Genomic DNA, 115343 nt, shown 5'->3' with positions numbered 1-115343 from the left:
TCATAGTAGACCCGAACCGGCCAGCGAAACAGCGTTGTACTCACTCTACATCCCGGCCTCGTTTTAAACGTTGCTACTATACGCAAGACAATTGGGGTTGGGAATGGGCTGCCAGGGCCAGGAGAAAATAATTATCAGTTGGTTACAACCGGAAGGCTTTAGTGGAGGTTTCTTGACCAGACGCTGAAGTAAACTCACGCTTCAGCGTAAAATGCTGACGGGCTGTCAGAGATAAAACCGGCTTACGCCCCACAAGAGTATCACTAATGCGGGTAAAGGGGTAAACAGAGCACGCCAGCGTAATCGTCGCGGACGAAACCCAACACCGTAAATCACGCCGGTGCATACCGCCCAGATGAGCAACACGCCCTGCCACAGCAGAATGCCGCCAGCACCGCTGGCATAACGTGCGGGATTCCACAGCAGACATCCCGCCAGCCAGAGTGCCAGCACCAGTGAAAGGGCCCGGAACGGGCCCTTATCCATCAGACGACAGGTCGTCTGTAGCCATCCGCTCATCAGGATTGTCGATCCGATGCGGCGCTGTCTTCGATATGCTCTATGGCCAGCGCCGTGATGATACCAAAGGCGCAGGCCAGCAAGGTGCCAAGAATCCAGGCAAAATACCACATGTGTTGACTCCTTATCAGTACAGTGAGTTGCTGTTGCTCTCAACATGCTCTTTGGTGATACGGCCAAACATCTTCCAGTAACACCAGCTGGTGTAAAGCAGGATGATGGGCACAAAAATAATCGCGGCAAAGGTCATGGTTTTCAGCGTCAGCAGACTGGAGGTTGCATCCCACATGGTCAGACTGGTGCCCGGTACCGTGCTGGAAGGCATAATAAACGGAAACATGGCAATACCGGCCGTCATAATGACGCAGGCAAGCGTCAGTGAAGAGAACACAAACGCCCATGCGCTTTTGTGCATACGTGAGCACAGCACCGTCAGCAGAGGCAGCACAACGCCCAGCAGTGGGAATAACCACAGCACGGGATGCTGCTGGAAATTCACCATCCAGGCACCGGCTTCGCGCACCACGGTTTTACCCAGCGGATTCGAGGCCGCATAGTGATCAAGCGTACTGGTCACCACATAACCGTCAATGCCGTACTTCACCCACACGCCCGCCAGTGCGAAGCACACCATCATCACCAGCGTGGAAATCTGGGTCGTGGCGCGTGCGCGCAGGTACAATTCGCCGTTCGTGCGCATCTGCAGGTAGGTTGCGCCCTGCGCCAGTATCATGGCGACGCTCACCACCCCTGCCAGCAGGCCAAAGGGATTAAGTAACTGGAAGAAGTTACCGGTGTAATACAGGCGCATATACTCATCAGCATGAAACGGCACACCCTGGAGCAGGTTGCCAAAGGCCACGCCAATCACCAAAGGAGGGACGAAGCTGCCGATAAAAATGCCCCAGTCCCAGGCGCCGCGCCAGCGCTTGTCTTCAATCTTAGAGCGGTAATCAAAGCCCACCGGACGAAAGAACAGCGACGCCAGCACCAGAATCATTGCCACATAAAATCCTGAAAACGCTGCCGCATAAACCATCGGCCAGGCGGCAAACAGCGCACCACCCGCAGTAATTAACCAGACCTGGTTACCGTCCCAGTGCGGCGCAATGGTGTTAATCATTACCCGACGCTCGGTATCGGTGCGTCCCAGCAGGCGCGTCAGCATGCCCACGCCCATATCAAAGCCATCAGTGACGGCAAAGCCCACCAGCAAAATGCCGATCAGCAGCCACCAGACAAAGCGCAGAACTTCGTAATCAAACATGGCGGTTCTCCTTATCCACGTGCCGGCTGAACGGTTTTCGCCATCTGCTCATGGTGATAACGACCCGTTTTCAGGCTACTTGGACCCAACCGGGCAAATTTAAACATCAGGTACATCTCGGCGACCAGGAACAGGGTATACAGACCGCAGATCAGCCCCATGGAGAACAGGATATCCCCAACGGTGAGCGAGGAATTCGCCACGGCCGTAGGCAGCACTTCGCCTATCGCCCAGGGTTGACGGCCGTACTCCGCCACAAACCAGCCTGCTTCAACCGCAATCCACGGCAGCGGAATGCCATACAGCGCGGCCTTGAGTAACCAGCGATGTTTGCCGATACGATTACGAATGACGCTCCAGAAGGACAGAGTGATAACGCCGAGTAACAGCACGCCGCAGAGCACCATGATGCGGAAGGCAAAATACAGCGGCGCCACGCGTGGAATGGAATCCTGTGTTGCCTGCTTGATTTGCGCCTCGCTGGCATCTGAGACGTTTGGCGTATAGCGCTTCAACAACAGACCATAACCCAGATCTTTTTTGCTGTGATTAAAGGCATCACGCACGGCCGGATCGGTATTCCCGCTGCGCAGTTCATTTAACAGTGCGTAGGCTTTCATCCCGTTACGAATGCGAACTTCATGTTGGGTCATAAGCTCTTTCAGGCCCGTTACCGGCGTATCCGTAGAACGGGTGGCGATGAGTCCCAGCAGATAAGGAATTTGAATGGCGTAGTGGTTCTCTTGTGATGCCTGATCGGGTAGACCGAACAGCGTAAAGGCAGCCGGAGCAGGCTGGGTTTCCCATTCGGCTTCAATGGCCGCCAGCTTGGTTTTCTGCACATCGCCCATTTCGTAACCGGACTCGTCGCCCAACACGATGACTGACAATACAGCTGCCATACCGAAACTTGCCGCGATAGCAAAAGAGCGTTTGGCAAACGCCGTGTCGCGGCCTTTCAGTAAATACCAGGCGCTGATACCCAAAATAAACATGGCACCGGTGGTGTACCCTGCCGCGACGGTGTGAACAAATTTCACCTGGGCGACCGGATTTAAGACCAGCTCAGAGAAGCTCAGCATCTCCATGCGCATGGTTTCAAAGTTAAACTCAGAGGCAATTGGGTTTTGCATCCAGCCGTTTGCCACCAGAATCCACAGCGCCGACATATTGGATCCCAGCGCCACCAGCCAGGTCACGGCCAGGTGCTGAACTTTGCCCAGCCGATCCCAGCCGAAAAAGAACAGGCCAACAAAGGTGGACTCAAGAAAGAAAGCCATTAATCCTTCAATAGCTAACGGCGCGCCAAAAATATCGCCGACATAATGAGAATAGTAAGACCAGTTGGTGCCGAACTGAAACTCCATGGTCAGTCCGGTCGCCACGCCCAGCGCAAAGTTAATACCAAATAACTTGCCCCAGAATTTTGTCATATCCTTATAAACTTGTTTGCCGCTCAGCACATAGACCGTTTCCATTATCGCCAGCAAAAACGCCATACCGAGCGTTAAAGGTACGAAAAGGAAATGGTACATGGCTGTTAAGGCAAACTGTAAACGCGACAGCTCGACAATATCTAGCATAATGACTCCTTGCTCCTCACCTTAACTCTGTATCCGTACAGACTGAATAAGAGTCAGGAACGACTGATTATTGATTCCAGTTTTGTCATCGACAGGACAGTTCTGTGTGCGGCCTGGGATGAGGGCGTAACCGTTAGCGGTAACCTGTGAAACACCAATGCAGCCGCGTGGTTCAGACGTTTAACGGGGCATAATTTAAAAATTGATGCTTTCCCGTATTTGAATAAACGTTTGATTATTTTTTTAAAAGGCTGGATTGATGCAGCGCAATTTAAGCGCTTAACCGCGCCCTTTGCTAGCAGTAAAGTTTGTTATATATGGCGGGAAATTGATTTGGAATAAGGAAATAATGTGGGAAATATGTTTAAACGAAAGCTTTGTTAAAAATGTGTCACGGGACAATTTAATTTTATATAAATATTTAACTTTATAGCGTGTTTAATAACGCCCATTCTTTTTGCGCCCCAAAAGCCAGGTCAGATAAAGCATAGCAAACACCACGGAAATACTTAAGATTATTTTATGTTATTTAAGGCGCGACGCCAATCAGTTATGCGGCAAAAGGGCGTGCTCAGGTTTAAGCGATAAAAAAAAGCCACCCGAAGGTGGCTTAATGCATTCCGCTCAGACCGCTTATTTGGCTGGCAGAACCGCTTTCACGGCATCGCCGATGTCAGCCAGGCTGCGTACGGTTTTCACACCTGCGGCTTCCAGCGCAGCAAACTTCTCGTCTGCCGTTCCTTTACCACCGGCAATGATGGCGCCAGCGTGGCCCATACGTTTGCCCTTCGGTGCCGTTACGCCCGCAATGTAGCCGACAACCGGCTTGGTCACGTGCTCTTTGATGAACGCAGCAGCTTCTTCTTCCGCACTACCACCGATTTCACCGATCATGACGATCGCTTCAGTCTGCGGATCGTCCTGGAACATTTTCAGGATGTCGATGAAGTTTGAACCCGGGATCGGGTCGCCGCCGATGCCGACACAGGTAGACTGACCGTAACCGATATCGGTGGTTTGCTTAACGGCTTCATAGGTCAGGGTACCGGAACGCGAGACGATACCGACACGGCCAGGCTGGTGAATATGGCCCGGCATGATGCCGATCTTACATTCGCCAGGGGTGATTACACCCGGGCAGTTTGGCCCGATCATGCGCACGCCTGCTTCATCCAGCTTCATCTTCACGGTCAGCATATCCAGCGTTGGAATGCCTTCGGTGATGGTGATGATCAGCTTGATACCTGCATCGATAGCTTCCAGGATACCGTCTTTGCAGAACGGAGCTGGCACATAGATGACGGTTGCGGTCGCGCCTGTGGCTTCAACGGCTTCACGCACGGTGTTGAACACCGGCAGGCCCAGATGGGTCGTGCCGCCTTTGCCCGGTGTTACGCCGCCAACCAGCTGCGTGCCATATGCCAGCGCCTGCTCAGAGTGGAAAGTTCCCTGTCCGCCGGTGAATCCCTGGCAAATGACTTTGGTGTTTTTGTCGATCAAAATGGACATTATTTACCCTCCGCAGCAGCAACAACACGCTGTGCCGCGTCTGTCAGACTGGTTGCTGCAATGATGTTCAGACCACTGTCCGCCAGTTTCTTAGCGCCCAGTTCAGCGTTGTTACCTTCCAGACGTACCACGACCGGTACGTTAACACCGACTTCTGCTACTGCACCGATGATGCCGTCTGCGATCAGGTCGCAACGCACGATGCCGCCGAAGATGTTAACGAATACCGCTTTCACCGCGTCGTCAGACAGGATGATTTTAAAGGCTTCGGTTACGCGCTCTTTGGTCGCGCCGCCGCCGACATCCAGGAAGTTCGCTGGCTGGCCACCGTGGTGCTTAACGATGTCCATCGTACCCATCGCGAGGCCTGCGCCGTTAACCATACAACCGATGTTGCCTTCCAGCGCAACATAGTTCAGTTCCCACTGTGTCGCGTGCGCTTCACGAGGATCTTCCTGGCTTGGATCGCGCATTTCACGCAGCTCTGGCTGACGGAACAGGGCATTGCCATCGGCACCCAGTTTGCCATCCAGACAGATCAGGTCGCCCTGCTTGGTGATCACCAGCGGGTTGATCTCAACCATCGCCAGATCGCGCTCCAGGAACATGGTGGCCAGACCCATGAAAATTTTGGTGAACTGGCTGACTTGCTTACCGGTCAGGCCCAGTTTAAAGGCTAACTCACGGCCCTGATAAGGCTGTGGACCGGCCAGTGGATCAAGCGCCATTTTGTGGATCAGGTGTGGCGTTTCTTCTGCCACTTTCTCGATTTCCACGCCGCCTTCGGTCGATGCCATAAAGATGACGCGACGGGTTGCACGGTCAACCACGGCACCCAGGTACAGCTCCTGATCGATATCGGTTGCCGCTTCAACCAGAATCTGGTTTACCGGCTGACCATTGGCGTCAGTTTGGTAGGTCACCAGACGTTTGCCCAGCCAGTTTTCAGCGAAAGCACGGATGTCTTCTTTGCTGTTAACCACTTTCACACCGCCCGCTTTACCGCGGCCACCGGCATGAACCTGACATTTAACTACCCACGGGCCTGCACCGATTTTCGATGCCGCTTCTTCTGCTTCACGTGGTGTAGTACAGGCGTAGCCGGTCGGTGCTGGCATGCCATACCGTGCAAACAGCTGTTTAGCCTGGTATTCGTGTAAGTTCATGATGTTCTATCCATTCAGATCTGAAAAGAGTATTGAGATTGGGCACGCAACGCGTGCCCAGTGATGAATCAGACATCCAGCAGCAGACGCGCCGGATCTTCCAGCATCTCTTTCACCGCGACCAGATAGCCGACAGATTCACGACCATCGATTAAACGGTGATCGTAGGAGAGAGCCAGGTACATCATTGGCAGGATCACAACCTGACCATTGACCGCCATAGGACGATCTTTAATGGCGTGCATGCCCAGAATCGCGCTCTGTGGCGGGTTGATGATTGGCGTAGACATCAGCGAACCGAACACACCACCGTTGGTGATGGTAAAGTTACCGCCCGTCAGATCGTCAACCGTCAGCTTGCCGTCACGGCCTTTCACTGCCAGTTCTTTAATTTTCTTCTCGATGTCAGCCATGCTCAGCGCATCAACGTCACGCAGGACAGGCGTCACCAGTCCGCGTGGCGTAGAGACGGCAATACTCACATCGAAATAGTTGTGGTACACCACGTCTTCGCCATCGATAGAGGCGTTGACTTCTGGATAACGCTTCAGCGCTTCGACCACGGCCTTGATGTAGAAAGACATAAAGCCCAGACGCACACCATGACGCTTCTCGAACGCATCGCCGTACTGCTTACGCAGATCCATAATCGGCTTCATGTTGATTTCGTTGAAGGTCGTCAACATGGCGGTGCTGTTCTTGGCTTCCAGCAGACGCTCCGCGACGCGCTTACGTAGACGGGTCATCGGAACACGTTTTTCGCTGCGGTTGGCAACAGGCTGCTGAGCCGTTGCTGCACCCGCCGCTGGCGCGGCGGCTTTCTCAGCCTGCGGTTTGTTCGCCAGATGTTTTTCAACGTCTTCACGCGTTAAACGTCCGCCCACGCCGGTGCCTTTGATCTGCGCAGCGTCAAGATTATGCTCCGCAATCAGGCGACGGATCGCCGGGCTGAGCGCATCGCTGCTCTCTTCTTCAAGCGACGCTGTCTGACGCTGGGCTGGCGTGGTGTCATTGCTTTCCGCTTTGGCACTGCTTTCTTTACCCGCACTGTTGCCTTCTTTCAGGCGCCCCAGGATCTGGCGGGACGTAACGGTTGCCCCTTCGTCTTCCAGCACGGCTTCCAGCACGCCATCGGCAGATGCCGGCACTTCCAGCACGACTTTGTCAGTTTCAATTTCGACGATGACTTCATCGCGGCTGACTGCATCGCCTGGTTTCTTGTGCCAGGTTGCTACTGTGGCATCTGCAACCGATTCAGGCAGGTCGGGAACGAGAATATCTACGCTACTCATTATCTTTCCTTTTAATTAATTGACGTTCAGTGCGTCATTAACCAGGTCTTGCTGCTGTTGTTGGTGTACGGACATATAACCCACGGCCGGAGAAGCCGATGCCGGGCGACCTGCATAACGCAGGGTGGCACCAAACGGCACGACATCACGGAAATGATGCTGGCTACAGTACCAGGCGCCCTGGTTCAGAGGCTCTTCCTGGCACCAGACAAAGTCCTGTACGTGAGAATAGGCTTTCAATGCTTCCTGTACCGCCTGATGCGGGAACGGGTAAAGCTGTTCGATGCGCACGATGGCAACATCGGTTTTCTCGTCTTTACGACGCTGTTCCAGCAGATCGTAGTAAACCTTACCGGAGCACAGCACGACGCGTTTCACGCCCTGCGGATCCAGATCGTCGATCTCACCAATGGCCGGCTGAAAACTGCCGTTTGCCAGTTCATCCAGCGACGAGATCGCCAGCGGATGGCGCAACAGCGACTTCGGCGACATCACCACCAGCGGACGGCGCATCCCGCGCAGCGCCTGACGGCGCAGCATGTGATACACCTGAGCCGGCGTCGACGGGACGCAAACCTGCATGTTCTGCTCGGCGCAAAGTTGCAGATAGCGTTCCAGACGGGCAGAGGAGTGTTCCGGACCCTGACCTTCGTAGCCATGCGGCAGCAACATCACCAGGCCACACATACGGCCCCACTTCTGTTCGCCAGAGCTGATGAACTGGTCAATCACCACCTGAGCACCGTTGGCAAAGTCACCAAACTGCGCTTCCCAGATGGTCAGCACGCGCGGCTCAGCCGTGGCGTAACCGTATTCAAACGCCAGCACGGCTTCTTCAGACAGCACCGAATCCCAGACTTTGAACTCGCCCTGGCTGTTATGAATATGGTGCAGCGGCGTATAGGTTGAACCGTTAGCCTGGTTGTGCACGACCGCGTGGCGATGGAAGAAGGTTCCACGACCGGAGTCTTCACCCGAGAGGCGAACCGGAATACCTTCATCCACCAGCGTGGCGTACGCCAGATTCTCGGCACCGCCCCAGTCGAACGCTTTCTCGCCTTCGGCCATCAGCTTGCGATCGTTATAGATCTTGGCCACGCGCGACTGCACTTCAATCTGCTCAGGGACCTGGCTGATACGCAATGCCAGTTCCTTCAGGCGTTTCATGTCAACCTGTGCCGGATAAGGCTCATCCCATTCGTGGTTCAGATAAGGCGACCACGTGAAGGAGTGCAGGCTCATCGGACGCCATTCCGGCACCACGCATTCGCCCGCATCGAGCGCATCGCGGTAAAGGTTCACCATCTCGGTGGCATCTTCCTGCGACGCGACACCTTCGCCTTCCAGACGATCGGCGTAAATTTTACGCGGCGTCGGATGCTTTTTGATTTTCTGGTACATCAACGGCTGGGTAGCACTTGGCTCATCCGCCTCGTTGTGACCATGACGGCGATAGCACACCAGATCGATAAACACATCGCGTTTGAAGGTATTGCGATAGTCCAGCGCCAGGCGGGTAACAAAGGCTACCGCTTCCGGATCGTCAGCATTGACGTGGAAAATCGGTGCCAGCACCATCTTGCCGATGTCAGTACAGTACGGGGTTGAACGCGCATCTTTCGGGTTGGAGGTGGTAAAACCAACCTGGTTGTTAATGACGATACGTACCGTGCCGCCCACTTCGTAGCCGCGCGCCTGAGACATGTTCAGGGTTTCCTGAACCACGCCCTGACCAATCACCGCCGCATCACCGTGAATGGTGATAGGCAGCACTTTATTGCTGACCGGTTCGGCCAGACGATCGAGACGTGCACGTACCGATCCCATGACCACCGGGCTGACAATTTCCAGGTGAGACGGGTTAAACGCCAGCGCCAGATGCACCAGACCACCTTCAGTTTCGATATCCGAAGAGAAGCCCATGTGATACTTCACATCACCTGTGCCCAGATGCTCTTTGTGTTTACCGGAGAATTCGTCGAACAGATCCTGTGGCTTTTTACCCAGTACGTTAATCAGTACGTTAAGACGGCCACGGTGCGCCATCCCCAGTACCACTTCACGTGTGCCGCTTTTGCCCGCATGACGAATCATCTCGCGCAGCATCGGCACCAGCGCATCACCGCCTTCCAGCGAGAAGCGTTTTGCACCCGGGAATTTCGCGCCCAGATATTTTTCCAGCCCTTCTGCCGCGGTCAGCTCTTTCAGGAAACCTTTTTTCTCTTCGCCACTGAATGACGTCTGGCTCGCACCGGATTCGATACGCTGCTGGATCCAGCGTTTCTCTTCGGTGTTATTGATGTGCATATACTCTGCACCAATCGAGCCACAGTAGGTCTGCTTCAGCGCGTCGAACAGATCGGCCAGCTTCATGGTTTCTTTGCCAATGGCAAAAGAACCTACGTTAAAGCTTTCCTGAAAATCGGCGTCGGTCAGATCGTGAAAGGCAGGATCGAGATCGGCAACGCGGTCCTGTTTCCACAGGCCAAGCGGATCGAGATTTGCTTCCTGATGTCCGCGGAAACGAAACGCGTTGATCAGCTGCAGCACTTTCACTTGTTTGGAGTTGGTTGCCGGATCGGTAACTGAGGAGGTGTAACGAGATGCGTCTTTCGCCAGGCGACGGAAATATTCGCGAGTTGCGGAGTGGAACTGCTCAGGTTTCACTCCCGTGCCTGGTAACTGTTGGAACATCGAGCGCCACACTGCATCCACAGAGTCAGGATCGGTCAGGAAATCCTCATAGAGTTGCTCTATGTAAGACTGATTCGCGCCGGCCAGCCAGGAGGAGTCCAGCCAGGGCTTCATCGCGCTGTTCTGCATTGTGATCCCTTAAGCAATGTTATGCTTTTTTGAGGTTTCATTTGTTGCCGCTTTCGCGGTTTGCCGTAGTGAGTTCAGCGATACGAGCACTGTGCGCAGCGCGCGCCCGGCCCGTAAGGGAACCTTTGTAAACGTGGTCGGGACCGCGTTTACAGAGGCTTCCGTAAAATACCGGGAACCTGAGGTTCCCGGTGGTACAACTACGCGCTGCGTTGCAGCAGCATCGACTTAATGTGGCCGATAGCACGCGTCGGGTTTAGCCCTTTAGGACAAACACTTACACAGTTCATGATGCTGTGACAGCGGAAAACGCTGAATGCATCGCTCAGATTATCCAGACGCGCATCCGTTTCCGTATCACGGCTGTCAATCAGGAAGCGGTAAGCGGCCAGCAGGCCTGCAGGACCAATAAACTTGTCCGGGTTCCACCAGAACGACGGGCAAGAGGTTGAGCAACAGGCGCAGAGAATACACTCATACAATCCGTCCAGATGCTCACGCTCGCCCGGCGACTGCAGATGCTCACGCGCTGGCGGGTTTTCACCGTTATTCAATAAGAAAGGCTTAATTTTCTCATACTGGGCATAAAACTGGCCCATGTCCACCACCAGGTCGCGCACGACCGGCAGGCCCGGTAGAGGACGGATAACGATTTTCTGCTTGCCGTTGCCTAACGCCGAGACCGGCGTGATACAGGCCAGGCCGTTTTTCCCGTTCATGTTCAGGCCGTCTGAACCGCACACGCCTTCACGGCATGAGCGACGAAACGCCAAGGTAGGATCCTTCTCTTTCAGACGGATCAGCGCATCCAGCAGCATCATGTCACGGCCGTCTTCCGCTTCCAGGGTATAGTCCTGCATGCGCGGTTTGTCATCGACGTCCGGGTTGTAACGATAGATCGAAAATTCAAGTCTCATGATGATCTCCGCAATTAGTAGGTACGCGCTTTCGGCGGGAAGGCCGCACGCAGTTTCGGTTGCATGTTCACCTCACGGCGCGTCATGCTTTCCGTTTGCGGAACATAGAGGCTATGGCACAGCCAGTTGGCATCATCACGTTCCGGATAGTCGAAGCGACTGTGTGCGCCACGGCTCTCAGTGCGGTAGTTGGCCGCCACTGCGGTGGCATAAGCGGTTTCCATCAGGTTATCCAGCTCAAGGCACTCAATACGCTGTGTATTGAAGTCAGGTGAGCGGTCATCCAGGCGCGCGGACTTCAGACGCTCACGGATCTCTTTCAGTTCAGCAAGCCCTTCACGCATCGCATCGCCTTCACGGAATACCGAGAAGTTGTTCTGCATGCAGCGTTGCAACGCCTTGCGGATTTCAACCGGATCTTCACCCGTGGTGTTATTTTCCCAGCGGTTGAAACGCGCCATCGCGGCATCAATGTTTTCCTGGCTGGCTTCACGCAGTTCACCCTGCTCTTCCAGACATTCAAGCAGATGCACGCCAGCCGCGCGACCGAAGACCACCAGGTCCAGCAGCGAGTTGCCACCCAGACGGTTCGCCCCGTGTACCGATACGCAGGCGATTTCACCCACCGCGAACAGGCCAGGAATCACTTCGTCTTCGCCCTGCTCATTCACACGCAGCGCCTGACCGGTGACTTTGGTTGGCACGCCGCCCATCATGTAGTGACAGGTTGGGATAACCGGAATCGGCTCTTTAATCGGGTCAACGTGAGCAAAGGTACGGGACAGCTCAAGGATGCCCGGCAGGCGCGATTCCAGCACTTCCGCACCCAGGTGATCGAGTTTCAGCTTGATGTGCGGGCCCCATGGACCGTCGCAACCACGACCTTCACGGATCTCCACCATCATCGAACGGGCCACAACGTCACGACCGGCAAGGTCTTTGGCGTTAGGCGCATAGCGCTCCATGAAACGCTCACCGTGTTTGTTCAGCAGATAACCGCCTTCACCACGACAGCCTTCGGTGACCAGTACACCAGCACCGGCGATACCGGTTGGGTGGAACTGCCACATTTCCATATCCTGCACAGGCACGCCTGCGCGCAGCGCCATGCCAACACCGTCGCCGGTATTGATGTGGGCGTTCGTCGTGGACTGATAAATACGTCCTGCACCGCCCGTCGCCAGAATGGTGGCCTTGGCTTTGAAGTAAACCGTTTCGCCGGTTTCCATGCAGATTGCCGTACAGCCTACGATGGCACCGTCGTCATTTTTGACCAGATCCAGTGCATACCATTCGGAGAAGATAGTGGTTTTATTTTTCAGGTTCTGCTGATACAGCGTATGCAGCAGTGCGTGGCCGGTACGGTCGGCCGCTGCGGCAGTACGCGCCGCCTGCTCACCGCCGAAGTTTTTCGACTGACCACCAAACGGACGCTGATAAACGCGGCCGTCATCAAGACGGGAGAAGGGCAAGCCCATGTGCTCCAGTTCCAGAATCGCTTCCGGACCGACGTGACACATGTATTCAATCGCGTCCTGGTCACCGATGTAGTCGGAACCTTTGACGGTGTCATACATATGCCATTCCCAGTTATCGTCATGGGTGTTACCCAGCGCAACGGTGATTCCGCCCTGCGCGGAGACCGTATGGGAACGGGTCGGGAAGACTTTGGACAACAGGGCACAGGTCTGGCCCGACTGGGAGATTTGCAACGCCGCGCGCATACCCGCGCCGCCTGCGCCGATCACCACGGCATCAAATTCTCTTACTGGTAAACTCATTTACACACCCCACACCACAACAAATCCATAAATTGCATATGACAACAGCGCCACTACGATGACCAACTGCAACAGCAGACGCGTTGCCAGCGGTTTAACGTAGTCCGTTAAGACCTGCCACATACCGATCCAGCCGTGGATCAGAATGGAAAACAGCGTCAGGAGCGTGAACACTTTTGTAAATGCAGAAGCGAAGAAGCCACGCCAGATGTCATACGTCAGCGTGTCTGTCATCACCACGAAACCGAGGAGATAGATGATGTAAAGCGTGATGAGGATTGCCGTCGCGCGCAGCAGCAGCCAGTCCTGAATGCCATTGCGACCCAACGCGGATGCATTGCTTACCATACGAGGACTCCTGCTAAAATTGAAAGCACGACAGTAATACCAAACGTCACCTGCGCAGAACGCTTACCTGCTTCGAGCGTTTCGGCCAGATAACCAAAATCCATTAACATATGACGTATCCCGCCCACTGCATGATAGGCCAGCGCAGTCAAAATGCCCCACATGATGAACTTCGCAAAGAAGCCATTCATGACAGATGCAGCGTGCTGGAAACCTTCAGGAGAAGAGAGGGAAAGACCGAGAAGCCATAACAGGATGCCGAGAGCAACCAGGGTGATGACGCCGGAGACGCGGTGAAGAATGGACGATATTGCAGTAACGGGAAACCGGATCGTCGAGAGATCCAAGTTGACAGGTCTTTGTTTTTTCACGGTTTTGCCCACACAGCTCTTTTTTATTTTGCTTCCTCCGGACATAAGACCTGAACCCTAAACGTGTTCAGACTTTATCCGTCACCAAAATAGCAACATCCAGTGTTAAATGACGTGTTACAAACGCTGGGTGGCTCCTGGTGTCAGGGTATTCCGGAGACCTGGCCGGAAGTATAGGACGATCACATTCTGATTACAATTCCCCTACAAACTCTTTGGAGAATTTTGGGTGGAACAGTGATCATTCTCACGTTTTTCACAATTCATACAAATTTAATTATCTGATTTGACAATAGTTCAACAATTCAGTTACAAACTATCCCGATAAAATCCTATGATGCACAAAAGTTATGGGGATACACTTTCTCCTAAGCTCAAGTTATGTAACATTGCCACTAACAGCTTTTAAAACCATCAGGTTATTGGTTACAAAGAAGTTATGTCCTGACCGGATCTTTAACAACCGCGATATGCACATGTCACGGCTTTACATTTCCTGTGGAACGCGCCTCTCACTCTGTACCCTTCACTGCTTATAATGCAGAGTGACATCGTGAAGTACTGCCTAAATGCAACATGCGCGCGTTTCAGGTGTCGAAAGATCCTTACCTGCCCAAGGCGCTATGGAGACGAAAATGACAGATAAAAAAGTGACGCTAACCCTACCCGACGAAAAGCCTATTGAACTGAAAGTGCTGCAAGGCACGCTGGGCCAGGATGTCGTCGATGTCCGCGAACTGGGTTCTAACGGCCTGTTTACCTTCGATCCTGGTTTCACGTCTACCGCGTCCTGCGAGTCAAAAATCACCTTTATCGATGGCGATGAAGGTATCCTGCTTCACCGTGGTTTTCCCATCGATCAGTTGGCCACCCACTCTAACTACCTGGAAGTGTGCTATATCCTGCTGAATGGTGAAGCCCCGACTCAGAAACAGTTTGAAGAGTTCAAAGTCACCGTTACCCGCCACACCATGATTCATGAGCAGATCACGCGTCTGTTCCACGGCTTCCGTCGCGACTCACATCCAATGGCTGTGATGTGCGGCGTGACTGGCGCCCTGGCCGCGTTTTATCACGACTCGCTGGATGTGAACATTGAGCGCCATCGTGAAATCGCCGCTTTCCGCCTGCTGTCTAAAATGCCTACCATGGCAGCGATGTGTTACAAGTATTCAATCGGCCAGCCGTTCGTTTATCCACGTAACGACCTTTCCTACGCCGGTAACTTCCTGCACATGATGTTTGCAACGCCTTGTGAAGAATACAAGGTCAACCCTGTGCTTGAACGCGCCATGGATCGCATTCTGATTCTGCATGCCGATCACGAGCAGAACGCCTCAACCTCAACCGTCCGTACGGCAGGTTCATCAGGCGCTAACCCGTTTGCCTGTATCGCGGCCGGTATCGCCTCCTTGTGGGGACCGGCGCACGGTGGCGCAAACGAAGCCTGTCTGCGCATGCTGGAAGAGATCAGCACCGTTGAACACATTCCAGAATTCGTACGTCGTGCAAAAGACAAAAACGACTCCTTCCGCCTGATGGGCTTTGGTCATCGCGTTTACAAAAACTATGACCCACGCGCAACCGTCATGCGTGAAACCTGTCATGAAGTGCTGAACGAGCTGGGCATGAAAGATGACCTGCTGGAAGTGGCGCTGGAGCTGGAACACATTGCGCTGAACGACCCGTACTTCATCGAGCGTAAACTCTATCCAAACGTGGACTTCTACTCCGGTATTATCCTGAAAGCCATGGGCATTCCGTCTTCCATGTTTACCGTGATTTTTGCCATGGCACGTACCGTTGGCTGGATCGCCCACTGGAAAGAGATGCACGACGAAGGCATGAAAATTGCCCGTCCGCGTCAGCTGTATACCGGTTATACCGAGCGCGACTTTACGTCACAGCTGGATAAATAAGCCTGTCGCCTGGGCGAATATCGCACCGGGCCATCGACGACAAAACGGCTATGCTGACAAGGCATAGCCGTTTTTTTTGCCCGAAGGATGCCGGTTCCGTTGAGGCCGGACAGGTTTAACCTTATCGCTAAAGATGCTGTCGGATCACGGCAAAATGTTACTTTTTCGCGGCTGTTTCGCCAGCCTGAGCCGCTCTGAATTTGCGCCACTCATCCCGCGTCACCTCCCAGAGTTCAGAGTCATGTTCGCCTGAAACATAGCGTTGCTTTCCCGTTCTGATACAACGCATACCGCTTTTAACCGAGATAGCGACCGACCGCACGTTTGCTGCGGCTTTGGGCGTTCTTAATACCGGTTTATTCAGCACATTGAACCAGTAATCGGTAACGGCATTGCTGGCCTCCGACATGTAACCCTGCCCCTGCCAGTGGGGTACTAACCAGAAGCCGCGATGGTTGTCCGGCGTGTCCATCAGGCTGATGACCCCGATCAGCATCGTCTCCGCTTCCCTGCGCCGTATCGTCCAGTACCAGCCTTTTCCCGCCTCAACAGCGGGTAATGCCACGTTCGCAACAAAGTCTCTGGCGGCGCCGTCCGGATAGGGCCAGGGCACCGAATCGATCAGGTAACGGACAATTTCCCATTGGGGAAACGCCACCTGAATCGCATCCGCGTCCTGCAGGGTGAGCGGTTTTAAAACCAGCCGTTCGGTCAGGATTTCAGGCGTCATGATGATCTCCCTGCAGCAGAAAACGGAATGATTAACGGAGCCTTCCCGTCAGGCCCGCCTGTCTTTTTATACCTGACAGCCCGGACACCAGTAAAATGGCCGTGAGGATAAAACGCCCTTCTCAATCACCGTGCCGCAGCGCCGACACGTCTTGCCCTGACGATGAAAGACTTCAAAACGAAAGGCAGCTTCGCTGTGATACTTTTTCATCGTGCCACGCATGCGGTAGGCATGACGCGGTACGGACAGCAGCGCGTCGCTGAAGGCGTCAAGCTGTGACTCGCTCAGTGACTGCGCGTTATGGTGTGGAAGCAGCTGTGCCAGCCAGAGGATCTCCACGCGCAGATAGTTGCCTAATCCGGCCAGAAACGCCTGGTCCAGTAATAAACCGCTGAACTGGCGACGGCGGAAGCGCGCTGAGAGCAGGCGCTGCTTTACCTCCTCCGGCGTCAGCGCGTGGCTTAACACATCAGGCCCAATGCGATTCAGGAACGGATGACTGGCCAGGGTTTCCGCATTCAGCAATTCAATATCCGAAGCGCTGTAAAGCAGGATGGCCTGGTCTGCCGTTGCCAGGCGCACACGTAGCTGCCGTTTAGTCTCGGGCTGCACGTCTGGCGACACGATGCGCCAGACGCCGTAAAGTTGATTATGCGAATAGAGCGTCAGACCATTGCTGAAATGTGTCAGCAACGCTTTGCCGCGCGTTTCAATCGACTCTACCTTTTCCCCCACTAATGTGGGCTCGTAAGTTTTTAATGCAGGGAAAGCAAACCAGACGTCGGCCAAAGGCTGCCCGACAATGGCCATTTCAAGCTGATCCGCCACACGGCGAATCTCCGGTCCTTCTGGCATCTCTCGTCCTCTTAATGGGTTGCGCCACCCGCTTCCTTGAGATCGTTGGCGGTTTCCAGCGTGGTCTGCACCGCAATTTTCAGCGCCTCGATCACGGTTGCGGCGGGCATGCTGGGTGCGCCAGGATGGTGGACCGCCTGCTCTGGCAGGTAAGGGATATGAATAAATCCGCCACGCGCCGCGCTGTCATGTTGATGCAGCCAGTGCAGCAGACCATACATCACCCGGTTACAGGTAAAGGTGCCGGCGGTTTGCGACACCGAAGCCGGAATACCGGCTTTGCGCACGGCGGCCACAATGGCTTTGATCGGCAGGCGTGAAAAGTAAGCGGCCGGGCCATCCTGCGCAATCGGCTCATCCACGGGTTGATGGCCCGCGTTATCGGGAATGCGGGCGTCATCGACGTTAATGCCGATGCGCTCGACGGTGATATCGCTGCGCCCGCCCGCCTGCCCCACAGCAATAATGGCATCCGGCTTAATCTCTTCCAGCGCCTGATACAACACGTCCAGCACCTCGCTAAAGACCACCGGCAGTTGGCGCGTCACGATACGTGCCCCGCCAATCTGCTGGCCTTCAAGCGCGCTGACCGCCTGCCACGAGGGATTAATGGATTCGCCACCAAAGGGCTCAAACGCCGTCATCAATACCGTTTTCATGCTGCCTCACAGAAACATCAGGAAATAGAGTAAAAACACGTTAACAATTAACAGTAGCACACCGGTTGGGACCTGAGCTTTGATGACCGCGTTACGATCCGGCAACTCCAGCAGCGCGGCGGGCACGATATTAAAGTTCGCGGCCATTGGTGTCATTAAGGTTCCGCAGTAGCCGGAAAACATGCCGATTGCCGCCATGACAGCCGGATTACCACCATGTTGTAGCACCAGAATGGGAATGCCCACACCGGCGGTAATAATCGGGAAAGCGGCAAAGGCGTTGCCCATGACCATAGTTAACAGCGCCATGCCAACAGCGTAAACGGTCACGGCAATAAAGCGGTTATCGACCGCCAGATAATGTTCGGTCAGATGCGAGATGGCGCCGCCCACGCCCGCAGCGGTGAACAACAGCCCCAGCGTAGCCAGAATTTGCGGTAGCAGGAAAGCCCAGCCCACACAATCCAGCAGACGCCGGGTTTCCTGCATCGACTGAACCGGCTTCTCATGCGTCAGTTTCATGGCGATTAGCCAGCCCAGCAGGCAGCCCACCGTCATGGAAAACAGCGTGACCAGGGTGGAATGATTGCCGGGTCCAAATACCCCGTTCTGCAAACCGGGAATATTATTAAAGGCCAGAACGCCAACCACCGTTACGACAGGAATCGCTAACGCAGGCAGAAAGAGTTTATTTTTAAGGCGTTGTGCGCTGGCCTCTTTTTCCTCTTCGCTACGTTGATGGTAGCGACCAAGCTTTACGCCACCACAGCCGGCAATTAAGCCCATCAGCACAACTGCCACGCCCACGGTAATATGCAGGGTGCGCGTGCCGCTCTGTGTTGATCCCATCAGCTGTGACATCAGCTGCGTTGTCCAGTCCCCCACCAAAAAAATCAGACCGTATAAGCCCCAAAACAGGCCGGTGGTAAAGCGACGTGGGTTCCCGCTGTCACGCCAGGATAAAAAAGCCACGACCAGCAGAATCACGCCAGCCAGCCACATCAAATATTGTTGCTGGAACATTAGCGATCTCCTCTGGCGTTGATGGCCTGGCTGTTGATGGCACTCAGTTCACGCGCGAGCTGACGGTCCAGCCTTATCAGACGCGCGGAGTGAATCAGAAAAGCCGCAATGGCCGTTGGAATGCCCCACAGCGCGATATGCAGCGGCTCGGTCTGAATACCGGCGGACTCCTGCATAAAGTTGTGCATAAAGATGATGGCGCCAAAGGCGACAAAGATATCTTCGCCAAAGAACAGGCCGACGTTATCCGTCGCAGCGGACATGGCTCGCAGGCGATGGCGAATCTCAGGCGACAGTTCACCGTAACGGCTTTCGCTGGCCCCTTCGGCCATCGGTGCCAGCAGCGGTCGCACCATTTGCGGGTGACCACCCAGGCTGGTCAGCCCCAGCGCCGCAGTGATCTCGCGTACAAACAGGTAGATGATGAGCAGTCGCCCTGCCGTCGCCGTTTTAATCTGTGCGATCCACGTCTGGGCGCGCTGTTTCAGACCATGGCGCTCCAGCAGGCCAATGACCGCCAGCGGCAACAGCAAAATAAGCGGCAGATTGCGGGTATTCAGGAAGCCCTCGCCCAGTTTTTGCAGAATATCGCCCAGCGGCATCATGGCGGCAATCCCGGTGACGAAGCCCGCAACGATCACCACCAGTACCGGATTAAAGCGTAAAACGAAGCCTGCGACGATGGCAGCAATGCCCAGTAGTGGCCAGAGATTCACTACGCTGTCCATATTTTCCCCTTGTGATAGACCAAAAAAAGCCTGAGCTTATCAGCCCGGCGGTGCTGTTTTATTGACTGGTTACAGCAATATTGTTATTTGCGAAGCTGGCCCGTAATCGTTGAGCGAACTGCAGCGCGTGTGCGCCGTCACCATGCACGCAGACGGTCTGCGCGTTAACCGCTACCCACTCACCACTTACGCTTTTTACCCGCCCCTGCTGCACCATCATCAACGTCTGATCGATTGCCTGAGCTTCCTCTTCAATTAATGCGCCGGGTTGACCGCGGGGCACCAGAGCACCGCTGCTGAGATAACCGCGATCGGCAAAAACTTCCTCGCGGGTTTTCAGGCCATGGTGCGCCGCCGCACGAATCGATTCGCTGTTCGCCAGCCCCACGACGATCAGTCCGGCATCGACGGCCTTAACGGCACGCGCAATGGTGTCCGCCAGGCCCGCGTCGGCGGCAGCCTGGTTATACAACATCCCATGCGGCTTTACATGGACCAACGATTGCCCTTCGCTCTCCGCCAGGCTTTTCAATGCGCCGACCTGATAGATGATTTGTGCGTAAAGGGTTTCTGGCGGCAGTTGCATGGCGCTGCGACCAAAATTCTCCCGGTCAGGGAAGCTGGGATGCGCACCAATCGCCACACCGTACGCTTTGGCCCAGCGAACGGACTGCAGCATCATTTCTGCATCGCCCGCGTGAAACCCGCAGGCGATATTGGCGGAGCTTACCAGTTGCAATAGCGCACGATCGCTACTGCCGCCCTCGCCCAAATCGGCGTTTAAATCAATTTTCATTAGCCAGTCCCCATGCCATTTGATCCAGGGCGAGCTGTTGCTGCCGCTTTGCCGCCTGCGCTTCCTGAGCCGTGCAGAGAATAAAATGGATCGGTTCACCCAGACGAATCTGCGCCAGATGGTAGAGATCGCTCTCTATCACACAGGCGATGCGCGGATAGCCCCCGGTGGTTTGTGCATCCGCCAGCAATACAATGGGTTGTCCGTTTCCCGGCACCTGAATAACGCCGGGTACCAGTCCGTGAGATAACAGCTCGCGTGAGGCCTCACGCTGCAAGGTTGGCCCCTGCAAACGGTAGCCCATGCGGTTGCTTTGCGGATTGAGTGTCCATGCCGCTCGCCACAGCTTTTGCTGTGCCTCTTCACTAAACTCATGATATTCCGGCCCCGGCAGTGCCCTAATGCGATTGCCCCACAGCAACTGCTTCACCCCTTTCTTGTGCATAAAGGGCTGCCCCGGTTTGCCCAGAGGAATACGATCGCCATCCTGCAACGTGCGCCCCTGGAAGCCGCCAAACCCGGCTTTGATATCTGTGCTGCATGAGCCCAGTACCTCTGGGACTTCGAATCCTCCCTGTATCGCCAGATAACTGCGCATACCGTGAACCGGTTTCTTTAACACCAGCACCTGGCCTTTTTTAACCGGCAACCGCCAGCCGGTCCAGACGGGTTTCCCGTCCAGTTCGGCCTGACAGCCGGCGCCCGTCAGGGCGAACCAGCCATCGCGTCTGAACTCGGCTTTAAACTGGCCCAGGACAATTTCCAGAACGGCGCTGCCCGGCGGATTACCGACCAGTAAATTTGCCGTGATCATGGCAGGCTGATCCAGAACGCCACTGACGCCGATACCGTACTGACGCCAGCGGTTGCGGCCCAGATCCTGAATGCTGGTGGCCAGCCCCGCCCGAAGAATTGTTAACATATACCTTCCTTTTGCGGCACAAACCGGACTTTGTCGCCGGGTTGCAGCAACGTCGGTGGCTGCTGTTGCGGAGTGAAAAGCGCCACCGGGGTTTGACCAATCAACTGCCAGCCGCCTGGAGAAGCCAGCGGATACACGCCCGTCTGGCTCCCGCCTATCCCCACCGAACCTGCCGGTACGGCTACGCGCGGTTCCGCGCGGCGCGGCATGTGCAGGCGGGGATCAAGCCCGGCCAGATAGGGGAATCCCGGCTGAAAACCAATAAAAAAGACGTCGTACTCGCTACTGCTGTGTAACTCGACCACCTGCTTTGCTGACAGTCCAGCATGATCCGCCACCTGAAGCAGATCGGGGCCTGCTTCACCGCCGTAGATAACCGGCACTTTTACCAGACGAGATCCGGTTGCCTGCGCTTCGCTTTCCAGCCACCACTGCTGAAGCTGCGCTGTGGCCTGCTGCGCGTCAGAGGGCGCCTCCTCCAGCAACAACGTGAGGTTGTTCATGCCGGGAATCACGTCCCGTATCGCGCCATGTGACTGTAAGCGCTCGCTCAACTGCCATATTCGCTGCTGACTGGTGAGGGAAACCGGCGGAGCCAGCTCCAGCACCACCGCGCGTTCGCCCAGCATGTAACATCGTGTTTCTTGCAACGCGCACCTCCCGGTTAAAAAAATGGTTGCGCTCAGGCAGTATGCTGGCGTCCAAAAGCAGGCACTGGTATTGCGGCCTTAAGAAGGTAGTTATGCGAAAGTGACAGAGATGTGTCAATAGATTTGGGTTCTGCCGCGTGATACAGAACCCGGAGGATCAGGCAGGATTGGGGATATCAATAAAGGTCACATCAAGGCCATGCTCTGCTGCCAGCCACTCGCCCAGCGCCTGAATGCCGCAGCGTTCGGTGGCATGATGACCCGCAGCAAAAAAGTGCAGACCCTGCTCACGTGCGCTGTGAATCGTCTGCTCTGACACTTCGCCAGTAATAAAAGCGTCTACCCCAAAGCCAGCCGCAGCGTCGATAAATCCTTGCCCACCGCCGCTGCACCAGGCTACACGACGAATTGCAGCAGGTGCATTATCACCGCAGTGCAGCGGTTGGCGCCCTAATACCTCGGTAATACGCTGTGCCAGCTGCTCACCGGTAATGGGCTGAGCGAACTCGCCCCACGGCACCAGCGGCATGATCTCGCCTACCACATCGATCCCCAACAGCCTGGCCAGTTGCGCATTATTCCCTAACTGCGGGTGCGCATCGAGCGGCAGGTGCCAGCCATAGAGGTTAATATCGTTAGCCAACAGGGTGCGCAGCCGCTGGCGCTTCATCCCTTTAATGACCGCAGGCTCGCTTTTCCAGAAATAACCGTGATGGACCAGCACGGCATCGGCCTGGCGGGCCACCGCTTCATCCAGTAATGCCTGGCAGGCGGTCACGCCCGTAATCACCGTTTTTACCCTGGCGCGGCCTTCAACCTGAAGGCCGTTTGGCGCATAGTCGCTGAAGGCAGCGGTATTGAGCTGCTGGTTGACGATTTTTTCTAACTCGTAGTGATTCATTTCTGCTCCTTGCCGCCTCAGGCCGCGTTCTTCGCGCGCTCAAAGGCGTCGAGTGTCTTTTTACGTGCGTCCTTATGTTCCACGATTGGTGCCGGATAATCGAGTTTCTTGTTATTTTTCTGCGCCCATTGGTGAGGCTGATGGATATCGCTGTCAGGCACCTCTTTCAACTCTGGCAGATAGCGGCGAATAAACTCCCCCTCTTTATCGAAGCGCTCGCCCTGCGTGGTCGGGTTGAAGATGCGGAAATAAGGTGCGGCATCGGTGCCGGTTGACGCCGCCCATTGCCAGCCGCCATTGTTGGCAGCCAGGTCGCCATCGATCAACTGCTGCATGAAGTACCGCTCGCCTTCTCGCCAGTCGATAAGCAGGTCTTTCACCAGAAAGCTGGCGGTAATCATGCGAAGTCGGTTGTGCATCCAGCCGATGGTCTGCATCTGACGCATAGCGGCATCCACAATGGGATAACCGGTTTTCCCCGCCTTCCAGGCGTCGAAGTGCGCGCTGTTACGTTGCCACGCCACGTTGCGTGTCCAGTGAACAAAAGGCTGATGTTTGCACAGGCGCGGATGCGCCACGATGAGGTGACGGTAAAATTCACGCCATATCAGTTCGTTGATCCATACGGCAGCCGGACCGCTATCCAGCGCTTTGGGTTGTTCATGCAGGATTCGATGCAGGCATTGCCGCGGTGAGAGCACGCCGGTAGAGAGATAGACCGATAAACGACTGGTGCTGTCCAGCGCGGGCAAATCGCGCTGCTTTGCGTAATCGAGCACCGCCTGTTTGGCAAACTCACGTAACCGCTTAACGGCCGCCTGTTCACCGGGCGGAAACAGCGACGTGTCGATATCCGCTTTTGGATAATCAAAAGGCGGAAGGCTTTTTGGCTCTTTAAGCGGCGCACCTTCACGGGCTTTGGGAGCCGGCACACACTCGGGTAAACCCTGTTGTAGCCGCCGTAAGAAGGCCTTGCTGAACGGCGTAAACACTTTATACATCTCGCCATCGCCGGTTTGAATACTGCCCGGTGGCAGCAGCAGGCTGTCATCAAAGCCCTGGCAGACTACGTTCGCCTCATGCAGGCGTTTTTCTGCGCTGGCATCCCGTTCACGCTCATTGACTTCGTACTGGTAATTGTAGAAAAGCTTATCGACCTGCTGCTTTTGGCAGAAGCCGACCAGAAAATCGATGCTGGCCGCGAAATCATCACACTGATGAAAGTGAAGCGGAATGCCCCGCTCCGCGAGGGAGGACTGCAGCATATCCAGACTCTGATGAATAAATGCGACCTGGCGGGCCGCCATCTCATGTTGCTGCCACTGCCCGGGCGTTGCGATAAACAGCGCAATCACCCTGGCATCGGGTTGGGTGCAGGCCGCGTGCAGCGCCAGATTATCGTTAATACGCAGGTCGTTTCGCAGCCAGACTAAATGCGTGGTCATAGTACTCCTGAATCATTGTCCGTATCGCAGGCGCAGGGCTTCGGGGTAAGGATCGAAGTAACGCTGCTGCGTCAGCCAGGGGTGCGGATATTCCGCCATATAGTGCTTAAGAATCGTAATGGGTGCTAACAGCGGTTGCGTTCCCTGCCGGTAGCAGTCAATCAGCGACGTCAGCTCTTTACGCTGAGGAGAGCTTAACTGACTACGGAAATAACCCTGAACGTGCATCAAAACGTTAGTGTGATTCGTACGGGACGCGGGCTGTGACATCAAATCCATCAGTCGGCTGCGGTATTCAAAGGCAAAAGCCTCCAACGATTCCCACTGGTTCATTGAGGCAACAAACGGCCCCAGCTCACGGTATTTCTTCTGAGAATGCGCCAACAGCAGCAGCTTGTAGCGGCTGTGAAAAGCCATCAGGTTGTGACGAGTCAGGCCCTGTTTCCACATCTGATTAAACTCATGCAGGGCACAAATCCGGCCAATAAAATTTTCGCGCAGGGTGGGATCGTTAAGGCGACCATCTTCTTCAAGCGGTAGCCAGGGCATTTCACGCTGCAAAAAGGCGGTAAAAATGCCGGTGCCTGCTTTGCGGTTATTGTTGGTGGCGGGTTCATAAATCCTGACCCGTTCCATGCCGCAGCTGGGTGATTTTGCGCACAGGATGTAGCCACAAAGATGATGAAGGGATTTAACGCGGTTTTCGGACCAGTCGCGCATTTTATCGGTGATGTCCTCTCCGCCCTCTTTACTGAAACACAGGTGCAGAGCATCATCATCGCCCATTTTAACGAGGCGTAAGGCCGGGCGAGGCGTAGGAAGGCCAATCGCCATTTCGGGGCAGACAGGTTCAAAACGTACAAAAGGGGTGAGTTGATCAGTAGCGAAAGCCAGGCGCTTATGGCCGCCATCAAATCTGACGCTCTCACCAAGCAGACAAGCGCTGATTCCAACCGGAATTTTCTCACTCATACTTGTACAACCTCCGAAAACTTGTAGAGGTTTAAGTGTAGCGCAAAATAGTGGGGAAATCAGCCTGCGGGGCTTTGCAGATGACGATAATGCTCAAAAAAAGCCCGTTCCCCGTAATAAGATTCAGGGAACGGGCCAGAAATTCAGGGGCTGAGGCGGTTTAATGCAGTCTGATTACCAAAAGACACCGGCAGCGGCTTCAGACTGTGCCAACCAGACCGGCTTGGTGCTGGTTTTGCACCACATACGATGCAGATAGCTGTAAAAGCGGGCACGATCCTTGCGAAACAGCATGACCGGCAGAGCCAGCAGGCCCAACAGGATAACCAGCGTACGGCGCAAAATGATTTTATGACGAGAATAAGTCCGGTACATGGATTCCTCCTGACGAAAAGTCGGTTAAATGTGATCTGCGTCCAATATTACGCCTGATTGTGTAATTTTACTACTCATCTGACCACTAAATTTGACGCTTTTTTGCACTGTTAATGACAATCTGAAAATTAGTTACATTTTGGTTAAATAATGGTTTTGACGATGATCTTTAGCGCGATTCGATGGCAACACGGACGAAAGGCTGAAAAGTTGATACAGTGTGTTTTCCCTTTTCAGGCAATGGCAGGATTGGCGTGACCACGGTTTTAATCATTGAAGATGAGAAAGAAATTCGCCGCTTCGTGCGCATCGCGTTGGAAAGCGAAGGCCTGAAGGTTTTCGATGCCGAAACGCTACAACGTGGGTTGATTGAGGCGGCGACGCGAAAACCCGATCTGGTCATTCTCGATCTCGGCCTGCCCGATGGCGATGGCAAAACCTTTATTGGCGAGCTGCGTCAGTGGAGCACGCTGCCCGTGATTGTGCTGTCGGCCCGAATCGACGAACAGGATAAAATTGACGCGCTGGATGCAGGGGCCGACGACTACCTGACGAAACCCTTCGGTATTGGTGAACTGCTGGCACGCGTTCGCGTCGCCTTGCGCCGTCATGCCGGACAACATACCGATCCCAAGGTCAGCTTCGCCGACGTTACCGTGGATATTGCGGCCCGCAGAGTGCTGCGCGCTGGCGAGGAAGTGCACCTTACGCCGATAGAGTTTCGTTTGCTGACGACGCTGCTGAACAACGCGGGCAAAGTGCTGACCCAGCGGCAGCTGTTGAGCCAGGTGTGGGGACCAAACGCCGTTGAACACAGCCACTATCTGCGGATCTATATGGGGCACCTGCGGCAAAAGCTGGAGGCGAATCCTACCCAGCCGGTACATCTGCTCACGGAAACCGGCATCGGCTACCGATTTATGCCATAAAAAAAGCGCCACTTAGGCGCTTTTTTCATTTAACAGGCAAATCAGGCGTTTTTCAGCACTTCGCTGACAATCTCTACCGCTTCTTTTTCTATCTGCGCGCGGTGTTCTGCGCCCAGGAAACTTTCACAATAGATTTTGTATGCATCTTCGGTGCCTGAAGGACGGGCAGCAAACCAGCCGTTTTCCGTCATCACTTTCAGGCCGCCGATAGACGCGCCATTGCCCGGCGCAGCGGTCAGACGCGCGGTGATCGGATCGCCCGCCAGCGTGTCAGCACTCACCATTTCAGGTGACAGCTTAGACAGCGCCGCTTTCTGTGCGGAACTGGCTGACGCCTGCAGGCGATTGTAGCTGGGTGCACCAAAACGCGCGGCCAGCTCATCATAGTGCTCCTGCGGGTTCTTGCCGGTGACCGCGGTAATCTCCGCTGCCAGCAGACACATGATGATCCCGTCTTTATCGGTGGACCAGGGCGTACCGTCAAAGCGCAGGAATGAAGCGCCCGCACTCTCTTCCCCACCGAAGCCAAAGCTGCCGTCGAACAGGCCATCCACGAACCACTTAAAGCCCACCGGCACTTCCACTAGCTTGCGGCCGATGTCGTTAACGACGCGGTCAATCATGGCACTGGACACCAGGGTTTTCCCCACGGCAACGTCTTTGCCCCATTGTGGACGATGCTGGAACAGATAGTTGATAGCAACGGCCAGATAGTGGTTCGGGTTCATCAGGCCGGCAGGCGTGACGATACCGTGGCGGTCATAATCGGGATCGTTGCCAAACGCCAGGTCAAATTTGTCCTTATAGGCCAGCAGGCCCGCCATGGCAGATTCGGACGAGCAGTCCATGCGCACCACGCCGTCTTTATCCAGATGCATAAAGCGGAACGTCTGATCAACGGCGTCATTCACCAGGGTCAGATCGAGTTTGTAGTGCTCAGCAATGCGCTGCCAGTAAGCGATGCCGGAACCGCCAAGCGGATCGACGCCGATTTTCAGGCCCGCTTTTTGAATCGCCGGGAAATCGATGATCTGTGAAAGGCCTTCAACATAAGGCTGGATCAAATCTTTCTCAACCACGTGACCGCTGGCCCAGGCCTGGTCCAGTGGCAGACGCTTCACGCCTTTCAGGCCCTCTTTCAACAGCTGATTCGCGCGATCTTCAACCACTTTGGTGACGTTGGTATCGGCAGGGCCACCGTTCGGCGGATTGTATTTAATCCCGCCGTCTTCAGGTGGGTTGTGCGAAGGCGTAATAACGATGCCATCCGCCAGCTGATCGCCCGATTTATTGTGCTCAAGGATGGCGTTTGAAATCGCCGGCGTTGGCGTATAGCCATTGTCCTGTTGAACAATCACGTCAACGCCGTTTGCGGCCAGCACTTCCAGCACGGACAACAGCGCAGGTTCAGAAAGCGCATGCGTATCTTTACCTACGTAGCACGGACCGGTAATCCCGTTCTTTTTACGCTCTTCGGCAATCGCCTGAGCTATGGCCAGGATGTGCTTTTCGTTAAAGCTGTGGCGTCCTGCGCTACCGCGATGGCCTGATGTGCCAAATTTCACCGCATGTTCTGGGTTAGCCACATCGGGCTGCAGGACATAATATTGTGAAGTTAATTGTGCAACGTTAATCAAATCGCTCTGCTGGGCAGGCTGCCCGGCACGGGGGTGATTGGCCATTGGCGCTTCTCCCTGACGCTTCAGTTTAAATGGTGCCGCAAACTTTCTCTGCCAGTTCCGACGGGAACTGCATCGACAGCATAATGTGTTCAACCATGCTGCGTTTGCGACCGGTATTGGTATTGGTAATAACCCAGTACGGCGTGCCGGGAACGTGCTTCGGCTTGGTATGGGTACCGCTTTGCAGCAACGTATGTTCATCGCCCGCGAAATAGATGCGCGTGCGGCCCTGCAGCGACGTTGTCGCCTCGGCAAACGCTGCGGTATCCAGACGATAGAGCGTTGACAAGATTAGCATAAAGCGGTTAACCGCCCGCTTCTGCTCCGCATATTCATCCGACAGCATTAGCTCACGCACCGCGCGAACACGATCCTGAGGACGCGATTCATTACCTGCCGACGGTGCCGCTTTAGACGGGGCCGGTGCGGAGACGGGCTGCGTGTCATTGACCGCCGCGGGCTGACCGGCAGTAAACTTCAGCATACGGCGCAGAATATCGGATGCACTTTCGCCAATGTGTTGCGTGTGGCTGGCAATATAACGGTAGAGCTCTTCGTCAACTTCGATCGTTTTCATCTTATTCCGTACGGTTTTTTTACTCACGACAGAACCCGCGATTTTCTGAATACCCCGAGGTGCTGATCGGCATTTCAAAAAGGAGGCAGGTTCTAACATGAAGATTATAAAGTTAAATTCAGACAGGCTGATAGCATTCAAACGGTTTATGGGCAAAAGTCAGAATATGTCCTAATGCCGCCGGAAGCAGCGCGCCTGAAAAGGTGAAACCATGATAACCTAAGCTCAGGTATCACACTTAAGAACTTTGCTATGATTTTGAATGCGCGCCTGCAAACTGAACAATCTTCTTCTGATTCCACACCTGTCCTGCTGATTCATGGTCTGTTTGGCAGTCTTGATAACCTTGGCATTCTGGCCCGAGGGCTTAAAGACGATCGACCGCTTATTCAGGTTGATGTGCGCAACCACGGGCTATCGCCGCGCGCAGACGAGATGAACTACAGGGTGATGGCTCAGGACATGCTGGATACGCTGGATGCTCAGGGGATTGAGCGGATCGCGGTCATTGGTCATTCCATGGGCGGTAAGATCGCCATGACAATGAGCGCGCTGGCACCAGAACGTATCGAACAGATGGTGATGATCGACATCGCGCCCGTTGACTATCAGACACGTCGGCATGACGAGATTTTCGCCGCTATCCGGGCCGTCACGGCCGCTGGCGTCACCTTGCGCACTGAAGCCGCAGAGATCATGCGCAACCACATTGATGAGGACGGCGTCATTCAGTTCATCCTGAAATCATTCAGTCAGGGCGAATGGCGCTTTAATGTCCCGGTGTTATGGGACAACTATGCGCTGATCTCCGGCTGGCAGGAGGTGCCTGCCTGGCCACATCCCGCGCTGTTTATTCGCGGTGGCGACTCACCTTATCTGGATAATCAGTATCGTGACGCGTTACTCAGGCAGTTCCCGGCCGCGCATGCACATGTGATCGGTGGTGCTGGTCACTGGGTCCATGCTGAAAAACCTGATGCCGTTTTACGCAGTATTCGACGCTTTTTTGCGCTTTAAAACATCTTAACTGGCTGTAAAAGTTTAAGATTGGCGTCCGCGGTTAGCCTGGAGTATGATGGCGCGCTAAATTTTTGCCGTGGGCGCTGTTGCCCGCGGGAAGAGTCAATACTTTAATCTGCGCAGCGGAAACGTCTCGTTCGCGCCCACTCAGTTGTACTAAGTCATGGCAAAAGAACACACTGACCGTACGACGCTCGATCTGTTCGCTAACGAGCGTCGCCCGGGTCGCCCAAAAACCAGTCCGCTTACGCGTGATGAACAACTGCGTATCAACAAACGCAATCAACTGAAACGTGACAAAGGGCGCGGACTTCGTCGTGTCGAACTCAAAATGAACAGTGAAGCCGTTGAAGCGCTGAATATGCTGGCTGAGCAGCGCAATCTCAGCCGCAGCGAATTAATTGAACAAATGCTGCTGGCACAACTCAAACTGGACTCACGCGGGTAAACCGCACACAGAAACAAATGTCGCGGCTTTACACATTCCGCCCTTTTGCGCGGTCTGCTATCATTTGCTGAACAGGCTCCGGCATTCATTCTATCATCAGGATTTAAGAGGTTATTTTACCCATGGCAATCGTAGGCATCTTCTTTGGCAGCGATACCGGTAACACCGAAAACATTGCAAAAATGATCCAGAAACAACTGGGTAAAGACGTTGCAGAAGTTCACGACATCGCGAAAAGCACTAAAGAAGACTTAGAAGCCTTTGACATTCTGCTGCTGGGCATCCCCACCTGGTATTACGGTGAAGCCCAGTGCGACTGGGATGACTTCTTCCCGACGCTGGAAGAGATCGACTTTAACGGCAAGCTGGTTGCGCTGTTTGGCTGTGGCGATCAGGAAGATTACGCAGAGTACTTCTGTGATGCCATGGGAACCATTCGTGACATCATCGAACCTAACGGCGCCATCATCGTGGGCCACTGGCCGACCGAGGGTTACCACTTCGAAGCGTCAAAAGGCCTGGCTGATGACAACCACTTCCTGGGTCTGGCTATTGATGAAGATCGCCAGCCAGAGCTGACCAACGAACGCGTTGATAAATGGGTTAAGCAAATTTTTGATGAGCTGCAGCTCAAAGAAATCATTGAAGCCTGATCGCGCTGAGCTCAGTGTGGACGCAGGTTCACACTGGGCAAACGGCTTTTCCTATAAAAATAATAGCTACATTTTTGTAACTTTCCCCATTTAATCTGTAGAATACCCGCATCGATCATCTGCTTATTTCCCTGGAACTGAGATGACAAAACGCGAAATGCGACTCGTCCGCTTTCCATGCCATGCGCAGCGAACATCGCCGCTGGCGCATCGCAAGGACATCGGTTTTCATTTCAGCGCATCAGTTCTATAATGAGACGCAAATGAGAATGGCGGTCGATCGACATACAGGCTACGTGCCACAAGAGTGACTAAAGTAACAGGACAATATCCGCATGACTGACAACAATACCGCATTAAAGAAGGCTGGCCTGAAAGTCACATTGCCCAGACTCAAAATTCTGGAAGTGCTTCAGGAACCTGCATGCCATCACGTCAGCGCGGAAGATCTGTATAAACGCCTGATCGACATGGGCGAAGAGATTGGACTGGCCACGGTCTACCGTGTGCTTAACCAGTTCGACGATGCAGGCATCGTGACCCGCCACAACTTTGAAGGCGGTAAATCGGTGTTTGAGCTGACGCAGCAGCACCATCACGACCACCTGATCTGTCTGGATTGCGGTAAAGTGATTGAATTTAGTGACGAATCCATTGAGACGCGTCAACGTGAAATCGCGACCCGTCATGGTATTAAGCTCACCAACCACAGCCTGTACCTGTACGGTCACTGTGCACTGGGCGACTGCCGTGAAGACGAAACGCTGCACGACAAATAAGCGCTTTCGGGTATAAAGTAAAAAAGCCGATGTTCACATCGGCTTTTTTATTGCTGTCGCTCAGGTCACGAGCGTTTCCTGCAGGTAGCGCCAGCGTGGAACAGAGGTGGTGCAGTCCAGAATCGCCAGCGAAATACGGCTTTTATTTTCACCATTCATCATCTGCAGTTCGCGATACTGAATCGTCACTTCGTTCGCATGCTCAGAAAGAATTACATGCTCACTGGTCGCAATGCGCATCCCTTCCCTTGCCCCCTGCAGTCGTCGAAAAAGATCTTCAACCTGATCCAGATTCAGCTGTTTTCCCTGCGGCGTGACCATCTTAAAATCGGGATGAAAGTGCGAGAGCAGCAGATGAAAACTGTCGCCACCATCCCGACCATGATTAAAAATATGTTCAATAAGCTGATGTAACACGACAACGCTATGTTTGGCTTCCTGTGCAAAAAGTGTCATTTTTTCCTTTTAAACCCACAAACTGATACTTCAGAGGGTTAGCCTACCTGAAAAAAAAGAATTAACACTGGGAAATTTATTAAAAAAATTAAACTGAGAGCGGTTCCACAAAAATAAAATTAATACTCTGACTCTGCTCAGGAGAAACGTCGGTACTAAAAAAAATCGCCGCAATAAAAAAGGGCGATAACTCGCCCTTTCGATTACTCTGCGGTCAACATCACAGAGAAATTATTCGCCGATTTTCGCCCAGGTATCGCGTAAACCTACCGTGCGGTTAAACACTAACTGTGAAGGGGTTGAATAAACGCTGTCGGCACAGAAGTAGCCTTCGCGCTCAAACTGGTAGGGCGCGCTGACCACCGCATCACGCAGGCCAGGTTCAACAAAGCCCTGTTTGACTTCCAGCGAGTCGGGATTAATCGTGGTCAGGAAATCGTCTGCCGCGCCAGGATTGGGTACGCTAAACAGGCGATCGTAAAGACGGAACTCAGCGGGCAGTGCATGTTCAGCGGACACCCAGTGAATCACGCCTTTAACTTTACGGCCGTCAGCAGGATCTTTGCTCAGCGTATCCACATCACAGGTGCAGTAGATGCAGGTGATATTGCCTTCTTCATCCTTCGCGATACGCTCGGCTCGGATCACGTACGCATTACGCAGGCGCACCTCTTTACCCAGCACCAGGCGTTTATACTGCTTGTTAGCTTCTTCACGGAAATCGGCCCGATCGATCCAGATTTCGCGGCTGAACGGCACGTCGCGCGTCCCCATCTCCGGTTTGTTAGGATGGTTCGGCATGCTAAGCACTTCGTTATGGCCTGCCGGCAGGTTTTCCAGCACCAGCTTCACCGGATCCAACACCGCCATCGCGCGTGGCGCATTTTCGTTGAGATCGTCGCGGATACAAGACTCCAGCGAGGCCATTTCAACAATGTTGTCCTGCTTGGTGATACCAATACGCCGGCAAAACTCACGGATTGAGGCCGCGGTATAACCACGGCGACGCAGGCCGGACACGGTTAACATACGGGGATCGTCCCAGCCTTCCACATGCTTCTCACTGACCAGCTGCGTGAGTTTGCGTTTTGACATCACCGCATATTCAAGATTCAGGCGCGAAAATTCGTACTGACGTGGATGAACCGGAATCGTGATGTTGTCCAGCACCCAGTCATACAGACGGCGGTTATCCTGGAACTCCAGTGTACAGAGTGAATGCGTAATGCCTTCCAGCGCATCGGAAATGCAGTGGGTAAAATCGTACATCGGGTAGATGCACCATTTGTTGCCGGTTTGATGATGTTCAGCAAACTTAATGCGGTACAGCACCGGGTCGCGCATAACGATAAAGCTGGAAGCCATATCAATTTTTGCACGCAGACAGGCTTTACCTTCTGCAAATTCACCGTTGCGCATTTTTTCAAACAGGGCAAGGTTCTCTTCCACGCTGCGATCGCGGTATGGGCTGTTTTTACCCGGCGCGGTTAACGTTCCCCGGTATTCACGAATTTCTTCAGGGGTCAGTTCATCAACATAGGCAAGTCCCTTTCCGATCAGTTCAACCGCATACTGGTAAAGCTGATCAAAATAGTCAGATGAATAACGAACGTCGCCACTCCACGAAAAACCCAACCACTGCACATCACGCTTGATGGACTCAACAAATTCCATATCCTCTTTAACCGGATTGGTATCGTCAAAACGCAGATTGCACTCGCCCTGATAGTCTTGTGCAATACCAAAATTCAGGCAGATTGATTTAGCATGACCGATGTGCAGATAACCATTTGGCTCTGGGGGGAAACGGGTATGCACACTGCTGTGCTTCCCGCTCGCCAAATCCTCGTCAATAATCTGACGAATAAAGTTAGTTGGGCGGGCTTCAGCCTCACTCATCTCAAAATCCTCAACGCGTAGAAAGGGTGGTTTATACCACGTAATATCCGGGTATGATCCACAAAGCGTTGCAGAGAAACAACCGTTTGTTGGGCGTTTAAAATAAAAAAGGCAGGAATCGCTTCCTGCCTTTTGTTGTTGATACAGCGAATTAGCCTTTAATTTCATACAGCGGGGTTTCACCCGCGATCACCTGGCCCTGCGTCAACAGCGTTAATCCTGCGAAGTCTTCAATATTGCTGACCACCACCGGACTTATCATCGAGCGGGCATGGGCGTTGAGATAGTCAAGATCCATCTCCAGCACCGGCTGACCTGCCGTGACCTGAGCGCCCTCTTCCACTAAACGGGTAAAGCCCTGACCGCCCAGCGCCACGGTATCCAGCCCCATGTGCACCACGATCTCCACCCCGTTTTCACTTTCCAGGCAGAACGCATGGTTAGTGTTAAAGATTTTCACCACGGTGCCCGCAATGGGGGCCACAACGCGCTTGTCGCTGGGTTTGATTGCCACACCGTCGCCGACCGCTTTACTGGCAAAAGCCTCATCCGGTACGGCATCCAGCGGCACAATTTCACCGCTCACGGGCGCCACTAAAGTCGCGATAACGCGTTTTTCACTGTTTAACACAGCCTGAGGTTTCACGTCGCTGGCCGCAGCGGGTGCGCTGGCGGTGCTGGCGGTAGCGGCTGCAACCGGGCCTTTCACCAACACTTTTTTCATGGCCATGGCGATACTTTCAGCCTGTGTGCCGACGATTATCTGAACGCTCTGCTTGTTCAGGCGGATCACACCTGAGGCACCCAGGCGTTTCGCCACGCCTTCATTAACCTGCCCGGCATCCTTCACATTCAGACGCAGACGCGTAATGCAGGCATCGATCGCGGTTAAGTTGTCTGAACCGCCCACCGCGCCAATGTAACGACGCGCCAGAGATTCGGTCGCGCTCTCACCGTTGTCGGTAGTATCCACATTCACGTCATAACCATCGGTTTCATCGCCAGCAACCGCCAGTTCACGGCCCGGCGTCATCAGGTTGAATTTTTTGATGGTGAAACGGAACACAACATAGTAGATAACGAAGAACACCAGCCCTTGCGGAATCAGCATGTACCAGTGCGTCGCCAGGGGATTGCGGGATGAGAGCACCATGTCCACCAGCCCCGCGCTGAAACCAAAGCCGGCAATCCAATGCATGCTGGCAGCAATAAACACAGACAGACCGGTCAACACAGCATGGATGACATAAAGTACCGGTGCCACGAACATAAAGGAAAATTCCAGTGGTTCGGTAATGCCGGTAAAGAAGGCGGCAAAAGCCGCCGCCAACATGATCCCGCCGACCTTCGCCCGATTTTCAGGACGAGCACAATGGTAAATCGCCAGCGCTGCGCCGGGTAAACCGAACATCATGATAGGGAAGAAGCCCGCCTGATAACGGCCCGTGATGCCCGGAATAGCGGTGCCATTCGCCAGCGACTGCGCACCGCCGAGGAATTTAGGAATGTCGTTAATGCCCGCGACGTCGAACCAGAACACGGAGTTCAGCGCATGATGTAAGCCTACCGGAATAAGCAATCGGTTGAAGAAGGCATAGACGCCAGCCCCTACCGATCCCAGCTTCTGGATATGCTCACCAAAGCTCACCAGACCATTAAAGATGACTGGCCAGATATACATCAGGATGAACGCGACCAGAATCATCAGGAACGAGACCAGAATCGGGACCAGACGACGGCCGCTGAAGAACGAGAACGCTTTGGGCAGTTCAACATGGCTAAAGCGGTTGTAGACTTCGGCTGACAGAACCCCAACCAGAATACCGACAAACTGATTGCTGATTTTCCCAAAGGCCGCAGGGACGTCAGCCACCGGTATTTTCTGAATCATCGCCACGGCGGCAGGCGAACACAACGTCGTCACGACCAGGAAACCAACGAAGCCGGTGAGTGCGGCCGCGCCGTCTTTATCTTTTGACATACCGTACGCCACGCCAATCGCGAACAGCACCGACATGTTTTCAATGATCGCGCCACCGGATTTAATCAGCAGGGCGGCAAAGGCATTGCCCGCGCCCCAGCTGTCCGGATCGATCCAGTAGCCGATCCCCATAAGTATTGCTGCAGCAGGCAAAGTGGCGACCGGCACCATCAGCGCCCGTCCCACTCGTTGTAAATAACTTAACATTGACCCTTCCCCCTATGAACTGACTCTGTAGCTATGCTGCCGCTTAATGTTGTTATGTCAGCAGCAAGCCTCTTACGGCATTACACTCAATGCTGTGGAGTGTAATAACAATTTAATTCGCTTCACAAATTAATAGCTACTATCTGTGACAATTATCACCATAAATCGATTTTTAAGGTCACTCTCACTGGCTATAAAGGCAAACTTATTTTATGATGCGAAATATCAAGATGTGCGCTTTCTAACACCCTTTGCGCCTGCCACTTCAGGCCTGACCCGCGTAATAGCTGCACGTCTGACCGTTAACTCACATTCGAGGTGCAATATGAGACTGATTCCTTTATCCACCCCAACTCAGGTCGGCAAATGGGCGGCACGCCATATCGTCAATCGCATCAATGCGTTTAATCCCCGTGCTGACAAGCCTTTTATCCTGGGACTGCCCACGGGCGGAACACCGCTGGAAGCCTATAAACACCTGATTGACATGCACAAAGCGGGCCAGGTCAGCTTTAAACATGTCGTGACCTTTAACATGGACGAATACGTTGGCTTGCCGAAAGAGCATCCGGAAAGCTATCACAGCTTTATGTACCGCAATTTCTTCGACCACGTTGATATCCAACCAGAAAATATCAATTTACTGAATGGTAATGCGCCAGATATTGACGCAGAATGTCGCCGTTATGAAGATAAAATTCGGACACTGGGTAAAATTCACCTGTTTATGGGCGGCGTTGGTAACGATGGGCATATCGCGTTTAATGAACCCGCCTCATCTCTGTCTTCACGCACCCGGATTAAAACCCTGACGCACGACACGCGCGTAGCGAACTCGCGTTTTTTCAACGGTGATGTGGATCAGGTACCCAAATACGCGCTGACAGTCGGTGTTGGTACGCTGCTGGATGCCGAAGAAGTCATGATCCTGGTCACCGGGCACGTAAAAGCCCAGGCGTTGCAGGCTGCTGTTGAAGGGAACGTGAACCATATGTGGACGATTAGCTGCCTGCAGCTTCATCCTAAATCCGTGGTGGTCTGTGATGAGCCTGCCACCATGGAGCTAAAAGTAAAAACGGTGAAATACTTCCGTGAAATGGAAGCGGAAAATATGCAGGGCGTTTAACACAATCATTTCGTCACCTGCGGTTAGACGCGTTAACGGCAGGCAAGCCGGGAGAACAAGATGTACGCATTAGTGAACGGCCGTATCTACAGCGGCGATGACATTTTCGATCATCATGCTGTCGTCATCGCTGACGGCAAAATTGAGCGGGTTTGCTCTCTGGCAGCCTTGCCGCCAGAAATAGAACAGCAGGATGTTGGGGGCGCGATTATCGCACCCGGCTTTATTGACCTGCAGCTTAACGGCTGTGGAGGCGTGCAGTTTAATGACGATATCCATGCCATCAGCGTGGAAACGCTGGAAACCATGCACCGCGCCAATGTTAAATCCGGCTGCACCAGCTTTCTGCCAACGCTGATTACCAGCAGTGACGAACTCATGGTGCGCGCCGTCGAAACAATGCGCGCCTTTTTGCAGAAGTATCCCCACTTTCTGCTGGGATTACATCTGGAAGGTCCGTGGCTGAACGTCGCCAAAAAAGGCACCCATAACCCTGCCCTTATTCGCCAGCCCGATCCGAAGATGGTCGATTTCCTGTGTGCGAATGCGGATGTGATTAGCAAGGTCACACTGGCGCCAGAAAGCGTCGGAAGCGCCGTGATTCGCCAACTCAGCGACGCCGGTATTGTGGTGTCTGCGGGTCATTCCAATGCCACTTTCGAAGAAGCCAAAGCGGGTTTTGCCGCCGGCATCACCTTTGCGACGCACCTTTATAATGCCATGCCGGCCTTTGCAGGGCGTGAGCCAGGCCTAATCGGTGCGCTGTTTGATGCGCCTGATGTATACTGCGGCATCATTGCGGATGGTTTACATGTTCATTACGCTAACGTTCGTAATGCCAAACGCATTAAGGGTGACAAGCTGGTCCTGGTAACCGATGCCACTGCGCCCGCAGGTGCCACAATCGATAAGTTTATTTTTGCTGGTAAAACAATATATTATCGTGATGGACTCTGTGTTGATGAACATGGCACGCTGAGCGGTTCAGCACTGACGATGATCGAAGCCGTGCAAAACAGCGTTGAACATGCAGGCATTCCACTGGATGAAGCGCTGCGCATGGCATCACTTTATCCGGCACGGGCAATGGGCGTAGAAAAACAGTCAGGCACTATCCAGGCAGGAAAACTCGCCAATCTGACCGTATTTACACGCGACTTTAAAATTATTAAGACGTTAGTCAATGGAGATAACGTCCTGAGCGAGTAAGCACTGAATGACTACTGGCGGCCAGACACAAATTGGAAATGTCGATCTTGTCAAACAACTGAACAGCGCAGCCGTCTACCGGTTAATCGACCAACAGGGACCGATTTCGCGCATTCAGATTGCGGATCTGAGCCAACTCGCGCCCGCCAGTGTGACCAAAATTACCCGCCAGCTTATTGAGCGCGGCCTGATCAAGGAGGTGGACCAGCAGGCGTCCACCGGCGGACGCCGCGCGATCTCCATCGTCACTGAAACCCGTCACTTTCACACTATCGGCGTGCGCCTCGGCCGCAACGATGCGACCTTAACGCTGTTCGATTTAAGCGGCAAATCACTGGCTCAGCAGGATTATCCCCTGCCGCAAACCACACAGGACACGCTGGAGCAGGCGCTGTTCGATGCCGTTGCGCATTTTATTCAGCAGAGCGAAGCGAAAATTCGTGAGCTGATAGCCATTTCGGTGATTCTGCCTGGCCTGGTCGATCCGCATAATGGCGTTATCCGTTATATGCCGCACATTACGGTGGACCAGTGGCCTCTGGTGGCCAACCTGAAAAAACGCTTTAAGGTGACCAGCTTTGTGGGTCATGACATTCGCAGTCTGGCGCTGGCAGAGCACTATTTTGGCGCAACCCGTGATTGTGCTGATTCCATATTAGTGCGACTGCATCGGGGAACGGGCGCAGGGATTATTGCCAACGGACAAATATTCCTGGGCAGTAATGGCAACGTGGGTGAAATCGGCCATATTCAGGTCGATCCGCTCGGGGAACGCTGCCATTGCGGTAACTTTGGCTGCCTTGAAACCATCGCGGCGAATGGCGCCATTGAACAGCGCGTCAGAGAGCTGTTGAATAAAGGCTACCCCAGCATATTGACTCAGGATGCCTGCCAGATGCCGCACATCTGTCAGGCGGCGAACCAGGGCGATGCGCTGGCAAGTGAAGTTGTCGAATACGTGGGTCGCTATCTGGGTAAAGCCATTGCTATCGCCATTAACCTGTTTAATCCGCAAAAAATTGTGTTGGCCGGCGAAATTACGGAAGCTGAACGCGTGTTGCTCCCGGCCATAGAAAGTTGCATTAATACCCAGGCGCTGGCGGCCTTCCGTAAACATCTGCCGGTGGTGCGTTCACAACTCGATCACCGCTCCGCGATTGGGGCCTTTGCCCTGGCAAAACGGGCGATGTTAAACGGCATTCTGCTGCAACATCTTTTGGAAGACTAAGCGCGGCCTTACTCAGCGCGGCGCGTATCGGAACCCCTTTATGACGATTAAAAATGTAATTTGTGATATCGATGGCGTGCTGATGCACGACAATACCGCAGTGCCCGGCGCGAAAGAATTTTTGCAGCGCATCCTGGCGAAAGACATGCCATTGGTGGTGCTGACCAATTATCCTTCACAAACGGCGCGTGATTTGGCAAACCGTTTTTCCTCAGCGGGAATCGACATACCGGATTCGGTGTTTTACACCTCAGCCATGGCCACCGCGGACTTTTTACGCCGCCAGGAAGGCAAAAAAGCCTATGTCATTGGCGAAGGTGCGCTGGTACACGAGCTGTATAAAGCCGGTTTTACCATCACTGACGTTAACCCGGATTTCGTTATCGTCGGGGAAACCCGCTCATTCAACTGGGACATGATGCACAAGGCCGCTTTCTTTGTGGCAAACGGCGCGCGGTTCATTGCAACCAATCCCGATACGCATGCCCGGGGCTTTGTGCCCGCCTGTGGCGCACTGTGTGCCGGTATTGAAAAGATTTCAGGTCGCAGGCCATTTTACGTTGGCAAGCCCAGCCCCTACATCATGCGCGCCGCGCTGAACAAGATGCAGGCCCATTCAGAGGAAACGGTTATCGTGGGCGATAATCTTCGTACCGATATCCTCGCTGGTTTTCAGGCCGGTCTGGAAACGATTCTGGTGCTTTCTGGCGTATCCACGCTTACCGACATTGATGCGATGCCTTTCCGTCCTGACTGGATTTTCCCGTCTGTTGCCGATATCGACCTCTTTTGATTCATTTCTCTTATGACGCACTGCCAGATTCTGTGGTGCGTCTCACCTTTATGGCTCTCTGCGCCCGTTATCCTCGCTCAAAAAGCGTGCTGAAATTTCATTTCATTGCCGATTCAACAATAAAAACCCAATTCTGTTAGATAAAATTCAATATACCTCGCCACACAACAACATTTTCATCAGCAAAATACGATTCCTCTTGCATTGGGGACCGTAAATAACGCATTTTCTTATACATCACGCAGCCACAGGCTGCCGGACAAACGTAAAATTACATCGCCGCAGGTGAGTTCAGGAGTCAGATATGTGTTCTATTTTTGGTGTGCTGGATCTGAAAAGCGATCCCGTTGAGTTACGTAAAAAAGCATTGGAAAGCTCACGTTTGATGCGTCACCGTGGGCCGGACTGGTCAGGCGTTTACGCCGATGACCACGCCATTCTTGCTCATGAGCGCCTCTCAATTGTTGACGTGAACAACGGTGCACAGCCGCTGTATAACGCTGACCACACCCACGTACTGGCAGTCAATGGTGAGATCTACAACCATCAGGCCCTGCGCGCAAAATTAAGCGATCGCTACGCGTTTCAGACCGGTTCTGACTGCGAAGTGATTCTGGCGCTGTACCAGGAGAAAGGTGTCGATTTTCTTGACGAACTGGAAGGCATGTTTGCCTTCATCCTGTATGACAGCGTCAAAGGCACCTATCTGATTGGCCGTGACCATATCGGTATCATCCCGCTGTATATGGGCAACGATGAGCACGGTAACCTGTTTGTCGCCTCAGAAATGAAAGCGCTGGTGCAAGTGTGCCGTTCAATCAAAGAATTCCCGCCGGGAAGCTACCTTTCCAGCACCGACGGTGAAATTCGTCGTTACTGGCAGCGTGACTGGATGGAATACCAGAACGTTGAGAACAACGTGACTGACGCAGCAGAACTGAAACATGCGCTGGAAGAGTCAGTAAAAAGCCACCTGATGTCCGATGTTCCGTATGGCGTGCTGCTGTCTGGTGGTCTGGACTCGTCAATTATTTCAGCGGTAACCAAACGTTTCGCGGCCAAACGCGTGGAAGATCAGGATAAAACTGATGCCTGGTGGCCACAGCTGCACTCGTTCGCGGTCGGTCTGGAAGGATCGCCGGATCTGAAAGCGGCCAAACTGGTGGCAGAGCATCTGGGTACGGTGCACCACGAAATTCACTTCACGGTGCAGGAAGGCCTGGATGCGATTCGTGACGTGATCTACCACATTGAAACCTATGATGTGACCACGATTCGCGCCTCCACACCGATGTACCTGATGTCGCGTAAGATTAAAGCCATGGGCATCAAAATGGTGCTGTCAGGCGAAGGGGCTGACGAAGTCTTTGGTGGTTATCTGTATTTCCATAAGGCGCCAAACGCGAAAGAGTTCCATGAGGAGAACGTTCGCAAACTGCTGGCCCTGCATATGTTTGACTGCGCACGCGCCAACAAAGCGATGTCTGCCTGGGGCGTTGAAGCACGCGTGCCGTTCCTGGATAAGAAATTCCTGGATGTCGCCATGCGTATCAACCCACAAGACAAGATGTGCGGCAGCAACGGTAAAATGGAAAAACACATTCTGCGTGAATGCTTCTCCTCTTACCTGCCCGAAAGCGTGGCCTGGCGCCAGAAAGAGCAGTTCTCTGACGGCGTGGGTTACAGCTGGATTGACACACTGAAAGAAGTCGCGGCCAAACAAATCAGCGATCAGCAACTGGCGACGGCGCACTTCCGTTTCCCGTATAACACGCCGGGGTCGAAAGAAGCGTACCTGTACCGTGAAATCTTTGAAGAACTCTTCCCACTGCCGAGCGCTGCCGAGTGCGTACCAGGCGGGCCGTCTGTTGCCTGTTCATCGGCAAAAGCCATCGAGTGGGACGAAGCCTTCAAAAACATGGATGACCCGTCAGGACGTGCCGTGGGTGTTCACCAGTCTGCCTACAAATAAGTGCTATACTGAGTGACAATATGGGCCGTATATGGCCCATCTTTTTTGTTATTGCCGTTGTATTCACTGAAAAATTGCCGAATAAAGCATCACCCTGGTTATAAGCCAGACAAACAGGCGTTTGAAGGCAAAAAACGGCAAAAAACTTGTTGACGCTGTGTAGTCAACTCCGCATAATGCGCCCCGCAACGCCGATGAAGGTTGCGCGAAAAAAAGATGGCTACGTAGCTCAGCTGGTTAGAGCACAGCACTCATAATGCTGGGGTCACAGGTTCGATTCCCGTCGTAGCCACCATCTTTTTTCTGCGGGAGTGGCGAAATTGGTAGACGCACCAGATTTAGGTTCTGGCGCCGCAAGGTGTGCGAGTTCAAGTCTCGCCTCCCGCACCATTTCATGATTCGGCAGCATGGATGGGGTATCGCCAAGCGGTAAGGCACCGGTTTTTGATACCGGCATTCCCTGGTTCGAATCCAGGTACCCCAGCCAATTTCGATGTATCTCGCGGCTGCGAGTGGACGAATGGGATATCGCCAAGCGGTAAGGCACCGGTTTTTGATACCGGCATTCCCTGGTTCGAATCCAGGTATCCCAGCCATCATCGAAAGGCAGTACAATTTGGCTACGTAGCTCAGCTGGTTAGAGCACAGCACTCATAATGCTGGGGTCACAGGTTCGATTCCCGTCGTAGCCACCATTTTCTTGGGGTGTCGCCAAGCGGTAAGGCACTGGTTTCTGATACCAGCATTCCGGGGTTCGAATCCCTGCACCCCAGCCATTTTTAGACAATTTGATTTGACACCATTGGGGTGTCGCCAAGCGGTAAGGCACTGGTTTCTGATACCAGCATTCCGGGGTTCGAATCCCTGCACCCCAGCCAAATTAAGCAACAAAGCCCGCTTCTGCGGGCTTTGTTGTTTTTGTCTTTCGGTCAAACCGGCCACGCATCACCTCAAGGCAACGCGCAGCCGATGCTTACAATCCTAGTGCGTATCGCAAAACCTGACGCTTCAGCACGCCTGAATGCTCAGCGGCAATGAGCCCCAGATTGCGCACCAGCTTTAGCGGCCCAACCTGGTTACTGAAGGTAAAATAGAACAGGTCCATGCCACTCTGCATCAGTAGGTTATCGTTGCGCCGCTGGCGTTGATAGCGCAGCAGTATGCGTTCGGATGACCAGTCCTCTGCTTTATCGCGCGCCTCAATCAATACGTCCATTAATGCATCGATATCCCGATAGCCCAGATTGACGCCCTGCCCCGCCAGAGGATTAATGGTGTGCGCGGCATCCCCCACCAGCGCCAGCCCTGGCATAACATAGCGCGAGGCGTGACGACGCACCAGCGGGAAGCCCCCGGCTGCATGGGCATGAAAGCGTCCCAGCCGTGCCGGGAAATGCCGGGCAATTTCTTTTTCCAGCTGCGCCATCGGCATAGTCTGTAGCTGACGAATGCGTGCAGCGGAGTCGTACCACACCAGAGAAGCATGGTTGCCAAACAGCGGCAGAAACGCACGCGGCCCCTGCGGCGTAAAATGCTGCCAGGTGGCATCGCCAGCGGGATGTTCACAGGTGACGCTGACCAGCAGACAGGACTGCGCGTAGCGCCAGCCACGAATGCCGATACCGGCCATTTGCCGCACCTGCGAGTTGGCACCATCGGCCCCCACGACTAATGCCGTGCTGATCGCAGTCCCATTGCTCAATGACAGCGTCCAGCCGCCATTGCAGGGCTGGAGGTCGTCCATCGTCGCCGGGCACAGCAGGGTGATGCCGCGCTGTTCCATCTCTTCCCACAGGGCGCGTTGCAACACATTATTTTCAACCATGTAACCGAGTTCAGGCAGCCCCAGCGATTCGGCGTCGAAATTGACCTGCGCCGTTTGCCACTCCCAGGTTTCAAGTTTGCGATAAGGCGCACAGCGCATCGCCTCAACACGTTGCCAGACGTTGAGCTGTTTCAGGAGTGCCACGGAAGAGGATCCGACCGCGGAAATACGCACATCGGGCAGGCTGTGTGGATCAAAAGGAGGTGGCGTTGCCCGCTCTACAACCGCCACACGAAACTGGTGCTGCGTCAGACCACATGCCAGCGCGGCGCCGACCATGCCACCGCCCACTATCACCACATCAAACCGGTTATCCTGCATAACTTTTTTCCCTCTTATCTGCCGTCACTTTTCAGCGCGGTTGTCTTACGGCAAAGTGTACCGGAAAAATCAGACACGATCAGAAAAGCCCTCAGGCTGGTCACATCCGCAGCAAAGCATTACAATACGCCCCCAGCACTTCACTGCACTGATTTAATGGCTAGCTCGATGACAAAAAAACTGCATATCAAAACCTGGGGATGTCAGATGAATGAGTACGATTCATCTAAGATGTCTGACCTACTGAACAGCACGCACGGCTATACCCTGACAGAGGAAGCCGAAGAGGCGGATATTCTGCTGCTCAACACCTGCTCTATCCGCGAGAAAGCGCAGGAGAAGGTCTTCCACCAGTTGGGGCGCTGGAAAAAACTGAAAGAGCGCAACCCGGATTTGATTATCGGTGTCGGCGGCTGCGTTGCGTCACAGGAAGGCGATCATATTCGCCAGCGTGCGCCATGCGTGGACATCGTCTTTGGTCCGCAAACCCTGCACCGTCTGCCCGAAATGATCAACACCGTGCGCGGCAGCAAAAGTCCGGTTGTGGATATCAGCTTCCCGGAAATCGAAAAGTTTGACCGTCTGCCTGAACCGCGTGCTGAAGGGCCAACCGCGTTTGTCTCCATCATGGAAGGCTGCAACAAATACTGTACGTTCTGCGTGGTGCCTTATACCCGCGGCGAGGAAGTCAGCCGTCCCTCAGATGATATTCTGCTGGAGATCGCCCAACTGGCTGCACAGGGGGTTCGCGAGGTCAACCTGCTCGGTCAGAACGTCAACGCCTATCGCGGCGCGACCTTCGATGGTGACGTTTGCACCTTTGCTGAGCTGTTGCGTCTGGTCGCGGCCATCGACGGCATTGACCGCATTCGTTTCACCACCAGCCACCCGATTGAATTCACTGATGACATCATTGAGGTCTATCGCGATACGCCAGAGTTGGTGAGCTTCCTGCATCTGCCCGTACAGAGCGGTGCCGACCGTATTCTGACGCTGATGAAGCGTGCGCATACCGCGCTGGAATACAAGGCCATCATTCGCAAACTGCGGGCGGCGCGTCCGGATATTGAAATCAGCTCTGACTTTATCATTGGCTTCCCGGGGGAAACCCAGCAGGACTTTGAACAGACCATGAAGCTGATTGGCGATATCAACTTTGATATGAGCTACAGCTTTATCTACTCCGCGCGTCCCGGTACACCGGCGGCAGACCTGCCTGATGACGTCAGCGAAGACGAGAAGAAACAGCGTCTCTATATTCTGCAGGAACGTATCAATCAGCAGGCGATGGCCATCAGCCGTCGTATGATGGGCAGCGTGCAGCGCATTCTGGTCGAGGGCATCTCACGTAAAAACGTGATGGAGCTGACTGGCCGCACCGAAAACAACCGTGTGGTCAACTTTGAAGGGCCCGTGGAGATGATTGGTAAATTTGCCGACGTGGAAATCGTGGACGTTTATACCAACTCACTGCGCGGCAAGCTGGTTCGTACAGAAGAGGAACTGGGCCTGCGTGTGGCGGAAAGCCCGGCGTCCGTTATCGCCCGTACCCGCAAGGAAAACGACATCGGCGTTGGCGTATTCCAGCCCTGATGCTTCGTTTTGTGCGGCGGCCCAGCATTCGCCGCCGCACATTCTGCTGTTTTGCACTTGGTTTATGCCAGTGCCGCCCAAATATCACTTCACAAGCTTGCGCCCCGGCGCTACCGCATAAATAATTTCGTTACGATGCATCCGTTTAACGCGTTTGATGCAGCAGCAAACCCTTTCAACTGGCCCTGAGTGACCCAAAGGATTCGTTTGAATATTGAAACCCGTGAAATCGCCCTTGAACCGGCTGATAACCGCCGTCTGATGAGCCTGTGTGGTCCGTTCGACGATAATGTGAAACAGCTGGAACGTCGTCTCGGCATTGAGATTAATCGCCGTGACAACCAGTTTAAACTGGTTGGTCGGGTGCTGTGTGTGAATGCCGCGGTTGATATCCTGAAAACGCTCTATGTCGATACTGCGCCAGTGCGCGGGGAGATCCCGGATATTGAGCCTGAACAGATTCACCTGGCGATTAAAGAGAGCCGGGTGCTGGAACAAACGGCGGAAAGCGTGCCGGACTATGGTAAGGCGGTCAACATTAAGACCAAACGTGGCGTCATTAAGCCACGTACGCCGAATCAGGCACAGTACATTGCAAATGTTCTCGACCATGACATCACCTTTGGCGTGGGTCCGGCCGGTACGGGTAAAACCTATCTGGCCGTGGCCGCCGCGGTCGATGCGCTGGAGCGTCAGGAGATTCGACGTATCCTGCTGACGCGTCCCGCGGTCGAAGCAGGGGAAAAACTGGGCTTTCTGCCGGGCGACCTGAGTCAGAAAGTGGACCCGTATCTGCGCCCTCTTTATGACGCCCTGTTTGAGATGTTGGGATTCGAGAAGGTCGAGAAACTCATGGAGCGCAACGTCATTGAAGTGGCCCCGCTGGCCTACATGCGCGGCCGTACGCTCAATGACGCCTTCATTATTCTTGATGAAAGTCAGAACACCACTATCGAGCAGATGAAGATGTTTCTGACCCGTATTGGCTTTAACTCTAAAGCGGTCATCACCGGTGACGTGACGCAGATTGACCTGCCGCGCCACACGAAATCCGGTTTACGTCACGCCATTGAGGTGCTGTCTGAAGTGGAAGAGATCAGCTTCAACTTCTTCCACAGCGAGGACGTTGTGCGTCATCCCGTAGTGGCACGCATTGTGACCGCTTATGAAGCCTGGGAAGAAGCCGATCAAAAACGCCGCGATCAGCAAGCGGAAGAGCGTAAACGTGATGCCCTTGCGGCCCAGCACAGCGCCCAGGAGAATTCATGAGCGACGTGATCCTCGATCTGCAGCTGGCCTGCGAGCAGACCGATAATTTACCGACTGAAAGCCAGTTTCAACGCTGGCTGGAAGCGGCGGTAACGCCCTTCCAGCCAGAAAGTGAAGTGACCATTCGTCTGGTGGATGAAGCCGAAAGTCATGAACTTAATCTGACCTATCGGGGCAAAGATAAACCGACCAATGTGCTGTCATTTCCCTTTGAAGCCCCGCCCGGCATTGAATTACCGCTGTTAGGCGATCTGATCATTTGTCGTCAGGTCGTTGAGCAGGAAGCGCAGGAGCAGGGAAAAACCCCAGAAGCCCACTGGGCGCACATGGTGATCCATGGCACGCTGCATCTGTTGGGTTATGATCACATTGAAGACAGTGAAGCCGAAGAGATGGAAGGTATTGAGACAGAGATAATGCTTGCTCTTGGTTATCCTGATCCGTACATTTCGGAGAAAGAAAACACCTGAGTATCTGATTCAGGCCACCCTGCTGCTGGTGAACAGGCCGGCAGCGTAATTTCCTTACCAGAGAGATCTTTAAAAACCGCCATGAGCGACGACCATTCTCAAAACAGCGATGCACCCAGTAGTAAAAAGGGATTTTTTTCCCTTCTAATCAACCAACTGTTCCACGGTGAACCTAAAAACCGTGACGAGCTACTGGGCCTGATCCGTGACTCCAATCAAAAAGATCTGATTGATCAGGATACCCGGGACATGCTCGAGGGCGTGCTGGATATTGCAGAACAGCGCGTGCGTGACATCATGATCCCCCGCTCCCAGATGATTACGCTGAAACGTAATCAGAACCTGGAAGAGTGCCTCAGCGTGATTATCGATTCCGCGCACTCCCGCTTTCCGGTCATCAGCGAAGACAAAGACCACGTTGAAGGGATCCTGATGGCGAAAGATCTGCTGCCGTTTATGAGCAGCGAATCTGAGCCTTTCAGCGTGGAAAAAGTCCTGCGTCCGGCGGTGGTGGTCCCTGAGAGCAAGCGCGTTGACCGCATGCTGAAAGAGTTTCGCTCACAGCGCTATCATATGGCGATTGTGATCGATGAGTTTGGTGGTGTGTCCGGGCTGGTCACGATTGAAGATATTCTGGAATTGATCGTGGGCGAAATCGAAGACGAATATGACGATGAAGAAGATCGTGATATCCGCCAGCTCAACCGTCAGACTTATACCGTTCGGGCACTTACCCCGATTGAAGATTTCAACGAGGTATTTGGCACCCAGTTCAGCGACGATGAAGTGGATACCATCGGTGGACTGGTGATGCAGGGCTTTGGTCACCTGCCGGCGCGCGGCGAAAGCATCGACATCGATGGTTACCAGTTCAAAGTTGCCATGGCTGACAGCCGTCGTATCATCCAGGTGCACGTAAAAATTCCGGAAAATTCGGCGCAACCTCAACTGGATGACGAATAAATTTATGGCATTAGCCTCACTTTACCAGCAGCAGCGGGTCCGTCTGCTGCTGGCTTTACTCAGCGGTGCCTGCGGCACGCTGGCGTTTTCCCCCTATGATTTTTGGCCTGCTGCCCTCGTCTCGCTGTGTGGGTTGCAAATCCTTACGTTAAACCGCACCAGCCCGCAGGCCAGCGCCATAGGTTTCATCTGGGGGTTTGGCCTTTTTGGCAGCGGGATTAACTGGGTCTATGTCAGTATCGCTACCTTTGGCGGAATGCCAGGCCCGGTTAACGTATTCCTGGTGGTTTTGCTCGCGGCTTATCTGGCCGTTTATCCGGCGCTGTTTGCCGGACTGCTCAACCGCATTTGGCCGCGAACTACCCTGTGGCGACTGGCCCTGGCCGCGCCGGCGCTGTGGCAGATCACCGAATTTTTACGCGGCTGGATATTAACCGGCTTTCCGTGGCTGCAGTTTGGCTATAGCCAGATTAACGGCCCGTTAAAAGGGATTGCGCCCCTGGCCGGTGTGGAAACCATCACCTTCCTGCTGATGATCGTTGCGGGCTTACTGGTTTATGCTCTGCAGCAACGCCATCTTAAAAGCCTGCTGGGCGCGTTGGCATTACTGGCGGTATGCTGGCCGTTACGCTATCTGCACTGGTATCAGGCGCTGCCGAAGCAGGCGGTAAACGTGGCGCTGGTACAGGGTGATATTCCCCAGTCAATGAAGTGGGATCCGCAGCAGCTGCTAAATACCCTGCGCATCTACAGCGATTTGAGTCAGCCGCTGATGGGCAAAGCCCCCATTATTATCTGGCCTGAGTCGGCCATTACCGATCTGGAAAGCAACCAGCAGCCTTTCCTGCGTTCGCTGGATAATGAACTGCGCGCGCGCGGCAGCTCGCTGGTAACCGGCATCGTCGATTCACGGCTGGAACAGAATCGTTACCACGACTACAACACGGTCATCGTGCTGGGCGGCCCGAAACCCTATAACTACTACAGCACTAACCGCTACCAAAAAAACCACCTGGTACCGTTTGGGGAATTCGTGCCCATGGCCGATCTGCTGCGTCCGCTGGCCCCTTTCTTTGATTTGCCGATGTCCGCCTTTAGCCGCGGCGCTTATCTGCAACCTCAGCTTAATGTGGCGAATTATCATCTGACCACGGCCATTTGCTATGAGATCGTGTTGGGTGAACAGGTGCGCGCTAACTTCCGTCCGGATACCAATTTCCTGTTAACCGTTTCTAACGACGCCTGGTTTGGTCACTCGATTGGCCCTTGGCAGCATTTCCAGATGGCGCGTATGCGAGCGCTGGAACTGGGCAGGCCACTTCTGCGCGGCACTAACAACGGCGTAACGGCCGTGGTGAATGCCGATGGCGATGTGGAGAAAGTGCTGCCCCAGTTCACCCGGGATGTTTTAGTGGATAACGTGACGCCCACCCGCGGTGAAACGCCCTATTCTAAAGCCGGCATCTGGCCGGTGTGGTTGGCCGCGCTGCTGAGCGGCGTCATTGCCTTTATCAGGCGTAACCGCTAATCCTCTGCGGCGAAGCGCTGTTTCGCCGCCTCTTCATCTGTCTGCCTCTGCCTCTGCCTCTGCAGTAAAACGGCCATTTCACCCAATTGTCATTTTGTTTTGGCACGATGATTGCAAAATATTTCTGTATTCATCGACATTCGGGCCAGTTAACGGACGAGACGCACTAAAAAGAGTCCAGATGCGCACCTTTTACGTGCAATGGCGATTATTTGCCTTTTTTTGGTGCGAATGACATCGCAAAAAAGAAACTTTTTTGTTTCATTGAGTTAACAATCCGCTATGTTAGTGAATATTCTTAGCGCAGTCGCGCGAAGGGATAACAAAAAAAGCAGCGCAAAATACACACAACATCACACAATCAGTACAGGGTAGATCCTGTGCACTTTCCACATGAAGGAGTTGGAACATGCAATTACGCAAAGTGGCATTATCTCTTCTGCTGTTAAGCGCAGCGGCGGGAGCGGCCCAGGCGGAAGATCTGAGCGGTACCCTGAAGAAAATCAATGACAATGGCGTCATTGTCATCGGGCATCGTGAATCATCAGTTCCCTTTTCTTATTACGACAACCAGCAAAAGGTCGTTGGCTATTCTCAGGCGTATTCAAACGCTATCGCAGAAGCCATTAAAGCCAAGTTAAATAAGCCCGATCTGCAAATCAAAATGATCCCGATCACCTCACAAAACCGTATTCCCCTGCTGCAAAACGGCACATACGATTACGAATGTGGCTCTACCACTAACAACCTTGAGCGCCAGAAACAGGCGGCGTTCTCCGATACCATTTTTGTTATCGGCACCCGTTTGCTGGTTAAGAAAGGCAGCCCGATCAAAGATTTTGACGATTTGAAAGGCAAAACCGTTGTAGTGACCTCGGGTACCACGTCAGAAGTGCTGCTGCACAAACTGAACGACGAGAAAAAGATGGATATGCGCATCATCAGCGCCAAAGACCATGGTGATTCATTCCGCACGCTGGAAACCGGTCGCGCCGTGGCCTTTATGATGGATGATGCCCTGCTGGCAGGCGAACGCGCCAAAGCGAAAAAGCCGGATGACTGGGTTATCATCGGTACGCCACAGTCTAAAGAAGCCTATGGCTGTATGCTGCGTAAAGACGATCCGCAGTTCAAAGCCCTGGTCGATGACACCATTGCCAAAGCCCAGACCTCCGGTCAGGCAGAGAAATGGTTCGACACCTGGTTTAAACAGCCTATTCCGCCAAAAAACCTGAACATGAACTTTGAACTGTCTGACGACATGAAAACGCTGTTCAAAACGCCGAATGACAAGGCACTGAATTAACAACGATAACAAGGGCGGCCTCGTCGCCCTCTCGATTGCTGAAACCGCGGCGTGGACAGACAGCCTGAACGGGTCGTTCCCCCGAATCAGGCGAAATTAGCCGCTCATCAATCTTCAGGGTAGCTCTGCTACCCTTTTTTACCGGAGCTCGTTATGGGTATCGATTGGAACTGGGGCATATTTCTCGAACAGGCCCCGTTCGGTAATACCACCTATCTCGGCTGGCTGTGGTCCGGTTTTCAGGTGACGATTGCCGTCTCCTGTTGTGCCTGGATTATTGCTTTCTGTGTGGGTTCATTTTTCGGCATTCTGCGTACTGTGCCTAATCGTCTGTTATCAACGATAGGAACCTGCTATGTCGAACTGTTTCGTAATATCCCCCTGATTGTTCAGTTCTTCTTCTGGTATCTGGTTGCGCCAGAGTTGGTAGGACAGGATCTGGGGATGTGGTTTAAGTCGGAGCTGGATCCCAATCTGCAATTCTTTATCTCCTCTGTTGTCTGTCTGGGACTGTTCACCGCTGCCCGTGTGTGCGAGCAGGTGCGTGCAGCCATTCAGTCTTTACCGCGTGGACAAAAGAATGCCGGGCTGGCCATGGGGCTGACGCTGCCCCAAACCTATCGCTATGTGCTGTTGCCCAATGCTTACCGGGTAATCGTGCCGCCAATGACGTCAGAAATGCTTAATCTGGTGAAAAACTCGGCTATTGCCTCGACGATCGGCCTGGTGGATATGGCGGCTCAGGCCGGCAAACTGCTGGACTATTCCTCGCACGCCTACGAATCCTTTACGGCGATTACCCTGGCTTACGTGGGAATTAACCTGGTGATTATGGTACTGATGGGCCTGGTCGAACGCAAAGTGCGCCTGCCTGGCAACGTGGGAGGCAAATAATGTACGCATTTGACTGGAGTTCGATTCCTCCCAGCCTGCCTTATCTGTTCAGTGGCCTGATGATCACCTTTAAGATCACCCTGACGGCCGTTGTGTTTGGCATCCTGTGGGGCACCCTGCTGGCGGTGATGCGCCTGTCCACTTTTAAACCTGTCAGTTGGTTTGCCAAACTGTATGTCAACCTGTTCCGTTCAGTGCCGCTGGTGATGGTGCTGCTGTGGTTTTATCTGGTCGTTCCCAGCTTTTTACAGCAGGTGCTGGGGATTTCGCCCAAGACCGACATCCGCCTGATCTCAGCAATGGTGGCCTTTTCCCTGTTTGAAGCCGCCTACTATTCTGAAATCATTCGTGCCGGGATTATCAGTATCGCGCGTGGGCAGTCCAGCGCTGCGCTGGCGCTGGGAATGACGCAGTGGCAGTCGATGAGGCTGGTTATTCTTCCTCAGGCGTTTCGCGCCATGGTGCCGCTGTTACTGACGCAGGGCATCGTCCTGTTTCAGGATACCTCGCTGGTTTATGTATTGAGTCTGGCTGACTTCTTCCGTACCGCTTCCACCATTGGCGAGCGTGACGGCACCCAGGTAGAAATGATTTTGTTTGCTGGTCTGGTCTACTTTGTGATCAGCCTGAGCGCGTCGCTGTTGGTCAGCTATCTAAAAAGAAAAAGGACGGTTTAAATGATTAACCTGAAAAACGTTTCCAAGTGGTATGGTCAATTTCAGGTGCTAACCGACTGCTCTACCGAGGTTCAGACCGGTGAAGTGGTGGTGGTATGTGGACCGTCAGGTTCCGGCAAATCAACCCTGATTAAAACCGTCAATGGCCTGGAGCCGATCCAGCAGGGCAGCATTACGGTAAACGGCACAGAGGTAAACAATAAAAAAACCAATCTGGCCACGCTGCGCAGCAAAGTCGGCATGGTGTTTCAGCATTTCGAACTGTTTCCTCACCTGAGCATTATCGACAATCTGGTACTGGCGCAGGTCAAAGTGCTGAAGCGTGATAAAGCCGCCGCCCGTGATAAAGGCCTCAAGCTTCTGACTCGCGTCGGTCTGTCTGCCCATGCGGAAAAGTTTCCCGGTCAGCTCTCTGGCGGTCAGCAGCAGCGTGTCGCCATCGCGCGTGCGCTGTGCATGGATCCCATTGCCATGTTGTTTGATGAACCCACATCGGCGCTCGATCCTGAAATGATCAACGAAGTGCTGGACGTGATGGTGGAACTGGCGCAGGAAGGCATGACCATGATGGTTGTTACGCACGAAATGGGCTTTGCCCGTAAGGTAGCCAACCGGGTCATCTTTATGGATGAAGGCAAAATTATTGAAGACACGAATAAAGACGACTTCTTTAATAATCCGCAGTCAGAACGGGCGAAGGATTTCCTGGCAAAAATTCTGCACTAAAAAACAGGCGGGCACCCTGCCCGCCTGCTTCTTTTACGGCTCAAAAGGCTGACGATAAAACTGATCGTGGTGACATTCCGGGCAGCGCGACAGGGTTTCTGGCGTATAAATCGCCCGGGTAAAATGGCATTTTTCGCAGACCAGGTTGCCCAGGCCCACCACCTCACCACTTTGGTAAACGCCGTGGTGTTGCAAATCCTGAAAGACTTCCCGCCATTCCAGCTGGCTTTTATCGGTGATGTCCGCCAGTTCTTTCCAGATACTTTCCCGGATCACGCGCATAAAGACCGAGTCCGCCACCGGTTCTTCTGCTTCGGCATAGTTACGACCAAACTCCGCCAAATCGCGGCGCACCGACGCCAGCGCCCGATCGATTTCGTCCGGTGTCAGATCGGAGTGCGCACGTAAATGACGGCGTCTATCTTCTACCAGCGTATCCAGATCGCGATCGCCGTGGCGAAGACGTTCGGTTAATACCGCCAACGACTCATGATACTCCTGTGCCACTTTATTCATTTTATTCTCCTTTTTGCGCTCGGTACCTGTACTAAGTTTAGCTACTTTGTCACATTTGCCCGGTTCCCTGGGTAAGGAATGGTAAAAGAGTGAAAGCACTGACGCTTTGACGATAAATCGCCTCTGCAAAAGTGGGAAGTGTTGTTGATGCGCGGCCTTATGGGTATGCTATGCGGATCGTAAAGTCAGCAAAGTGTCATTTATTAAGGACCACAGGCAGCCATGCAAGAGCAATACCGCCCGGAAGAGATTGAATCCCGCGTTCAGCAGCAGTGGGATGAAAACGAAACGTTTAAAGTGACTGAGCAGGAAGGCAAAGAGAAATATTATTGCCTGTCCATGTTGCCCTATCCTTCTGGCCGCCTTCATATGGGTCACGTTCGTAACTACACCATCGGCGACGTCATCGCGCGTTATCAGCGCATGCTCGGCAAAAATGTGCTGCAGCCTATCGGTTGGGATGCGTTCGGTCTGCCTGCGGAAGGCGCGGCGGTAAAAAACAACACCGCGCCCGCCCCCTGGACTTATGACAACATCGCGTATATGAAAAACCAGCTTAAACTGCTGGGCTTTGGCTATGACTGGAGTCGCGAACTGGCGACCTGTCAGCCAGAGTATTACCGCTGGGAACAGTGGTTCTTTACCAAACTCTATGAGAAAGGCCTGGTTTACAAAAAAACCTCGGCGGTGAACTGGTGCCCGAACGACCAGACGGTACTGGCCAATGAGCAGGTTATTGACGGCTGCTGCTGGCGCTGTGACACCAAAGTTGAGCGTAAAGAGATCCCACAGTGGTTTATCAAAATCACCGATTACGCCGAAGAGCTGTTAAACGATCTGGATACGCTGGAAGAGTGGCCTGAGCAGGTCAAAACCATGCAGCGTAACTGGATCGGCCGCTCTGAAGGCGTGGAAATCACCTTTGACGTGGCGGACAGCCTTGAGAAAGTCACGGTTTATACCACGCGTCCAGATACCTTCTACGGCGCGACCTATGTCGCCGTGGCCGCCGGTCATCCGCTGGCGCTGCAGGCGGCTGCCAGCAATCCTGCCCTCGCTGACTTTATTGCCGAATGCCGCAATACCAAAGTGGCCGAAGCCGATATGGCCACCATGGAAAAGAAAGGCATGGCCACTGGCCTGTCTGCGGTACACCCGTTAACAGGTGAGGCTGTTCCTGTCTGGGTCGCGAACTTTGTGCTGATGGAGTACGGCACGGGTGCCGTGATGGCGGTTCCGGCACATGACCAGCGTGACTGGGAGTTTGCCACGAAATACGATCTGCCGATCAAGCCGGTGATCCTGAACCTGGACGGCAGCGAGCCGGACGTAAGCACTGGCGCGATGACCGATAAAGGTACGCTGTTTAACTCCGCCGAGTGCAGCGGTCTGGATCACAGTGCCGGTTTCAACGCCATTGCGGATGCGCTGGCGGCGAAAGGTGTTGGCGTACGTAAAGTCAATTATCGCCTGCGCGACTGGGGTGTTTCCCGTCAGCGCTACTGGGGCGCGCCCATTCCGATGGTGACGCTGGAAGATGGCACCGTGATGCCCACGCCAGAAGATCAGCTTCCGGTTATCCTGCCTGAAGATGTGGTCATGGACGGCATCACCAGCCCGATTAAGGCCGATCCCGAGTGGGCAAAGACCACCGTGAACGGTCAGCCTGCCCTGCGCGAAACCGATACCTTTGACACCTTCATGGAGTCTTCATGGTATTACGCGCGCTACACCTGTGCGGACTATAAAGATGGCATGCTGGACCCGGCTGCAGCGAACTACTGGCTGCCAGTGGATCAGTATGTGGGCGGTATCGAACACGCCATCATGCACCTGATGTATTTCCGTTTCTTCCATAAGCTGCTGCGCGATGCAGGCCTAGTAAACTCGAATGAGCCTGCTAAACGTCTGCTGTGCCAGGGCATGGTATTGGCGGATGCGTTCTACTATCTGGGCGTCAACGGCGAACGTAACTGGGTTTCCCCGGTGGATGTCACCGTTGAGCGCGATGAGAAAGGCCGCATTACCAAAGCCGTGGACACCCAGGGCCGTGAGGTGATCTACGCAGGCATGAGCAAAATGTCGAAGTCGAAAAACAACGGCATTGACCCACAGTTGATGGTTGAGCGCTACGGCGCGGATACCGTACGTCTGTTTATGATGTTTGCCTCACCGGCCGACATGACGCTGGAGTGGCAGGAATCCGGTGTTGAAGGCGCGAACCGCTTCCTGAAGCGCGTATGGAAACTGGCCTATGACCATTCACAGAAAGGCGCGACTGTCGCTCTGGACGTTGCCAGCCTGAACGATGATCAGAAAGGCTTACGTCGCGATCTGCATAAAACTATTGCCAAAGTGTCCGACGATATCGGCCGCCGTCAGACCTTTAACACCGCGATTGCCGCCGTGATGGAACTGATGAACAAGCTGACGCGTGCACCACAGGACAGCGAGCAGGATCGTGCACTGATGCAGGAAGCGTTACTCGCCGTGACGCGTTTACTGTATCCGTTCACGCCTCATGCGTGCTTCGTACTGTGGCAAACGCTGGGCGGCCAAGGCACCATCGACAATGCAGAATGGCCGGTTGCCGATGACGCCGCGATGGTTGAGGACGCCTTATTGGTTGTCGTGCAGGTTAACGGTAAAGTCCGTGGTAAAATTACCGTGGCAGCCGATGCTACCCAGGAACAGGTTCAGGCTCGTGCGGCTGAGGAACCATTAGTGGCGAAATACCTTGATGGTGTTAGCATTCGTAAAGTCATTTATGTACCGGGCAAACTGCTTAACCTGGTTGTGGGTTAAGTTCAGGAGGAACTGTGCGACATCCGATTATCAGGTTGTTTGTCATGCTGGCGGTGGTGATCACCGCCGGCTGTGGTTTTCATCCGCGCGGCACCACTCAGGTGCCAACCGAACTGAGAACGCTGATTTTAGACAGTGGTGACCCTTATGGCCCGCTGACGCGTACCGTGCGCCAGCAGCTGCGGATTAACAACGTCAATATTGTTGAGGCGACGCAGAAAAACAGCCTGACCGTCCCGACGATGCGTCTTGGTGGAGAAGCACAAAGCCGCAGTACCGCATCCGTATTTATCAGCGGTACCACAGCGGAGTATCAGCTGACGATGTCGGTTTCTGCTCAGGTGCTGATCCCCAATAAAGGGATCTATCCGATCAGCGCAACCGTCTACCGCTCGTTCTTTGATAACCCGAACGCGGCGCTGGCGAAAGATGCTGAGCAGGACATGATTATGCAGGAGATGCGTCAGCGCGCTGCCGAACAGCTGGTTCGTAAGCTGCTTACCGTGCATGCCGCGCAGATGGAAAATCAGCAGATGCCCTCTACATCGACGGTTTCAAAAGCGGTTCAGCCTGCTGCCGGGGTCTCTTCCTCTGCGGCAACCAAGTCGAAATGATCAGGATTTATCCGGAACAACTCAGCGCGCAGCTCCGTGAGGGGCTGCGCGCCTGTTATTTATTAACCGGTAATGAACCCTTACTGTTGCAGGAAAGTGCAGATGCGATTCGGGCCAGTGCCCTGGCACAGGGCTTTGAAGAACATCTGAGTTTTACACTGGATGCGCAGACCGACTGGGACAGCCTGTTTATGAGCTGCCAGTCGCTGAGCCTGTTTGCCCAGCGTCAAACGTTAACGTTGCAGTTCCCGGAAAATGGCCCTAACGCGGCGATTGCCGAGCAGTTGATCAAGCTGGCCCCGCTGCTTCACGCCGATATTTTGCTGATTTGCCGAATGGCGAAGCTCAGTAAAGCCCAGGAAAACAGTGCCTGGTTTAAAGCGCTTTCCGCTCATGCCGTGCTGGTCCCCTGCCAGACACCCGAACAGGCTCAGCTCCCCCGCTGGGTTGTCAGCCGAGCAAAAACCCTCAAGCTCGATATCGATGATGCGGCCGTCCAGCTGTTGTGTTACTGCTATGAAGGTAATCTGCTGGCTCTGGCCCAGGCGCTTGAACGGCTGTCACTGCAATGGCCCGATGGCAAACTGACCCTGCCGCGCGTTGAAGCCGCCGTCAGCGATGCCGCTCACTTCACGCCCTACCACTGGGTGGATGCGCTACTCGGCGGCAAAAGCCGCCGCGCCTTGCACATCCTGCAGCAGTTAGAAAGAGAAGAGAGCGAAGTGGCGATATTGCTCCGCACCCTGCAGCGCGATTTGATGACCCTGCTGCATCTGCAACGGCATCAGTCGCAACAGCCGCTGCGCACGCTAATGGATCAGCAGCGTATCTGGCAAAACCGTCGCAACCTGTTTACGGAAGCACTTCAGCGCCTTGATGCCTCCAGGCTACAGCAGGCCATTCATCTGTTGATGCAAATCGAACTTACTCTAAAGCAGGATTATGGTCAGTCGGTCTGGCCGCAGTTGCAGACGCTGTCGATGTTGATTGCCAATCGCGCTTTCCCTGCGAGCCTCGCCCATGTCTGATTTACACGCGCTGTTTGGCGGTACCTTCGATCCTGTGCATTTTGGTCATCTGCGCCCGGTGGAAACGCTGGCCGGGCAGATTGGCCTGTCGAGGATCACACTGCTGCCCAATAATGTGCCGCCGCACCGGCCCCAACCAGAGGCCAGTCCGCAGCAGCGGGTTGAAATGCTCGAGTGCGCTATTCGCGATTTGCCGCTTTTTGACATCGACACGCGGGAATTACAACGTGATACGCCCTCGTGGACGGTCGATACCTTAGAAGCGCTGCGTGCCGAACGGGGTGAACAACCTCTAGGTTTTATTATTGGTCAGGATTCTCTGCTGTCGCTGGAAAAATGGCATCGCTGGCAGGAGCTGCTTAGCCTGTGCCATCTTTTGGTCTGCAAGCGACCGGGCTATCCGACGGAAATGGCGTCTCCAGCAATGCAACGCTGGCTGGACAGCCATGTAACACAAGACAGCCAGCAGCTTCACCAACGTCCTGCAGGGGCGATCTGGCTGGCGGAAACCCCGCTTTATGCGATATCGGCCACCGAGATCAGACAGCGCCGCCATCAGCACCTCGCCTGCGACGATTTATTGCCCGCCTCTGTGATAACCTACATCGACCGCGCCGGCTTATATCGCGACTGATATGGGCGTGATATACTGCGCCGCTAAATTTTTTGGCTGTCTTCCGGGTTTCAGCCAGCCCGCTATCACCAGTTTTGAAGGGGAACCTTTTGCAAGGTAAAGCACTCCAAGAGTTCGTTGTTGATAAGATTGATGATTTGAAAGGCCAGAACATCGTGACTCTCGACGTTCAGGGCAAATCGAGCATCACTGATTTCATGATCATTTGTACCGGTACCTCAACGCGCCACGTGACCTCTATCGCGGAACACGTCGAGCAGGAATCCCGTGCCGCCGGCCTGATGCCGCTGGGCGTGGAAGGTAAAGCCGCCGCTGACTGGGTCGTTGTGGATTTGGGCGAAGTGATCGTGCACGTCATGCAGGAAGAGAGCCGTCAGTTGTATGAACTGGAAAAGCTCTGGGGTTAAGCGGTGAAATTGCAGCTTGTTGCCGTCGGCACCAAAATGCCTGACTGGGTTCAGACCGGTTTTATGGAATACCTGCGTCGGTTTCCCAAAGACATGCCGTTTGAGTTAACGGAAGTCCCTGCGGGGAAACGCGGGAAAAATGCCGACATCAAACGCATTCTGGAAAAGGAAGGCGAAGCGATGCTGGCAGCGACAGGTAAAGGCAACCGCATTGTGACGCTGGATATCCCCGGACAACCCTGGGAAACCCCACAGCTGGCGCAGCAGCTGGAACGCTGGAAGCAGGACGGCCGTGACGTCAGCCTGTTGATTGGCGGACCTGAAGGATTAGCGCCGGCCTGTAAAGCGGCGGCGGAACAAAGCTGGTCTCTCTCAACGTTAACGTTGCCTCATCCGCTGGTGCGCGTGCTGGTTGCAGAGAGCCTCTATCGTGCATGGAGCATTACGACAAATCATCCTTATCATCGTGAATAACCGATAAGCTCACTCCAGACATTACAAGTAGCGGATGAAATTACAAAGCAACGCCTTTCGCGATTACAGCGCCGAACAAAAAGTCTTTGTCCGCAGGGCTTTTATCGCTTTTGTCGGCATCTTACTGCTCTCCTCCGTGCTGGTGGTTAATCTCTATCACCTGCAGATTTTACGTTTCGACGACTACAGTACCCGGTCAAATGAAAACCGCATTAAGCTGGTGCCGGTTGCACCCAGCCGCGGCATTATTTATGACCGTACCGGCACGCCGCTGGCCCTGAACCGTACGATTTATCAGGCAGAACTGGTGCCGGAAAAGGTCGACGATTTAAAACAAACGCTGCAAAACTTACGCCCGGTGCTCGAACTCACCGATGACGATATTGAGGCGTTTGAAAAAGAGCGTAAGCGCTCACGTCGCTTTACCTCTATCCCGGTAAAAACCGGCCTTAATGAGGTGCAGGTTGCACGCTTTGCCGTGAACCAGTACCGCTTTCCCGGCGTGGAAGTCAAAGGCTACCAGCGCCGCTACTATCCCTTTGGGCAAACCCTGACCCACGTTGTGGGCTACGTATCGAAAATCAACGATCGGGATGTGGCGCGTCTGGACAAAGAAGGTAAATGGCCAAACTATGCGGCTACGCACGATATCGGTAAACTCGGTATCGAAGCCTATTACGAAGACCTGCTGCACGGTAAAACCGGTTATGAAGAGGTTGAGGTAAACAACCGTGGCCGGGTTATTCGTCAGTTGCACGAGCAATCCCCGCAGGCCGGGCGTGATATCTATCTGACCATTGATCTGAAACTGCAGCAGTACATCGAAACGCTGTTAGCCGGCAGTCGTGCCGCAGTGGTCGTAAGCGATCCCCGCACCGGAGAAATTCTGGCCATGGTGTCCACGCCCAGTTACGATCCGAACCTGTTTGTTGACGGAATTTCCAGCAAAGACTATCGCGGATTACTGAGCGATGAAAACCGTCCACTGTATAACCGCGCTATTCAGGCCGCTTATCCGCCAGCCTCAACGGTCAAACCCTATGTCGCCGTTTCCGCGCTCAGCGCAGGCGTTATCAACCGAAATACCAGCCTGTTCGATCCCGGCTGGTGGCAACTGCCCGGCTCTGAAAAACGCTATCGCGACTGGAAAAAGTGGGGCCACGGTCGTCTGAACGTCACCAGGTCACTGGAAGAGTCTGCGGACACCTTCTTTTATCAGGTCGCCTATGACATGGGCATCGATCGCCTGTCGGAGTGGATGACCAAATTCGGCTACGGTGAACGTACGGGCATTGATTTACCCCAGGAGAGCGCGGGTAACATGCCGACGCGTGACTGGAAAATGCGCCGCTTTAAAAAGCCCTGGTATCAGGGTGACACCATTCCTGTTGGTATCGGTCAGGGCTACTGGACGGCAACACCATTGCAGATGAACAAAGCGATGATGATCCTCATCAACGACGGGGTTATCAAAGTGCCGCATATGCTGCGCGCCACGCGCGAAGGCCGCACCCTGGTGCCTTATCGTCAACCGCCTTCCCAGCCAATAGGCGATATCCACTCGGGCTACTGGGAAATTGCCAAAGACGGGATGTATGGCGTGGCCAATCGCCCCAATGGTACGGCTCACAAAAGCTTTGCCGATGCGCCATACAAAATTGCCGCGAAATCGGGTACGGCTCAGGTCTTCGGTCTGAAAGAGAACGAAACCTATAACGCACACAAAATCGCAGAACGCCTGCGTGACCACAAGCTGATGACCGCGTTTGCCCCCTACGATAAACCGCGTGTCGCCGTGACCATGATTCTGGAAAACGGCGGAGCCGGACCCGCCGTAGGCACGGTAATGCGTCAGATACTGGATCACATCATGTTAGGTGACAATAATACTGTCCTGCCGGATGCGGCCCCCACACCGCCAGGCTACGAAGGTGAATAATCATGTCGATGAATGACAGCCCGCAGAAGCGGTCAATATGGATGCGCATGCATATTGATCCGCTATTTATGCTGATTATCCTCGCGCTACTGACCTTTAGCGCCATTGTTATCTGGAGCGCCAGCGGGCAGGATCCCGGCATGATGGAGCGTAAGCTCGGCCAGATCGCCATGGGGCTGATCATTATGCTGGTGCTCGCCCAGGTCCCGCCCCGGGTATACGAAGGCTGGGCGCCTTACCTGTATATTGTCAGTGTCATCCTGCTCGTCGCCGTGGATGCCTTTGGCCAAATCAGTAAAGGGGCGCAGCGTTGGCTGGACCTGGGTTTTATCCGCTTCCAGCCCTCTGAGATCGCTAAAATCGCCGTTCCTTTAATGGTCGCGCGCTTTATCAACCGCGACGTGTGCCCACCGACCCTGAAAAACACCGCCATCGCTCTGGTGCTGATTTTCCTTCCTACGCTGTTAGTGGCCGCGCAGCCTGACCTCGGAACCTCGATTCTGGTCGCGGCCTCGGGATTATTTGTGCTGTTCCTCTCTGGCATGAGCTGGAAGCTGATTGGTATCGCCGTCCTGTTAGTTGCGGCCTTTATCCCCATATTGTGGTTCTTCCTGATGCATGACTATCAGCGAGACCGCGTGATGATGCTGCTCGATCCCGAAAGCGATCCGCTTGGCGCGGGTTACCACATTATTCAGTCTAAAATCGCTATTGGCTCTGGCGGACTGCGCGGTAAAGGCTGGCTGCATGGTACGCAATCACAGCTGGAGTTCTTACCGGAGCGTCACACCGACTTCATTTTCGCCGTGCTGGCAGAAGAGCTGGGACTGGTGGGCGTACTGTTGCTGCTGGTGCTGTACCTGCTGTTGATTATGCGTGGACTCATCGTGGCTGCCCGTGCGCAAACCACCTTTGGCCGGGTGATGGCCGGGGGGTTAATGTTGATTTTATTCGTCTATGTTTTCGTTAACATTGGTATGGTTAGTGGTATCTTACCGGTGGTTGGCGTTCCGTTGCCGCTGGTCAGCTACGGCGGCTCGGCGCTTATTGTGCTTATGGCGGGATTTGGCATCGTAATGTCGATCCACACACACCGAAAAATGTTATCTAAAAGTGTTTAAGAGGTCGCAGATGCGTAAGGACTGGCTTGGCGTTGTATTGGCTTCAATGGTTTTAGCTGCATGTTCTACCCAGGAACCGCAACAACAAAGTGCGCCCCCCCAGCCTGCCTATAACGGCCCGGTGGTAGAGATTCCTGGCGTTGAGCCTCGTTATGAGCCGGTCAATCCGTCGACCAATCAGGACTACAGCGTCAACGGTAAAAACTACCGTATCATCAAAAATCCGGCCAACTACAGTGAAGTGGGGCTGGCCGCCTGGTACGGTGAGGAAGCCCAGGGTAATCGTACTGCGACGGGCGAGACCTTTGATCCCGATGCCCTGACGGCTGCCCATCCAACGCTGCCCCTGCCCAGCTACGTTCGCGTGACAAACCTGGCAAACGGCCGCCAGATTGTGGTGCGGGTTAACGATCGCGGCCCGTATACGCCGGGACGCATTATCGATCTGTCCCGTGCGGCAGGTGACCGCCTGAATATCTCCAACAATTCCCGCGTGCGGGTTGATTACATCAGTGTCGCACCGGATGGCACGCTTTCCGGCCCCGGCACCATCGGCACCGTCGTGGCAAAACAGAGCTATGCCCTGCCTGCGCGTCCCGACCTGAACGGTCCGGTCATGAGCAGCCCACAAGGCATGAGCGGTGGCAGTCAACCCATCATGAACGGTAGCAGCCAGCCGCAGACCGTCCCGGCGGCTGAACCCGAAGCTCAGGATATTTCACCCGTCAGCAATGCGACACTGCAAAGCAATAATGCTATGGGCGCACCGGTGCAAAGTAGCGGCTTCCTGGGCGCGCCGCAGCCGTTACCCAGCGGCGTGCTGGAAAGCAGTGAGCCCGCTGCCAGCCCCCCTGTCGCAGCCGCGCCTGTTGCCGCTGCGCCGGTTGCGGCCAGTGCCGCCGCATCACCCCGCCAGCCCGCCGCCAGCCAGAGTGCCTCATCCCTTTCAGGCTATGTCGTTCAGGTGAGTGCCATTAATGATGCAGCACGTGCCCGGCAGTTAGTTAACAGTTTACGCCAGCGCTTTGGCGTTCCTGGCGCTGTGGAAAACGCAGGCAATGTGTACCGCGTGCAGCTTGGTGGTTATAAAACCCGTGCAGAAGCCGTGGCCTTACAGCAACGGCTGAGCAGCGAAGGCCAGAGTGCGGCCTTCGTTACCACCGCAGGTCGTTAATCGACAGAGGTTACCGTGACAGGTAACCTCTGCTAACAACTCATTCACTAAGCCGGATGTCTGAAAATCAGGCATTTGTTATGATGAGTGACTTTTTTAAACCTTAAACCCATGGATGTTGTCGTCCCACACATGAACACGCTGAAACCTTCTCGTTTGTTAAAACGCCTGACAGTGGGATCACTGATCGCCTTCTCCCTCAGCCATGCTGCCATCGCTGATGATGTTAATCTCAAGACCATGATTCCCGGCGTACCGGACATTGATGCCGAAGCTTATGTCCTCATCGACTACAATTCAGGCAAAGTGCTGGCTGAGAAAAACGCGGACGCACGCCGCGACCCGGCGAGCCTGACGAAGATGATGACCAGCTACGTCATCGGTCAGGCAGTTAAAGCAGGAAAAATCCACCAGGACGATATCGTTACCGTGGGGCAGGATGCGTGGGCGACCGGTAATCCGGTATTCAAAGGTTCATCCTTAATGTTCCTGAAGCCTGGCGACCGCGTTCCGGTTTCCCAGTTAACGCGCGGTATCGTTCTGCAGTCCGGTAATGATGCCTGTGTGGCGATGGCCGATTATGTCGCCGGCAGCCAGGATGCCTTTGTTGGCCTGATGAACAACTACGTGAAAGCGCTGGGTCTGCAAAACACGCATTTCCAGACCGTTCATGGCCTGGATGCGGAAGGTCAATACAGCTCAGCACGCGACATGGCGCTGATTGGCCAGGCGCTTATCCGTGATGTTCCTGAAGAGTACGCGGTTTATAAAGAGAAAGAGTTCACCTTTAACAATATTCGTCAGATGAATCGCAATGGTCTGTTATGGGATACCAGCCTGACCGTTGACGGCATCAAAACCGGTCACACCGCGTCAGCAGGCTATAACCTGGTGGCCTCTGCGACAGAAGGACAGATGCGTTTGATCTCTGCCGTGATGGGCGGTCATACCTTCAAAGGCCGCGAAACGGAAAGTAAAAAGCTGCTGACCTGGGGTTTCCGCTTCTTTGAAACCGTCGCACCGCTGAAAGCCGGGAAAGAGTTTGCCTCTGAGCCCGTGTGGTTTGGTAACAGCGATCGCGTCCAACTGGGCGTTGAAAAAGATGCTTATCTGACCATTCCACGCGGCCGGATGAAAGATCTGAAAGCCAGCTATGTCCTCACCAATACCGAGCTGCATGCGCCACTGAAGAAAAACCAAGTGGTTGGCAGTATCAATTTCCAGCTCGATGGCAAAACTATCGATCAGCGTCCTCTGGTGGTGTTAAATGAAGTCTCTGAAGGCGGCTTCTTCAGTCGTATCGTTGACTATATCAAACTGATGTTCCACCACTGGTTCGGTTAATGGTGCATGGCGGTTGAAAAACCGCCACTCTGCCCCCATTACAGGTTAATATGATGCTCCCGCTTCGGCGGGAGCCTGTTTTTTATGTACCGGAGTGATTATGAAAACCAAACTGAATGAACTGCTCGAATTCCCTACCCCATTTACCTACAAAGTAATGGGGCTGGCACAGCCGGAGCTGGTTGATTTGGTGCTTGAGGTCGTGCAACGCCATGCACCCGGCGATTACAGCCCAGAAGTGAAACCCAGCAGCAAAGGTAACTATCACTCGGTAAACGTCACGATCAATGCCACCCACATCGAGCAGGTCGAAACCCTGTACGAAGAGCTGGGCAAAATTGAAATCGTGCGGATGGTGCTGTAACGCTGTCAACACCGGTCAGCGGGTCAGGCTGCGCAGATAACGCGCTGACCCGTATTTTCTGCCTTACCGACCCAGCCGCTCTGTACTCATTCTCTCATCCCGAAGGCGTTTAACTTCATCACCGCCAGCGTTATACTCAGCGTCTCCCCTCTTTAACGGATACTCGTTTTGTCTGCAGACACGCTTCTTATTCGCCAGTTTGGGTTATGTGACTGGCAATCGACCTCAGACGCCATGCACCACTATACCGATCAGCGCGATAGCGAAAGCCGGGATGAAGTCTGGCTGGTGGAACATTATCCGGTCTTTACACAGGGCCAGGCGGGAAAAGCCGAGCACCTGCTGATGCCCGGCGATATTCCTGTGGTACAAAGCGATCGTGGGGGACAGGTGACCTATCACGGGCCAGGACAACAGATCATGTATGTTCTGATTGATGTGAAACGCCGTAAAACCGGCGTGCGTCAGCTGGTGACCGCCTTAGAAGAAACGGTCATTGCCGTACTGGACCGCTTTGGCGTGGCGGCGCGGGCCCGACCCGATGCGCCAGGCGTCTATGTTGGGGATGAAAAAATTTGCTCGCTGGGGCTGCGCATTCGTAAGGGCTGCTCGTTTCACGGGCTGGCATTAAATGTGGCGATGGACCTGTCGCCATTTTTACGGATTAACCCGTGCGGCTATGCCGGAATGCACATGACGCAGCTGCAACACTTCCGGCCTGAAGTCACGTTAGCCGATGTTCAGCCGTTGCTGGCCGAAACCTTTGCCCGCCAGTTGGGTTATCAGCAGGTTGAATGGCATCAGGTTGAAAACCCACGCTGAGTTAACGGTGAATGCGTATTTACAAATATGTAACTTATCGGTGGTGTCTTTGGCTGCTTCCTGGCCGTTGAGATGATATAATTTTTGCACTTTTTTCAAATAAAGTTGAAAGCCGCCTTCTCTGATTGAGTGAGACAGCTTTCAAATCGCAATCCGACCGGAACCTGCTGATTTATGAGTAAACCAATTCAGATGGAACGCGGCGTCAAATATCGTGACGCAGACAAAATGGCGCTGATCCCGGTGAAAACCGTGGCCGTCGACCGGCAAGAGATTCTACGCAAGCCGGAGTGGATGAAAATCAAACTGCCGGCGGACTCCAGTCGTATTCAGGGCATCAAAGCCGCAATGCGTAAAAACGGGCTCCACTCCGTTTGTGAAGAAGCCTCCTGCCCTAACCTTGCTGAATGTTTTAATCACGGCACGGCGACCTTTATGATCCTGGGCGCGATCTGTACCCGCCGTTGCCCGTTCTGCGACGTGGCCCACGGTCGTCCTAACGCACCCGATGCAAACGAACCGGGTAAACTCGCCCAGACCATCGCCGACATGGCACTGCGTTATGTGGTTATTACCTCGGTGGATCGCGACGATTTACGTGACGGCGGCGCTCAGCATTTTGCCGACTGTATTACGGCTATCCGGGAAAAAAGCCCCAGCATCAAAATTGAAACGCTGGTGCCTGACTTCCGTGGCCGCATGGATCGTGCGCTTGAAATTCTGACTGCCACACCGCCGGATGTGTTTAACCACAACCTTGAGAACGTGCCACGCGTGTATCGCCAGGTGCGGCCGGGTGCAAACTATGAATGGTCGCTGAAGCTGCTGGAACGCTTTAAAGAAGCCCATCCCGAGGTACCGACAAAATCCGGTTTAATGGTAGGCCTGGGAGAAACTAACGCTGAAATCGTCGAGGTCATGCGTGACCTGCGTCGTCATGGCGTGACAATGTTAACTCTGGGTCAGTATCTGCAGCCCAGCCGCCACCATTTGCCTGTTCAGCGCTATGTCAGCCCGGCGGAATTTGATGAAATGAAAGAAGAGGCACTGGCGATGGGCTTTACCCATGCTGCCTGCGGCCCTTTTGTCCGCTCGTCTTACCATGCCGACATGCAGGCAAAAGGCCTGGAAGTGAAATAACCGTTCGCCTGCTGGCTGCCTTAAAAAACAAAAAACCAGATTGCCCGCAATCTGGTTTTTTTATGGCTGTCAGAAATAAAAATTAACACTTTTCTAAAACTGACGCCGCGTTAGTCTTTATGAGAAACGCGTTCCGCAGGGGTTTCTTCTGCCGTGGTGCGCGCTGCACTGGTGTCTTCGTCTTTCATGGCCTTTTTAAAGCCTTTGATTGCGGAGCCCAGATCGCCACCCAGAGAACGTAACTTGTTGGTGCCGAAAAGCAGTACGATAAGCGCACCGATAATCAGCAGCTTGGCAATACTGATACCTTCCATATATAACCTTTATAATCTGGCGAATAACGGTAACGCTTATTTAGGCGCAGTTTAGCGCTAACCTCAAGCGTAATCTGTAACAGATTAAGATCGCGCAGCGGCGCCGTCAGGTTTCAGGCCCAATCGGGTAGCGATGATCCCTGCCCCCGGTTAGCGCGTTCCATCCAGTTCGGGCCGGCTAAAACGGCGGTTATCCAGCACCGGCAGCATTGCGCGCGCTGTTGCGATTCTTTGTGGATCGAGCTCGGCAAAAATAAGTGCCCGGGACTCGGCCGCCCGGCTTATCGGTACGCCAAGGGGATCGACCACCATGCTATTGCCAATATTACGCATACCGCACTCGCCTACAGCCACCACATAACAGGTATTTTCCAGCGCGCGCGTGCGGGTAAGTAAATCCCAATGCATCTCTTTTAGCGGCCCTTTGACCCATGCGGAGGGTAAGACCAACACCTCGGCCCCCTCCAGCGCCAGACGCCGCGACAGCTCGGGAAAACGCACATCGTAGCAGGTCATCAGCCCGACTTTCATGCCCGCAACGTCCACCAGCGGCGGAATCTCTTGTCCGGCTTCAACCCGCTTTGATTCCTGCATCGCGAACGCATCGTACAGATGCAGCTTGCGGTATTCTGCCACGATCTTGCCATCGCGAATGACCACCAGCACGTTAAACACTTTGCGCTCACTGCCCGGCATATGCATTCCCAGCACGGTAGTCAGCCCATGGCCTTTGCTGGCGCTAAGCAGTTGCGACAGAAACGGCCCGTCAGGCGACTGAGCGGCTTCCAGTATGAAATCGGGATTAGTGATATCAGTGGCCAGCACCGCTTCTGGCAGAACCAGCAGATCGGCCCCGGCACGGCTGGCCTGGTCCATCATGTCCAGGCAGGTTAGGGCGTTTTCCTGCCAGTCACGCTGAACCGCAAATTGCCCTAATGCGACTTTCATCGTGGGTTCTCCCTGAAAGCAGTACTGCCGTGATACAGGCCCTTTGGTAACCTTTCAATGCTCTTACAAAGGCTGAAGGGCTTTCACATGGTAGCGTGGTGATTCAACATAGCCTTCACGGCCATAAAACTGGTTAGCTTTAAGACGTGAAGCATGACAGTGAACTTCCATGCGGTCGCAGCCGTGCTGCGCTGCCAGGGCTTCTGCATGCTGGAGCAGTTTCTGGCCCACACCTTTGCTGCGCTCACCGTCCGCGATGCAAAAATAGCTGATACGGGCAAAATCCCCTGCCAGCGCCAACTGAGGGATAAAATGCAGGGAAAGGAATCCCAGTACATGATTACCCTGTTCTGCGATCAGCAGCTTTTCATTGGGGTCCGTCATAAGCTGGGCCAGACGTTGTTCAATAAAATGCTCTGTACCGCCATAACCGAGTTCACTTAACAACGCGCTCAGTACGAAGCTGTCCTTCGCCTGAGCCGGACGAATATCCATCCTGGCACCTCTTTATCTGTTATGCGGAGAGTCAGTTATAACCTGAGACACGCTAAAATGCTCCCCCTGCGAGTTGTTATGATTATGTTACAAGGATTATCTGTGACTCGCGCCGCAGTTTACTGGCGGTTATCGTGCTGCAGTAGCCTGTCTGGCGCCGTGTGCCAGCGTGATATCGAAAAGCGCGGGAGGGCGTGATGTGCAGGAAATGATACGGGGACGAGGCAGCGGCAGCACTGCAATTGCGCCTTAAAGCCGTTTCATCCTTCAGCCAGAAATGTGACGCGTACCGGCATAAAAAAACCCGCCAGAAGGCGGGTTTTTAGAATTCTGACTGTTAACTTACAGACTGATAACGTTAGCAGCAGATGGGCCTTTTGCGCCGTCAGTGATTTCAAACTCTACACGCTGACCTTCAGCCAGAGTTTTGAAGCCATTGCTCTGGATCGCAGAGAAGTGTACGAATACATCTTTGCTGCCATCTTCAGGAGTAATGAAACCGAATCCTTTAGATTCATTAAACCACTTAACGTTACCTTTAATCTTAGACATCTATATTACCTTTACATGAAAAATGGACACTAAACTGTGTCGCCATCTAGTACAGCAATTGCTGAGGGTTTTGTCCAGCCTGATTTGATGAAAAAGTGATAAATATCGCTATTATTTACCCTTTGGTTACTTTTTCACTGGCTCCAGAGCTTAAAACTGCCAGCGCAGCCAGGCAAAATACACGTTACCGTTGTTGTAAGTACCTGGAATATAAGTCATTTGAAAGTTCAGCGAACCATAACCTATTGACGCCAACGGTAATATGGCCGGAACAGGATAGTATCCCCAGTTATGCCGTGCCGTTACCCCTGCGGTATAGCCCAGACCATAGTGAAAATTTTGATCCTGCAAAGGTCGCCAGGTGGCCTCCCAGCCGTAACCGCCAAACGGTTCCCACTTGTTGAAAGAATCTTTGAACGCCATCAGGTAAAGGCCGTGCCAGTTCCCTTTCTCATCGTAACGCGAAACGCCACCACCGGCGCCCCAGGGACGTTCGTTATATCTGTGAATATGCTCTTCATCATACGTCCAGCGGTTGTGCCAGGTGATGGCGGGCACATAAACATCAATTGCATCAGGCTGTTGCCAGGTTTGCTGGACGTTGCCGGTAAAGGTATCCCAGCCTGATTTAATCTCTTGGGAGAGCATAGCGGCCTGGAGGGAAAAAGAAAAAAACAGCGCCAGTAATGGAGCTGATAACGTTGTTAAAAGGTACCTGTTCACTTCGGTATTACCTGTCTCTTATTGATTGAACGCAGTGTTCCATGCTGAAAATCAGCAACGAGAAGACCCGCCTGACCCGAAATTTAAAAAAAATGCTCAGGGTATTCAGCATGTAATTATCATTGACGTAATAAAGCACGAGCAATTTTAGCGCAAAAAAGATGAACCAAGCCCAAACAGCAAGAACTTTCAACATTTCCACTAAGTTCTGTAGTTTTCACAACCAAACTCAACACTTACGCAATATCACGTCGCGCCTTCATACAGGCGCCGAACGGGGCGAGCAGTGATAAACAGCGACTTTTACCATCACACCACCTCAGGTAAACCACATAAAGAATGATTAAGGATCAGGGTAATGCCAGTAAAAATGCGCTCGCTTAACCAGGTAGCAGGTAGCAGGTAGCAGGATGAAAATCTTACAGGCTCGCGGTGTCAAGAGAAACGCTCACTGGCCGGGCTGCGGGCACCCGTCAAGATGCCCGTCGAATCAGAAAATCAGTTTGAATACCCCTGTCAGGGTCAACAGTCCCACGATAAAAATAATGGCGATAATCCACAGAATTATTTTCATTTCCTCTCCCTTACCATTAAAAAACATTCCCATAACAGTATAGGCAAAATTCAGCGATGTGCTTTTTGCTTATTGCGTTCTCAACTATGAAAGCAACATTCAGCTTTAATTGTGATTTTCTGTGAGAAGCATCGCATAGCGGCCTTTTTGTCGCCCCTGTCGCTTCGTTTTAAGAATCATCTCTGGCTAAAATTTAGGCGGACAGGACAGCTCGACGGTTTTGACACTAAAAATGCAAAGCAGGGAGAGAGACCTTATGAGTAGCATTAATACCAGCATGGGCCGCTACAGCCTGAAGGCAAAAGACAGCGGTGAACAAATCAAAGGTTTTTTCGCCATTAATGATGAAGGCGGCACGCAACTTACCCGACAGGAATTTGCGGAGCATTACCTTGATGATGTGGTGAATAACGTGATTTATCCGGTTACCGGAGGTAACCGGGAGATCGCCCGCGCACTGCGAGAACAGATGGTAAAAGCGGGCTTTGAAGCGTCAGATTAACGGCAGGGGCCGCCATGTTTGCGCGGCCCTTTTGTCACGTGCAGGCGCCCTTACACCACGTAAGAAAGTAGCAAGCATCCCACTAAACCACACACTGATATAATCGTTTCCAGTGCTGACCAGGAGCGGATGGTTTCGCCTATCGTCAGGTTGAAATACTCTTTAAACAGCCAGAATCCTGGATCGTTAACGTGTGAAAAAATCACACTGCCCGACCCCACGGCTATCACCATTAATTCAGGACTGGCACCGCTGGTTACAATTAACGGCGCGACAATGCCTCCGGCGGTAATCGCCGCCACGGTTGCCGAGCCAAGCGCGATACGCAGCACAGCAGCAATAGACCAGGCCATAAACAACGGCGACAAATTGGTGGCATGCATCATATTGGCAATGTATTTATCCACGCCGCTGTCCACCAGAACCTGCTTGAAGGCCCCACCGCCGCCGATAATCAGCAGCATCATGGCAATAATTTTGATGGAATCGCTTAACGTGTCCATCACCTGTTCCATGCTGCGCCCGCGGTTCAGACCAAAGGTGAAGATCGCAATCAGCACGGCAATTAGCGTCGCCATAACAGGATCGCCAAAGAACTCGGCATAAGGCAACAGCGCGTGTCCCTTGGGCAGCACCATCTCCGCTACCGCACGCAGTGCCATCAGGATGACCGGAACAAGCGATGTCCAGACGCTGACGCCAAAGCCTGGCATTTCGGTTTCACTAAAGGTTTTGGGGTTGTAGAGCCCTTCAGGGATAGGCTTATCAATTCCTTTGAGGAAACGCGCGTAGACCGGCCCCGCCAGGATAACGGTCGGAATGCCCAGTAAGGTACCAAAAAGCAGGGTTTTCCCCATATCGGCGTTAAACAGCGTCGCTATTGCCGTGGGGCCAGGATGAGGCGGTAAAAACCCATGGGTGACAGACAACGCCGCCGCCATAGGAACGCCAACAAACAGCAGCGGTACCCGTGCAGAAGCCGCAACGCTAAACACCAGCGGCAGCATCAGCACAAAGCCCACTTCGTAGAACAAGGCAAAACCAACGATAAAACCGGTCAGCACCAGCGCCCACTGGATGTGCCTTGTGCCAAATTTATCGATCAACGTGGTGGCGATACGTTGTGCACCACCACAGTCGGCCAGTAATTTACCGAGCATGGCACCAAATCCCATGATCAGCGCCAGTCCGCCCAGCGTCCCGCCGACGCCGTTTTTAATCGAAAGAATGACTTTGTTGACCGGCATGCCCTGCATGATCCCCACCGCCAGGGCGACTAAAATCAGTGCGATAAAGCCGTTGAGTTTAAAGCGAATCATCAGCAGTAACAGTAATGCCACGCCAATCGCCACATAGAGTAATGGCATAATTTTTCTCCACCTGATGCTCTGAATCTTCTCAGTGCCGCTTTGTTATCGTCGTCCCGGAGGACGCGCAAAATTGGGGCGCTGCCATGGTCGTAACATTTTGACAACCCCTGTTACCGATAACATGTTAAGGGTAACATCCGTGTTAAAGCATCACTCCACGTCGTTGAATTTGCGTTTTGCGAAGACGATCAACTTTTGCTCCCCTCGCTATAAGAAAGTTTCGCGGGGCCGATCGCCCGCTTTTCGTTACACTCAGATTTTAGCGAAGATATAAAAGGATGCGCTGGTGAGTGACAATCTGAGTGAGCTGTACAGCAATCAACAAACCCTTTTCGGCCAGGGAAGCCTTAACAAACTGATTCCCCTGTTGGCCGCCCAACCCCAGGCTACCCTGCTCTTTTGCGGCCGTTCGTTCTTACAGGGCGGCGCCTATGCCCGAATTAAAACCACGCTGAACGATCACATTGTGGGTTATGAAATTGTGAGCAACGAGGCCTCGCCTGCCGATATTGATGGCTGGGTGGCGCGCTGGCGCGGCCATGTCGATCGGGTTATCGCCGTAGGAGGCGGCAGTGTTCTGGATGCCGCCAAGGCCTTCAGCGCCATGATTCAGCACCCGCTTCCCACCGCCCGCTACCTGGAAAAAGTCGGAGACACGGCAGTCAGCGCCGTTACCTTGCCGCTCATCGCGATTCCCACCACGGCGGGCACCGGCAGTGAGGTCACGCAGAACGCCGTCGTGACTGACCAGCGGGATATCCAGATAAAAGCATCGTTACGCCATCCGGTGTTCGTGCCACAGGTCGCGATTCTCGATCCCGACTTGCTTAAGGGCGCCCCCGATAAGGTGCTGGCCACCTGTGGAATCGACGCGTTTACCCATTTATTTGAAGCCTATCTTTCCAGCAAGGGCAACCTCTTTACGCGCCAGTTAGCCCTTACCGGACTGCGTCAGTTTATTCAGGGATGGCCTCGGCAAAACCAGCAAGACGAAACCGGCGATCGCGCGCGTGAGGCGATGATGATGGCGTCCTGGTTGGGCGGTGTCAGCCTGAGCAGCGCGGGGCTGGGCGTAATACACGGCATCGCCGGAGAGCTGGGCGCGATTAAACCCTTCCATCATGGTGAAGTCTGCGGCAGGCTGCTGTTCACGTTTCTGGATCATCTTGCAGACAGCCAGCATGCGCGCCAGCGTCAGCTCATGGATGACATGCATGCGCAGCTTTTTGACGAGGAGACCGATTCACCCGCGCGCTATCTCAAAGCCTGGCTACAACGCTCAGCCATTATGACGTTCTGGCAGGAGGGGCCAACGTTAAGCCCGTCGGATATCGACTGGATCCTGGCCCGGGCCAACAGTAAAAACAGCCTCGTCAGCTACAGCAAAGATGAGATGCGCGACATGATTACGCGCGCCTGGCCGGTCAGCGCCTAAGCGTAGTGCGGGCGGTGTTTTAGCCCGCACATTCCCCCTGTTCCGCCCCGCTAAAGGGCGTTTCACCTGCAAGCATTTGCTCGATCACCTGTAGCACACCTTCATCATTATTCGCGGGTGCCAGGAAGCGCGCGGCGTCTTTAACCCGCTGCGGCGCATTGCTCATCGCGAAACTGAAACCCGACTGCTGCAGCATCTCGAGATCGTTACCGCCGTCGCCAAAGGCCAGTACCCGATCGTGAGAAATGCCCCAGCGCTGCGCCAGCAGGTTCAGGCCGTTAGCTTTATGCTGACCAGGAACGATTAAGTCAACCGAACCGTGCCCGCTCGACGTCGCCGCCGCCGAACCTTCGTGCAGGCGCTGGATATCCGCCATTAAAGGCTCGACATACTCATCCGACAGATTAAGGGCAAACTTAAGTATCCTGTCGTCGGCAACCTCATCAAGAGAACGAATGGGCCTGAGTCGGTGGCAATAATGCCGCATCTTGACCAGCCACTTCTCATCCATCCCTTCGAAGTAGTAGGCGCTCTCACGTCCGCAAAGCAGATAGCGCAGATCAGGATAGTGGCCATTTTCAAGCGTATCGAGTACCGCATCGATGTCATTGCGGCTAAAAGCACCGCAGAACAGTTCTTCATCACGATCGATAATTAACGCGCCGTTTTCTGCGACAAACGCAATCTCACTGGCGATCTCAGGGAAAAATGAGCGGAGTTGATGGTATTGATTGCCGCTGGCCACGACAAATTTGATATGTCGCTGAGTGAGCTGGTGGTAACAGGCGAGGAACCGCGCGCGGTTATACTGCTTTTTGTCATCCAGAAAGGTGCCATCCATATCAACAGCAACCATCTTAACCGTGGTCATCAGAACTCCTTAGCCGGTAAACGTTCAGGATTAACTGTCAGAATAGCCTGGTAACGGGCGTTCGGTGCATAAAAAAGGGATGGCATCGGCCATCCCTGTGTCGCTATTGAAACGCGTTATTCAGGATTAACGAGGTAATAATGCCGGTGGCGGCGGCAATCAATACATAGTTACCGTCGATGTCGGCCCAGTGCTGACCCGGCGGCGGTTCTCTCAGACCACGCTCACGCCAGTCATCAACCCGATAATCTTCACCGCAGTACTCTCGCGGTACAGGGCCACCACGGCGAAACTCATGACCGCGCCAGGCAAAGCGATCGTGATGATAATCGCGCCGCACATCTGGCGGTGGCGGGCCAGGCCGGTGGCCGGGAGGTCCATCGCGATCCAGGCCTGGCGGGCCATCGCCGTCGGGACCGCGGCCAGGATGATGCCACGGACCGTCTGGGCCGCCAGGCCCCTGTGCCAGCCCAGGGCTGCTGTACATCGTGCTGTATGCTAAAAGGGCGATAATCAAACCTGATTTTATTTTTTTCATGGTACTGCCTCCAGTGGTAACGGCGACTCAGCGCCGTTGCCATTACTATTGTCGTAACTGGAAGAAATAAGAATGACCAAAACTCTTAAAAGTCAGCGCGCTAAACAGGCGCGGACGGCGTCTCTCTCTCGTCAGGCACGCTGCATCAGGCGTGAAACACAGATACCTTGCGGAAAATCGTTTGGGGACTCAAACCTGGCGAGGCATCAAAATAAAACCCCGATCCTGAGATCGGGAAGTTATCGTCAAAGCCAGTAAACTGGAAAATGCCCCTTAAGAGAAAAAGGGAGAAGCAAAGCAGACAACACCACATCACAAGTGTCGGGATGAAATAATAACCTCTGGTTAATGACAGTTGGATGAAAAACGGCGCGGATATATTTTCATGCCGGTTTGATCCAATAAGAAATACACCGCTGCACATCGCAAACCTGAAAACGGGTGTTCAGTTTTATCCGTTCAGGCGCGCTGTACGCCTGAACGGATGACCATCAGGGGTAACTCAGCAGCACAGGCGCATCCGGTAATTTTGTAAACCTGCGGATGATTTGATGGTAATCCGCCACCGGATCGAGCTGACTAAACTGCTTTGGATACAAATCTTTTGCCAGAATCTCCATCCCGATAATGTTGTAAGGATGGTTGTAGAAGTGGTGATAGATCCCGTAGGTGCGCCCCTGTTTTACCGGCTCAATCTGCGCTAATCCTGTACGCTTCAACAACGTCGTAAAGGTTGCCGCCACCGCTTTCCTGTCCGATCCGTAACCGAACGGCAGTACATTACTGTTGGAACGTTTTGACCCCGTCATGATGTAAACGTCCGGCTTCATGGCAATGATTTTCTCAAGGGAAACAAAACCTGCGTTACCCGGCAGCAAAGTCGATCCGATATTTTTGCCGCCGACCGCTTCCACCAGTCCACCCCAGCCGCTGTGGCTATGCGTAAAGCAGCAGCTGTCGCTGTTACCGGCTATCGGTTCAATAAAGACGGTGGGTTTGGTTTTAACCTGGTCAATGCCCTTCTGCAGATTCTGCCAGTGCTGCTGGTAAAAATCGGTGTAGGCCTTCGCCTCGGCTTCACGGTTCAGCACTTTACCCAGCAGCGTAATACCCGGCACGGTGTTTTCTTTAGGATGCAGTTCATAGTCAACAAACACGACCGGGATGTTCAGGCTTTTGAGCGTGGTCAGCACTCCCGACTGCATCAGCGCAGGTTTGGCACGCAACTGCGCAATCATGATATCCGGTTTCTTTGCCAACACGCTTTCGAGGTTCACCTGCCCCTGATCGTTGAAGCCCATATCCACAATCTTCTCAGCCTGCGGCCAGGTTTTCTTCAGCAGCGCCCAGGTTTGCGTATCCTGTTTCTTTGGCAGGTTATTCCATGCCACAACCCGTTTAAAAGGGTTATCCCGGTCCAGCAGCGCCAGCGTCATGATGTCTCGCCCGTCCTGGAGAATGACGTGCTGAGGTTCTTTCTGCAGCGTAATCGTCTGTCCATCCACATCCGTTACGGTCAGAGGATAGGTGGTGGCCGAACAGACCGTTGAGGCCAGCAACGTGGCTGCAAAAATACCGAATTTCATGTTTATTAACCCTGTTGAGAAATAAGAATTATTCTCGTTAACTTTACCATGCTAATTCGTAACAAATATAAACCTTTGTTTAATGAATACGTCTGAACGCTGTCTCAGGTTGGCGCCGTCCCGGCATAAGGATCGGACGGCGCCTTAATATCAATGAGAATTACGCCTTAAGCAGCGAATAAAAAATGGCCGAAATGGCGATCAGACCGGCGAGCATCACAAACAGATTACTGAGTTTGCCACTGTATTGACGCATAGCGGGCACCCGCTGGATAGCGTACATCGGCATCAAAAACAGAATTACGGCAATGATCGGGCCGCCCAGCGTTTCAATCATTTTGAGGATATTGGGATCGAGCGTTGCCACCAGCCAGGTTGTCAGCAGCATAAACACGGCCGTCAGACGATTCAGCCTGTCAGGGGCTAACGCTTTGCCCCGGCTACGGAGCGCTTTATTCACCATGCCGTTGAACCCTTCACGTGCGCCCAGATAGTGGCCGAGGAATGACTTGGTGATCGCCACCACGGCTATCAACGGCCCAATCCAGGCGATAAGCGGCGCATTAAAATGGTTGGCAAGGTAGGACAAGATCGAAATGTTTTGCGCTTTAGCGGACTGTAAGTCTTGCGGCGAGAGGCTGAGTACGCAGCTGAAGACAAAGAACATCACGGTAAGCACCATCAAAAGGTGCGCGCAGGCCAGAATCCGGGAGCATTTTCGCTCGGCCTGCTCGCCGTACTCCTGCCGCTTCGCCAGGGCGAACGAGGAGATGATTGGCGAGTGATTAAACGAGAATACCATGACCGGCAGGGCAAGCCACAGCGTCATCCACAGATTGCGCCCGCTGCCCGTATTGAGGGTTTCCAGTGCGGCCCCGTGCCAGTAAGGAATCAGACAACACGCCATCAGCATCAACACGGCGACAAACGGATAAACCAGGACGCTCATCGCTTTCACAATCATGCTTTTGCCAAAGCGCACCACCGTCATCATGCCGATAATCAATATCAACGACAGGAGCGCACGCGGCGGCGGCACCAGGCCCAGTTGGTTCACCATCAGGCTTTCAACGGTATTAGTCATGGCTACGCTGTACATCAGCAAAATAGGGTAAATGGCAAAAAAATAGAGCAGCGTAATCAGTTTGCCCGCCCCTTCGCCAAAATGCTCTTCAACCACGTCGGTGATATCCCCTGCCGGATTGCTGCCAGAGAGGACAAAACGCGTTAAGGCCCGATGGGCAAAGAAGGTCAAGGGAAACGCCAGCACCGCCATAACGATCAAGGGTAACAGTCCCCCCATGCCCGCATTGATCGGCAGAAACAACACGCCCGCACCGATAGCGGTGCCATATAAACCCAGCATCCAGACGGTATCCGTTTTTCGCCAGCCAGTTTCATCATTAACGTGAGGGGTTTCCAGCGTGCGGGTTTGCGAGGTTTTCATCAGATCTTCCAGAATATGCATCAGCCTGAATCAAGGCTTGCAGCGGGTAAAGGGTTGGCGTTTTTCGCCATCAACGCATGTGTGCAACCTGCCAGATTCAGCCCGTCCCGTCAGGACGTAATCGATTGCGCCCCATTTTTTACACTATCTGACGGTAAAAATTCAAGTTAAGCGCCATATCGTGCATCTTTCCGGCAAAAACAGGGGAAAACGTGTGATGACGGCGTTACGGCCTGCCCCGTCCGCCATAGTTTGCGGATACCGCTCTGCTTACCCATTTTTTCCTCACTACACTTCAATCACCTTTAACATTTTGGACAGGACAGTGCGCTCAACCGCGCTGTTAATGCTGCAGCCGCCCGATCGGCGGTTGCCGTCCAGTGATTTACAGGAGTCGACTCTATGAAAGCGTTAACCTATCACGGCCCTCATAAAGTCAGCGTTGATAACGTTGCCGATCCCGGACTGGAAGCCGCCGATGATATTATTCTGCGCGTAACGGCCACGGCGATCTGTGGCTCTGACCTGCACCTTTATCGAGGAAAAATTCCCGGCACCGATCATGGCGATATTTTCGGCCACGAGTTCATGGGTGAAGTGGTGGAAGCCGGCAGTGCGGTAACGGCCGTGGCAAAAGGCGACCGCGTGGTGATCCCGTTTGTTATCGCCTGCGGTGACTGCTTTTTTTGTCATCTGCATCAGTATGCCGCGTGTGAAAACACCAACAGCGGCAAAGGCGCGGCGCTAAACCGCAAAAGCATCACGCCGCCGGCGGCCCTGTTTGGCTACAGCAAACTCTATGGCGGAGTGCCCGGTGGTCAGGCAGAATACGTGCGCGTGCCTAAGGCCAACGCCGGCCCTTTTAAAGTGCCGAACACCCTTTCAGACGAAAAGGTTCTGTTCCTGTCCGACATTTTGCCTACCGCCTGGCAGGCGGTGAAAAATGCCGAGATTAAACAGGGATCGAGCGTCGCTATTTTTGGCGCAGGTCCTGTGGGCCTGCTCAGTGCCGCCTGTGCCCGACTGGAAGGTGCAGAGCAGATCTACATGATCGATCACAATGACTACCGGCTGAATTTTGCCAGAGAGCGCTACGGCGTGATCCCCATCAACTTTGATAACAACGACGATCCCGCCGCCTGGATTATTGAGCACAGCGCGGGACACCGCGGTGTGGACGGCGTGATTGACGCGGTGGGTTTTGAAGCCAAAGGCAGCATGACCGAAACAGTGCTAACCAACCTGAAGCTAGAAGGCAGCAGCGGCAAAGCGTTACGTCAATGCATCGCTGCGGTTCGCCGTGGCGGCATTGTCAGCGTGCCCGGCGTGTATGCGGGATTTATTCATGGTTTCCTGTTTGGCGATGCGTTTGACAAGGGCCTGACCTTTAAAATGGGCCAGACGCATGTGCATGCTTACCTGCCCGATCTGTTGAATTTGATTGAAAAAGGGCATTTAACACCGGAAGAAATCGTGACGCATCATATGCCACTGGAAGATGCCGCTCGCGGTTATGAGATTTTTGAAAAGCGTGAAGAAGCGTGCCGGAAGGTTATTCTGGTGCCTGGCATGATGCCAACCCAGGCCACGCTGTAAAAACATGGGCGGGAGATTCCCGCCCATGTTTTTTATCTGTGGGATTTGGCCTGTGCGTAAGCGGCGTCCAGATCCAGCCTCTGCCAGAATGCCTGATCGGCGCCCGGTCCACCCAGCGGATAACCGGCAGATAAGGCACTTTTCACCATCAGTTCACGGCGCTGTTTTGCGGACAGCTGTGGTAAGGCCGTTTCCAGCAGCACCTCGGCCCCGTCCGGTACCCGCAGTTTGGCCGTGTTCCCGGCGACCTTGGGCAGGTTATAGCTCATCGTAAAGCGATAAAACGGCTTCATGCTGCCATTGCCGTAAGGATCATCGCTACCGGCAGGTTTGGCGCACGCCGCCAGGGTTGTTCCACACTCTTTTTCCAGCGCGCTACGCAGTTGTTGACGGGCATCGTTGAATAACGTCCGATAAGCGGCATCGTTCAGATAATGGGCAACGTTGTATTGCGCCACCATGCGCGAGCCCATCACGTCGAGCGGGTAGTGTACGCCCAGAACCAGCCGTGAATAGCCGTAGCGTGCGCCGCGTTGCAGTAAGGCTTCAAACCGCTCCGGCACCATCTCTGCCAGCAGCAGCGCATCGGTATAGCCCGTGTTGGTGTGCCCGCTGGGGAACGAGCCGCCATCGGCCGTGTAGGGATGATTGTCTTTGATCACCGTATCATCCGGCACCAGATGAATCGTATTCCCTTTGTGCAGGAAAGGACGCGGATAGTTAAAATGTTTTTTTGCTTCACCGGTACTGACTTCACTGGCTTTGATCAGGGCTGCCGCCTTATTGATTTCGCCTTTGTCATAGGCGGCCAGGAAGGCTTTACCTAAACGCGGCCCGAGGGCATCGGCGAGAAAATAGAGATAGCTGATCCCCTCTGCGTCCGCCAGCGCCTGATGGCGCTCGCCCTGAGTGGCATTGAGATTAATTGATGTCACCGTGGCACGATTGGCGTCCAGTACCGCTTCCGGCAGCGTGCTGAACCCTGATAACAGGGCAATACCTGCCTTTTGCAACGCATTCCCCTGGAAATCATAACCACTGGCTTTCAGCCACTGGTAGTCAGCGAGTCTATCACTCTGCTTCGCCTGCTTGAGTTGGTCACGGCTGAGCACAGGCGCGCCATGTTGTATGGCCGCCCGCTCTGCCGCAAGCGCCTTTAATTCAAGTGCGTTAAAAGCCGGGCTGGACGATCCCTGCGAGGTGTTGTTTGCCAGCATGCTGGCCTCGGACAACGAAATTGCCTGTGCCTGCTGCGCCACCAGCAGTGCCGCCGCAATCAGCGTGAATTTCATTTTCATTATTATTCCTTTGATGTCTGATTATCTCTGACCTTGCCGGTTGTCACGCTAGCATTGCCCTATGACATTTTTATTTCAGCTGTTATGCCAGAGGTTTACCCCCAAAGCGCGTTGCGCGCTGAAAAAACCACCGCGAACGGGCAGCAAAAACGGCCTAACCCGCTACGCTAGTGTAGGATTGACCGGTGTTATTCACAGATAACGAGGTCTTGCCCAATGGCGATGTCAAGACTACGCCCCGCCACCTCTTTACGACGTTGTGAGGGCGTTACCGCACGAATGCCGTCTGACATTGATTAAAAAACAGAATTGATCGTTGATTACCGTTGCGACATTCATACACTCTCGGGTTGCGAATGGCCGCATCGGCGTGCGTGCTTATTAAGGGATGTTTACATGAGGTTATCCAATGCGCTTTAAAGGACTTACTGTCGGGTTTTTCCTTCTGATTTTAGCAATGGCCACCATTGCCTTTTTTGAAGTATTAGCGCCCTACTTTTCGGCCATTTTGTGGGCAGCGGTGCTGGCCGTCATCTTCCACCCGCTCAAAAGGTATCTGCGCGGCAAACTGGGCGATCGTAACGGTCTTGCCTCACTGCTGACGCTGGTTTGCATCTGCCTGATCGTTTTCACCCCGTTAGCGATCATCGCCTCATCCATGGTGGTGGAGGTGAACACGGTTTATCACAAGCTGCAAACCAACTCCGCCCAGTTTCCGGTGGTCTTTGCCGATTTGTTACAGCACCTACCGGGCTGGGCTAAACATTATCTGGCTGAAAATAATCTGGATAATGCCACGCAGATTCAGCAGAGGCTGTCGGCATTTGCCCTTAAGGGCGGTCAGTATCTGGCGGGCAGCGCCTTTATCATCGGTAAAGGTACGTTCAGTTTTACCGTTGGCTTCGGCATCATGCTTTACCTGCTGTTCTTCCTGCTGAAAGATGGTTCCTATCTGGTGCATCTCATTCTGGAAGCGCTTCCGCTGTCTACCTACGTTAAACATCATCTGTTTATGAAGTTTGCCGCGGTGTCACGCGCAACGGTGAAAGGCACGGTCGTCGTTGGCGTCGTGCAGGGGATTCTGGGCGGGCTGGCTTTCTGGTTTACCGGCATCGATGGCAGCCTGCTATGGGGCGCATTGATGGGCTTCCTGTCACTGGTTCCTGCGGTCGGTTCCGCCATTATCTGGGTTCCGGCGACCATTTTCTTCTTCGCCACGGGTGCGCTGTGGAAAGGGTTGTTCCTCGTTGGCTTCTTTGTCGTGGTTGTCGGCCTGGTAGATAACATTCTGCGCCCGCTGCTGGTGGGCAAAGATACCAAAATGCCTGACTACCTGATTCTGATTACGACGTTGGGTGGGATGGAAATCTACGGCATTAACGGCTTCGTGATTGGCCCGGTGATCGCCGCGCTGTTCATTGCCTGCTGGAATCTGCTGTCCGGACGCGATAACCGTGAAAACATCGAAGAGATCGATGAAGAGTTTATTGAAGAAGGAAAAAAACAGTCTGATACCGCACAACAGGATGCGGCAGAAGCAGAGGCCGCAAAGGCCGAGGCCTTAGAGGCGAAAACGGTTCCGGCCGAGCCGGCTCGAAAATAAGCCATAAAAAAACCCACCATCGGTGGGTTTCTTCACACTAAAGCGGCTTAGTTAGTCGCTTTATTTTTCAGGTCTTCAGCACCCTGCTTGGTTTTATCCCAGCCTTTCTCGGTGCCTTCTTTGGTTTTGTGCCAGCCTTTCTGCGTGCTTTCAGAAATTTTGCTGGAGGTCGAATTGCTCTTGCCTTCTGCGGCATGCTCAGACTTCAGCTTCAGCTCTTCGCCTTTATGCTCGGTCTGATGCAGTTTTTCTTTAGCGGTATCTGCGCCTTTGTGCGCTTCAGCGACAGTTTCATCCGTTGTGGTAGCAGCGAAAACTGGCGAGGCCAGTAAAACAGCAGACAGTGCAATAATTGCTTTCTTCATCGTAATTCCCTCTTGTGTGAAATTTGTCGTCTTGCGTGATTATCCTGGCACAGGAGACCAAAGAACGATTTAAGAATAGACCTGAAATGAAATATGGCGAACCTGACTGGTTAAAAGTCCATCAGCCACATAATCTTTTCTACCACAAATCCAGCTGCTGGCTGCCCGGCGAAGGTGATTTGGCGGCGGCTCTGGCCTTACGTACGCGCGGCGCAGGCGCGGGTTGCGCCATCGCCTGATGGATCCAGTGCATAATCACCGCGACCACATAAGCCTGATGTTTATCATCCAGCGCCTGATGCTGAGCAATCCCGTGCCATTTCGCCAGACAGCCACGACAACAGGTCGCGGTGGCGTGCTGCGCGATGAAAACCGGATGGCCGCGCATTGGCGTCTGTTTACCGTCATTAGGCGGTGCGCTGGCAGCCAGCCGCTGCTGGACAAACGTGGCCGCATGGGCTGCCACATCGGCCTCTCCCTTCGTCAGGCAGTAGTCATATTCCGACCGCCCCAGACGGAAACGCTGACGAAAAGGCGATTGGGCTAAGCGCTGAAACAGCGCGTCAAAGGTGTTCATCACTGGCGCATCACCGGATTAACTTTTTCTGCCTGACAGATAGCGAACGCCTCGGTCGCCAAACGTCTCGCGGTGCGGCTGCCCTGCATGCAGGTGAAAAATATCGCCTTCGCGATAGGTGGTCGCCTGATTTTCGGTGTACAAGGTAATATCGCCACTCAGGATCAGAGCCATTGCCTCAAAGGGATGTTCATGATGATCCAGCTCGCTATTTGCGCCCCGCTCCACAATAACCGGCTCTGCAAACCCTTTTTCTGCCAGAAGGGTTCGAAATTGCTGTTCTGTCATTTGTGCTCCCGTGAGTCGTGCCATTTTCTGGCAGTGTAGACAATCCTGGCGCAGTTTGTCAGGGCCATCTCCTGTCCTGGGCTTACGTAAAGTAGCGCAAGCAAGGTTGTAAGAGATAATCCCGCATGTGTACTTTCTGGTTACTTCATCACTAACATTTCATTAAAAATGGACGAAGCATGCAGCAAAGGGTAAAGACGGCATTACTTTTAATCAACCAGCGCTCACGTAAAGGTCGCATTGATGCCGCGCGCGCCACGCAGCTGCTGCAGCAATCCGGTTTGATTCTGCTAGAACCCGCTTACGACGACAGCCGTCCTTACGCTGAGCTCATCACCGCGTATGCCAGCCAGGTGGATCTGGTGATTGTCGGCGGGGGCGACGGCACCCTCAATGCGGCGGCAGCGGGCCTTATGCAGACCGGCTTACCCTTAGGCATTTTGCCCCTTGGCACCGCCAACGATTTTGCACGTACGCTCGGGATTCCGCCTCAGCTGGAGCTGGCTGTCAGCATCATTTGCCAGGGACACGTACGCTTTGTGGATTTGGGTGAGGTAAATGGTCATTTGTTCCTGAACGTATCCAGCATCGGTTTTTCGGCAGAGCTGGCGCGGAACCTTACGGCTCAGGCCAAAAAACGCTGGGGCGTGCTGGGTTATGCTTTTGCAGCACTGCGCATCTTGCGGCAAAGCCGCCCCTTTAGTGCGACGTTACATCATGAGGGACAGGCTATTGCGATCAAAACCGTTCAGGTTTCGGTCGGTAACGGACGTTTTTACGGCGGTGGCATGACCGTAGAGCAAAGCGCGGCCCCGGACGATGGGCTGCTGGACGTCTACAGCCTGGAGTTGAAAAGAAGCTGGCAGTTGCTGGCGCTCTTCCCCTCTTTGCGGCGCGGCACCCAGGGCCGCTGGCGTAACGTACGCACCTTCAGCACCACGGCACTCACACTGCATACGCGCCGTCCGCACTACATTAACGCCGACGGCGAAATTATTGGGCAAACGCCCGCGCAGTTTTGCCTGATTAATGATGCGCTCAAGGTGCTGGCCCCTGAAAAGCGCCACCCTTAACGGGCAACATCAGCAGGCTGAGGTTTTAGCATAGCGACCAGCGCCATGCCCATCAGTCCCAGACCGATAAGCACCAGAAAATAGTAGTTCAGCAAATGCCACAGCCAGATACCGGCCACGCCGCCCACCAGAAAAGCAAGAATCGTGTAGGTATGCAGTCGCAGGCGTTCCAGATAGAGTGGCGCATCTTTGGGTGATTCTTTTCGCCGGAGGACATCAAACAGCATGGCCAGTTCGATGCCAATGTCTGTGGAGGTACCGGACACGTGCGTCGTTCTGACGCGCGCATTCGAGATACGCGTGACCACCGCATTTTGCAGCCCCATTAAAAAGCTCAGGCTCAGGATCAGCACCACACCGGATGCAGCAATGGGATAGCGAGCCTCAATCACGCCCAGCGCCACCAGCGCAATGCCTTCTATAAAGATATTCACCGCGTAAATAGTACGAATTTTGCGTCTGCGTCCGGCATTAATAATTAATGTGGAAAAGAGCGCGCCCACAATAAACATGCAGACGATAAACAGGAAAAACAGACCGTTGTGAAACTTTGCCTTGGCCAGAAAATCGGATAGCGAAGAGACGTTACCGGTCATATTGGCGGAAAAGAATCCTACAATCTCAAACGCGGCGGTATTTAAGGCGCCCGCCACGGCGGCAAGGGTGCAGGCAAGACGGCTATCAGCGATATACGTCCGTTCTGTTTCTGTGCTGATAAGCATAAGATCCACTCTGCAAGACAACCCACTCAGGTTGGCCGATTTTACGCCAGCCGCCTGTTATCGTGAAGAAACGCCGGAATAATTTTTTAGGCGGTCTTCACGAATGGGCCTGGTAATACGCGATTAAGGCCAGCAGGTTAACGATGACCGCTGGCCTGTCTGGATGTCACAGCCGAATTTTCTTTAGTCCTTCAAGCGCTTGTTGCAGATACGCTCGCGGACAGGCCAGATTTAGCCGGATAAATCCTTTACCTTCGGGTCCAATTGGATACCCCATGAAGGGGCATGAGAAGTTGAAAAGCAGAGCGAAGATACCTGGTTGTTCGCCAGGGTTTACATCGCTCTGGAACAGTAAATTAAGCGCATGATGTCACTCTTTTATCATCTGGTTTTCCCGGCGGCGTGTTACAGAGGTTGTCTGTCCGGCATATTATATCGCGCCTACTCACCCTGGTGCGATAAAACACATCGCGTAACCGGTCAATGCCGCAGATGACAATCTGTTGCGCTTTTCATGTAACAGATCAAGATGGCGAAGCGTTAAAACATGCAGGCTCTGCAATCTGATGATTTTTTATTTGATACAGGGCCTTATGAAACGCGCGACGACTGTTTTTTTTCTTTTTATATCGACAGTTTTAATCTCAAACAGCGCCCTTGCGGAGCGCGCACCGCTGCTGGGTAATCTGCCTGCCAGCGGACAGCAGCTGTGCGGCAAAACCATAAAGCTTCAACTGGTGAAAACGTCCGATAACATCATGCTTTTAGGTTTGAAAAACCGGGAAAGTAGTGAGATGGATCTGTTTATGTCCAGCGTGGCGTTTACTGCAGACAATACCTATTCCCGCTTCGTGCCCGTGAAGTTTGATCAGTTATCGAAGCACTTCATTGAAACGCACAATCCAGCGCTGGAAGTGGTCTGGGGCGCGGCTATAGACGATAAGAACGTGCTGAGCTATAAACTGGCGTTAGGCAGTTATACCTATTCCTGCGGTGACATTGAATCCTGGCCAAACGACACGGCAAACCAGCTGTATGGTGAATCAGAAAATGGCGCTGAAGCCGAGATAAAATAGCGCGATGAAGATCAAAACAGACTGCCAGAGTAAGTCGCGGGCAGCCCACCATGCGGTTAACGGCACGCTGTTTGAGGTGCCCGCGTAAAGCGCCCATGAACGATAGCAAAGCGTTCCTCTATCGTTGCCTGCTCACCGACAGTGACATTCTTTAAGGTCATCTCAAGCGGATAAACCTCGCTGTAACCATCCAGCGTAAGTTTCCCCTTGCCTGTTTTGACGTTATCGAAGGTGATATCGCGGTAATCCGGGATCATCGTGCCGCTCGCGTGCGTATCATAGTGCGTATCCATGACCACGGGATTGTCCACGTTCTGCATACAGACATTTTGATAGCGAATCGCCCGGACCTGCCCGCCCCGCGAGCGATCGCTTTTGATACGCAGGCCATTCGTCGTGCCGGTTAACGTCAGCCCGTCAACCAGTACATCACTAACGCCACGGTTGATTTCACTGCCAATTGACATACCGTGCCCAAAGCCAAACTGGTTATTCAGGATGGAGATATGGGAGGCAGGCGCATTGCCCGCTTTAATCGCCACATTGTCATCGCCGGTGCTGATTCGACTGTTAATTAGCGTGACATCGGAAGAACCCATCGGGTCCACGCCATCGGTGTTTCGCGCGGTGGCAGGCGTGTCGATGGTGATGCCCCACAGCGTAATGCCCTGACTGTCATTGATGACTACATGAAAGTTTGGCGCGTTCTTCAGGGTGATCTGGTACAGCGTAATATCACTGGCATGATCAATCTGAATCAGTCGCGGGGCGTTTTGCTTCGCCTCATCATTTTTGGCGCTGGCTGCCAGTTGCCACCAGGTTTGCCCCTCACCTGCCATGCTGGCAGCGCCCTGCCCGTCGATCACGCCTTGCCCGTAAATCCCGCTGCCGTGGACGTGATTAAGCGTAATAAACGCCCGGCAACCATTGCCCTGGTTATCCAGCTTCCCGCAGCTCCCGCGGCCGTTATCGTATAAGCGTGGATCCGGGATGGCGCTCAGCACCGCACCCTTATCAACTCCCAGGCTGACGCCGGAGGGCAAAGACAGGGGGCCGCTAGTCAACGTCTTTACAGTGGGCGATGGCACTAACAGTACCATCCTGCCAGGTGGGCAGTTGTTCAGCGCCTGTTGAATGTGCGGGCCGATATTGGATTGATTGCTTGCATAAATCCGCTGGCAAACGGGCGGCGAGACAGGCTGTGTCACACTTCTTCGATCGCCAGCCTGAGCCGTAAAACTCATCAATACGCTCAAAACTGCGAACAGAATAGAGGCGCTGCGGCACATCGTCACATTCAGATTCGTCATAGTGAAAAGGCGATAAGGAAACAGAGCCTCACAATACGCAAGTCCTTCTTTGCAGGTAAAGCAGAATCACGGTAGCAGCGCCAGGAGTGGTCAAAATGTTAAATTCTGACTGCTTGCCGTTCTTCAGGTCATCATCTTTTTATTGCGCTGATGCCTGATACGCCCGGTTTGTTACCTGCTGATGCCCTGTGGTAAAAGCCGCTAAAAATCACATAATCTGTCATGACGCTCTTTGAATAAAAGGTGAGCCTGACGTGGAAAGCTATGACGCTATTTATCGTCGCCTTCAGAGGGAAGGCCATGAAGCCTGGACCGGCAGCGGTTATCAACGGGCGCATCAGCAACTTAACGCCACCATTGGCTGGCTGGGTGCTGCGCAGTTCATTCCAACTGGCGGAACGTTCCTTGAGTTGGGCTGCGGCAACGGTGCCATGGCCTCACATTGTTTTGCCGAAAAAGGCTTTCGGGTTTTTGGCGTGGATATTTCAGCGGTCGCCGTGGACTGGGCCAGATCGCGATTCGCGGCGTCAGGCTTAAGCGGCTGTTTTGATCAGGGCGATGTCTGTGACCTGGCACATTATCCGGATGCAACGTTTGATGTCGTCTTTGACGGCAGTTGCTTTCACTGCCTGATCGGTCCCCAGCGCGCGGCGTGCCTTAAGGCTCTGCATCGGGTTTTGGCTGCCAATGGCACATTGATCATCAGCAGTATGTGTGGTGCGCCTAAACAGCGAACCGACCTTGACCGCTATGATGCCCGCCGCGGGGTTTTAATGGTTAACGGTCATCCCTGGCGCACCCTGAAGCCGCTGGATGCACTTATCGCCGAGATCGCGGACGCGGGATTTATGCTGGTTGGGCAGGCGGTAAATGTTAATCCTTGGTGGGATCACGCGACGCTGGTTTATCACAAAGCGCCTTCTCCGTCCGTAAAAGCCCAGGCGTGCTTTTAAGCGTAATGGCGCTGAAAACAGGCGTTTGTCGCTCTGTTACAGCCTTAACGCGGTGCATAAAAAAAGCCCATAAAATGGGCTTCATCAAACAGGCAACCATTACATGCAACATCCTGACCTGGCTGGGTCAGGATTCAGAAGTCATGTTACTGGTTAGCCGCGCGCTCTTGCTTGATCTTGTGCGCGTAATCAATGACTTCTTCACCGGTCTTGCCAGCCAGCGCGCCTTTGATCTTTTTATCGATCCGTGCGCGTCCGCCTTCGTCACCGCTGCCCGCCTGCATCAACTCTTTCATACTGACCTGGCTGAACGCAATGACTTGAATGGCATCGTTAAAGGCCGCGCGTTTATCTTCGGCAAGAGAATCACGGACTTTTTGCATAGAGGTTTGAAAGGCCTGTTCGGATGAACCATCGATCTTTGGCTCGCCACAACCTGTTAACGCGAAAGCTAATAAAATGGCTGCCACTGCTTTTTTCATATCGTCTTTATCCTAAAAAAGTTCTTCGCAATGGTAAGTTTTTGTGATGTTTTTTTAAAGAACTATTTATTGTAAGGCATCAGCCTGTATGCCTTATCAACAGCACCGTTGAAAGCTCAGGACATACTTATGCCGTAAACGAAAATCGTCCTGCACAGTAAAAATGGTAAGACTTCACATGAAATAATTGGTGAAAATGTTTTACGATTCTCTAAATCGGGGCGGGACAGCCATATGCACTTTTTTTTCTGGCCATAAAAAACCCTGGCCATAAGTAGCCTTAGTCAGCATCATTTGTTGTTTATCGCCTACGGTTTCTATCCCTTCAACCAACACATGCGGTGAGATAGAAAAAGCCCGTGATATGAGGGTATTGATTGTTTTGGGATACCTGATTTCCTGACGATCAATTTTAATGCCGTCAACATTTAATGACATTTTTCCTACCAGACTAATAAGTGATGAAGTAATATCATCCAGCCAAATTATCCACTCTGCCTGCCTGAGTAGATAAATCCCTTTTTCAAAAGCGTAGATATCATTACGCGAATAACTTAGCAACATTTTCGGATCCTGAATTTCCAGCACTAAACGATTTTCATGCTTAATTTTTAAAATTTCATTAACTTTATTGACGTCGCAGAAAATATTGACGGGTAGATTAAGCCAGTAGATACCAGAAAGGGTTAATGCATATTCAGCTTGCCATAGGAATAGTGAAAAAACCGTTTCTTTAGATAATGAAGAAAACCACTGCTCGGGATCTTTATTAATTACACTTGATAAAATTTCATGGGCAATAATCTTACCACTATGAAGTTCAACAAGTGGTTGTAGTCTGAACTCCTTAATTTCTCTAAGCATATTAATATCACTACCATTAATTTTATAAATTTTAATAGAGCATTCGCAGTAAATTCAATGACCCGAGACTTTCACCTTGTAACCTCTAACTTTAACTGCCTCTATTTATTCATTTCGTACTGGGATTTACAAATGAATCGCTCGTCCTTAGGTCAACGTCCATGGGCTTCCTCGCAGAGGTAGCGATATTGTGCGTTCTGTTGAAATTGAGTGATTTTCATCTGCCATTATAAACATCAGTATTATCATGGTTTTCACAAAAACCATCCCAACCGTTAAAAATCAGATAATAGGGCCGGATTCAGTGTGTTATTAAAAATCAACAACATGGCAATTAAAATTAATGCGCATTCGTTGACCTTAATCATTTGGTGAAGCCCCATGAAAATCATTACAGCATTGGATTAAAAGTCACTAAACAACAATTAAAAATTAACACATCAAAAATATAAAATATCATCCTGGTTTAGTAACACCCGGACTTTACCTCTCAGAAATTTAAAAATGGATTGCGAAAAAAATTCATTATTACATGGGTGGCGCTCAAATCTATGAGCTTTTTTTAGAGAAATATATATACCTGAACTGCTGTCAAAATATAAAATATTTTCATACTCTCCCTGTCAAAGGCATCCTCGCAAGGTGTCAGGGTTATCATTTTCTTATAAACCACATCAGATGTCCCAGGGCATTTAATACGCTTAATGTAACCAATATATTTGAAGGCCTTAATTCTGTAAATAGAATAGTTAGAGCCTCGCCCAAGCAATTGAATTTCAGCACATAATAAAAAAGCCGATCAGAGCCATATAAAAATTCACATCTAAAATTTCAGCGCTAACAAAAATGACAACCATCAAACTTGAAAGTAATATAAAATTTATGAAATAAAACTTACTAATTAACACTCAATCCACCAAATTCGAGTTTTTTTAAATTATATTTTCATCTCAATGATATTCTACAAAACCTATACTAATGAAACCAAAATTGGTATGTGCGCTATAATACTGAAATTATAATTGATATCGTTTAATTCTTAAGGAATTCATCTAAAAAAAATAGCTGAAATGTCCTCTCTACTCTTTTTTTAAAAGAGTCAGTGTGCACGTGTCATCTGTTAAGTGTTTGTAAAAAAGCACAAAAAATGATTAGTATATTAGAGACGTTCCCCGATACAAAAAAATGATGATATTTTTGATTACCTTCATTTATCACAATAGCGCTACAATAAATCCATAAACTGGTCTCGTTAATACTCAAAAAAATTAATAAATCAGTCCTCCGTCAAAACCAAAACCGAACTGGCAGTAAACGCACCGAGAGGGACGTTTTTGACTTTAACATCAGGGTCTCTAAAAATATAGAACTTTACATTTTTCTCATGAATACCGTATTCGTATACTACGCTTTTACCTTGTTTATCATCGTTAGCCTGAACAAAGTGATCATCATAATATGGGACTATATGCACGCCATTGGATGTTGTTGCAATGGTGTACTGAGAACCAACAATAGCCGTATGAAGAATAGCCATCTTCATCGATATGCCCGCGTCTCGTGTGCAGGTTATCGGAATGTTAATCTCCTTATAAATCGCTTGAGGAGACTTTGGGCTTTCGATTAAATCTGTCCGTTTTATATCACCAAAATGTACATGAATATCATTTCCACGATTAATATAACAGGTCGCAGGTTCAACGGGTAACGGGCTGCCATCCATGCATGAGTAAGGCTCATTAGGATCGACATAGTAACCTGAATCAGTTCCACTGGTATTCTGAAGTGCCACACAAAAAGAGGCGGCAGGCTGTTTCTCTAATGCGCTGGATGCGCCACCAAAATTGGGCTTTGATTTAGATATTGTTTTAGTGGTGTTAAGCTCGTTTACCTTACGCGTGGGCATCTGAAAATTTGCCGTGGAAATTTTACATTTAACTGCCGTAGTGCTTTGGCAAAAAAAAAGCACCGCGCTGTAATTTCCACTATATTGCGGATAAACTTTATAGCCATCTAATTCAGTGACGTGGTTAGAGCCTATTGGCATAGTCCATCCTTCGCCAATCAAAAAACCTGATTCAAGGCCTTCGCTTGTAGGATGACAGTCACCAAATCCCATTATGCCATCCGTCATATTGATCGAACCTTTAGGGCAGCTTTTGGGTAAAGGAATGCCTTTAACACTGGCTTGAGAAGTCGTAAACAATGCGCCTGACAAATACAGTAATATTGTCAGCACAATTTTTGCATTAAAATACTTAATCATATACCACCGTCATATTGGCCGTTCCAGAAAATTTGTCGCCTTCAAGGGTTTTATTTTCCAGCTTAACTAAAAGAACTTCTAATTTAGGCGGAGAAGCCATGTTGATTGCCTTACTCTGACGGAGAGGCATTGGTATACCGTCCATGAGAATTTGCATACCCAATCCATCAACTGTTGTCGTAATCGTCTTATTATCATTAAACCCATTTGCACTCACCCCATCTAGATTAAAGAAAACATTATAACCTACCGAGCTGTCTGAACATAAGAAATCATAATTAAGCTCTTTAACGTAACGCATAGAGGAGATTTTATTAGGATCGACTGAATCGAAAACCGCATTCAAGGAATCATTATTATTGAGTATACACCATGGCCCCACTTCGAGTTTGGTTCTTAATACAATGACAGAGGAAAAACCACACGAACCAGAGATATCGCCATCACCGTCTTCATTATATTTACAACCATCACTGACGCTATCTTCATACGTCGAGGTAGCAAAAGAAGTTGAGTTAAACTGTAAAAATATAATAAGAAAAAATATTTTAATGAGTGACTTTTTTTTCATCTTTAACCGCTAATTAGGTTCTACAATGACACTAACAATTGTAAACAAAGTTGCATCGTCCGTAAGGTCTTCACCTGATGAATCTAACTGAATTAGCTGAAATGCCATCCCTGTTTTCTGATTGACCCGGAGCCAGTGTCCACGCTGTGCCGTTACAGGATTACCATTGACCAGCAACTGTAACCCCAATGATTTTATTGATTTCAAATTTGGGTATGAACGAAGCTGCATTACACTCTTATTCTGCCCAGATACCGTACCAAATGTCGGTACAATGTGAACTAACAAATGGCTTTCAAGTGCAAGCTCACCTGTACACATAAATTCTACGTTAAAAGTTTTTCGATATTTTTTATCTAATACATATCTTCCGTTATAAGAACGAAATATAACTTCGCCAAAATTGTAATTATAAATGGCCGTGTCATCCTCAACAATACCTGCCAACCCATCGCCAGCGCCTGGACTTAAACCTTCGACATCAAATGAGCAAGCACCTGGATCTTCAACAATATTACCGTCAAAGTAAACATTTGCACGAAAAGATTCATTGGCGATGCTGTGAAAACTAATGAAAAAACCACAGATCATCATGATGGTTAGAATTATAAATAAATTTCCAAATGTTTTTTTCATTAGTCATAACTCAATGTGAAATTCGCCGTGGCTGTGAAATCACCTGCGACAATATCCTTTTCTTTTATTGCGTTAGGTTCACCCTGAATATAAGCCCCATTCTTAAACAAGACTTGATTATCATTAATTTCACCTAAATATTTAGCATGATTATTTATTTTAACAGGGACTCCATTAACACTTAATCCAATAGCTATACCTTTCGCCTCACCATTAACTTTTATAAAACCAGGAAGATTGTCATTCTCTTCACCCGTAAACGTAATGCGTAAATTTCTTCCCGGCTCACAGTTCTTAGCGATTATAGTAAATTCTTTTGTTAAATTCTGTTTGTTCGCATAAATATCATTAACGTTGATGTCAGAAAAATCGACGATGTAATTTCCATCACCGGTTAAGACATCGCAGGTGGAGATAACGAGAAGCCCTTCAACGTTGATATTATCAATCTCGTCAAACTTGACCATCTCGGCTCTGGCCAGCGTGGATGAAAAAAAAACCATACTGCACTGGATTATCCCCAAAAACACGACGACAGTAAGCGCATTTTTTTTATTCATAGTTTACTCTGAAATTAGTCACTGCCCAGAATTCACCGTACTGTACAGAAGCAGAAGTTCTTACCGCAGAAACAAAGTAATTAAATTCCTCATTTTTCCGGGAGATAAAATATTTTCTACCGGCCTGGTTTAACCCAACAGTTTGTCTGTCTTTATCACTGATTCTTAACGCAATGCCACTCACACCATTTACATTTAGTAATGACGGAAAATCATGGTCTGCCACCCCTGAGAATGACAGGGTCACTAAAGGTTCAATATAGGAAAACAGTTCATTACTGCCCGGCATAATGGATTGTTCTTTATAAGAACGATAACAGTCTGTTAGCCTGAGGCTAAACGATACAGGTGCGGTTTCATTCCCCGGTTGGCTAAGTTCAGTTTTACTGAGTGTTCCCAGATCGATTTGCTGTAAAGCTGAACCAAGCTCTAAATGACAAGCACCCTCGCTCAGTAATCCTACCACCATAATCTGGCCATGTTCTCCGTCCGCCTGCCAATTATCGTGCATTGACTGTGAGGCATTGACCACAACTGAAATACCGGTCAAACAAACAGCATAGTAAAGCCGTATCGTTTTACTGGTGAAGTGTTTCAGGAGAACGTTATGCAAAATATTTACCCTACTTGTTTATCAGTAACCTTACATGTATTACCCGAGCAGCTAAAAATTAATTTAGGACGCCCCCCCCAGTCATTGATATACGTCAGTACCGGTTTTGTCCCTAGTTTCGCAGCGCTAGCTTCAGCAAGCTCGCTGCTTTTTGGCGCAACCATCACTGACTTAAATTCATTATTGCTGGCCTGAGTGGTCGACCCCATACCAACCACGGTGACATAATAACCGGTTGGGTTATTAATACGATAACGGTCACCTTCACGTGTTAATGTAATCGCTTCCTGGGGGACATCTCCACTAGCTAACTTAAGGCTTGCCGGGCGATAAAACATTTTTATACGTGTCTGTAATGCGATTTGCAGGGTGTTAGGTTTTTTACTTTTGGGCGGAATTTCGCGCACGTTAAAATAATACAACGACTCCCTATCCTGGGAATTAGCGCTTTCCCCCATCGCCTGTACTTTTATCTGACCTTTCGATTTAGGTTCAATACGTTGCAAAGGCGGTAATGCAATAAATTCGTTTTCAAGTTTCTTACCTGATTCATCTTCAACCCATGCCTGAGCAAGATAAGGTGCTTCTTTATTGTGATTGGTAACTGTTACTGTCTCTGACTTTTGATCACCATTAATTATCAGACGAGTGCGATCAAGTCCCACTGCCGCATTCGCCACAGGAATAGCCGTTGTTACCATCAGAGTTATCAAACTCAAGAAAGACGTTTTGCATATTTTAGACATTTCAACCTCAATTAATTCCTTAAGCTAATAAAAATAGTGGTAACACCAAGACAAAAGTATAAAAACTCTATTAAAGTTTAACGATACTAGTTACCACTGCTTTTAATTACTTCTCAATACATGGGAGTAATAAATTCCCGGTATGTTCAACAAGTCTTTCTGGCAAGGTAAAGGTACACTTCTCCCTGCCGTTCCAACTGACATCCATTTTTCCACCGGTTTTCATTCCAGATAGCCAGACTTTTCCATCATCGGCGATAATACCCGTCTGGATTTTGTCTTCATTTCTGACCATGGCACCAAAAGGCGGTACTGATCCATCCTTAAGTTTTACGACCGCCATTCCTTTTTGCCCGGCTAAAATTCCAAACTTTCGGTAGCCAATTGCGCCTTTGGTTAACGTATCTTCGACTACAGAACGCGTCGCTTCAACATCATCTGGAATTTCATCAAGGTCAATATTGATGTTGCTGCGATAATAACTGGTTACATCAGTAACAACAGCTTTACCAAAATAGTTTGTTTTCACATTTTCACCACCACCGGATATGGCAACCCCCGCTATTCCAGCGGTATCGACCATCAGACGGGTTCCGTCTGCTCCAGATGAGCGGTGCAGCGCTGCACCCTGTGCTGTTGCCGTCATTCCCCCTTCAAGCGACAGACCCAAGGAACGATATCCATTATTTTCTAATCCGGCTGAAGCCGTAATCTCTGCCAGGCTACCGGTATAATCGTAATAACCACTAATTGAATGTTCGCCATCCGTTGATGTACCAACATCAATATCGTAACTGCCTCTCTCACCGAGATTGTCACGCCACCCTATGCTTTGGCTTTGTGTCCCACGAGAGGTTTGACCACTGTAAGACAATGTCCCTTCGCCAAACGGCAGTGACAAGCTCAGATAAACACCATCGTCTTGCGTTTTATCGTATTGCGTCCTGTATCCGGTAAGGCTCACACTGACATTTTTAAACCGACCAATATCGAAGCTGCTAGAGAGTGAAAGATTCCACGTATCACTTGCCGACCGCTCCCAGTATGTCTGGTGGTTATAACTCAGGTATATCCCTGCATTGAGCTTTCTCAGCTGTTTTGCCAGCGTGATGGTATATAGCTCTTTACCGTTACCGGGATTACTGTAACTCGCCGTTTTAGCACTTAAAAACTGTGACATCGTCATATAATTGCGATCAGAAAAGCGATAACCCGCAAAGGTAATTTGGCTATCGTAATCATCAAAACGTTTGGAATAACTTAAACGATAAGAATTACCTTTACGGGTAACGCTTTCATTTAATTTCGCCTTTGCAGTGGTGACGTCCAGCGAGATTGCCCCGAAAGCCAGCAAATCTCGTCCCATACCGATAGCCATACTCAGGTAGTCGCTGGCAAAAAGCCCACCGCCATAAACAGACCAACCGTTTGAGATTCCCCAAGAAACTTCACCGGTGGCAAAATTGATATTTTGTGTATTGTGCTCGTAATCTGACGGCTTACCTAATGCCAACTTATAGCGCAGGCTGCCAGGGCGTGTCAGATAGGGTATCGTTGCCGTATCAACCTGAAACGTACGTTTAGTGCCGTCCTGCTCCTGGATGGTGACATCCAGTTTTCCCATCACCGCGTTGTTCAGATCCTGAATGCGGAAAGGCCCAGACGCTACCGTGGTTTCATAAATTACGCTTCCCTGCTGGCTCACAGTTACCTTGGCATTAGTCTTTGCCACGCCGACCACTTCAGGTGCATAACCACGTAAGTTTGGAGCCAGTTGCGCATCATCAGACGTTAGGCTGGCACCGGTAAAACGAAACGAATCAAACAGCGTCGATGGCAAATAAGCCTCACCCAGCATCAGTTCGGATTTAAGCGATTTTATTGCGCGAAAAATATAGAACCTATCCCACTTAATGTTTTTTTTTGTGCTGCCGTTTGCTCCAGACTCACGATCGTAATCACCTTGCCAGGTTGCGCGCATGCGCCATGGACCCATATTGAGCCCCGCAACCCCATTACCACTTAACGTCTGCGAATCTGCATTGGTTCTTGACTGGGAATGCCTGGCATTTAGGTAGTAATCAAGAATAAAACCCGGTATGCCGTCATCCCAGCGAGAAGGCGGATCCCAATTTTCAGACGTGTACTCCATCAAAGCCTGAGGGATATTTATTTGTAATACACCAGAACCGAGATCGGGTCTGACTGTCATTCCTGGAAAAGAATTCACATCAAGACATTGACCGTTATTCCACCAACCCGCTTTTTTAAATTCATATTCTTTAAAACCAAATCGGCTAACCAACTCGGGAGATAAACATGCTAAAGAGTCATCCGGATTGTCTTTAGGAGAAATATATTTAATTTTTTCATCTGGATATTCAGACTTATTTACAACCACATTAAAAACATAGTTTCCCGGCATCAAATAACCCACGCGTGAAAAACGATCAATATCAACTTCACCGCGCTCCTTCACATCCAGGACGTCTATGTTAAATTCAATATCATCATCAGCTGCGATTACATAACCGGGCAAAAAAAATGCGGATAAGACGGCCAGTGCGATCGGACAAATTGATAATTTTAACGAGCGATTTTTATAATTCTGTTTTTTCATAATATTAAGCATCAAGAAAAAGCTCAGTAATAGTCAACTTTAAAACGCACTACGGCACGAAATTTCCCAGAATGCATATGATGCATATCACTGACAATTCTCATTTGGTAATTGAGAGTTTGCCTACCTTTCGCTAACTGTGCTGCTGGCATGGGCTGACCGGGAACAGCAATATTGCCCACCTTGTCCTGGATTTCAATTCCAATGCCGGTCGCACCATTTACTCCGAATAATTTCCCGTCAGGTATTCCGTCGAAGGTAACGACAAAATGAGTTTTGTCCCCGCCTGGCGTGTTAGTATTAGAAAGTGAACAGTTAATAAGATGAATAGAAAAATCCCTGGTAAAACCAGCACCATCATGAATAATTTCTCCTGTCGTTAATGCTGGAATATCGATAAGTTGATCTCTGTCATTAACTTCAATTGCACAAGGTGCATCCAGGATGCTGCCTTGCATACCGACAACGCCATGCCCGTGATCCAGTGAATAACAAAACCCATATTCAGATGCACAAAATGTCAGTATGAAAGGCAGCATCCAGAAAAAAGTCTGCGGCTTTATTTTCATTAAGAGAAATCCTTTCAAGGAACGGCATGAGCAGATAACTCTGCTCATGCATGCGAAGGTTAATGTAAATCATCAACCCTTGCTTATTCCCTTATTTATAAGCCAGAGTAAAGTTCGCAACAGAGGTGAAATCACCCGGGACGATAGTTACTGGAGAATTTTCATCCTGCGCAACGTCACCCTGGAGGTAAGCAGAGAATGCAAGTGAGTTAGTACCATCCTGGATGCTTTGAGCCGGTGATTCTTCGCCCAGTTTGATGATCTGACCTGCACCGTTAGTGATAGCAATAGATGCTCCACTCGCGGTACCGGTAATGCCCAGCAGGTCCTTGTTGCCAGCAGAAGCTGCAACGGTAAAGGTCGCAGTTACGCTCTCAGAAGTTGCGGTATCGCACTGTTCCAGTTTTACTGTGAAAGCTTTAGGTGTAGATTTGCCGCCGTTTTTTAGCGCAGCATTGGTCACTTCACCTAAATCAACAGTCTGGTTTGCAGACTCAGCAGTGATTGAGCAAGGTGCATCAACAATTGAACCTTTGAAGTTGATTTCGCCATGGCCCTGGTCAGCTGCAGTAGCGCCAAATGCAACCATCATTGCACACAGTCCGAATGATTTAACCGCTTTATTCAATTTCATTACAACAATCCCTTAAACTTAGTTTTTATAATGCGTGATACGCATTCGTCACTCACACGCTTATTAAGAAGCGTGGTTACAGAAGAATTACGGCATGCTTCTGAACGGGAGAAATAATAACCCTTAACCCAATGTAATTGTCACCAAACTCAAGGGAACACTTAACAACGAGATATTAATTTTTTGTTTCCATCTCTCAAAAAACACAAAAAGAATAATGAACCAATAAAAATTCACAAAACAGACTAAAATATCGTTTAACCACAAAAAGTAGATTGAATATCACAAAAAAAGATTTAATTAATAGTTAGTTAACCTAAAACAATCTTGTAACATTAGTTAACATCAAGAAAGCAAGCTCATTAACAATAGCAACATTACACGTGATTTAATGACGAGATTAAGTTCGAACAATGACACGAGACGTACGTCATCGCTGTTTTGAAGGGAGAAAATATCTTCCATCATTCTGGATATCATTATTTAATATTTGCGATAAGCTCAGAATTCCGTGTATCGAATCATATCCTATATAAAAGATGGAAGGTTAAGCGTAAACGAAATGACTTATCACTTAAAGATGCGTGTTTAACAACTGTATGGAGCATATATAAATGCTCATGCCGTGTAACGCTTTGACAGGTAACAGTCTAAAACTCAGCGGCCATTACCTGTCCTGAATTAATTAAGGAAATGCATAGTTGGATACTGTCATGAAAGTAATTATCGCCCCAAATCCCGCAACTTCTCACCCGCCATCAAATTCCTCTCAATCCGTTCCAGCGTCACATTCTTGGTTTCCGGCACCAGGTACACAGTAATGACAATAAACACCAGGTTAAACCCGGTATACAGCCAGAAGGTTCCGGCTGCGCCGATGCTGCCCAAGAGTGAAAGGAAGGTCGCACCGATAATCATGTTCGCCACCCAGTTCGTCGTGGTGGAACAGGTAATACCAAAGTCACGGCATTTTAGCGGCTGGATTTCAGAACACAGGATCCAGACGACGGGTGCTGCACTCATTGCGTATCCACCAATACATAACATGGTCATGCCGACAGAAACCCAGGACAGGCTGCTGCTGATATTTCCCTGCCCTGCTTTCATCAGGCAGTAACCTAATACCAGAGTGGCAAAGGCCATCACCGAGAAGCCAATTTTCAGGATGGGTTTTCTGCCCGCTTTGTCTACGGTAAAAACGGCAATAAAGGTGGCAAACATAAAGGTCAGGCCAACGATAACGGTGGCGATCATCTGCTCCTGAGTGCTTTTAAAGCCCGCCATTTTAAAAATCTGCGGCGCGTAATACATGATGATATTCATCCCGGTAAACTGCTGCATGCCCTGCAATAACATGCCCATAAAGACCGCACGCCTGACATTTTTATTGCTTTTGAAAAGCGAAAAACCGCCCTGCTTCATGCGCAGACTTTCCCGAATCTCATTGAGTTCCTGGCGGGCTTTTTCCGATGTATCGCGCAGCATGCGCAGCACTTCCTCCGCCTCAATATGCATCCCCTTAGCCGCCAGCCAGCGTGGACTGTTCGGTAGGAAAATGACCATAATAAAAAGTACAACGGCGGGAATGGCCAGAACCCCCAGCATGGCCCGCCAGTTACCGCTGTAGCTAAAAGCAGTATCCGATATAAAGGCCATTACGATGCCCAGGGTAATCATCAGCTGATACAGGCTTATCATTTTGCCACGCACGTTTTCAGTGGCCATTTCAGATAAATAAAGCGGCGCGGTATAGGATGCCACGCCAACGGCCAGGCCCAGCAGCAGACGAAAGATCAACAGCATTTCAACGCTGGTTGCGCCTGCGGAACCGAGCGATCCGATAGCAAACAACACGGCGCCCGCCATCAGGCTGTATTTTCGGCCAAGCCGATGCGATACCCAGCCATTACATAGCGCCCCTAGCGCGGCACCCAGCATCATGATGCTGACCACCCACTCCTGCTCATGGCTGCTCAGGCTAAAATGATGAGTCAGAAAAGGTAGCGCACCGGAAATCACGCCAATATCCAGTCCAAACAGCAGCCCGGCTAGCGCGGCTGAAACTGAGATGAACAGGTTCATACGACGAACTTTTTGCTTATGTTCGCTTTGAATAGTGAAAGTATTTACATGAGACATCATTAAGCTCCGCTCATACAACATGTCGTGTCCATGCAGCATATAAAGTAGCGATAGCGGGCGATGAGGGCAAATGAGGTCAGGATATGGACGATTTTACTGATCCCACTCTAAGTGTGATGCAGATCTCACTGAATGAGGGAGGGCGCATTTATCGTTTTATGACCTGATATTTCAACACGCTTTTTTTGGCGATAATGTGTAAAAAGCCCGATGGTGACCGCTGACCCGTGGAACCATCCAAACCCGGCGGGTAATTAACCTAAGCCATCATCGCGCCAGTCTTGCATGAAGCGTCGCCAGAAGACCTGACCGTCACGGTGCCGCGCTGACGATATGATGCATCGTATAAGAATAAATAGCCGCTATGTACCCGTATTCTTGTTAACCACGCTCACCGCACACGCGATGAAATATCGTAATTTACTTTTCTGGTTATCGATGCTTCTTGCTGCTCATTTAGGCAATACAATACTGCACAGCAAAGCGCATCAATTTATTACCTGAGGGTGACAACGACGAAATACCGTTTTTTTAACACGTTCTTGTTCGACCCAATGCGCGCCCTTTCCTTTTACATCATTTTTTAACAGTCACTTTCCCTGTCTGCCGTGTTTGGAGCGTTCATCCTCAAGGAAAAGTGACGACAGGAAACAGGCAATGACCAGCATCATTTTATTATTACTGTTCTTTATTAATTTGATTCTTATCCTGGGTTTGATGGCTATCCAGGAAATACTTGATGATCGTTATTCGCCCCATTACGAGAACGGTGACTACGATTAATAACGGCCACATTTCCGCACCGCCTGGCGATGCGCAAGAATCCCTGTTCATCATGGGATCCTTCCGGATTAAACTGTTATCGTTTCTGGATAAGCCCAGTTATAAACCGCAAATACCAGCCTGATGTCGCCCGAAATAGCCCCATATCTTCGGTGCATATTGTCGGTAAAATACGATTTGAGCGTGTCGGGCAGGCTTGTTGAACGATAACGTAGCAACGTGGTGTGCCAGTATTCCGGTGGCGTTGTTTTTCCACCATGTCTTTGCAGAAGCAAATCCCGCCACTCTTCCAGTGACAGCAGCGCATTCCAGCATGATGCTCTTTGCGCTACGGCGTGGCCTTCAGGAATACCTGCCAGTAGCAGTTGATCGGGAAGCGCCACCAGCCGTAATGCGTCAACCCTGAGTGACGAGTCGGTCACGTTCTGGCGAAAGGCATCCCTCAGGCCCGCTAAAGCCGGGAGCTGCTGCGGGCTTTGATAGCGCGCTGGCGTGACGGGCAGGAAGGTAACGTGAAAATGTTCGGCCCGCATGACGTCTGCCAGCGGATCCCCCTGAGTTAAGCCACGAAGATCGGCAAGGAGTGACTGAATTTGCGGATTCAGGACGGGCTGAATGCCACTGGTCAGGGCGTGAAGCCCGGCAGGATAGAAAAACTTGTCTGCTTGCTGATGTGCACTCGCTGTTTCTTGCCGCCAGCATTGCTGGGTTTCCCTGTTACGCTGCGCGTAGAGAGCGTCAAAATAAGCGGCCGCCGTCATCTTCTCTCCTGAGATATCGTTAAACATCATGTCGGTAGCATAGCCAGATGAACACATGAATGCAGCACTTTCACGAAACAAGAAATGAAAGTCCATTTCATACTTCGCGTAACGCGGCTGTTTATCAGCCCATTCAGGTACGTGGGTTTCATCAATTGTTGCGTCGTTGGTATCGCCCTGGTTCTTTTCTCGGGTTGCACATCCGGATGATCGCTCTTTACAGATCTGTCTGTCATCGTGGCTTCGGATTACAAGGCTGGATATGTTCTCTGCCGTCTTAGCCAAAGGTCAGCACAACAGTTTCCCGGCATTACATTGCACAGTCTGGATTCACTACCGTCAACCTGATGATATGGCTTACTTTTTCCCACCAACATTGACTTAGCAGAAATACCGACCAGGCTTATCAGGCGAGCTGTTTTATAGTGTATTCATCACGAGGGAAAGACATGAAAAGCATTTTGAGCGGTTTAATGATTGTTTCCAGCCTTTTAATGATGTCGGGTTGCCAGCAGGACAGCGGTGCTGTGGGCAATGATGGTCGTCCACATGCGCCAAGCGGGCAATCTGTTCCAGGCGGCCCGTTAGGTAAAGGCCCTGTAGGCCAGCCACAGGCTTAAATAAAAATCCGGCTCTGAGCCGGTTTTTTCACTTTGTGTTTGCGTAAATCTGATTTAACTTTCCACCAGACTCGCAAAATGACTGTACAGCGCCGGCAAATGACGGCCGCTAAGCACGGTTATTATCCTCTGGATGCCGCCGTTATTTATCCCCCTGGCAGCAAAAGTCCCGCACGGTGGTGTTTCATTACCGTTCTTAATTTGATTATTATATTAACATTTCACCCTCAACCATAAGGGAGCAGATTTAAGATTTTTCCTGTCCAGACTGAAAAATATTTTATCGACCACCACAAATGACGCGTCTGTCATCCCAGATATTCGTGATCCATCTCTCATTAATGAAGTCTTCCTTCACGTTCTTATCAAACATTACCCCGACGAAAATATTATTATTGCATTTACTGATAATCTAAATAATTAAGCAGCCGATTAAAACCTGCCAAACGCCACGCACTTAATTTCTTCATTTCTATCGACATCAACAGAAGATACCTGTTGTCTCTTCTCTATCGCCTTGTATTCAAACGTGAGCTTCTCTTACGAATAAACAGGACGTATCGATCAATTAATTATGTGCAATAGCCTCGACCTATCAGGAACGCCGTACCGATCGATATTAACTATTTTTAAATGGTCAGCATCTCTGCAAAATAACTTTCACGCTCCGCTCAGGATTAAGGAATATTTCTATACATTTAATTAACCTAATTTCGAGCAGATTAAAACATTCAGTCAGCCACACCACCAGGTGTATAAAAATGACGTCACATTAATTTAATAATAATTATCATTAAGAATAAAGCGTTAATCCTTAATGTTAATTCATAAGTTAACGGATGCGTTATTTAAAATATTAACATTAAAAATAATTATTTTAACAGAATGCTTAAAAAGAATGTTCCTGCCTGATGAAAAGCGATCTTCTGAACATTTAACAACCCCATTACGCTAAGAAAAACATCGATGAAATAAATGGATGAATAAATAACAATGAGCAGAACAACGCGTAAGTTTGTTATCGCTACGGTGATGAGTACGTTTGGATTAATGAATGCCCCTGCAGAGGCGGTCTGTAGCCAAGAAGGGAACAAATACACCTGTAGTGGCGCCGATCATGACACACAAAACCTGACAGGCGATGTCCTCGACGTCGTGCTGGACGGGACGTCTTACATTAATACCGATAGCGGATATGGCTTATCCGTCACGGGTTCATCCCTGACCATTACGCAGCAGGAAGGCGGCATTATCGTAGCCGATGGTTCAGGGATAAATATTGAAAATACCGGTACGGGCGACACCACGCCTAACATTTCCGGCACTGTGGTGGCGAAAAGAGCCGATGGTATTGAAATCATTACGTCCTACGAGGCAGGCGCAATCACCCTTATTCAGGAAGCAGGCACAATATCAGGGGAACAGAATGGCATCCAAACGCAGTATATGGGAACGGCCGATACGTTTATCGCGGTATCCGGCGAGGTGAAGGGAGAATCGAATAACGGTATTAATGCCCTGAATGGCAGCACGGCAAAAAACCTCTCCATCATGCAGTCTGGCGGAAAAATAACCGGCAGATTTAACGGTATTCAGGCATCTAACCAAGGTACCGGAAACACGTCCATCATCACAACCAGTGATGTCTCAGGTGAATACGCGGGCGTTTTTGTCGATAATCATGCTTCGGCACAAGACATCCTGGTGATGCAGTCAGATGGCAGCATCACCGGGGGCCATTACGGTATCTATGCCTTCAACCACGGAATCGGTGATACCACCATCCTGACAGCAGGTAACGTCACAGGCACTAACGGTTCAGGCATTTACGTCGACAATGCTGAGAGCGCAAACAATCTGTCCATTGTGCAATCTGGCGGCAAAATAACCGGCGGTGAGCATGGTATCTACGCGAACAATCACAGTCGCGGCGATACTTCCGTTACCACCCGCGGTGAAATCGTGGGTGAAAATGGCTCCGGTGTCAGCGTCTCGACCATGGACGGCGGCGATATCGCCTTCACTCAGATTCAGGGAAAAATTTCAGGTACTCAGTCAGGCATAGATATCTTAAACCGCGAAACGGGCGCCACGACTGTGAATATATCGGGTGAGGTTATTGGCGGTAGCGTCGCCGGTATCAATACAGATTTTAGAGGTAATGACGGAAAAACTACCATCAACCTGAACCAGGGTGCGGATATTTCAGCCGCCTCAGGTATTGCAATCAGGTCTACTCATTCTGATGCAACGGTAAACCTGAATAACGGCGCCAAAGTTTCCGGACAGATTCTGTTGGGAAATGGGAATAACACCCTGAATCTCAATCAGGGTTCAGATGTAAGCGGCCTGACAGTGATAAATGGAAACGATGACGATGATCCTGAGGACAGTATCACTACCCTCAATATCAATCAGTCACTGACGGGTTCTTCTTTTTCTGAGGGGGCAGCAGGCGATGTCGCCATTCTGAACTGGAATATCATTAATGTTGGCAACGCAGCGCAGACCCGCAATGCGACGTTAACCCTTTCCGGCGATCTCAATGCAGATCAGATCACTATCGCATCAGGGGGAAGGGTTAACGTTTCTTCTGCGGTCCGGGATGTCACTCTTGCGGGTAAGGTAAATAATGCAGGCTCCCTCGATCTGGGCATTGAGCGAAACAGTGACAACAGGTTAACCATTGAGGGTGATTATTCAGGGGATAACGGCAACCTGGTCCTGAATAGCGTTCTCGAAGGTGACAATGGCACTGCTGACCGACTGATCGTCAATGGCGATACGGCCGGCCATACCTGGGTCAGTATCAATAATCTGGGCGGACAGGGAGCACTGACCGATAAGGGCATTGAAATTGTCACGGTTAAAGGTGATTCCGCCGGTACCTTTGCAAAATCAGGCCGAATCGTCGCCGGGGCCTATGATTACGATGTAGTTAAAAAAGACAGCAACTGGTTTCTTGCCAGCGAAAAAGCGTACCGTCCCGAATTTGGCAGCTATCTGGCAAATGCCCGTGCGGCCAACACGCTGTTCCATACCCGCCTCCACGACCGCCTGGGTGAAACACAATACACCGACAGGTTAACGGGCGAACAAAAAGTCACGAGCCTGTGGATGCGCCATATCGGTGGGCATAACCGCTTCAGAGATGCTTCCGGCAAACTCCATACCCAAAGTAATCGTTACGTGATGCAGCTCGGCGGCGATATCGCACAGTGGAGCCGCAATGGACTGGATCGCTGGCACCTTGGCCTGATGACCGGCTACGCCAATAACCAGAGCCGCACGCATTCTAAAGCGAATGGCTATACCTCACGTGGAGACATTAACGGTTACAGCGTAGGCCTGTACGGCACCTGGTACGCTAACCAGAAAGAGAAAACCGGGGCCTATGTCGATGCATGGATGCTGTACAACTGGTTCGATAATCAGGTTACCGGGCAAAATCTGGCGACGGAAAAATATCATGCTGATGGGATCACCGCTGCCCTTGAAACGGGCTACACCTTTCAGACAGGAGAGAGCCGCGATGGCCGCACGCGTTACTGGCTACAGCCAAAGATACAGCTTACCTGGATGGACGTGCAGGCTGACGATCACATCGAAAATAACGGCACACAGGTTGTCAACAACACCAACGGAAATCTGCAGACCCGTTTGGGCATGAAGTTTTATCAGCAGGGAAATCACATCAGTGATGAGGGCAAAGATCGCACTTTCCAGCCGTTTATTGAGGCCAACTGGATCCATAACACCCATAACGACAGTGTCATGATGAATGGTATCAGCAATGCGATCACAGGCGCGCGCGATGTGGGTGAACTGAAACTTGGCGTCGAAGGTCAGATCAACGCTCGCCTGCAACTGTGGGGCAACGTTGCTCAACAACTCGGCGATAATGGCTTTAGCGATACACAGGGCACGCTGGGGATAAAATACCAGTTCTGAATGTTCGCATAATATTCCACGTCAGCCCATTACCTCAGATGTCCGGTTTTTACGTTTGGGTACCATGACAGAAACCGGCCTGAATGAACCTGTTCAGGCAGACCAGTCGCCCGACCGCACTACCAGGACAATCTGCATTTGTTGTGATGGCGTTCCACTCAGCTCCCCTTCCGCGCAGTTCTGCAATACTCGAGTAAACTTGATCATACTGGCTGAAAGGAAAAACCTGTATTGAGGCTTTGCCTGTCCTGCGGCGAGATCAAAACACGCCTTACAACCGTCCCCCATAACAATAATAAGGTGCGAACAGTGATGAAAAAGATCGCGATCGTCGGCGCTGGGCCAACCGGTATCTACACGTTTTATGCGCTTCTGGGTCATCATGTACCGATGTCCGTTTCCGTTTACGAACAGGGTGATGAGGCCGGTGTTGGCATGCCCTATAACGATGAAGAGAATTCCCGGATGATGCTGGCAAACATTGCCAGTATTGAAATCCCGCCTGTATTTATGACCTATATTGACTGGCTACGCGCCCAGAGCGACAGTCATCTCAGGCGATATCACGTCGATCCTGCCTCTCTGCATATCCGTCAGTTTCTGCCGCGTATCCTGCTTGGCGAGTATTTCCGCGATCGGTTTTTAGCGCTGGTGTCCCGCGCAACGGCACAGGGTTTCGAGGTAAAAATACATGAGCGCTGTCAGGTCACCGATCTTGAGGCCACCGATGCTGGCGTAAAACTCTGGACGCAGGGCGATACTGCCCCAGCAATATTTGATCAGGTCGTTATCGCCACAGGCCATGTCTGGCCAGACGACAGCGCCGCCACCCGCACCTACTTCCCCAGCCCCTGGTCCGGTCTGATGGAAGCGAAAATAGCGGCATGTCACGTGGGTATTATGGGCACCTCCCTGAGTGGCATTGATGCCGCAATGGCCGTGGCGATCCAGCATGGTGACTTTCAGGAAAGCGACGACGACGCGATCGCCTTCACACTGGACAAAGGCCACGAAGCCCTGAAGATCGTATTAATGTCACGATCGGGCATTCTGCCAGAAGCCGATTTCTACTGCCCGATTCCCTATGAGCCACTGAGCGTCGTTACCCAAAATGCCATCGATAACGCGATTGAGGCAGGCGCTGACGGATTACTCGATCGCGTATTTGCACTGATGGTTGAGGAGTTGGAGGAGGCTGCGCCCGCGTGGAGCAAAACGATTGATCTGAAAGCACTCAATGCCGACAGCCTTGCAGAAGCCTGGTTTGCCAACCGACATAAACAGGATCCTTTCCACTGGGCCAGCGCTAACTTGAATGAAGTCGAACGCAACAAACGCGACAGGCGCACCGTGCCCTGGCGCTATACCCTTTTGCGGCTGCACGAGGTGGTTGAGACAATCGTTCCCTTCCTTAACGAAAGCGACAGTAAACGCTTTTCAGGTGGCCTCGCTAAAGTGTTTATTGATAACTACGCGGCGATTCCTTCTCAATCCATCCGTCGACTGCTGGCCTTACGAGAGGCCGGAATCATCAGCATCCTTGCCCTTGGCGAAGAGTATGAACTGCGAAGGCAACAGCAGAAAACGCTGATCACGACTGAGGGGCTACAGCGAACGTTCGACGTGTTTATTGATGCGCGAGGGCAAAAGGCTCTTAAGACCCGCGATCTGCCCTTTGCAACACTGAAACAGCAGATCCAGCGCTGCGGCGATGAGATTCCCGATGTGGGTGACGATTATACTTTGCTGTCTCCTGAATCTGCCCGTGGACGCATTGCCCTGGCCGCCCTGCCCTATTTAATGCATGACCAGCCGTTTGTGCAGGGACTCACGGTGTGTGCCGAGATCGGTGCCGCCATCGCCAGTACGCTTGTGGAATCACCTTCACGTCCCCGAAAGCGCCTGGCGTATTTTGAACCCTAGGGCAACGCGATGCCGCTGTCTTGTTAACGCTGAAACGACTGGGCGACAGCGCATCTCGTCGTCCGGCTCTGGCATCAGCTACCTGATTCCGGCACGTGATTAAGGCAGAATATGCTCTGTGATGGCGTCAGAACTCAGTTGCACCAACCCTTTGACGCCATAGTGATAACCAGTTTGATCATGTTTAATGCGGATGCCGCTGATATGCGTGTCTGCATTCGCTGCGAGTATCGCCTGCGCCAGTGGCAGCACCTCGTCGCCATAGTCTTCAAACAGCTCACCGGTGACAATCACGTGTCTGATATTGTGAATCGGTGCGGTGCAGCAGATAGCAAAACAGAGCGCTCTGGCGGTGGCTAGAACCGTTGCGGGCTGGTTATCCGGATCGACAGCAAACGCCTGCTCGATACCGCCCTCATAAGGTAAATGCACTATCTCCGGATAAAATCCGTTCTCACCCAGTACCGGCTCGCCGTGAATACATTGCCCATAGCCCAGGCTGCCAAACCCAGGCATAAACGCCACCCACGATGAGTAAGGTAAGCGCTGAGCCAGCTGAAAGGTGGTGCAGAACGCAATATTAAAAATCTGTGTGCTGATACACATCGCGTCTTCAATCCGTTTTTTAAGCGCCACGTTCGTCTCACTGAACAACGGGCAATAACGTACGACGCCGGTGAAATGCTCGATGCCGCCCTGCAACGCCACGCTTATTACGTTGACCTGCTGCTGACGGACATTGCCTGACAGGCATAACGCCGCAACGCTGGTGGCGATAAAGGCAACCAGGCGTTGTGGCGTTAGCAGGGTAGGCAAGGAGATCCTGTGGTGCGCCAGCGCGGGCACTTGCGTATTGAAGTCGTTTAGCATCGCCTGGAGCTGGCCTTTGCGAAGCGTAATATTGACGCTGAAAAACTGGCCCGGCGTTGCCGCCAGCAACTGTTGAGGTCGGCCAAACGCACTGTCCTTTACGTCCCGCTCCTCAATAACCCGCTCTTCCAGCAGCTGCGACGTCAATTTTGTCACGTAGGCCTTCGTCACACCCAGGCGGCGCGTCATCTCTGCCCGTGACTCGCATTCGCTGTGCAGAATATTCAATATCTGCTTCTTGTAATCCATTCACGACCCTCTGCCCGCTCTGCGCTTCTGAGCGGACAGTAACACAGTTCGCCTTATCAGGAATTTGCTCTCAACACGAGTATCCAGTCATTTCCGCTGGCGGGTGGGTCGATGTTAAGGAAGAAGGTCTCCGACATATCATTGCTCAGCCAGTTCATGATGCCATAGCGGGGATCAAACCATCCTGTTTCGAATCCCGTTGCGGCAAAGGCGCTGATATCCAGGGTGATATTTTGCTGTTGCGGAATATATACCGCTATCCAGCGCTGCTGGTGATCGCGCATCACACCACAGTGGCGTTGATCGCTGGGATTAGGGTTGATAAGCAAAGACCGATCGGGAACCCGTAGATGCCAGTCAGGCAGGGATTCAATAAACCGTCGCAGGATGCCAATGGCAAAGGCGCCGGGATAGTCAAGCGCATCAAACCAGTACGGAATGGTATCGCCCTGATAAGTACTCGCTGCGCTTTCAGGTATCGCCACGGCGTCATCTTCCGGTCGGCGCATCTGCCAGAGACTGTAGCAACCATAGGTAATGCCCGCACCCCCCGCAAAGACTGACCAGTAGCTGCTGCGACGCACCTCACGATCGGTAAAGCGGCTGGCCTCCTGTGCACGACGGAACTGATGCTGACACATGATCGGATGGGCTTCATAGCAGGGTTCAGCATCGAGAACCGGCTTGCTCTGACGCTGGTAATCCATTTCAATGGCGCGCCACGACGGATAAGCCTCACCCATATGTCCCGATTGCCAGACGATAAAATCATGCCAGGGCCGATCGCCCAGCATGTCCAGCGTGCTTCGCCCGCCCTGCGAGTGCACAGTCAACAGCGCATCGCCACTGCCGCCCTGTCGCAACCCTTGGGCCATATTTTCCATCAACTGGCCTTGTTCCGGGGTTTGCACTGCACGATCACCGCCGATCATCCATATGATGCCCGTGCCTTGCAGCTTGTCACTGAGATACCGACAGAATGCCTGAACGTTTTCTGCGTTAAATAAGGGCGTTTTGGCCGCTCCCCAACTGTTGTTCACACTCCAGTGTGACCCCCACATCGGCACCAGGGCGATATAGAGATCTCGCGAGTTGGCGATGTCGGTGACTCGCCTCAGATGATCAAAATAGGCTTCATTGGGGATCAGAGACGTTAAATCCTTAAAGGGCAGATGTCCGCCTTCGTAAGTCGGCGTCTGTAAACCGTCAAGCTCACACAGGGCAACGGCCTGAATCACATTAAAGCCTTTTTTTGCCCGATTTGTTAAATACGCTTCTGCCTCTGTCAGCGTCAGTTTGTGAAACAGCTCCCAGGCAGTACAGGCCGTATAGAAAAAGGGGCGATCCTCCTGATAAAAACTTCTGTCACGAACCGTTAATTTTTTCATCTACCACTCCTGATATCAGAACGCTTTTTCATTGATAAATGACTGGCAGGTTTTTTCATCCAGTTTGTAACGTGAAAATATTCCGGCGGTGATAAACATGCAGGATGCGGGGAGCCAGACATAAAGGAGGTTAAACGCAGAAAGTTGATTTTCTGAAGCCGTGGTCATGAAATCGGGGTTATATCCGTACCATGCTAAGACATAACCAATAATTGCCCCACCGATCGCCATTCCGGCTTTTGTGGCAAACAACATGCCGCCGCCAATCATGCCGTTTATTCGGACGCCATATTTATAAAAGCCGTAGTCAGCCACATCCGCGACGGTTGCCCAAATAATTACGGCGATAAGTTCAACAACCAGTGTCGCCGTGACAAACAGCCCCGCATGTACCCAGACGGCTTCGGCAGAGGTAAAACCAATGATTAACGTAATAAGTCCCCCCGCGATCTGACTCCAGATCAGTAATGGAATCCGTTTTACCCGTCCGGTTTTAAGGACATATCCGGTAATCAAGGGGGCGATAATTCCGGCAATTGAACCTGCGGTAAGCAAAACACTCAGAAATGAAACAGGCAAGTTAAGCACATATTTTACAAAATACGCCGCCGCACCAAACTTAAGCGTATTCATAATCATCACCACCAGCTGTGCAGCAAAAATGATTAAAGCCTGATCGTTTTTCAACATCAGCCGTATCTGGTTGCCGACGCTGAGCGTCTGTACATCCCCCGCTGAAACGCGTTCCTGAGTATTGTAATAGCAAATTAAAACCAATAGCGTTGAGAGCAGGCCAATACCGCACATCACAACCCGATAACCCATCACCTCATTATCAAAAAGCGCAATCAACATGGGGACCAGTAAAGAACAAATTAAGTAAGAGACCTTGGCTAACGGAAAGCGAATCGTGTTTATCTGTATCCTCTCGTCACTGTCTGCTGAAATGGCTCCCAGCAGAGAGACATAGGGCACCGCCACCAGGCTGAACGCCATAACCAGCATGATATAGGTGGTGTAGGCATAAATGATCCGTCCGGTTTCACCCAACTCGGGTGAAAGGAAAACGGCGGCGCAGCTAAGCCCATAAGGCACAGCGAACCATAATAGCCAGGGGCGGTAACGGCCATGTCGAGAACGCGTGCGATCGGCCACCACGCCGATTAATGGATCGCTTATCGCATCAATTAAGCGCGTAATCAGAAATAAGGTTCCCATTACTGCAGGGCTGAGCTTGAATACATCGGTGTAATATATCGACAAAAACATCATGGTCATGCCCATGAAGATATTGGCTGAGGTATCCCCAAGCCCGTAACAAAATTTTTCGCGAAAACTCACTTTTAATGGTTTATGTAATTCCATTCCAGCATCCTCCCGCATTAATAAAGGACGCCAACCATATAAAAACAGGG

At 52.0% G+C, this 115343-nt stretch carries 109 protein-coding genes and 7 tRNA genes (1 of these 116 cut by a window edge); 51 read left to right on the top strand and 65 right to left on the bottom strand.

Going from position 1 to position 115343, the window contains the following annotated elements; translation table 11 throughout:
* From ybgC to sdhC, 13 genes are all read right to left on the bottom strand, one after another.
* A protein-coding gene (gene ybgC, locus EL29_RS03450) for a tol-pal system-associated acyl-CoA thioesterase (protein ID WP_013025071.1) crosses the window boundary here: on the bottom strand, positions 1 to 44 show its 5' end (the start). Its footprint begins 361 nt before the window's first position; only the first 44 of its 405 coding nucleotides appear in the window; its start codon is at positions 42 to 44; the stop codon falls past the left edge of the window.
* Positions 45 to 225: 181 nt separating this feature from the next.
* Positions 226 to 519 carry a cyd operon protein YbgE gene (ybgE, locus tag EL29_RS03445; RefSeq protein WP_014606292.1) on the bottom strand — a complete coding sequence of 98 codons (294 nt, stop codon included), beginning with the start codon at positions 517 to 519 and terminating at the stop codon, positions 226 to 228.
* Positions 519 to 632: a cytochrome bd-I oxidase subunit CydX gene (gene cydX, locus EL29_RS03440; RefSeq protein ID WP_013025070.1), complete on the bottom strand. Its 114-nt coding sequence runs from the start codon at positions 630 to 632 to the stop codon at positions 519 to 521. Before cydX ends, ybgE begins: the two co-directional genes overlap by 1 nt.
* A 14-nt stretch (positions 633 to 646) precedes the next feature.
* Positions 647 to 1786 carry a cytochrome d ubiquinol oxidase subunit II gene (cydB, locus tag EL29_RS03435; protein ID WP_013025069.1) on the bottom strand — a complete coding sequence of 380 codons (1140 nt, stop codon included), beginning with the start codon at positions 1784 to 1786 and terminating at the stop codon, positions 647 to 649.
* An 11-nt stretch (positions 1787 to 1797) separates the two neighbouring features.
* Entirely contained in the window at positions 1798 to 3369 is a 1572-nt protein-coding gene (gene cydA, locus EL29_RS03430; RefSeq protein WP_014593195.1) for a cytochrome ubiquinol oxidase subunit I, read from the bottom strand.
* A 633-nt stretch (positions 3370 to 4002) separates the two neighbouring features.
* Positions 4003 to 4878 carry a succinate--CoA ligase subunit alpha gene (sucD, locus tag EL29_RS03425; protein ID WP_013025067.1) on the bottom strand — a complete coding sequence of 292 codons (876 nt, stop codon included), beginning with the start codon at positions 4876 to 4878 and terminating at the stop codon, positions 4003 to 4005.
* Positions 4878 to 6044, bottom strand: coding sequence for an ADP-forming succinate--CoA ligase subunit beta (gene sucC / locus EL29_RS03420; RefSeq protein WP_013025065.1), 1167 nt, complete (start codon positions 6042 to 6044; stop codon positions 4878 to 4880). Before sucC ends, sucD begins: the two co-directional genes overlap by 1 nt.
* A gap of 68 nt (positions 6045 to 6112) precedes the next feature.
* Positions 6113 to 7336: a 2-oxoglutarate dehydrogenase complex dihydrolipoyllysine-residue succinyltransferase gene (odhB, locus tag EL29_RS03415; RefSeq protein WP_013025064.1), complete on the bottom strand. Its 1224-nt coding sequence runs from the start codon at positions 7334 to 7336 to the stop codon at positions 6113 to 6115.
* 15 nt (positions 7337 to 7351) lie between these two features.
* Positions 7352 to 10159, bottom strand: coding sequence for a 2-oxoglutarate dehydrogenase E1 component (gene sucA, locus EL29_RS03410; RefSeq protein WP_013025063.1), 2808 nt, complete (start codon positions 10157 to 10159; stop codon positions 7352 to 7354).
* A gap of 200 nt (positions 10160 to 10359) precedes the next feature.
* Entirely contained in the window at positions 10360 to 11076 is a 717-nt protein-coding gene (locus tag EL29_RS03405; protein WP_013025062.1) for a succinate dehydrogenase iron-sulfur subunit, read from the bottom strand.
* A gap of 14 nt (positions 11077 to 11090) precedes the next feature.
* On the bottom strand, positions 11091 to 12857 hold the full coding sequence (gene sdhA, locus EL29_RS03400) for a succinate dehydrogenase flavoprotein subunit (RefSeq protein WP_013025061.1): 1767 nt from the start codon (positions 12855 to 12857) through the stop codon (positions 11091 to 11093).
* Positions 12858 to 13205, bottom strand: a complete 348-nt coding sequence (sdhD, locus tag EL29_RS03395) for a succinate dehydrogenase membrane anchor subunit (RefSeq protein WP_013025060.1) — start codon at positions 13203 to 13205, stop codon at positions 12858 to 12860.
* A complete protein-coding gene (sdhC, locus tag EL29_RS03390; RefSeq protein WP_013025059.1) occupies positions 13199 to 13621 on the bottom strand; it encodes a succinate dehydrogenase cytochrome b556 subunit in 423 nt (140 codons plus the stop codon). Before sdhC ends, sdhD begins: the two co-directional genes overlap by 7 nt.
* Before the next feature lie 590 nt (positions 13622 to 14211).
* Here sdhC and EL29_RS03385 point away from each other — a divergent pair.
* On the top strand, positions 14212 to 15495 hold the full coding sequence (locus tag EL29_RS03385; RefSeq protein WP_014606294.1) for a citrate synthase: 1284 nt from the start codon (positions 14212 to 14214) through the stop codon (positions 15493 to 15495).
* A 157-nt stretch (positions 15496 to 15652) separates the two neighbouring features.
* Here EL29_RS03385 and EL29_RS03380 read toward each other — a convergent pair whose 3' ends face one another.
* The 12 genes from EL29_RS03380 to EL29_RS03325 form a co-directional block, all read right to left on the bottom strand.
* A complete protein-coding gene (locus EL29_RS03380) occupies positions 15653 to 16225 on the bottom strand; it encodes a GNAT family N-acetyltransferase (RefSeq protein ID WP_014593193.1) in 573 nt (190 codons plus the stop codon).
* A gap of 66 nt (positions 16226 to 16291) precedes the next feature.
* Positions 16292 to 17080 (bottom strand): endonuclease VIII, encoded by a 789-nt coding sequence (gene nei / locus EL29_RS03375; protein ID WP_014593192.1) that lies wholly within the window; start codon positions 17078 to 17080, stop codon positions 16292 to 16294.
* An 11-nt stretch (positions 17081 to 17091) separates the two neighbouring features.
* The gene (pcp, locus tag EL29_RS03370) at positions 17092 to 17739 is read right to left on the bottom strand and encodes a pyroglutamyl-peptidase I (RefSeq protein ID WP_014593191.1); all 648 of its coding nucleotides are present in this window, start codon (positions 17737 to 17739) and stop codon (positions 17092 to 17094) included.
* Positions 17740 to 17745: 6 nt separating this feature from the next.
* Positions 17746 to 18762, bottom strand: a complete 1017-nt coding sequence (locus tag EL29_RS03365) for a DUF979 domain-containing protein (RefSeq protein WP_014593190.1) — start codon at positions 18760 to 18762, stop codon at positions 17746 to 17748.
* Positions 18762 to 19490 carry a DUF969 domain-containing protein gene (locus tag EL29_RS03360; protein ID WP_013025053.1) on the bottom strand — a complete coding sequence of 243 codons (729 nt, stop codon included), beginning with the start codon at positions 19488 to 19490 and terminating at the stop codon, positions 18762 to 18764. Before EL29_RS03360 ends, EL29_RS03365 begins: the two co-directional genes overlap by 1 nt.
* Positions 19491 to 19548: 58 nt before the next feature.
* Positions 19549 to 20286, bottom strand: coding sequence for a 5-oxoprolinase subunit PxpA (pxpA, locus tag EL29_RS03355; protein WP_013025052.1), 738 nt, complete (start codon positions 20284 to 20286; stop codon positions 19549 to 19551).
* Positions 20276 to 21208: a 5-oxoprolinase subunit PxpC gene (pxpC, locus tag EL29_RS03350; protein WP_028714943.1), complete on the bottom strand. Its 933-nt coding sequence runs from the start codon at positions 21206 to 21208 to the stop codon at positions 20276 to 20278. Before pxpC ends, pxpA begins: the two co-directional genes overlap by 11 nt.
* A complete protein-coding gene (gene pxpB, locus EL29_RS03345; RefSeq protein WP_013025050.1) occupies positions 21202 to 21858 on the bottom strand; it encodes a 5-oxoprolinase subunit PxpB in 657 nt (218 codons plus the stop codon). The genes pxpC and pxpB overlap by 7 nt, the downstream gene beginning before the upstream one ends.
* Before the next feature lie 157 nt (positions 21859 to 22015).
* Positions 22016 to 22759 carry a type 2 GTP cyclohydrolase I gene (locus EL29_RS03340; RefSeq protein WP_014606299.1) on the bottom strand — a complete coding sequence of 248 codons (744 nt, stop codon included), beginning with the start codon at positions 22757 to 22759 and terminating at the stop codon, positions 22016 to 22018.
* A 17-nt stretch (positions 22760 to 22776) separates the two neighbouring features.
* Complete coding sequence (gene phrB / locus EL29_RS03335) at positions 22777 to 24204, bottom strand: deoxyribodipyrimidine photo-lyase (RefSeq protein WP_028714942.1); 1428 nt, start codon at positions 24202 to 24204, stop codon at positions 22777 to 22779.
* A 12-nt stretch (positions 24205 to 24216) separates the two neighbouring features.
* Complete coding sequence (locus tag EL29_RS03330) at positions 24217 to 25176, bottom strand: YbgA family protein (protein WP_013025047.1); 960 nt, start codon at positions 25174 to 25176, stop codon at positions 24217 to 24219.
* A gap of 174 nt (positions 25177 to 25350) precedes the next feature.
* Positions 25351 to 25551, bottom strand: coding sequence for a DUF2517 family protein (locus tag EL29_RS03325; protein ID WP_013025046.1), 201 nt, complete (start codon positions 25549 to 25551; stop codon positions 25351 to 25353).
* Positions 25552 to 25805: 254 nt separating this feature from the next.
* Between EL29_RS03325 and kdpE the strand changes: the two genes are divergently transcribed.
* Complete coding sequence (kdpE, locus tag EL29_RS03320; protein ID WP_014606301.1) at positions 25806 to 26480, top strand: two-component system response regulator KdpE; 675 nt, start codon at positions 25806 to 25808, stop codon at positions 26478 to 26480.
* A 41-nt stretch (positions 26481 to 26521) separates the two neighbouring features.
* On the opposite strand, the gene pgm is transcribed toward kdpE, so the two are convergent.
* Entirely contained in the window at positions 26522 to 28162 is a 1641-nt protein-coding gene (pgm, locus tag EL29_RS03315) for a phosphoglucomutase (alpha-D-glucose-1,6-bisphosphate-dependent) (RefSeq protein WP_013025044.1), read from the bottom strand.
* Between the two features lie 25 nt (positions 28163 to 28187).
* Positions 28188 to 28739: a replication initiation negative regulator SeqA gene (seqA, locus tag EL29_RS03310; RefSeq protein ID WP_019104980.1), complete on the bottom strand. Its 552-nt coding sequence runs from the start codon at positions 28737 to 28739 to the stop codon at positions 28188 to 28190.
* Between the two features lie 252 nt (positions 28740 to 28991).
* Here seqA and ybfF point away from each other — a divergent pair, with 252 nt between their 5' ends.
* The 4 genes from ybfF (at position 28992) to fur (ending at position 31639) form a co-directional block, all read left to right on the top strand.
* Positions 28992 to 29756 carry an esterase gene (gene ybfF, locus EL29_RS03305; RefSeq protein WP_014606303.1) on the top strand — a complete coding sequence of 255 codons (765 nt, stop codon included), beginning with the start codon at positions 28992 to 28994 and terminating at the stop codon, positions 29754 to 29756.
* Positions 29757 to 29922: 166 nt separating this feature from the next.
* On the top strand, positions 29923 to 30207 hold the full coding sequence (gene ybfE, locus EL29_RS03300; protein WP_013025041.1) for a LexA regulated protein: 285 nt from the start codon (positions 29923 to 29925) through the stop codon (positions 30205 to 30207).
* 122 nt (positions 30208 to 30329) lie between these two features.
* Positions 30330 to 30860, top strand: a complete 531-nt coding sequence (gene fldA / locus EL29_RS03295) for a flavodoxin FldA (protein ID WP_006118431.1) — start codon at positions 30330 to 30332, stop codon at positions 30858 to 30860.
* A gap of 335 nt (positions 30861 to 31195) precedes the next feature.
* Positions 31196 to 31639 (top strand): ferric iron uptake transcriptional regulator, encoded by a 444-nt coding sequence (gene fur / locus EL29_RS03290; RefSeq protein ID WP_013025040.1) that lies wholly within the window; start codon positions 31196 to 31198, stop codon positions 31637 to 31639.
* 60 nt (positions 31640 to 31699) lie between these two features.
* Here fur and EL29_RS03285 read toward each other — a convergent pair whose 3' ends face one another.
* The 3 genes from EL29_RS03285 to nagE form a co-directional block, all read right to left on the bottom strand.
* On the bottom strand, positions 31700 to 32095 hold the full coding sequence (locus EL29_RS03285) for a hypothetical protein (protein WP_013025039.1): 396 nt from the start codon (positions 32093 to 32095) through the stop codon (positions 31700 to 31702).
* A 231-nt stretch (positions 32096 to 32326) separates the two neighbouring features.
* The gene (gene glnS, locus EL29_RS03280) at positions 32327 to 33994 is read right to left on the bottom strand and encodes a glutamine--tRNA ligase (protein WP_028714941.1); all 1668 of its coding nucleotides are present in this window, start codon (positions 33992 to 33994) and stop codon (positions 32327 to 32329) included.
* A gap of 151 nt (positions 33995 to 34145) precedes the next feature.
* Complete coding sequence (gene nagE / locus EL29_RS03275; RefSeq protein ID WP_014593180.1) at positions 34146 to 36182, bottom strand: N-acetylglucosamine-specific PTS transporter subunit IIBC; 2037 nt, start codon at positions 36180 to 36182, stop codon at positions 34146 to 34148.
* 325 nt (positions 36183 to 36507) lie between these two features.
* On the opposite strand from nagE, the gene nagB reads away from it, so the two are divergent.
* The 12 genes from nagB (at position 36508) to EL29_RS03215 (ending at position 43388) form a co-directional block, all read left to right on the top strand.
* Positions 36508 to 37308 carry a glucosamine-6-phosphate deaminase gene (nagB, locus tag EL29_RS03270; RefSeq protein ID WP_014593179.1) on the top strand — a complete coding sequence of 267 codons (801 nt, stop codon included), beginning with the start codon at positions 36508 to 36510 and terminating at the stop codon, positions 37306 to 37308.
* Positions 37309 to 37368: 60 nt separating this feature from the next.
* Complete coding sequence (gene nagA / locus EL29_RS03265) at positions 37369 to 38517, top strand: N-acetylglucosamine-6-phosphate deacetylase (protein WP_013025035.1); 1149 nt, start codon at positions 37369 to 37371, stop codon at positions 38515 to 38517.
* A gap of 7 nt (positions 38518 to 38524) precedes the next feature.
* Positions 38525 to 39745, top strand: coding sequence for a DNA-binding transcriptional regulator NagC (gene nagC / locus EL29_RS03260; RefSeq protein ID WP_013025034.1), 1221 nt, complete (start codon positions 38525 to 38527; stop codon positions 39743 to 39745).
* A 40-nt stretch (positions 39746 to 39785) separates the two neighbouring features.
* On the top strand, positions 39786 to 40538 hold the full coding sequence (locus EL29_RS03255; RefSeq protein WP_013025033.1) for an HAD-IIA family hydrolase: 753 nt from the start codon (positions 39786 to 39788) through the stop codon (positions 40536 to 40538).
* A 304-nt stretch (positions 40539 to 40842) separates the two neighbouring features.
* Positions 40843 to 42510, top strand: a complete 1668-nt coding sequence (gene asnB / locus EL29_RS03250; protein WP_028714940.1) for an asparagine synthase B — start codon at positions 40843 to 40845, stop codon at positions 42508 to 42510.
* 218 nt (positions 42511 to 42728) lie between these two features.
* A tRNA-Met gene (locus EL29_RS03245) sits at positions 42729 to 42805 on the top strand.
* Between the two features lie 10 nt (positions 42806 to 42815).
* A tRNA-Leu gene (locus EL29_RS03240) sits at positions 42816 to 42900 on the top strand.
* 22 nt (positions 42901 to 42922) lie between these two features.
* Positions 42923 to 42997: transfer RNA gene (locus tag EL29_RS03235), tRNA-Gln, on the top strand.
* Between the two features lie 34 nt (positions 42998 to 43031).
* A tRNA-Gln gene (locus EL29_RS03230) sits at positions 43032 to 43106 on the top strand.
* A gap of 22 nt (positions 43107 to 43128) precedes the next feature.
* Positions 43129 to 43205: transfer RNA gene (locus EL29_RS03225), tRNA-Met, on the top strand.
* Positions 43206 to 43211: 6 nt separating this feature from the next.
* A tRNA-Gln gene (locus tag EL29_RS03220) sits at positions 43212 to 43286 on the top strand.
* A gap of 27 nt (positions 43287 to 43313) precedes the next feature.
* Positions 43314 to 43388, top strand: a tRNA-Gln gene (locus EL29_RS03215).
* Positions 43389 to 43483: 95 nt separating this feature from the next.
* Here the strand turns inward: EL29_RS03215 and ubiF are convergent.
* The gene (ubiF, locus tag EL29_RS03210) at positions 43484 to 44656 is read right to left on the bottom strand and encodes a 3-demethoxyubiquinol 3-hydroxylase (RefSeq protein WP_019106258.1); all 1173 of its coding nucleotides are present in this window, start codon (positions 44654 to 44656) and stop codon (positions 43484 to 43486) included.
* A 168-nt stretch (positions 44657 to 44824) separates the two neighbouring features.
* Between ubiF and miaB the strand changes: the two genes are divergently transcribed.
* From miaB to EL29_RS03165, 9 genes are all read left to right on the top strand, one after another.
* On the top strand, positions 44825 to 46249 hold the full coding sequence (gene miaB / locus EL29_RS03205) for a tRNA (N6-isopentenyl adenosine(37)-C2)-methylthiotransferase MiaB (protein WP_014606307.1): 1425 nt from the start codon (positions 44825 to 44827) through the stop codon (positions 46247 to 46249).
* Positions 46250 to 46456: 207 nt separating this feature from the next.
* Positions 46457 to 47518 carry a PhoH family protein gene (locus EL29_RS03200; RefSeq protein WP_014606308.1) on the top strand — a complete coding sequence of 354 codons (1062 nt, stop codon included), beginning with the start codon at positions 46457 to 46459 and terminating at the stop codon, positions 47516 to 47518.
* A complete protein-coding gene (ybeY, locus tag EL29_RS03195) occupies positions 47515 to 47988 on the top strand; it encodes an rRNA maturation RNase YbeY (protein ID WP_013025028.1) in 474 nt (157 codons plus the stop codon). Before EL29_RS03200 ends, ybeY begins: the two co-directional genes overlap by 4 nt.
* Before the next feature lie 81 nt (positions 47989 to 48069).
* A complete protein-coding gene (corC, locus tag EL29_RS03190) occupies positions 48070 to 48951 on the top strand; it encodes a CNNM family magnesium/cobalt transport protein CorC (protein ID WP_014593173.1) in 882 nt (293 codons plus the stop codon).
* A 4-nt stretch (positions 48952 to 48955) separates the two neighbouring features.
* Positions 48956 to 50479, top strand: coding sequence for an apolipoprotein N-acyltransferase (gene lnt, locus EL29_RS03185; protein WP_026021048.1), 1524 nt, complete (start codon positions 48956 to 48958; stop codon positions 50477 to 50479).
* A 409-nt stretch (positions 50480 to 50888) separates the two neighbouring features.
* Complete coding sequence (locus EL29_RS03180; protein ID WP_013025024.1) at positions 50889 to 51785, top strand: amino acid ABC transporter substrate-binding protein; 897 nt, start codon at positions 50889 to 50891, stop codon at positions 51783 to 51785.
* Positions 51786 to 51938: 153 nt separating this feature from the next.
* Positions 51939 to 52679, top strand: a complete 741-nt coding sequence (locus EL29_RS03175) for an amino acid ABC transporter permease (RefSeq protein ID WP_013025023.1) — start codon at positions 51939 to 51941, stop codon at positions 52677 to 52679.
* Positions 52679 to 53356 (top strand): glutamate/aspartate ABC transporter permease GltK, encoded by a 678-nt coding sequence (gene gltK / locus EL29_RS03170; RefSeq protein WP_013025022.1) that lies wholly within the window; start codon positions 52679 to 52681, stop codon positions 53354 to 53356. The genes EL29_RS03175 and gltK overlap by 1 nt, the downstream gene beginning before the upstream one ends.
* Positions 53357 to 54082: an amino acid ABC transporter ATP-binding protein gene (locus tag EL29_RS03165; RefSeq protein WP_013025021.1), complete on the top strand. Its 726-nt coding sequence runs from the start codon at positions 53357 to 53359 to the stop codon at positions 54080 to 54082.
* A gap of 33 nt (positions 54083 to 54115) precedes the next feature.
* Here the strand turns inward: EL29_RS03165 and EL29_RS03160 are convergent, their stop codons facing one another.
* Positions 54116 to 54598, bottom strand: a complete 483-nt coding sequence (locus EL29_RS03160; protein ID WP_019106259.1) for a zinc ribbon-containing protein — start codon at positions 54596 to 54598, stop codon at positions 54116 to 54118.
* Between the two features lie 222 nt (positions 54599 to 54820).
* On the opposite strand from EL29_RS03160, the gene leuS reads away from it, so the two are divergent.
* From leuS to lipA, 13 genes are all read left to right on the top strand, one after another.
* Positions 54821 to 57403 (top strand): leucine--tRNA ligase, encoded by a 2583-nt coding sequence (gene leuS, locus EL29_RS03155; RefSeq protein ID WP_014593168.1) that lies wholly within the window; start codon positions 54821 to 54823, stop codon positions 57401 to 57403.
* 14 nt (positions 57404 to 57417) lie between these two features.
* The gene (gene lptE / locus EL29_RS03150; RefSeq protein WP_014606312.1) at positions 57418 to 58017 is read left to right on the top strand and encodes an LPS assembly lipoprotein LptE; all 600 of its coding nucleotides are present in this window, start codon (positions 57418 to 57420) and stop codon (positions 58015 to 58017) included.
* Positions 58014 to 59045: a DNA polymerase III subunit delta gene (gene holA / locus EL29_RS03145; RefSeq protein WP_014606313.1), complete on the top strand. Its 1032-nt coding sequence runs from the start codon at positions 58014 to 58016 to the stop codon at positions 59043 to 59045. Before lptE ends, holA begins: the two co-directional genes overlap by 4 nt.
* A complete protein-coding gene (gene nadD, locus EL29_RS03140) occupies positions 59038 to 59679 on the top strand; it encodes a nicotinate-nucleotide adenylyltransferase (RefSeq protein ID WP_014593165.1) in 642 nt (213 codons plus the stop codon). Before holA ends, nadD begins: the two co-directional genes overlap by 8 nt.
* 89 nt (positions 59680 to 59768) lie before the next feature.
* Positions 59769 to 60086, top strand: coding sequence for a ribosome silencing factor (gene rsfS / locus EL29_RS03135; RefSeq protein ID WP_014606314.1), 318 nt, complete (start codon positions 59769 to 59771; stop codon positions 60084 to 60086).
* Positions 60087 to 60089: 3 nt separating this feature from the next.
* Complete coding sequence (gene rlmH, locus EL29_RS03130; RefSeq protein ID WP_013025014.1) at positions 60090 to 60560, top strand: 23S rRNA (pseudouridine(1915)-N(3))-methyltransferase RlmH; 471 nt, start codon at positions 60090 to 60092, stop codon at positions 60558 to 60560.
* A gap of 34 nt (positions 60561 to 60594) precedes the next feature.
* The gene (gene mrdA / locus EL29_RS03125; RefSeq protein ID WP_013025013.1) at positions 60595 to 62499 is read left to right on the top strand and encodes a peptidoglycan DD-transpeptidase MrdA; all 1905 of its coding nucleotides are present in this window, start codon (positions 60595 to 60597) and stop codon (positions 62497 to 62499) included.
* An 8-nt stretch (positions 62500 to 62507) separates the two neighbouring features.
* The gene (gene mrdB, locus EL29_RS03120) at positions 62508 to 63620 is read left to right on the top strand and encodes a peptidoglycan glycosyltransferase MrdB (RefSeq protein WP_024471157.1); all 1113 of its coding nucleotides are present in this window, start codon (positions 62508 to 62510) and stop codon (positions 63618 to 63620) included.
* Between the two features lie 10 nt (positions 63621 to 63630).
* Entirely contained in the window at positions 63631 to 64794 is a 1164-nt protein-coding gene (gene rlpA / locus EL29_RS03115; RefSeq protein ID WP_019106260.1) for an endolytic peptidoglycan transglycosylase RlpA, read from the top strand.
* A gap of 132 nt (positions 64795 to 64926) precedes the next feature.
* Positions 64927 to 66138, top strand: coding sequence for a D-alanyl-D-alanine carboxypeptidase DacA (gene dacA, locus EL29_RS03110; RefSeq protein WP_019106261.1), 1212 nt, complete (start codon positions 64927 to 64929; stop codon positions 66136 to 66138).
* A gap of 100 nt (positions 66139 to 66238) precedes the next feature.
* Complete coding sequence (gene ybeD / locus EL29_RS03105; protein ID WP_006118404.1) at positions 66239 to 66502, top strand: DUF493 family protein YbeD; 264 nt, start codon at positions 66239 to 66241, stop codon at positions 66500 to 66502.
* A gap of 168 nt (positions 66503 to 66670) precedes the next feature.
* Entirely contained in the window at positions 66671 to 67324 is a 654-nt protein-coding gene (gene lipB, locus EL29_RS03100) for a lipoyl(octanoyl) transferase LipB (RefSeq protein WP_019106262.1), read from the top strand.
* Between the two features lie 174 nt (positions 67325 to 67498).
* A complete protein-coding gene (lipA, locus tag EL29_RS03095; protein WP_013025007.1) occupies positions 67499 to 68464 on the top strand; it encodes a lipoyl synthase in 966 nt (321 codons plus the stop codon).
* A gap of 110 nt (positions 68465 to 68574) precedes the next feature.
* Here the strand turns inward: lipA and tatE are convergent, their stop codons facing one another.
* The 6 genes from tatE to EL29_RS23505 all read right to left on the bottom strand — a co-directional run bounded on the left by tatE (position 68575) and on the right by EL29_RS23505 (position 72070).
* Positions 68575 to 68778, bottom strand: a complete 204-nt coding sequence (tatE, locus tag EL29_RS03090) for a twin-arginine translocase subunit TatE (protein ID WP_013025006.1) — start codon at positions 68776 to 68778, stop codon at positions 68575 to 68577.
* Between the two features lie 150 nt (positions 68779 to 68928).
* Positions 68929 to 69726: a deaminated glutathione amidase gene (locus EL29_RS03085; protein ID WP_028714939.1), complete on the bottom strand. Its 798-nt coding sequence runs from the start codon at positions 69724 to 69726 to the stop codon at positions 68929 to 68931.
* A 63-nt stretch (positions 69727 to 69789) separates the two neighbouring features.
* Positions 69790 to 70221, bottom strand: coding sequence for a GNAT family N-acetyltransferase (locus EL29_RS03080; RefSeq protein WP_013025004.1), 432 nt, complete (start codon positions 70219 to 70221; stop codon positions 69790 to 69792).
* 342 nt (positions 70222 to 70563) lie between these two features.
* On the bottom strand, positions 70564 to 70773 hold the full coding sequence (cspE, locus tag EL29_RS03075) for a transcription antiterminator/RNA stability regulator CspE (protein WP_006118399.1): 210 nt from the start codon (positions 70771 to 70773) through the stop codon (positions 70564 to 70566).
* A gap of 150 nt (positions 70774 to 70923) precedes the next feature.
* The gene (pagP, locus tag EL29_RS03070; RefSeq protein ID WP_015700757.1) at positions 70924 to 71496 is read right to left on the bottom strand and encodes a lipid IV(A) palmitoyltransferase PagP; all 573 of its coding nucleotides are present in this window, start codon (positions 71494 to 71496) and stop codon (positions 70924 to 70926) included.
* Between the two features lie 490 nt (positions 71497 to 71986).
* Positions 71987 to 72070 carry a small membrane protein YohP gene (locus EL29_RS23505; RefSeq protein WP_019105993.1) on the bottom strand — a complete coding sequence of 28 codons (84 nt, stop codon included), beginning with the start codon at positions 72068 to 72070 and terminating at the stop codon, positions 71987 to 71989.
* Positions 72071 to 72326: 256 nt separating this feature from the next.
* Between EL29_RS23505 and EL29_RS03065 the strand changes: the two genes are divergently transcribed.
* On the top strand, positions 72327 to 72572 hold the full coding sequence (locus EL29_RS03065; protein WP_014606320.1) for a hypothetical protein: 246 nt from the start codon (positions 72327 to 72329) through the stop codon (positions 72570 to 72572).
* A gap of 50 nt (positions 72573 to 72622) precedes the next feature.
* Here the strand turns inward: EL29_RS03065 and gntT are convergent, their stop codons facing one another.
* Positions 72623 to 73939 (bottom strand): gluconate transporter, encoded by a 1317-nt coding sequence (gntT, locus tag EL29_RS03060; protein ID WP_013025000.1) that lies wholly within the window; start codon positions 73937 to 73939, stop codon positions 72623 to 72625.
* A gap of 289 nt (positions 73940 to 74228) precedes the next feature.
* On the opposite strand from gntT, the gene EL29_RS03055 reads away from it, so the two are divergent.
* Positions 74229 to 75377, top strand: coding sequence for an iron-containing alcohol dehydrogenase (locus EL29_RS03055; RefSeq protein WP_019105991.1), 1149 nt, complete (start codon positions 74229 to 74231; stop codon positions 75375 to 75377).
* A 19-nt stretch (positions 75378 to 75396) separates the two neighbouring features.
* Here EL29_RS03055 and EL29_RS03050 read toward each other — a convergent pair whose 3' ends face one another.
* The 4 genes from EL29_RS03050 to EL29_RS03035 form a co-directional block, all read right to left on the bottom strand.
* Positions 75397 to 76248, bottom strand: coding sequence for a Cof-type HAD-IIB family hydrolase (locus EL29_RS03050; RefSeq protein ID WP_019105990.1), 852 nt, complete (start codon positions 76246 to 76248; stop codon positions 75397 to 75399).
* Positions 76249 to 76351: 103 nt separating this feature from the next.
* On the bottom strand, positions 76352 to 76786 hold the full coding sequence (locus EL29_RS03045) for an RcnB family protein (RefSeq protein ID WP_013024997.1): 435 nt from the start codon (positions 76784 to 76786) through the stop codon (positions 76352 to 76354).
* 491 nt (positions 76787 to 77277) lie between these two features.
* Complete coding sequence (locus EL29_RS03040; protein WP_013024996.1) at positions 77278 to 78372, bottom strand: ABC transporter substrate-binding protein; 1095 nt, start codon at positions 78370 to 78372, stop codon at positions 77278 to 77280.
* A 160-nt stretch (positions 78373 to 78532) separates the two neighbouring features.
* The gene (locus tag EL29_RS03035) at positions 78533 to 79819 is read right to left on the bottom strand and encodes an HAAAP family serine/threonine permease (RefSeq protein ID WP_028714938.1); all 1287 of its coding nucleotides are present in this window, start codon (positions 79817 to 79819) and stop codon (positions 78533 to 78535) included.
* Positions 79820 to 80221: 402 nt separating this feature from the next.
* Here EL29_RS03035 and EL29_RS03030 point away from each other — a divergent pair, with 402 nt between their 5' ends.
* Positions 80222 to 81415, top strand: a complete 1194-nt coding sequence (locus EL29_RS03030) for a zinc-dependent alcohol dehydrogenase (protein ID WP_024471163.1) — start codon at positions 80222 to 80224, stop codon at positions 81413 to 81415.
* 32 nt (positions 81416 to 81447) lie between these two features.
* On the opposite strand, the gene EL29_RS03025 is transcribed toward EL29_RS03030, so the two are convergent.
* The gene (locus tag EL29_RS03025; protein ID WP_028714937.1) at positions 81448 to 82713 is read right to left on the bottom strand and encodes an acid phosphatase; all 1266 of its coding nucleotides are present in this window, start codon (positions 82711 to 82713) and stop codon (positions 81448 to 81450) included.
* Between the two features lie 409 nt (positions 82714 to 83122).
* On the opposite strand from EL29_RS03025, the gene EL29_RS03020 reads away from it, so the two are divergent.
* Positions 83123 to 84316, top strand: a complete 1194-nt coding sequence (locus EL29_RS03020; RefSeq protein WP_022623704.1) for an AI-2E family transporter — start codon at positions 83123 to 83125, stop codon at positions 84314 to 84316.
* Positions 84317 to 84363: 47 nt separating this feature from the next.
* On the opposite strand, the gene EL29_RS03015 is transcribed toward EL29_RS03020, so the two are convergent.
* The 3 genes from EL29_RS03015 to EL29_RS03005 all read right to left on the bottom strand — a co-directional run bounded on the left by EL29_RS03015 (position 84364) and on the right by EL29_RS03005 (position 85546).
* The gene (locus EL29_RS03015) at positions 84364 to 84681 is read right to left on the bottom strand and encodes a KPN_00521 family repetitive protein (protein ID WP_013024991.1); all 318 of its coding nucleotides are present in this window, start codon (positions 84679 to 84681) and stop codon (positions 84364 to 84366) included.
* Between the two features lie 139 nt (positions 84682 to 84820).
* Positions 84821 to 85258: a DUF4186 domain-containing protein gene (locus tag EL29_RS03010; protein WP_019105987.1), complete on the bottom strand. Its 438-nt coding sequence runs from the start codon at positions 85256 to 85258 to the stop codon at positions 84821 to 84823.
* 18 nt (positions 85259 to 85276) lie between these two features.
* Complete coding sequence (locus tag EL29_RS03005; protein WP_014606329.1) at positions 85277 to 85546, bottom strand: cupin domain-containing protein; 270 nt, start codon at positions 85544 to 85546, stop codon at positions 85277 to 85279.
* 179 nt (positions 85547 to 85725) lie between these two features.
* On the opposite strand from EL29_RS03005, the gene EL29_RS03000 reads away from it, so the two are divergent.
* Positions 85726 to 86619, top strand: a complete 894-nt coding sequence (locus tag EL29_RS03000; RefSeq protein ID WP_014606330.1) for a lipid kinase — start codon at positions 85726 to 85728, stop codon at positions 86617 to 86619.
* On the opposite strand, the gene EL29_RS02995 is transcribed toward EL29_RS03000, so the two are convergent.
* On the bottom strand, positions 86616 to 87341 hold the full coding sequence (locus EL29_RS02995) for a YoaK family protein (protein WP_014606331.1): 726 nt from the start codon (positions 87339 to 87341) through the stop codon (positions 86616 to 86618). The two genes, EL29_RS03000 and EL29_RS02995, sit on opposite strands and share 4 nt — an antisense overlap.
* A 593-nt stretch (positions 87342 to 87934) precedes the next feature.
* Between EL29_RS02995 and EL29_RS02990 the strand changes: the two genes are divergently transcribed.
* On the top strand, positions 87935 to 88417 hold the full coding sequence (locus EL29_RS02990) for a hypothetical protein (RefSeq protein WP_228225307.1): 483 nt from the start codon (positions 87935 to 87937) through the stop codon (positions 88415 to 88417).
* A gap of 56 nt (positions 88418 to 88473) precedes the next feature.
* Here EL29_RS02990 and EL29_RS02985 read toward each other — a convergent pair whose 3' ends face one another.
* On the bottom strand, positions 88474 to 89706 hold the full coding sequence (locus EL29_RS02985) for a glycoside hydrolase family 28 protein (RefSeq protein WP_022623707.1): 1233 nt from the start codon (positions 89704 to 89706) through the stop codon (positions 88474 to 88476).
* Between the two features lie 275 nt (positions 89707 to 89981).
* On the opposite strand from EL29_RS02985, the gene EL29_RS02980 reads away from it, so the two are divergent.
* Complete coding sequence (locus EL29_RS02980; protein WP_014606333.1) at positions 89982 to 90680, top strand: class I SAM-dependent methyltransferase; 699 nt, start codon at positions 89982 to 89984, stop codon at positions 90678 to 90680.
* A gap of 146 nt (positions 90681 to 90826) precedes the next feature.
* Here EL29_RS02980 and EL29_RS02975 read toward each other — a convergent pair whose 3' ends face one another.
* From EL29_RS02975 to EL29_RS02920, 12 genes are all read right to left on the bottom strand, one after another.
* Positions 90827 to 91162, bottom strand: coding sequence for a DUF6694 family lipoprotein (locus EL29_RS02975; RefSeq protein WP_028714935.1), 336 nt, complete (start codon positions 91160 to 91162; stop codon positions 90827 to 90829).
* Positions 91163 to 91363: 201 nt separating this feature from the next.
* Positions 91364 to 92026, bottom strand: coding sequence for an EAL domain-containing protein (locus EL29_RS02970; RefSeq protein WP_028714934.1), 663 nt, complete (start codon positions 92024 to 92026; stop codon positions 91364 to 91366).
* 1276 nt (positions 92027 to 93302) lie between these two features.
* Entirely contained in the window at positions 93303 to 94292 is a 990-nt protein-coding gene (locus tag EL29_RS02965) for a hypothetical protein (RefSeq protein ID WP_028714933.1), read from the bottom strand.
* Positions 94285 to 94863, bottom strand: a complete 579-nt coding sequence (locus tag EL29_RS02960; protein ID WP_028714932.1) for a fimbrial protein — start codon at positions 94861 to 94863, stop codon at positions 94285 to 94287. Before EL29_RS02960 ends, EL29_RS02965 begins: the two co-directional genes overlap by 8 nt.
* A 9-nt stretch (positions 94864 to 94872) precedes the next feature.
* Entirely contained in the window at positions 94873 to 95499 is a 627-nt protein-coding gene (locus tag EL29_RS02955; RefSeq protein WP_028714931.1) for a hypothetical protein, read from the bottom strand.
* The gene (locus tag EL29_RS02950) at positions 95499 to 96059 is read right to left on the bottom strand and encodes a fimbrial protein (RefSeq protein WP_028714930.1); all 561 of its coding nucleotides are present in this window, start codon (positions 96057 to 96059) and stop codon (positions 95499 to 95501) included. The genes EL29_RS02955 and EL29_RS02950 overlap by 1 nt, the downstream gene beginning before the upstream one ends.
* Entirely contained in the window at positions 96052 to 96672 is a 621-nt protein-coding gene (locus EL29_RS02945; RefSeq protein ID WP_227008656.1) for a fimbrial protein, read from the bottom strand. The genes EL29_RS02950 and EL29_RS02945 overlap by 8 nt, the downstream gene beginning before the upstream one ends.
* 5 nt (positions 96673 to 96677) lie before the next feature.
* The gene (locus EL29_RS02940; RefSeq protein WP_028714929.1) at positions 96678 to 97418 is read right to left on the bottom strand and encodes a fimbria/pilus periplasmic chaperone; all 741 of its coding nucleotides are present in this window, start codon (positions 97416 to 97418) and stop codon (positions 96678 to 96680) included.
* Between the two features lie 106 nt (positions 97419 to 97524).
* The gene (locus tag EL29_RS02935; RefSeq protein ID WP_019105977.1) at positions 97525 to 100050 is read right to left on the bottom strand and encodes an outer membrane usher protein; all 2526 of its coding nucleotides are present in this window, start codon (positions 100048 to 100050) and stop codon (positions 97525 to 97527) included.
* A gap of 11 nt (positions 100051 to 100061) precedes the next feature.
* Complete coding sequence (locus EL29_RS02930) at positions 100062 to 100607, bottom strand: fimbrial protein (RefSeq protein ID WP_155270040.1); 546 nt, start codon at positions 100605 to 100607, stop codon at positions 100062 to 100064.
* Between the two features lie 91 nt (positions 100608 to 100698).
* On the bottom strand, positions 100699 to 101241 hold the full coding sequence (locus EL29_RS02925) for a fimbrial protein (protein ID WP_028714927.1): 543 nt from the start codon (positions 101239 to 101241) through the stop codon (positions 100699 to 100701).
* A gap of 723 nt (positions 101242 to 101964) precedes the next feature.
* The gene (locus EL29_RS02920) at positions 101965 to 103383 is read right to left on the bottom strand and encodes a sugar porter family MFS transporter (RefSeq protein ID WP_014606335.1); all 1419 of its coding nucleotides are present in this window, start codon (positions 103381 to 103383) and stop codon (positions 101965 to 101967) included.
* A 657-nt stretch (positions 103384 to 104040) separates the two neighbouring features.
* Between EL29_RS02920 and EL29_RS23270 the strand changes: the two genes are divergently transcribed.
* Complete coding sequence (locus EL29_RS23270) at positions 104041 to 104166, top strand: hypothetical protein (protein WP_015700783.1); 126 nt, start codon at positions 104041 to 104043, stop codon at positions 104164 to 104166.
* A 68-nt stretch (positions 104167 to 104234) separates the two neighbouring features.
* Here EL29_RS23270 and EL29_RS02915 read toward each other — a convergent pair whose 3' ends face one another.
* The gene (locus EL29_RS02915; protein WP_242640087.1) at positions 104235 to 104927 is read right to left on the bottom strand and encodes a hypothetical protein; all 693 of its coding nucleotides are present in this window, start codon (positions 104925 to 104927) and stop codon (positions 104235 to 104237) included.
* A 449-nt stretch (positions 104928 to 105376) separates the two neighbouring features.
* On the opposite strand from EL29_RS02915, the gene EL29_RS02910 reads away from it, so the two are divergent.
* The 3 genes from EL29_RS02910 (at position 105377) to EL29_RS02900 (ending at position 111421) form a co-directional block, all read left to right on the top strand.
* On the top strand, positions 105377 to 105547 hold the full coding sequence (locus EL29_RS02910) for a hypothetical protein (protein ID WP_028714925.1): 171 nt from the start codon (positions 105377 to 105379) through the stop codon (positions 105545 to 105547).
* Positions 105548 to 106540: 993 nt separating this feature from the next.
* On the top strand, positions 106541 to 109498 hold the full coding sequence (locus EL29_RS02905) for an autotransporter outer membrane beta-barrel domain-containing protein (RefSeq protein ID WP_028714924.1): 2958 nt from the start codon (positions 106541 to 106543) through the stop codon (positions 109496 to 109498).
* Positions 109499 to 109810: 312 nt separating this feature from the next.
* Complete coding sequence (locus tag EL29_RS02900) at positions 109811 to 111421, top strand: FAD-NAD(P)-binding protein (RefSeq protein ID WP_028714923.1); 1611 nt, start codon at positions 109811 to 109813, stop codon at positions 111419 to 111421.
* Between the two features lie 99 nt (positions 111422 to 111520).
* Here the strand turns inward: EL29_RS02900 and EL29_RS02895 are convergent, their stop codons facing one another.
* From EL29_RS02895 to EL29_RS02885, 3 genes are read right to left on the bottom strand one after another with little or no spacing between them, the layout of a single operon-like run.
* Positions 111521 to 112540: a hypothetical protein gene (locus tag EL29_RS02895; protein WP_028714922.1), complete on the bottom strand. Its 1020-nt coding sequence runs from the start codon at positions 112538 to 112540 to the stop codon at positions 111521 to 111523.
* Between the two features lie 56 nt (positions 112541 to 112596).
* Positions 112597 to 113928 carry a glycoside hydrolase family 140 protein gene (locus EL29_RS02890; RefSeq protein WP_028714921.1) on the bottom strand — a complete coding sequence of 444 codons (1332 nt, stop codon included), beginning with the start codon at positions 113926 to 113928 and terminating at the stop codon, positions 112597 to 112599.
* A 15-nt stretch (positions 113929 to 113943) separates the two neighbouring features.
* Complete coding sequence (locus tag EL29_RS02885; protein WP_015700790.1) at positions 113944 to 115293, bottom strand: MFS transporter; 1350 nt, start codon at positions 115291 to 115293, stop codon at positions 113944 to 113946.
* Positions 115294 to 115343: the final 50 nt, after the last annotated feature.

It is taken from the genome of Pantoea ananatis LMG 2665 (assembly GCF_000710035.2).
In the GTDB taxonomy this organism is placed as follows: domain Bacteria; phylum Pseudomonadota; class Gammaproteobacteria; order Enterobacterales; family Enterobacteriaceae; genus Pantoea; species Pantoea ananatis.
Note: the sequence above shows the minus strand (reverse complement) of the source record. Positions and strands in the feature narration are given on the sequence as shown.

Bases quoted from the DNA above. Each gene is read 5' to 3' on its own strand.
- EL29_RS02990 (WP_228225307.1), top strand. From the start codon at position 87,935: ATGAAACGCGCGACGACTGTTTTTTTTCTTTTTATATCGACAGTTTTA.
- EL29_RS03255 (WP_013025033.1), top strand. From the start codon at position 39,786: ATGACGATTAAAAATGTAATTTGTGATATCGATGGCGTGCTGATGCAC.
- ybfF (WP_014606303.1), top strand. From the start codon at position 28,992: ATGATTTTGAATGCGCGCCTGCAAACTGAACAATCTTCTTCTGATTCC.
- EL29_RS03165 (WP_013025021.1), top strand. From the start codon at position 53,357: ATGATTAACCTGAAAAACGTTTCCAAGTGGTATGGTCAATTTCAGGTG.
- lipA (WP_013025007.1), top strand. From the start codon at position 67,499: ATGAGTAAACCAATTCAGATGGAACGCGGCGTCAAATATCGTGACGCA.
- sucA (WP_013025063.1), bottom strand. From the start codon at position 10,159: ATGCAGAACAGCGCGATGAAGCCCTGGCTGGACTCCTCCTGGCTGGCC.
- leuS (WP_014593168.1), top strand. From the start codon at position 54,821: ATGCAAGAGCAATACCGCCCGGAAGAGATTGAATCCCGCGTTCAGCAG.
- EL29_RS02950 (WP_028714930.1), bottom strand. From the start codon at position 96,059: ATGAATAAAAAAAATGCGCTTACTGTCGTCGTGTTTTTGGGGATAATC.
- pgm (WP_013025044.1), bottom strand. From the start codon at position 28,162: ATGGCCAATCACCCCCGTGCCGGGCAGCCTGCCCAGCAGAGCGATTTG.
- EL29_RS03040 (WP_013024996.1), bottom strand. From the start codon at position 78,372: ATGAAATTCGGTATTTTTGCAGCCACGTTGCTGGCCTCAACGGTCTGT.
- pcp (WP_014593191.1), bottom strand. From the start codon at position 17,739: ATGAAAACGGTATTGATGACGGCGTTTGAGCCCTTTGGTGGCGAATCC.
- ybfE (WP_013025041.1), top strand. From the start codon at position 29,923: ATGGCAAAAGAACACACTGACCGTACGACGCTCGATCTGTTCGCTAAC.
- nagC (WP_013025034.1), top strand. From the start codon at position 38,525: ATGACTACTGGCGGCCAGACACAAATTGGAAATGTCGATCTTGTCAAA.
- pxpC (WP_028714943.1), bottom strand. From the start codon at position 21,208: ATGTTAACAATTCTTCGGGCGGGGCTGGCCACCAGCATTCAGGATCTG.
- gltK (WP_013025022.1), top strand. From the start codon at position 52,679: ATGTACGCATTTGACTGGAGTTCGATTCCTCCCAGCCTGCCTTATCTG.
- nagB (WP_014593179.1), top strand. From the start codon at position 36,508: ATGAGACTGATTCCTTTATCCACCCCAACTCAGGTCGGCAAATGGGCG.
- EL29_RS02960 (WP_028714932.1), bottom strand. From the start codon at position 94,863: ATGAAAAAAAAGTCACTCATTAAAATATTTTTTCTTATTATATTTTTA.
- cydB (WP_013025069.1), bottom strand. From the start codon at position 1,786: ATGTTTGATTACGAAGTTCTGCGCTTTGTCTGGTGGCTGCTGATCGGC.
- EL29_RS02995 (WP_014606331.1), bottom strand. From the start codon at position 87,341: ATGCTTATCAGCACAGAAACAGAACGGACGTATATCGCTGATAGCCGT.
- ybgE (WP_014606292.1), bottom strand. From the start codon at position 519: ATGAGCGGATGGCTACAGACGACCTGTCGTCTGATGGATAAGGGCCCG.
- EL29_RS03085 (WP_028714939.1), bottom strand. From the start codon at position 69,726: ATGAAAGTCGCATTAGGGCAATTTGCGGTTCAGCGTGACTGGCAGGAA.
- EL29_RS03330 (WP_013025047.1), bottom strand. From the start codon at position 25,176: ATGAGTGAGAAAATTCCGGTTGGAATCAGCGCTTGTCTGCTTGGTGAG.
- EL29_RS03180 (WP_013025024.1), top strand. From the start codon at position 50,889: ATGCAATTACGCAAAGTGGCATTATCTCTTCTGCTGTTAAGCGCAGCG.
- EL29_RS02890 (WP_028714921.1), bottom strand. From the start codon at position 113,928: ATGAAAAAATTAACGGTTCGTGACAGAAGTTTTTATCAGGAGGATCGC.
- EL29_RS02920 (WP_014606335.1), bottom strand. From the start codon at position 103,383: ATGATGTCTCATGTAAATACTTTCACTATTCAAAGCGAACATAAGCAA.
- EL29_RS02975 (WP_028714935.1), bottom strand. From the start codon at position 91,162: ATGAAAAAAGCAGTGGCAGCCATTTTATTAGCTTTCGCGTTAACAGGT.
- nagE (WP_014593180.1), bottom strand. From the start codon at position 36,182: ATGTTAAGTTATTTACAACGAGTGGGACGGGCGCTGATGGTGCCGGTC.
- EL29_RS03285 (WP_013025039.1), bottom strand. From the start codon at position 32,095: ATGACACTTTTTGCACAGGAAGCCAAACATAGCGTTGTCGTGTTACAT.
- EL29_RS02895 (WP_028714922.1), bottom strand. From the start codon at position 112,540: ATGGATTACAAGAAGCAGATATTGAATATTCTGCACAGCGAATGCGAG.
- EL29_RS03380 (WP_014593193.1), bottom strand. From the start codon at position 16,225: ATGACGCCTGAAATCCTGACCGAACGGCTGGTTTTAAAACCGCTCACC.
- nagA (WP_013025035.1), top strand. From the start codon at position 37,369: ATGTACGCATTAGTGAACGGCCGTATCTACAGCGGCGATGACATTTTC.
- lnt (WP_026021048.1), top strand. From the start codon at position 48,956: ATGGCATTAGCCTCACTTTACCAGCAGCAGCGGGTCCGTCTGCTGCTG.
- glnS (WP_028714941.1), bottom strand. From the start codon at position 33,994: ATGAGTGAGGCTGAAGCCCGCCCAACTAACTTTATTCGTCAGATTATT.
- EL29_RS02900 (WP_028714923.1), top strand. From the start codon at position 109,811: ATGAAAAAGATCGCGATCGTCGGCGCTGGGCCAACCGGTATCTACACG.
- dacA (WP_019106261.1), top strand. From the start codon at position 64,927: ATGAACACGCTGAAACCTTCTCGTTTGTTAAAACGCCTGACAGTGGGA.
- mrdB (WP_024471157.1), top strand. From the start codon at position 62,508: ATGAATGACAGCCCGCAGAAGCGGTCAATATGGATGCGCATGCATATT.
- cydA (WP_014593195.1), bottom strand. From the start codon at position 3,369: ATGCTAGATATTGTCGAGCTGTCGCGTTTACAGTTTGCCTTAACAGCC.
- fur (WP_013025040.1), top strand. From the start codon at position 31,196: ATGACTGACAACAATACCGCATTAAAGAAGGCTGGCCTGAAAGTCACA.
- EL29_RS03035 (WP_028714938.1), bottom strand. From the start codon at position 79,819: ATGAAAACCTCGCAAACCCGCACGCTGGAAACCCCTCACGTTAATGAT.
- EL29_RS02910 (WP_028714925.1), top strand. From the start codon at position 105,377: ATGAAAAGCATTTTGAGCGGTTTAATGATTGTTTCCAGCCTTTTAATG.
- EL29_RS03080 (WP_013025004.1), bottom strand. From the start codon at position 70,221: ATGGATATTCGTCCGGCTCAGGCGAAGGACAGCTTCGTACTGAGCGCG.
- cydX (WP_013025070.1), bottom strand. From the start codon at position 632: ATGTGGTATTTTGCCTGGATTCTTGGCACCTTGCTGGCCTGCGCCTTT.
- nadD (WP_014593165.1), top strand. From the start codon at position 59,038: ATGTCTGATTTACACGCGCTGTTTGGCGGTACCTTCGATCCTGTGCAT.
- EL29_RS03160 (WP_019106259.1), bottom strand. From the start codon at position 54,598: ATGAATAAAGTGGCACAGGAGTATCATGAGTCGTTGGCGGTATTAACC.
- phrB (WP_028714942.1), bottom strand. From the start codon at position 24,204: ATGACCACGCATTTAGTCTGGCTGCGAAACGACCTGCGTATTAACGAT.
- tatE (WP_013025006.1), bottom strand. From the start codon at position 68,778: ATGGAAGGTATCAGTATTGCCAAGCTGCTGATTATCGGTGCGCTTATC.
- EL29_RS23505 (WP_019105993.1), bottom strand. From the start codon at position 72,070: ATGAAAATAATTCTGTGGATTATCGCCATTATTTTTATCGTGGGACTG.
- EL29_RS02925 (WP_028714927.1), bottom strand. From the start codon at position 101,241: ATGAAATTGAATAAAGCGGTTAAATCATTCGGACTGTGTGCAATGATG.
- EL29_RS03000 (WP_014606330.1), top strand. From the start codon at position 85,726: ATGCAGCAAAGGGTAAAGACGGCATTACTTTTAATCAACCAGCGCTCA.
- EL29_RS02905 (WP_028714924.1), top strand. From the start codon at position 106,541: ATGAGCAGAACAACGCGTAAGTTTGTTATCGCTACGGTGATGAGTACG.
- EL29_RS03385 (WP_014606294.1), top strand. From the start codon at position 14,212: ATGACAGATAAAAAAGTGACGCTAACCCTACCCGACGAAAAGCCTATT.
- pxpA (WP_013025052.1), bottom strand. From the start codon at position 20,286: ATGAAAATTGATTTAAACGCCGATTTGGGCGAGGGCGGCAGTAGCGAT.
- EL29_RS03010 (WP_019105987.1), bottom strand. From the start codon at position 85,258: ATGAACACCTTTGACGCGCTGTTTCAGCGCTTAGCCCAATCGCCTTTT.
- EL29_RS03340 (WP_014606299.1), bottom strand. From the start codon at position 22,759: ATGAATCACTACGAGTTAGAAAAAATCGTCAACCAGCAGCTCAATACC.
- corC (WP_014593173.1), top strand. From the start codon at position 48,070: ATGAGCGACGACCATTCTCAAAACAGCGATGCACCCAGTAGTAAAAAG.
- cspE (WP_006118399.1), bottom strand. From the start codon at position 70,773: ATGTCTAAGATTAAAGGTAACGTTAAGTGGTTTAATGAATCTAAAGGA.
- gntT (WP_013025000.1), bottom strand. From the start codon at position 73,939: ATGCCATTACTCTATGTGGCGATTGGCGTGGCATTACTGTTACTGCTG.
- sdhA (WP_013025061.1), bottom strand. From the start codon at position 12,857: ATGAGTTTACCAGTAAGAGAATTTGATGCCGTGGTGATCGGCGCAGGC.
- sucC (WP_013025065.1), bottom strand. From the start codon at position 6,044: ATGAACTTACACGAATACCAGGCTAAACAGCTGTTTGCACGGTATGGC.
- nei (WP_014593192.1), bottom strand. From the start codon at position 17,080: ATGCCAGAAGGACCGGAGATTCGCCGTGTGGCGGATCAGCTTGAAATG.
- ubiF (WP_019106258.1), bottom strand. From the start codon at position 44,656: ATGCAGGATAACCGGTTTGATGTGGTGATAGTGGGCGGTGGCATGGTC.
- rlpA (WP_019106260.1), top strand. From the start codon at position 63,631: ATGCGTAAGGACTGGCTTGGCGTTGTATTGGCTTCAATGGTTTTAGCT.
- miaB (WP_014606307.1), top strand. From the start codon at position 44,825: ATGACAAAAAAACTGCATATCAAAACCTGGGGATGTCAGATGAATGAG.
- sdhD (WP_013025060.1), bottom strand. From the start codon at position 13,205: ATGGTAAGCAATGCATCCGCGTTGGGTCGCAATGGCATTCAGGACTGG.
- sucD (WP_013025067.1), bottom strand. From the start codon at position 4,878: ATGTCCATTTTGATCGACAAAAACACCAAAGTCATTTGCCAGGGATTC.
- EL29_RS02915 (WP_242640087.1), bottom strand. From the start codon at position 104,927: ATGACGGCGGCCGCTTATTTTGACGCTCTCTACGCGCAGCGTAACAGG.
- EL29_RS03175 (WP_013025023.1), top strand. From the start codon at position 51,939: ATGGGTATCGATTGGAACTGGGGCATATTTCTCGAACAGGCCCCGTTC.
- EL29_RS02930 (WP_155270040.1), bottom strand. From the start codon at position 100,607: ATGAAAATAAAGCCGCAGACTTTTTTCTGGATGCTGCCTTTCATACTG.
- EL29_RS03365 (WP_014593190.1), bottom strand. From the start codon at position 18,762: ATGTTCCAGCAACAATATTTGATGTGGCTGGCTGGCGTGATTCTGCTG.
- EL29_RS03005 (WP_014606329.1), bottom strand. From the start codon at position 85,546: ATGACAGAACAGCAATTTCGAACCCTTCTGGCAGAAAAAGGGTTTGCA.
- EL29_RS02885 (WP_015700790.1), bottom strand. From the start codon at position 115,293: ATGGAATTACATAAACCATTAAAAGTGAGTTTTCGCGAAAAATTTTGT.
- EL29_RS03065 (WP_014606320.1), top strand. From the start codon at position 72,327: ATGAGTAGCATTAATACCAGCATGGGCCGCTACAGCCTGAAGGCAAAA.
- EL29_RS03325 (WP_013025046.1), bottom strand. From the start codon at position 25,551: ATGTACCGGACTTATTCTCGTCATAAAATCATTTTGCGCCGTACGCTG.
- EL29_RS02965 (WP_028714933.1), bottom strand. From the start codon at position 94,292: ATGATTAAGTATTTTAATGCAAAAATTGTGCTGACAATATTACTGTAT.
- EL29_RS03050 (WP_019105990.1), bottom strand. From the start codon at position 76,248: ATGACCACGGTTAAGATGGTTGCTGTTGATATGGATGGCACCTTTCTG.
- EL29_RS03025 (WP_028714937.1), bottom strand. From the start codon at position 82,713: ATGAAAATGAAATTCACGCTGATTGCGGCGGCACTGCTGGTGGCGCAG.
- EL29_RS02940 (WP_028714929.1), bottom strand. From the start codon at position 97,418: ATGTCTAAAATATGCAAAACGTCTTTCTTGAGTTTGATAACTCTGATG.
- EL29_RS03045 (WP_013024997.1), bottom strand. From the start codon at position 76,786: ATGAAAAAAATAAAATCAGGTTTGATTATCGCCCTTTTAGCATACAGC.
- EL29_RS02985 (WP_022623707.1), bottom strand. From the start codon at position 89,706: ATGTGCCGCAGCGCCTCTATTCTGTTCGCAGTTTTGAGCGTATTGATG.
- EL29_RS02955 (WP_028714931.1), bottom strand. From the start codon at position 95,499: ATGAAAAAAACATTTGGAAATTTATTTATAATTCTAACCATCATGATG.
- holA (WP_014606313.1), top strand. From the start codon at position 58,014: ATGATCAGGATTTATCCGGAACAACTCAGCGCGCAGCTCCGTGAGGGG.
- seqA (WP_019104980.1), bottom strand. From the start codon at position 28,739: ATGAAAACGATCGAAGTTGACGAAGAGCTCTACCGTTATATTGCCAGC.
- EL29_RS03015 (WP_013024991.1), bottom strand. From the start codon at position 84,681: ATGAAGAAAGCAATTATTGCACTGTCTGCTGTTTTACTGGCCTCGCCA.
- ybeY (WP_013025028.1), top strand. From the start codon at position 47,515: ATGAGCGACGTGATCCTCGATCTGCAGCTGGCCTGCGAGCAGACCGAT.
- fldA (WP_006118431.1), top strand. From the start codon at position 30,330: ATGGCAATCGTAGGCATCTTCTTTGGCAGCGATACCGGTAACACCGAA.
- EL29_RS02935 (WP_019105977.1), bottom strand. From the start codon at position 100,050: ATGCTTAATATTATGAAAAAACAGAATTATAAAAATCGCTCGTTAAAA.
- ybeD (WP_006118404.1), top strand. From the start codon at position 66,239: ATGAAAACCAAACTGAATGAACTGCTCGAATTCCCTACCCCATTTACC.
- EL29_RS03360 (WP_013025053.1), bottom strand. From the start codon at position 19,490: ATGGACAGCGTAGTGAATCTCTGGCCACTACTGGGCATTGCTGCCATC.
- EL29_RS03020 (WP_022623704.1), top strand. From the start codon at position 83,123: ATGCGCTTTAAAGGACTTACTGTCGGGTTTTTCCTTCTGATTTTAGCA.
- sdhC (WP_013025059.1), bottom strand. From the start codon at position 13,621: ATGTCCGGAGGAAGCAAAATAAAAAAGAGCTGTGTGGGCAAAACCGTG.
- EL29_RS03030 (WP_024471163.1), top strand. From the start codon at position 80,222: ATGAAAGCGTTAACCTATCACGGCCCTCATAAAGTCAGCGTTGATAAC.
- odhB (WP_013025064.1), bottom strand. From the start codon at position 7,336: ATGAGTAGCGTAGATATTCTCGTTCCCGACCTGCCTGAATCGGTTGCA.
- mrdA (WP_013025013.1), top strand. From the start codon at position 60,595: ATGAAATTACAAAGCAACGCCTTTCGCGATTACAGCGCCGAACAAAAA.
- asnB (WP_028714940.1), top strand. From the start codon at position 40,843: ATGTGTTCTATTTTTGGTGTGCTGGATCTGAAAAGCGATCCCGTTGAG.
- EL29_RS02970 (WP_028714934.1), bottom strand. From the start codon at position 92,026: ATGCTTAGAGAAATTAAGGAGTTCAGACTACAACCACTTGTTGAACTT.
- EL29_RS03405 (WP_013025062.1), bottom strand. From the start codon at position 11,076: ATGAGACTTGAATTTTCGATCTATCGTTACAACCCGGACGTCGATGAC.
- EL29_RS23270 (WP_015700783.1), top strand. From the start codon at position 104,041: ATGACCAGCATCATTTTATTATTACTGTTCTTTATTAATTTGATTCTT.